Origin of the sequence: Jannaschia seohaensis (assembly GCF_900116765.1) — a bacterium.
GTDB classification, from domain to species: domain Bacteria; phylum Pseudomonadota; class Alphaproteobacteria; order Rhodobacterales; family Rhodobacteraceae; genus Jannaschia; species Jannaschia seohaensis.
The window spans coordinates 445,884-556,453 of sequence record NZ_UETC01000001.1; the positions used below are offsets into that span (position 1 = coordinate 445,884).

A 110,570-nucleotide genomic window follows, 5' to 3' on the forward strand; every position below is an offset into this window, starting at 1 on the left:
GACGCGATGACCGCGCTCCTGCTGGTCCTGATGTTCGTGCTGTCGATCTTCATGATCGTACAGTTCATCCTGACCGAGCGGATCACGACGCAGGACAACGAGCTGATCGAGCTGGGCGAGGAACTGGATTCGCTGGCCCGCGCGCTGGGGCTGGAGCAGCAGCGCGCCATCGGGCTGGAGACCAACCTGGAGGAAACCCGCGCCGAGCGAGACCGTCAGGCGACCCTGATCGCGACCCTGTCGGCGGAGCGCGATGTGCTCGAGGACCAGGTGGCGAGTTTCGAAGACCGTGTCGCGGGCCTTCTAGCCGAGCGGGCGCGCCTGTCCGGCGCCCTGGAAGAGGTCGAGGGAGAGCGCAACGCCCTCGCCGGACAGTTGGAGACGACCCAGGGCGAGCTGACCCGCATCATCGACGAGCGCGAGGCCCTGCAACTGGCGCTGGCCGCCGCCCGCGACGAGATCGACGCCACCGCCGAGGAGGCCCGTCTGGCCGCCGCCCGCGCCGAAGCCGTCGAGGCGCTGGTCGCGGAACTGGAGGCCGAAGCCGCCACGCGGGAGACCTCCCTAGCGCAGACCTTGGCGTCGCTGGAGGCCTCCGAGGCCGAGGCCGCCGCACTGACCACGCGCCTGGAAGAGACGCAGACGGCCCTCTCCGAAGAGGAGCAGGCGCGCCTGGCCGAAGCCGCCGCCGCCGAGGCCCTGCGCGCCCGCCTGTCGGAGACGCAGGAGGCCCTGACCGAGGAGGAGCGCGCCCGGCTCGCCGAGGCGGCCGCTGCCGAAGCTCTGCGCGCGCGGCTTGAAAACGCCGATGCGGAACTGACCGCCATGACCCTCGCCCTGGAGCGGCAGCGCCAGGAGGCGGAGGACACGCTCACGATCCTCGCCGCCACGCGCGAGGCCGAGGAAGACCTGAACGCCCGTCTCGCCGCGACCCTGTCGCAGTTGCAGGCCAGCGAGGGGCGCGCCGACGACCTGGACGCGCAGCTCTCCGAGACCCTCGCCGCCCTGACCGAGAGCCGCGCCGAGATGGAGGCGACCCGCGCCCGTCTCGCCGCCCGCGTCCAGGAGCTGGAGGCGACGCTGGCCGCCCGCGAGGGCGAGGTTGCCGATGCGGAGACGGTCCGCGCCGAGTTGCAGGCGCGGCTCGACGCCGCCCTCGCCGATCTGCGCGGCACCGAGGCCCGCGCGGAGGACCTGGACGCGCAGTTGGCCGCGAGCCTCGCCGCGCTGCAGGCGGCGCGGGGCGATGCGCAGACGACCCGGGACCGGCTCCAGGCCCGGGTGGCGGAGTTGGAGGCGACGCTGGCCGCCCGTGGCGCCGAGGCCGAGGATGCCGAGGCCCTGCGCGCCGAATTGCAGTCCCGCCTGAACGCGGCGCTAGGTGATCTCAGCGGCACCCAGGACCGCGCCGACGAGCTGAACGAGCGTCTCGCCGATACCCTGGCGGCGCTGGAACAGGCCCGCGCCGAGGCGGCCGCGACAAGGACGGAACTGCTCGGCCGGATCGAACGGCTGGAAGCGGCGCTGGCCGCGCGTGACGATCAGGTCGCGGATGCCGCGCAAGTGCGCGCCGAGCTCCAATCCCGTCTCAACGCCGCGCTCGCCGCCCGCGAGGAGAGCACCGCGACTGCGGAAGAGGTGCAGGAGCGGCTATCGGCGGCCCTGGCTCGCCAGCTCACCGCCGAGAACCGTCTGGCCGAGGTTATGACCGAGGCGCAGCAGCGCGCCGCGCTGCTGTCCCAGGCGCAGACCGAGCTGGCCGAGGTCGATGAGGCCCGCGCGGACGCGCTGCGCGAGGCGGCGCTTCTGAATGAACAGGTGGTCGAGCTGCGCAGCCAGCTGGGCAGCCTGCGCGCGGTGCTGGATGCGACCGCCGAGGCGGATAACGAACAGCAGGTCCAGATCGAGACCCTGACCCAGGATCTGAACGCCGCCCTGGCCCGTGTCGCTGCCGAACAGCGGGCGCGCGCCGAACTGGAAGCCGCCGAACGCCGGCGGCTGGAGGCCGAAGCGAAGGAGCTGGAGGCCTTCCGCTCCGAGTTCTTCGGCCAGCTCCGCCGCGTCCTGGGCGACCGCGAGGGGGTAGAGATCGAGGGCGACCGCTTCGTGTTCTCCTCCGAGGTACTGTTCGATGTCGGCGCCGTGACGTTGCAGCCCGGGGGGCGCGCGCAGATCGCCGAGGTCGCTGCGGTGATCCGCGACATCGCGGACCAGATCCCCGAGGAGATAGACTGGATCCTGCGGGTCGACGGCCATACCGACGATATCCCGCTGACCGGGGGCGGCAAATATTCCAACAACTGGGAACTGAGCCAGGGTCGCGCCCTGTCCGTCGTGCAGTATCTCATCGAGACTCAGGGGATCCCGCCCGAGCGTCTGGCTGCGACCGGCTTCGGCGAGTATCGCCCGGTCGATCCGCGCCCGACGCCCGAGGCCCGCGCCCGCAACCGCCGGATCGAGTTGAAGCTGACGGAGCGGTGACGGGCGGCCTTGTCGTCCCCGGAGCGGTCCGTTGCCACAGGATCGACCGCCCGAAGTTTTCAATGAAAACTTCGAAAAGGCTTTTTAGCGAAAAGCCTTTCCAGTTCTCAGCGGCAGTAGCTCCCGCTCCGATAGCGCGCCGTGTCGAAGTGGAAATGGTCAAGATGGAAGCGGTCGCTTTCGGGCCCTAGAACCGTCCCGAAAGGTCCGCAGGCCCGGCGCCATAGCTCTCTCAGGTATTGACCGTCCGCCGAGTTCCAGCCGCGCAGCACCGTGATCTCTGAGCCGTCGGCCAACAGGATCGCGCTGATATCTATGGCGCGTCCCTTCCCGTGCTCGCTGATGCGGGCGCCCGTCTGGCCGTTGCGCGTCCGGCAGGCATAGCCTGCCGCGACCCGCAGCCCCACAGCCCCGCCGCCCCGGTCGCGTAGCACCGGCAGCAGGCCCGACCGCACCCAGTCGTCCAGCGCCTGCGCCGTGGTGCAGTCCATCCGGGCCGCCCGGCTGAGCTGGATCCCCGAGACGGAGCGGATGCGCACCGCTTGCGGGATGCCGCATTTCCCCCGCCCCGTTACCGGCGCGATGGCCTTCCCTTGGATCGAGGCGCGCCCACAGATGCCCCCGCCCGCCCCGCTGGACCGGGGGCGCGCGGCCGCGACGGCGATCAGGCTCGGATCCCGCAGCGCTGGTCGCATGGAGGCGCGGACCCGTCCGTTCGCGTCGATCACGGACCAGGGCGCGCGCATCATCGCGCGCCGGACCCGCTCTTCGTCGGACAGACGCCCGACCGGGCGCGGTGAGACCGGCACGGCGGCCTGTGCGGGCACCGAGATCGCGCCGATCTCGCTGAGCGTCTCGAGCATCGGTTCGGGGCGAGGCACGGGGTGCGGGTTGGCTAAGGCCGCGTCCGCGACCAGGGCAAAGGCGAGCGCGAGCGCTGGCCTCACGCGTCCACGTCCTTTCCCGTCGGCGCCTGTGGCGCGCCGCGTCCGAAATCGGGGGCCGCCGTGTCCTGGCCCGCCTCGATGATCCCGCGGCGCAGCGCCCGTGTGCGGGTGAAATAGGCGAGCAGCATGTCGCCGTCGCCCGTGCGGATCGCGCGCTGCAACGCGAAGAGTTCCTCGGTGAAGCGGCCCAGGATCTCTAGCGTCGCTTCCTTGTTGTTAAGGAACACGTCGCGCCACATCACCGGGTCCGAGGCCGCGATCCGCGTGAAGTCGCGGAAGCCCGCGGCGGAGTATTTGACCACCTCGCCCTCGGAGAGGCGCCGCAGGTCGTCGGCCACGCCGACCATCGTATAGGCGATCAGATGCGGCGCGTGGCTGGTGACTGCGCAGACCAGGTCGTGATGCCCGACCTCCAGCGCGTCGACATTGGCGCCCATCCCCTCCCAGAGGCGGGTCAGCCGGTCGACCGCCTTCGGGTCCGCGCCCTCGGGCGTGATCAGGCACCAGCGGTTCTGGAACAGCTCCGCAAAGCCCGCCTCCGGTCCGGAATGCTCGGTCCCGGCCATGGGGTGGGCGGGGACGAAATGGACGGTGTCGGGCAGGTGGGGCGCGACCGCCTCGATCACCGCGCGCTTGACCGAGCCCACGTCGCTGACCGTGGCGCCGGGCGCCAGATGCGGCCCGATCTCCGCGGCCACCTCGCCCATCGCGCCGACGGGCACGCAGAGCACGACGAGGTCGGCGCCCTCCACGGCCTCGGCCGCGGTCCCGCAGACCCGGTCGCAGAGCCCGCGCTCCAGCGCGACCTTGCGGGTCCGGGCGGAGCGGGCATGGCCCACGATCTCGCCCGCCAGCCCCGCCTCGCGCATGGCCAGCCCCATCGAGCCCGCAATCAGGCCTAGCCCGATCAGCGCGACGCGCTTGTAGATCATCTCTCCCATGCGTTGAGCGCCTCCAGCAGACGGGTGGTTCCGGCTTTGTCGCCGACGGTCATGCGCAGGCAATGCGGCAACCCATAGGAGGCGACGTGCCGGACGATGATGCCGCGGGACTTCAGGTGCGCATCGCAGGCCAGCGCCTCGGCCTCGTCCGCGAAGCGCGCCAGGACGAAATTGGCCGCCGAGTCGTCGCAGGAGATACCCAGCGCGCGCAGCCCCTCGGTCAGGCGGGCCCGCTGTGCGGTGTTGGTGGCGAGGCATCTCGCGACGAAGTCCCGGTCGCGCATCGCCGCCTCCGCGGCCGCCAGCGCCACGTTCGACAGGTTGAATGGCCCCCGCAGGCGGTTGAGCACGTCAATCACCTCCTGCGCGCCATAGCCCCAGCCGACCCGCATGCCCCCCAAGCCATACATCTTGGAGAAGGTCCGCGTCGCGAAGACATTGGGTCGCGCGCCAGCCAGCCCCAGCCCGCCGTCGTACTCCTCGACATATTCCGCATAGGCCCCGTCCAGCACCAGCAGGCACCCGTCCGGCAGCCCGTCCGCCAGCCGCACCAGATCCTGCCCGCCGAGGAAGGTTCCCGTGGGGTTCGCCGGGTTGGCGAGAAAGACCAACTTGGTCCGCTCCGTGGCCGCCGAGAGCATGGCGTCGACATCGACGGTGCGATTGCGCTCCGGGGCCGCGACCGGCGTGCCGCCTGCTGCCCGCGCGCTGATCGGATACATCAGAAAGCCGTATTCGGGGTGGAGCACCTCGTCGCCCGGCCCGACATAGGCCTGACACAGCAGGTGGATGATCTCGTCGGAGCCGACGCCGCAGATCACCCGGTCCGCCTCGATCCCATGCACTTCGGCGATGGCGGCGCGCAGACTGGCGTGATCGGTGTTCGGATAGAGATGCATCGCGTCGGCGGCCTCCCGCGCGGCCTCGCGCGCCGAGGCGGGGGCCCCATGGGGGTTCTCGTTCGACGACAGCTTGAGCACATCCGTCTGCCCCGCCACCTTCGAGGCGCCCCCCTGATAGAGCGCGATATCCATGATGCCCGGCTGGGGCTGCGGCGCGGCCTGCATGTCGATCTCCGGCTTGGGTCCGCGCCTCTCTAGCGGCACCGGGGACGGAGGCCAATGGCGCGCGGTGTCCCATTCGTGCGTCAGCGGAACGGTCCGGCCATGAGTATTTGGAAGCCCGTGATGGTGGGACGCGGCCCTTTCTTCTTCTGGCCGGAAATACTCCGGGGAGCGCGAGGGGCTGGCCCCTCGCTCCCGCCCTCACAAAAAGCTCTGCGGGTCGATATCGATACTCAGCCTAGCCGACCGGGGCACCTCGACCTGCGCCACCCAGCGGGCGAGCGCCGCCTGGATCGGCGACTGCCGCGGCGCCTTCACCAGCAGGCGCACCCGGTGACGGCCGCGGATGCGCGCGATGGGGGCGGGGGCCGGGCCGAATACCTCGGCTCCGACCTCCTCCATCACCTCCGCGCGGCGGGCCAGCGCCTCGCCCAGGGCAAAGGCGGTGCGCTGATCGGGATCCGAGATCACGATCCCCGCCATGCGCCCGAAGGGCGGGACGCCCGCGGCGCGGCGCTGCGCCGCCTCCTCCGCCCAAAATCCTTCCTCGTCGCCGGACAGGATCGCACGGATCACCGGGTGCTCCGGCTGATAGGTCTGGAGCAGCGCCACGCCTGGCTTGTCCGCCCGCCCGGCCCGGCCCGAGACCTGGCGCATCAGCTGAAACGTCCGCTCGGCCGCGCGCAGGTCCGAGCCCTGAAGCCCCAGGTCGGCATCGATCACGCCCACCAGGGTCAGGTTCGGAAAGTTGTGCCCCTTGGCCACCAGCTGCGTGCCGACGACGATATCGGCACCGCCCGCCGCGATCTCCTCGACTCGGGCTTTCAGCGCGCGGGCCGAGCCGAAGAGGTCCGAGGACAGGATCGCCATCCGCGCCTCGGGGAAGAGGGTCGCGACCTCCTCGCCCATCCGCTCCACCCCCGGGCCGGCGACGGCCATCTTGCCCTCGACCCCGCAGGAGGGGCAGGTTTCGGGTATCGGGGCCGTCTCGCCGCATTGGTGGCACATCAGGCGGCGCTGGAACCGGTGCTCCACCATGCGCGCGTCGCATTGGTGGCAGCCGACCTGCTGGCCGCAGGCCCGGCACAGCGTCACCGGCGCATAGCCCCGGCGGTTGAGGAAGATCAGCGACTGCTCCCCGTCGATCAGGCGCTGTTCGATCGCGGCCTGTAGGGTGGGTGAAACCCACCGCCCCGATGGCAGCTCCTCGGCGCGCATGTCGATGGCGCGCAGCTTGGGCATCCGCGCCTCGCCGAAGCGCGAGGTCAGGTCGAGCCGCGCGTATTTGCCCTGCTCAGCATTGGCCCAGGTCTCCAGCGAGGGCGTGGCCGAGGCCAGCACCACCTGCGCGCCTTCGCAGGCGGCGCGCAGCACCGCCATGTCGCGGGCGGAATAGAGCACGCCGTCCTCCTGCTTGTAGGAGGTGTCGTGCTCCTCATCGACGACGATCAGCCCGAGATCGCGGAAGGGCAGGTAGAGCGACGAGCGCGCGCCCACCACCAGCCGCGCCTGCCCTTCGGCGGCCTTGCGCCAGGTGCGGCGGCGTTCGGCCTGGGTGACGCCGGAATGCCATTCGGCGGGGCGGGCGCCGAAACGGGCCTCGACCCGGGTCAGGAACTCGGCCGTCAGCGCGATCTCGGGCAGCAGGACGAGGGCCTGGCGGCCGCGGGCGAGGCATTCGGCGACGGCCTCCAGATATACCTCGGTTTTCCCGGAGCCGGTCACGCCCTTGAGCAGCGTCGTGCCGTAGCCCCCGGCGCGAATGGCGGCCCGCAGGGTTTCCGCCGCGTCGGCCTGATCGAGTGCGAGCGGCTTGCCCGGGCGCGCGGGATCCAGTGGCGGAAAGTCGGCATCCCGCGCCAGCGCCTGCTCCAAGACCGCGCCCGAGGCGACCAGACCCTTGACGACCCCCGCCGAGACGCCCGCCGCCTCGGCCAGTTCGGTCGCGCCGAACACATCCGCCGGCCGGTCGCGCAGCACGTCGAGCACCTTGTCGCGCGCCTCGGTCCGGCGGTCCGGCTCCCCGGTGCCCAGCGCGTAGACCTTGCGCTTGCCCGGCGGCTCCCCCAGCCCCGGCGCGCGGAGGGCGAGGCGCAGCATCGCCACCAGGGGTGTCAGCGTGTAGCCGCCCGCCCGCTCCAGGAAGTCGCGGAACTCTGGGCGCATCGGCGGCACGTCCAGAACAGTCAGGATCGGGCGCAGCTTCTCGATCGGCCAGTCGCCCTCCGCCGGGCCCCAGACGACGCCCAGCACGGTGCGAGGGCCCAGCGGCACCTTGACGAAATCGCCCTCCGTCACGCCGCCCGCCGGCGCGCGGTAATCCAGCGCGCGGTCCAGAGGCTGTGTGGTCAGGACGGCGACGGGAGCGCCTGCGGGGTAGTGGGCCATCCGTCCCATATCGGCGCTGCGGCCAGCGGGGGGAAGGGGCGGCGCCGCGTGCCGGCCTATCCTGTCTTACTGCGCCTTGTCCCTGCGCAATCGCGACGGACTCATGGGAAGCCGGGCGCGCGATATGTCGGCGATGCGGGACAAAGCGGTCGTCGGAAAGGGGAAGAGGATCCGATCCGTGACTTGATGAAAATCAAGGCGTGATATGACGTTTGCAAAAGTATGAATGTCGAGGGGCCGACGCGGTTCGGTGAAGAAGGGCTCTCACTGGAATTCGGTGTGCGGATCTTGGAAATGACGTTCCTTTTGGAAATCGCCTACACCAGTGTTGTTTTCGTAGCCCTATACTTGCTTGCGGATTTTGTTAGCGGCCTCTTCCATTGGGCTGAGGATACTCTGGGCGCGGATGACACGCCGATTTGGGGCCCGTTATTTGCGGCTCCCAATTCGAGGCATCACTCGGACCCGTCGGCAATGCTCAAGATTCACTGGCTCAGGAACAACAGCCTCTTGGTCGGGGCATGCGTCGGTCTCGCCATGGTTTTTTGGGTTTTTGGAGCTTTGACCTGGCACGTCGTCGTTTTCGCCTTCTTCACCGGCACTGCCCAGCAGGTTCACAGGTTCTCTCACGCGCCAAGCGCGCGTCTGCCGAGGTTCGTCCGCTTGCTTCAGCGGATGCACGTCCTGCAAGATGCGCGGCATCACTGGGGCCACCACAGGGCTCCGCATCTGACGCGCTACTGCGTGGTGACGCCGTGGCTCAATCCTGTGCTGGACAGGATCAAATTCTGGCGTGTGATGGATCGGCTTTTCGTCCCGATCTTCGGGGCGCCACGCAGGTCGGACCTATGTGAAAAGCCTTGGTACCGCGCCCAAGGGTTCTGGGCATAGATCAGCGATATGGCTGGGGCGAATTGAGTGGCGGAAATGGGCTTCAAGCAGATATCGTGCCCCCAAGTCTCGCGCCTCCATCCGCCCCATGAAAAGCGAACCGTCAGGCCGAAGGCCCGGCCGCCTCATACGGCCCGCCGCGTCAGCGCAGTCAGCAGGGCCATCCCCATCAGCGCCGCGCCCCCCGCGCGGCCCAGCGCGCGCAGGACCGGGGGGCGTCGCAGCCGGTCGCGCAGGCGCGCGGCGAGCAAGGCGTAGATCAGTGCGTTCAACACGGCGAGCGTGACGAAGGTCGAGATCAGCACCGCGAATTGGGGGACGAGCGCGGCGGCCGGGTCCACGAATTGCGGCACGAAGGCGATGAAGAACACGATGCTCTTGGGGTTGAGCGCGGTCACCACCGCCGCGTGCCAGAAGACGGCCCGCCCGCCGATCTCCCCCTCGGGGGTGTCGCCTAAGGTGAGCCCTCCGGCCGCGCGCCAGAGCCGCCAGCCCATCCAGAGCAGATAGACCGCGCCAACCCATTTCAGCACCGTGAACAGCGTTGCCGACGCCAGGACCAGAGCCCCAAGCCCTGCGAGCGATGCCGTCATCGCCGCCGCGTCTCCCAAGGCCACCCCGGCCGCCGAAGACAAGGCCACGCGGCGGCCCTGCGACAACGCATAGCTCATCACCAGCAGGATCGTCGGTCCAGGGATCGTGAGCACGGCCATGGAGGCGGCCGCGAAGGCGAGCCAGAGGGTCAGATCCATGCCATTTGTCCTCAGGTGACGTTAGCGCTAAACAGCGTCCAAATCGCAACGGCCGGGAGGACGCCATGAAATTCTTCGTAGATACCGCCGATATCGACGCCATCCGAGAACTCAACGATCTCGGCATGATCGACGGGGTGACCACGAACCCGTCGCTGATCCTCAAGTCCGGGCGCGACATCCTGGAAGCTACCAAGGAGATCTGCGATCTGGTCGACGGTCCGGTCTCGGCCGAAGTGGTGGCGACCGATTTCGATCAGATGCTGAAGGAAGGCGAGCATCTGGCGGGAATTGCGGAAAATGTCTGCGTCAAGGTGCCGCTGACCTGGGCCGGTCTGCGCGTGTGCAAGCTGCTCTCGGATGCCGGGACGCAGGTGAACGTGACCTTGTGCTTCTCGGCCAATCAGGCGCTCCTGGCGGCCAAGGCCGGGGCAAGCTTCATCTCGCCGTTCATCGGCCGGCTCGACGACATCAATGTCGACGGCATGGACCTGATTCGCGACATCCGCGAGATCTACGACAATTACGACTTCAAGACCGAGATCCTGGCCGCCTCGATTCGCACGCCCAATCACATGAAGGAAGCCGCGCTGATCGGTGCCGACGTGGCCACCGCGCCGCCGAACGTGATCCAGGGCATGATCAAGCACCCGCTCACCGCGAGCGGCCTGGACCAGTTCGTGAAGGACGCGCAGCAGGCCGGCATCAAGATCGTCTGACCGGGCCTCGCCGGCAGGCTGCCCGGGCGCGCGCCTTGCCGGTCTGCCGTAGGGCGGACGGACCGGCACGCCTTGGCCCACAGGTCACACCTGTGGGCCTATCTGTCAGAAGGCGTCGGATTTTCCCCCCTTCGTGCGCGACCGCCATGCTACGCCCCTTCCAAACGGCACAAGACCGGAAGAGGCAACGATGAAGCAGACCACCATGCGGGTGGAGGAACAGGACTGGCGCGACCGCATCCTGACCGACCCTGAGATGATCCTGGACGACCGCGACCTGATGCGCGCCCTGATCGCGGCCAACGAACGGGCGATGGGCTCCAATATCGTCGATCTGCGGGGCATTGCGATGGAACGGCTCGAGGCACGGCTTGACCGCTTGGAGGATACCCACCGGGCGGTCATCGCGGCGGCCTATGAGAACCTCGCGGGCACGAACCAGGTGAACCGCTGTGTGCTGCTGCTCCTGGAATGCGACACGTTCGGCGAGATCCTGGATCTGCTGGACGGTCAATTGCGCGATATCCTGCGGGTCGCGCGCATCCGCCTCGTACTGGAGGCCGACGATCCGTCCGCGCCCGCGCCGCACCCCTCCGTGGCGGTGGTGCCGCGCGGATTCGTGCAGGATTACGTCGCCCATGGGCGCGATATGCCGGCGCGAATCGTGACGCTGCGGCAATGCCATCCGGCCGCGCCGGAGATCTTCGACGAGGCGGCCGACTGGATCCGCTCCGAGGCGCTGCTGCGGCTCGATCTGGGCACCGGGGGCCTGGGCGGGATGCTCGCCTTCGGCTCGGAGGATCCGCACCAGTTCCGCGCCAATCAGGGGACCGAACTGACGGCCTTCCTCTGCGGCGTGTTCGAGCGGCTGGCCCGCCGCCATCTGGCGTGACGATCGAGACTAGCCCGGGCGCACGGGACGCCCTCCGGGCCTGGATCGACCATCTGCGGGCGCTCGATGGCGCCGCGGAGGCGACCTGCACGGCCTATGCGCGGGACGTGACCGGCTTCCTGGCCTTTCAGGCGGAGCATCGCGGCGGGCCGATGGGGCTGGCCGAGATCGGACGGCTCGGAACACCCGAGATGCGCGCCTGGATGGCGGCGGAGCGCATGCGCGGGACCGGCGCGCGCTCGGTCGCGCGGCGGCTCTCGGCGGTGAAGGGCTTCGTGCGCTGGCTTAGCGAGCGGGAGGGTTTCGACCCGACCGCGATCCTCTCGACGCGGGCGCCGAAGTTCCGCAAGCCACTGCCGCGCCCCCTGCCGGCTCCGGCGGCCAAGGATCTGATCGAGACGGTCGCGATGCAGCACGAGACCCCCTGGGTCGCCGCCCGCGACGTTGCGGTCGTGACCGTTCTCTATGGCTGTGGCCTGCGCATCTCGGAGGGGCTGGGTCTCAAGGGCCGCGATGCCCCCCTGCCGGCGACGCTGCGCATCCGCGGCAAGGGCGGGAAAGAGCGGCTGGTGCCGGTGCTGCCCGCCGCGCGGGCGGCGGTCGACCGCTATGCCGCCCTCTGTCCGCATGACCTGACACCGGACGGGCCGCTCTTTCGCGGGGTGCGGGGCGGGGCGCTGCACCCGGCCTTGGTGGCCGATGCGATGGCCCGGGCGCGGATGCAGCTGGGCCTGCCCTCCACGGCCACACCCCACGCGCTGCGCCACAGCTTCGCGACCCATCTGCTGGAGGCGGGCGGCGATCTGCGCGCCATCCAGGAGCTGCTCGGCCATGCCTCCCTCTCGACGACCCAGGCCTATACGGCTGTCGATGCGGTCCATCTGATGGAAACCTATGCCAAGGCGCATCCCCACGGGCGCTAGGGGCCACCCGGGTCCGTCATTCGTCCGTTGCCTGGCACGATGCGCGAATCGGGCGGAGATGGGAGGGATGACAGCGGGCGACTGGGCGCGTCAGCTCCGCCCATGGCCCGGGTGTCCCCTCGCGGGTCGGCGCTGGCCCAGCTTCGCGGGGACATTCGCCCCGCACCGGATCGCCGTGCCACGGATGGGCGACACCGCTTCCCCCGCGCCGCGCCGCCCCCTATGACGGATCCAAAAGACCGAGGATCCCCGCCATGACCATCGCCAACAGCTCCCAGGGCTATGCCCCGGACCCGCGCAACGACGACGTGCTCGTCTATGTCGATGGCGCCCTGGTGCCCCGGGCGCGGGCGACGGTTTCGGTCTTCGACAGCGGCTTCGTCCTGGGCGATGGCGTGTGGGAGGGGCTGCGCCTCGTGGAAGGACGGCTGTTGCAGCTGGACGCCCATCTCGACCGGCTGTGGGAGGGGGCGGGCTCGATCGACCTCGATATCGGCCGCACCCGGGAGGAGCTGGTCGCCGCCATCCGCGAGACGCTAGACGCCAACGGCATGACCGACGGCGTCCATATCCGGCTGATGCTGACGCGCGGGGTCAAGAGCACCGTCAACCAGGACCCCCGCTTCGTGACCGGGCGCGCCACGCTGGTGATCGTGGCCGAGTGGAAGGCGCCGCGCCCCACGGCCGAAAAGCCGGGCCTGACGCTGTTTACCTCGACCTTCCGCACCTCGGGGCCGGACGTGTTCGACCTGCGGCTCAACTCCCATAGCCGGCTCAACCTGATCCAGGCGCTTATCCAGGCGATCCACGCGGGCGCGGACGAGGCGCTGATGCTGGATCCCCGGGGCTTCGTGGCCTCTTGCAACTCGACCAACTTCTTCATCGTCCGGGGGCGCGAGATCTGGACCTCGACCGGGGCCTATTCGTTCAAGGGCCTGACCCAGAGCGCGGTCATCGCCGGATGGCGCGCCGTCGGCGGGGTCGCGCGAGAGACGGACTTCACCCTCGCGCAGACCTATGCCGCCGACGAGGCCTTCATCACCGGCACCCTGGGCGGGGTCACGCCGGTGACCCGGATCGACGGGCGCACGGTCGGCGACGGCACGCCCGGGCCTCTCACGCGGGAGGTCGCCCAGGCGTATAAGGACTGGGTGATGCAGGGCTGAGAGCGGGTCGGGTTTGGACCGCCACGGATCGCAGGGGGCGGGGCGCTCCCCGCGGCGGGCGGAACATTCCTAGGATTCGTTCGTTTTTGCTGCGACAGTTGGGCGCGCCATCTGCCGCGCTCCCAGCGGACGAACGGAGAGACCCATGGCTGACGAAACCTCGCAGATCCCGACCGGTTCAGGGCCTCATGGGGCCGACATCAGAACCGATGACGACCCGATCGAGACGACCCGGCACAAGGCCGAGGAAACGGCCGACGCGGTCAAGAGCCGGGCGCGGACCCTCGGGGACGAGGCCGCGCATGCGGCGCAGAACCTCGCCGCCAGCGCAAAGTCCCGCGCCACGGCGGAGATCGACCGGCGCAGCAGTGCCGCGCGCGATGGGGCCGCCAGCGCGGTCGACGATACTGCGGAAACCCTGCGCTGCGCCGCCGAGCGGATGACGGAGGGCACGCCCCAGGGCGAGGCTGCGGCCGAGGCGGCCGATACCGTCCACGGCATGGCTGACCGGATCCGAGAGACCTCGCCGCAGGACGTCCTCGATGCCACGAGCGATTTCGCGCGCCGCCACCCCGCCGCGTTCCTCGCGGGCGTTGCGGTCGCGGGCTTCGCCGCCGGGCGTTTCTTCAAGGCGTCGGCCCGGGCCACGTCCCTCCAGGACCGCGCCGTGACCGCGACCAGGCCCGCCCCCGGCGCCGCCGAAGCGAAAGGGGCCTGAGCCATGGCCAAGGAGGACGGGACCGCCGCTTCGCCGGAAACCCCGCGGGAGGACGTGACGCTCATCAAGTCGATCCTGCTCCATGCGCATCGCCTGGTGCGGCGCGAGATCGACCTGCTCAAGAGCGAGGTCTCCGACCGGCTGGCCAAGGCGGGCATGGCTATCGCGTTGATCGCCGGGGGCGCCATCCTGGCGCTGACCGGCTTGGACGTGCTGGCCGCCGCGGCGGTGACGGCGCTGATCGCCGCCGGTCTGGCGGGCTGGCTGTCCTCGCTCATCGTCGCCGCCTTCATTCTCGCGATCGCGGCCGTGCTGATCCGAATGGGCGTCCGGACGCTCAAGACGCTGACCTTCGTGCCGCACAATACCTTCGAGACCCTTGAGCGGGACGCACGCGTCCTGAAGGAGACCATCAAACATGACGGATGATCCCAAGCACGTCGATATCGAGGCCGAGATCGCGGAGGAGCGCGACGCGTTGGCCGAAGGTCTCAGCAAGCTGACGGCGCAGTTGTCCTCTGGGGGAACCCTGGTTCATTCGGTCGGCGAGACGCTGAAATCCCAGAGCGACGATCTCGCCCATGCGGTCGTGCGCGGCGCCAAGGAGAACCCCGCAGCGCTGGCGCTTGTCGGGGCCGGTCTGGCCTGGTTGTTGTTGTCGAAATCCTCAGAAGCGCGGTCGTCCGGCACGCCCGCCCCCGCGGCATACGACACCCGCCCGCACAGGCCGGTCGGCGGCTTCCGTGAGGACGCAACGCCGGAGGACGCCGCGTTCAAGGCGCGGGTCGCCGCCGCCGAAGCGGCACTGCAACAGCCCCATGAGGCCGACGATCCCTCGCTCGTCGCGCAGCTCAGCAGCTCTGCCTGCAAGAGCGCCGCCGAGATGCGCGCGACGCTTTATGACGGGACAAGCGAACTGAGCGACCTGGCCCGGGCCCGGGTGGTCGAAGCCCGTCGCAAGGCGCTGATCGCGCAGGAACGCGCGGAGCATCACGCCCACTCCGCCAAGGACCGGGGCAAGACCTTCTATCAGGAGAACCCGCTGCTCGTCGGCGCGGGCATCGCCGCGCTCGGGGCCGCCATCGCGCTGGCCCTGCCGCGGACCCGGGCCGAGGATGAGACGTTCGGCGGCCATCGCGACGCCTTGGTCGCCGAGGCCGACCGCGTCCTGCACGAAGAGATCGCGCGGGTCCGCGCCATGGCCTCCGCCGCGGCGGACGAAGCGCAGACCATGGCTCAGGAAGCGGTGGACGAGTTTCCCTCCGGCGAGGACGCCGTGGAGCGTACCGAAGAGACGGCGCGCGCCGCCGGAGACCGGATTGCCGCGCGCGCCCGGACCGCCACGCCCCATTGACGGGACGGTCGGCCGCGCGCTCCGCGCAGCAGCCGACAGCCGAGCGCGGAGAAATCGGGGCGGCATCGCTGGGGTGCCGCCCCGCTTCCGTCATGGCCCGGTGTCATCTTCCGCTTTGTCATCCTCGGACCGGCTCTTGATTTGGTCCGATGCCGATCGGGCGCTGCCGCGCGCCGCCTCTTGCTGGGTCAGCAAGTAGATCAGAACCGCGATGAAGGAGAGTCCGACCAGACCACCGAGCAGGATCTCGAGGCTCATGGGATGCTCCGTTCCTCTTGCTCATTGTTAAACGGATGAGCGTCGGTGCGGTTCCTTTCGGTCAGCGCCTGGAGGCGATCCCGGCGGCTTGGTGCCCGCGAGCGAGCCGTGCTAACCCAGGACGGCCCAGCCCTTGGTTCAGCGGAATGACGATGGTCTTCGCCCCCCGCCGCTTGCCCGCTGCCCGGGTCGGGCTGCTCGCCGTCCTCACGATCCTGGCCGTCCGCCTCTCGGCCCCGGTCATGGCGCGCGATCACTTCGTCGCGCCCCCGGAGCCGCTGCCGTCCGCAGCGGAACGGGCGCCCCCCGACGCGCCCTGGGACACGCTCGACAAGGCGTTCGCTGCGGCCGAACCGGACGACCGGCTGATCCTTCTCCCCGGATCCTATGGCGAGATCGTCCTGTCGGGCCGATCCTTCGAGGGGCGTCCCCTGACGATCGTGCCCGAGCGGCCGGGCAGCATGCATGCGACGGCAGTCCGGTTGCGTGGGGTCGGCAATGTCGTGCTGCGCGCTCTCCGGGTCTGGCCCGACGGGCCGGATGCCGCCGGCGCGCTGGTGGAGACGGATTCCGCCTCGACGCGGATCCGCTTCGAGCGACTGGATGTCCGCGGCAGCGCCGATGCACCGGATTACCGCAGCTGGGAGCCGCAGGTCTGGGCGAAACAGGGACGGCTCACCGGGGTCGGACTGGGCGGGCGCGGCGATGCCCTGATCGCCAGCGAGCTGACCGGCCTCGGCATCGGCGTGACGGTCATCGGGGCGCGGGGCGAGGTGCGCGGCATCCGGCTGCGGGGGTTCTCGGTGGATGGGATCCACGTGTTGGGCACCGAGGGGCGGATTCACGGCAACCATCTGGAGGATTGCATTCAGATGGACGAAACGCCGACCACCGCCCGGCAAGCCTGGAGCCCCGGCGCGGAGCGCGGCGCCGAGCCCGCGACGGCGGGTCTGCGCTTCGATGGGAATGTTCTGTTGGAATGGACCGGGCGGCCGGACCACCTGTTGTGCTGCGATCTGCGGGGGATCGGCCTCGCGGATGGCCGCTTCCCGGATCTGACGGTTCGGAACAACCTCGTCATCATCTCGGCCGCTGACGTGATCGCCGTCGACGGGGCAGAGGGCGCGACGATCGCCAACAATGTCGCCATGGGCTATCATGGCATCCCGCAGGCGGCCCGCACCAATATCGTGGCCCGCTTTCCCGCCCGCATCTTTCGAGACGTCGCCCGCGGAGACTTCCGGCCCAAACCCGGCAGCGGCCTGATCGGGACGGCGGCGCGGGCCTATGCGCCCGGGACCGATCTGGTCGGGATCGCGCGCGGCGATGCGCCGGATTTTGGCGCGCTCCAGGCGCCGCGCGACCTGTCTCAGTAATCGGCGGGCGTCTGGGTGAAGGTCTCCACCTGGAAGCGGAGCCGGACCTTGTGGCGGCCGTTCTCGGTCGATTGCTCCAGCTTGCCCCCCAATTGCGCAGCGAAGGCCTTGATCAGCCGGGCGCCCAGGCCGCCCGCGCGCTCCCGCACCTCATGGTCCCGGGGCACGGTGTTCTCGCAGGTCAACTCGGCCATCCCGTCCTCGACCATCCGCAGCGCGACCTTCAGCACCTTCGCGTCCCCGTCCTCGCAGCGCATATGCTTGATCGCATTCGTCCCAAGCTCAGACGCCAGGAGCGAGAGCGGCAGCGCCTGATCGGGAAAGAGGATGACCTCCTCGAACCGGCCTTCATAGTCGAGGCCGGCGCGGGTCTCGCCGCCCGCCATGGTCAGCAGCTGTTCGAACAACTCCCGCAGCAGAAGCCCCGCATCGGTGCGGCTGAGATCGTCGGTCTGGTAGAGGTTGCGATGGACCGTCGCGAGGCCCATCACCCGTTCCTGCAGGCGGCGCAGAACGCCGACCGTCTCGTCATGGCGCGCGGCGCGGATCTGCATGTTCATGATCGAGGAAATCAGCTGGAGATTGTTCTTCACCCGGTGGTGGATCTCCTTGAGGAGGACGTTCTTCTCGCGCAGCGCGTCCTCCATCCGGGCCTCGTCGTTGCTAAGGTCCAACGCCATTTCCACGAAGCCTTCCTCCAGCTCGGCCAACTCGGTCGACAGGGCTTCGCGATGGCGGCGGGACGGCAGGGCGCGACGTTGGGCGAAAGCCTGCATCATCCGCCGCAGGGATCGGATGTGGCGCACCACCAGCCGGTCGACGGCCAGATAGGCCACCCCGATGCTGGCCGCGAACATTAGAAGCGGTAGCAGCCAGGCCGGCAGGGACCGCCCGGCGACGGTCGCGCTCCGCTTTTCGGGCGGCCAGGCGGCCAGGGCATAGAGCACATTCGGGATGATCGGTGTCATCGTGAATGTCCGTGCCTCGCCTGCGCGATCGACCGCATCGAAGCTGCGCGGCGTCGCATCGACCAGATCGATCAGGGGAATATCCCGTGGCAGAAGCGGCTCGGCCTCTGCGTCGATGGTCACGATGGCGCCATCGGTATTGAAGGTGACGACCGCGTCGGGCCGGCGCGCGCTCGGCAAGTCGTCGCGGTCCTCGGCGTGGCGCACCGGGATCGAGACCGAGAGAAGGCCCCGCGCCCCGTCGTCGAATGTCACCGCCCGGGTGAGGTTGATGACCGGCTCGCCGCTGACTTCGGGCGTGTCCAGGCGGGAGAGGATGATCGGCGGCGTTTCGGGTTGCGCGACGAGGCGGATCGTTTCGGCATGGTCCAGCTGGCGGTCGGTGGTGCTGCACCGGATGACCCCATCGGGCTCGATCAGGCCGATAAAGCTGAACCGGTCGGAGGTCTCCAGGATTCCGCGCAGCGTCGCGCGGCAGGCGTCGGGATCGTCACGCAGAAACTCGACCATCACCGAGAGCACGTCGACGGCGCCCAGTGCCCGTTCCACCGACTGCCGCTCCCCGTGGGTGGCGCGGCCCGTCAGGCTGAGGAGGGTCATGTCAGAGCGGGAGCGGGCCTCGGTCGCCAGCTCCTGGGTTTGCAGGTAGGTCACCAATCCGAGCGGGAGCAGGGACAGCGCCAGAAGCGCGGCCACGCGAAAGCGCAGGCCGCGATAGACCGGGTGGCCGGCCGCGTCCTCACCCGCGGACGGTTTCATCAGAAGGCGGAGCCGCCATTGGCCGAGACGACTGCGATGGTGGCGTTGTCGGTTAACTCGACCGCCTCGTCCTCGTCGAGATGCATCAGCTCCGCCAGCCGCTTGCGGCCGCGATTGGCGCGCGACTTGATCGTTCCGACGGCCACGCCGCAGGTCTCGGCCGCCTCCTCGTAGGAAAAGCCCGAGGCGCCCACGAGGATCAGCGTCTCGCGCTGCACGTCAGGCAACTGCTCGAACGCCCGCCAGAAATCGCCGAGTTGCAGGCGCCCGTCATGGGCGGGCTTTTCGGCCATGGAGTCGGTGTGGATGCCGTCCACATCCGCGACCTCGCGCTTCACCTTGCGGCGGCTCGAATAATAGGTGTTGCGCAGGATCGTGAAGAGCCAGGCGCGCATGTTCGTGCCAGCGGTGAACTTGTCGATATTGGTCCAGGCCTTGACCACCGTATCCTGGACCATGTCGTCGGCAGTCGCCCCGTTGCGGGTCAGCGACAGCGCGAAGGCGCGGAGGGCGGGCAGATGCTCGACCAGTTCGTCGCGCGGATCGGATTGTTCGGGTTCGCTCAAGACCGCTCCTCCTTGCTGGCGGCATGCTGCACGGAGTCGCTCTCTCTCAACTGGCGCAGAAGATCGGTGAACCTGTCGGGAAGGTTACTGTCCTCCATCTGTTTGAAGACACGCCGAAGGTTCTCATCGATCTCTCGAGCGGCCCTGGCATCCAACTCTTTTTCGTCCATCGCGCGGGAAACCTCGGGTCGGGGGTGGTCTACATGTCACTTGGAACCGAACGCGATTGTGGGCGTTAGGTTCCCGAAGTTCAGTCAATCGGATAAAAAAAGCGTCATGACGATAACCCAGAGGGACGGCGATCGCGCCAGCCGGATCGCTGCCAACCTTCCTTACCTGCGGCGCTATGCCCGCGCGCTCACCGGCTCGCAGGAAAGCGGAGACCGCTATGCCGCCGCAACGCTGGAGGCGATCCTGGCGGATTCGAGCGCGCTGGACGGCGTGCCCGACGACAAGACCGCCCTGTTTCGGGTGCTGCACAGCATCTGGCAGGCCAGCAAGGTCGCCCCCGATCAGGTGGGTGGCGGATTGCAGGCCGCGGCGCAGAAGCATCTCGCCCATCTGACCGACGATACGCGCGAGGCGCTGCTGCTGCACACCATCGAGGAATTCGACTACGATCAGGTCGCCGCGATCATGCGGGTCGAGCCGGCCGAAGCCCGAGAGTTGGTCACCATCGCCCGGCGCGAAATGGCCGAGAGCGTGGCTGGCCGCGTGCTCATCATCGAGGACGAGCCCGTCATCGCCATGGACCTGGAGAATCTTGTCTCGGAACTGGGGCATCAGATCACCGGCGTGGCCCGCACGCGCGACGAGGCCGTCCGCATCGGCAGCGCGGACCGTCCCGACCTGATCCTGGCCGATATCCGGCTGGCCGACGCGTCCTCGGGGATCGATGCCGTGAACGACCTGCTCAAGGAATTCGGCGCCCTCCCGGTGATCTTCATCACCGCCTTCCCGGAGCGGTTGCTGACCGGAGAACGGCCCGAGCCGGCCTTCCTGATCTCCAAGCCCTACAAGGAGGATCAGGTGCGGTCGGCGGTGAGCCAGGCGATGTTCTTCTCCTCGACGGAGACGCTCCACGGCGCCTGAAGCGTCAGGTCCCGCCCGCCCTTCCCGCGCCGCCCTCGCTGTCGAAGCGGAGCCAGCGGCGAAGGACGGGTGCGATGGATTGGGCATCCAACGCCAAGTCGATGCGCCCTTCGGGGCCCGTTCAGACAAGGCGCCGGTCGCCGCCATTTCGTCCACGATCGACAAGGTGTGCGTCTCGACCCCCGGTGAATGGATCACCTGGCCCCGTCCACGGTCTCCCGGACGATTTCCGAGAGACCTTCGACGACATAGGGGTCTGGATCGACGATGAGATAGATCTTTGCCACTGCGCAGAAGCCTCGTTGCGACGCGGCGGATCTCTTTCCGGTCCGAGCGCGACGCGCTTCAAACTGTGAGGTAGCGCGTCGTTCTGTTCTATCCTTTGGCATGACAACCGCATGCGCATAGCGTCCGCGTCGATGACGCTCTGTGTCTTCGACCGGACGGCCTTCCGGTCCTTCTTCCGCAGCAACCTCGAACGGGCCTTCGATCTCACCTGGATCGCCCCCGTGGAGGAGCATTTTCTCGGCGAGGTGCTGACCACGGTCGGACAGCGGAGCGCGATGGAAAGGGTCGCCTGGGCGTTGGCTCGGATCCTGCAACGCGGACGCATGCTGGGTCTCGTGGAATAGAACCACATGGTCCTGCCCTATCGTCAGCAGGACCTGGCCGACGCGCTCGGCCTGTCGCTGGTCCACACCAACAAGACCCTTGCCAAGCTGCGCGCCCGCCAGATGGCCAGTCGAAGCGATGGCGTCCTGACGGTTCCGGACCTCGATGCCCGGGCGGCCGTGGCCGCGATGGAGTTGGAGGATCTGCCCGCGCGGCCCTTGATGTGACGCGCCCGCCCGCCGCTTAGACCTCGATATAGGTATCCGCGGCCTGCGCGCCGCGCTCGCCCAGCGGCTTGGCCGGACCGACGGTCGAGTCGGCGCGGGTGTGACGCTCCAGCTCCGCGTTCACGGCCGCGCCGAGCAGCAGCAGGAAGGCCGAGATGAACAGCCACATCAGCAGCGCCACCACCGCTCCGATGGAGCCATAGACCTCGCTGTAGCGGCCGAACTCGGACAGGTAGATGCCGAACCCCCAGGACGCCACGCCCCAAAGCGCGACCGCCAGCAGCGCGCCCGGCGTGATCCATCCCACGCGCGCGCCCCGCCGGTTGGGTCCATAGCGATAGATGATGCCCGCGCCGAACAGCAGCACCGCGATGGCCACGACCCAGCGCACCGCCTCGGCGGCGAACCCCGCGACCGGCCCCAAGGGCACGAAAGCCATGATGATCGGGGCGATAATGATCGAGGCGATGGCCACCAGCGCCACGAAGATGAGCGACACGGTCAGAACGAGCGCGGTGGCATAATGCGCGAGGCCCTGCCGGTTCCGCTCCACATAGACCGCGTTCATCCCCATCATCAGCGCGGCGACCCCCGCGCGCGTCGACCACAGCGCCACGGCGAAAGACAGCCCCGACGCCCAGCCAAGGGCGCCCGACTCCGCCGAGGTCAGGGTCTGGACCTGGGTCGCCAGCAGCGAATAGGCGTCGTCGGGGATGATCCCTGAATAGTATTCCAGCTGCGGCAGCACGTTGGCCGGGTCGTTGAACAGGCCCCAGAGCGCCACGACGGCGGCGATGGCCGGAAAGATCGCCAACATCCCATAGAAGGCGACCCCCGCCGCGATCAGGAACATGTGCCGCTCGTCGATCTGGTGCCAGACCCGCTTGGCGACGTGCCACCACAAGCGGGCGCGGGCGAGGCGGGGAAGCGTTTCGCCCGCGCCGGCGGTCTCGCCGTCGGGGACGCTCTCGGAGGGGGCATCGGTCACGGGCGAAGTCCTCGTTTCTGCGGTGTCGGTCCGTTCTACCCCACCAGGGCAGCGGGGATAAGCCAATCGCCCAACGCCCTTGCTCCGTGCTCCGTTCCGGCTTGACCGCTGCCGGGGCTTGCGAGACGGTCTCTTCATGATCCCCGTTCTCGATTGGTCCCGCGCCGACACCGACCCAGACGCCCTAGCGGCGGAGGTGGGACGCGCCCTGCGCCAGACCGGGTTCCTGCTGCTCGCAAACCCGTCGGTCCCGGCTGCGCTGCGGGCGGAGGTCTTCGCCCAGGCCGATGCGGTCTTCGACCTGCCGGACGCGGAAAAGCGCGCCATCGACATCGGCAACACGCCCCATTTCCGGGGCTGGGCGGGTCCGGGCACCGAGTCTCTCGATGAGACCCGACCCGAGATCGACACCAAGCAGAGCTTCAATATCGGCCTGGAGCTGGCCCCCGACGATCCCCGCCACGGCCAGCCCTTTCGCGGCCCCAACCAATGGCCCGACCTGCTCGGCTTCCGCGAGACCATGCTGGCCTATTACGCGGCGGCCCAGGCGCAGGGCCTCGCGCTGCTGTCGCTGATCGCCCGCGATCTCGGGCTGCCCCCCGACCATTTCGCGCCTCTCTTCGATCAGCCGCTCTCGGCCCTGCGCCTTCTGCGCTATCCACCCGCCACCGGCGCGCCCGGCGAGATCGGGGCGGGGGCGCACACGGATTACGGGGCGATCACGCTCTTGATGACCGACGGAGAGCCGGGCTTGCAGGTCCGCCCCCGGGGCGGCGACTGGATCGACGTGCCGCACGTCCCCGACGCCTATGTCGTCAATGTCGGCGACTGCCTGATGCGCTGGACCAACGACACCTACGTTTCGACCCCGCATCGCGTCCTGCCGCCCGCGCGCCCCCGCCGCTCGGTGGCCTTCTTCGTCGAGGCCAATCCCGATGCCCTGGTCGAGGCCCTGCCCGGCACCGGCACGCCGCGCTATGCGCCGATCCTGGCCGCCGATTACCTCCGCTCCCGCCTGGATGCGACCTACGCGCCAAAGGCCCCGGCCTGACGCGCGACCGCTCCGAGGGGCGGCGCCGTCCCCTCCTTCTTCTGGCCCAAAATACTCAAATCCCGACCGTCGCCCTCAGGTGCGCCCTCCGAGGTCAGGCGCCCAGCCGCGCCACCAGAAGATCCACGATCTCGTCCGGCGTCCGGTCGATATCGACGCGGATCGCGCGCTCATCCGCGTCCGGCCGCTCCAGGGTGGCGAGTTGGCTGTCCAAAAGGCCCGCGGGCATGAAATGTCCCGTCCGCTGCTTCATTCTCGCCGAAAGAACTTCGTAGGAGCCGTCGAGAAAGAGAAACGTCACGCCCGGCGCCGTCTCGGCGATCCGGTCCCGATAGGCCCGCTTGAGCGCAGAGCAGGCGATGACGTCCACCTCGCCGGCCAGCTGCGCCCCGACGCGCTCCAGCCAGGGCCAGCGATCTGCGTCCTGCAAGGGCTCGCCCCGGGACATCTTGTCGATATTCGACTTGGGGTGGAGGCTATCGCCATCCTCCCAGGTCAGACCCATCCGGTCGGCGAAGCGCTCCGCGATGGTGCTCTTGCCGCAGCCCGAGACGCCCATGACGACATAGCGGCTCACAGGCTGGCCGTGATGCCGCCATCGACATAGACGACCGTCCCGTTGACGAAGCTCGACGCCTCCGACGACAGGAAGATGCAGGCGCCGACCAGTTCCTCGACCTTGCCCCAGCGGCCCGCCGGCGTGCGCTTCGCCAGCCAGGCGGTGAAGTCCGGATCGTCGACCAGCGCCTGGTTCAGCGGCGTCTCGAAATAGCCGGGGGCGAGCCCGTTGCATTGCAGCCCGTGCTTCGCCCAATCGGTCGCCATACCCTTGGTCAAGTTTGCCACCGCGCCCTTGGTCGCGGTGTAGGGCGCGATGCCGGGCCGGGCCAGAGCCGACTGGACCGAGCAGATATTGACAATCTTGCCCCGGCCCCGCCCGATCATGTGCCGGGCCACAGCCTGCCCGACATGAAAGACGCTGGCGATGTTGGTCTGCAAAAGCCGCTCGAACGCATCGGCCGGGAAGTCCTCCAAGGGCGTACGGTGCTGCATCCCCGCATTGTTGACCAGGATGTCGAGACCGCCCAACCGCGCCTCGAACCCATCCACGGCGGTGCGGACCGCATCGTGGTCGGTCACGTCGAAGGCGAGGACATGGACCGTGGCGCCCGTGGCGCGCAGTGTCTCGGCCGCCGCCTCCGTCTTCGCCGCATCGCGGCCGTTCAGGACGACCTCCGCCCCGGCCTCGGCCAGCCCTTGGGCCAGGGCATAGCCGATCCCCTGGGAGGATCCCGTAATCAACGCGCGCCGGCCGGCGAGGTCGAACAATGGATGGCTCATGGCTTCTCCCCTTCACGGGTCGACACCGCGCGCCCCGCCCGCTTACGTTAGCGCCACCAATCCCAGGCGCAACCGGAGCCCGCCATGAAGGCCATCGTCATCCACGCCGCCCGCGACCTTCGCCTGGAGGAGCGTCCGGCCCCGCCGCCCCCCGGGCCGGGCGAGGTCGCCATCGAGATGGCCACGGGCGGCATCTGCGGCTCGGATCTGCATTACTATCAGCATGGCGGGATCGGCGAGGCGATCCGCCTGCGGGAGCCGATGATCCTGGGCCATGAGGTCTCGGGCCGGATCGCAGCCGTGGGCGATGGGGTCGAGGGGCTTTCCGAGGGCCAGCTTGTCGCCGTCTCGCCCTCGCGCCCCTGCGGGCGGTGCAAATTCTGTCTGGAGGGCGCGCCCAACCACTGCCTGAACATGCGGTTCTACGGCTCCGCCATGCCGTTTCCGCATATCCAGGGCGCCTTTCGTCAGCACCTGATCGCCGATGCGTCCCAATGCGCCGACGCGACCGGCCTGACGCCGGGCGAGGCGGCCATGGCCGAGCCGCTCGCTGTCTGCCTGCACGCGATGCGGCAGGCGGGCGACCTCGTCGGCAAGTCGGTGCTGGTGACCGGCGTGGGCCCCATCGGCGCGCTCTGCATCCTGGCCGCCCGCCGCGCGGGGGCCGACCGGATCGTGGCGACCGACCTCTCCGTGTTCACGCGCGAGATGGCTCTGCGGGTCGGCGCGGACGAGGCGCGGGACGCGCGCGCGGGGCTCGACGATTTCGCCGCTCGGAAGGGCACGTTCGACGTCCTCTTCGAATGCTCCGGCGTCGCCGCCGCCCTGGCCGGGGCCATCCCGGCGATGCGCCCGCGGGGGACCATCGTTCAACTGGGTCTCGGCGGGGACATGACGCTCCCGGTGCAGGCGATGACCGCGAAAGAGCTGACGCTCCGCGGCTCCTTCCGCTTCCACCCAGAGTTCCACACCGGCGTCAGCCTGATGCGAAAGGGGTTGCTGGACGTCAAACCGCTGATCACCCAGACCGTCCCCTTGGCCGATGCCGTCGGCGGTTTCGACATCGCCGGCGATCGGACCCGCGCGATGAAGGCGCAGATCGACTTCACGGCCTGACATCTCCGCACACCCACCGGAGCCCTGCCGCTCACCGTCTGTCAATAAAGGTTAACGCGCCTCATCTTGCCCAAAATACCTCGGGGGGCGCCGCAGGCGCGGGGGCAGAGCCCCCTCCGACGCCTCCCCGCGCGCGCCGTCAGGCGTGGATGGCGCCGTCGCCGCAGGCCAGGGCCGCCTCGCGCATCGCTTCCGAGAAGGTCGGGTGCGCGTGGCAGGTCCGCGCCAGATCTTCCGCAGCTGCGCCGAATTCCATCGCGACGCAGACCTCGTGGATCAGGTCGCCTGCCATCGGCCCGATGACGTGGCAGCCGAGAATCCGGTCCGTCTCGGCGTCAGCCAGCAGCTTCACCATGCCCTCGCCCGCGAACACGGCCTTGGCCCGCCCGTTCCCCATGAAGGAGAACTTGCCGACCTTGTAGGTGCGCCCCTGCTCCTTGCAGAGCTCCTCGGTCAGGCCGACCGAGGCGACCTCGGGATGGGTGTAGATCACGCCGGGGATGACGTCGTAATTGACGTGGCCCGCCTGGCCCGCCAGCCGCTCGGCCAGGGCCATGCCCTCGTCCTCGGCCTTGTGCGCCAGCATCGGACCCTGGATCACGTCGCCGATGGCGTAGATCCCCGACACGCTGGTCTTGTAGTGGGCGTCCACCGCGACCTGTCCCCGCTGCGTCAGCTCCACGCCCAGCTTGTCCAGGCCCAGCCCCTCGGTGAAGGGTTTGCGGCCCGTGGCGCAGAGGACGACATCCGCCTCCAGGGCGTGGGCGCTGTCATCCTTGCGCAGCTTGTAGTCGATCTTGGCGCGCCCCCCCTCGACCGCGACCTTCTGCACGGCGGCGCCGAGGACGAACTTGACCCCCTGCTTCTTGAGGATCCGCTGGAAGGTCTTGGCGATCTCGGCATCCTGACCGGGGGTGATCGCGTCGAGGAACTCGATCACCGTCACGTCCACGCCAAGGCGTGCATAGACCGAGCCCAGCTCCAGTCCGATCACGCCGCCGCCAACCACCACGAGGCTGCCGGGGATCTTTTCGAGTGCCAGCGCGCCTGTGGAGGTCACGACGATCTTCTCGTCGACCTCGATCTCGGCGCCCGGCACCTCGGCGGCCTCGGAGCCCGACGCGATGACGATATGCTTGGCCTCATGGACCTCGTCGCCGACCTTGACCTTGCCGGGCTCGGGGATCGAGCCCCAGCCCTTGAGCCAGTCGATCTTGTTCTTCTTGAACAGGAACTCGATGCCCTTGGTGTTCTGGCCGATCACATCGTCCTTGTAGGACAGCATCTTGGCCCAATCGACCTTGGGCGCCTCGGCCATCAGCCCCATCTTTGCGAAGTTATGCTCCGCCTCATGCAGCTGATGGGTCGCGTGCAACAGCGCCTTGGAGGGAATGCAGCCCACGTTCAGGCAGGTGCCGCCCAGCGTGTCACGGCCCTCGACCACGGCGGTCTTGAGGCCCAGCTGCGCGCAGCGGATGGCGCAGACATAGCCGCCGGGGCCGCTGCCGATGATGATGACGTCGTATTGGGCCATGATGCCTCCGCGTGACCGGTCATTCCGAATCGGCGCGGCGCGGGCCGCGCTCAGATCAAGGTTGAGATAACCATTAGGATCGTCGCGAGGAACCCCGCCAGCCATACCACCGAGCGCCAGGGGCGCCAGCCGAAGGCGTAGGCGGGGAGATAAAGGATCCGCGCGACGAGATAGGACCAGGCGCAGGCGACGGTGAAACCGGTCGACTGTCCCGACAGCGTGACGAGCAGCACGGCGGCCGTGAACAGAATGAGCCCCTCGAAATGGTTCGAGAGTGCCCGTTGCAACCGACCGCCCAGTTCGCCCAGTGGGCGCGACGGGGGGCGGTCGCGGGCGGACATCGCATAGCCCGGGCCGACATCGAGATTGGCGCGGACGGAATAGGCGACGAACTGCACGGCCTGCAGCAGGATGGCGAGCGCCAGGACGGTGAGTTCCGGGGTCATGGCGCGCTCACTTCCTGCTTCGGATCAGCATGAGCGTGACGAAGGCCGAAATAACCGCATAAGCCGCCGCGAGATACCACAGCAGCGGGTCGGGCCCCTGCCAAGCTTGCAGCGCGATCACCAGCAGCACGGCGATGGCGACTCGGACGATCCAGAAGGCGATGGCGCGTTTGGTCGGGTCCATGGGGTCTCCGAGGGTTAGCCGCCGCGCTCGGCGGACGAGGGACGGTCATAGGCGATCGCCGGGGCGATCAGGAAGCTCCGTGGCGGCCAGGCATAGTCCGACCCGGTTGCGGCGGCGAATTCCGCCTTGGAGGCCGCGAAGTAAACCGGATGGGCTGTGGCGGCCCCGCCATGAAACTGGTGAAACGTGGCCTCGCCATCGAGCAGTATCGCCGGGCCGTCGGTGCGCGACAGCATCCGGCTGAAGAGTTCGAGATTGCACAAGCCGCCGCCGGGCCGGGTGAACCCTTCATTATAGTCGCCCAGCGCGGTCCAGGTCGCCCGGCTCATGCCCAGCGCGTTGCTCTCGTTTTGCAGGATCGGGCGGTTCGGCCGGTGGCACCCGGCCAGGACGCTGATCTCCCAGAGCGCGTCGAGATCCTCTTGCCTGGTCACCGTCGCCATCAACGCATCCTCGGCCGCTTGAGCGTAGCCCGTCGTCACCGCCTTGCCGTTGGGCTCCGATCCGGTGTGACGGCTTTGGACATAGCTGGTCGCCTCGGGCCAGCGCGCCAGCATGTCGATCGTGCGGCGCACCAGCAGCGCGCTGAACATGCGCGCGCCATCGATGCAGATCAGGAGGGTCTCGCCGCGGCAGATGCCCCGCACCGTCGAATTGATGGCGAAGACTGGAGAGGGGGCGGCGTCTTCGGGCGCGGTTCGGACTAGTCGGACGGTCTCCGGCGCGTCGGGCCGGGCGAGCGGCTCCGGCGAGCCGTTAGCCAGCGCGACGATCTCGCATTCCGACGGGTCGACCTGCCGCTGGAGGGGCGGCGGGGCGGAGGCCAGGGTCCGCAGTATCTCCCGCCGGATGTCATAGGCGACGATAAGGATCGACAGGAACGGCGCGGACGAATCAGGAGCTCTCTCCGCGCGCCGTCGGGACGGGCCACTCCGTGTGAGATATCGATGCCGACCAGGGCGGCGTTGACCCTGAGCAAGCTGTCGAAAAAGGCGAACCCCTCCGGCAGCACCGTATGGCCCAGCCGCGTCGGGACTCGGACCAGTGCCATGCCGGAGGCGTCGGGCGGTGCGTCGGTATCGACGAGGGGAAACTCGGTCTCTGACGTGTCGTCCGGCAGGCGGGCCTTGCAGACCTGCCAAAGCAACAGCGCGCGCCTGCGGGAACTTGTTGCGCCCGGCCAGGGAAGCGGCGACCGCCGCCAGCGGGGTGCGCAGGCTACCGGCAAGCGGCCCGACCGGCAGGGCGGCACGGCAGCGTTCCAGCGTCAGCACCGTGCGCGGCTCGTTGAAGCCCCAGACGCGCCCTTTCGGATAGGTGGCCAGCAGCGCGTTGCGCCCGGCCTCCTGCTCGGGCGTCCAGGGGACCGGGCCGCGGGGTGGCTTGTCCCGTGTGGCGTCCAGATTTGCGAAGACCCTGTCGTTGAGGTCCGTGATCGCCCGGGTCTCGTGGTTGCCCTTCCGGTCATGCGGCGGCTCGCGGTTCACCGCGCCCGGGCAGAGCCCCGCTTCTTTCCGGCTAGCAGCCAGGCAGGAGGTGCCGGAGCGGTGCCTCCCAAGCACGAGGACGGGCGCGCCGCAGATCTCCGGGCGCGGCCCGGCGGTCGGATCGGTCGGTGACATGGGGCGCGTCTAACCCATCATGCCGTCTTGAGAAAGCGGGCCTCGATGGTCGGTCCGGTGGCGGACTCGCGGTCGATCCAGGTTTGCGCCCGGGCCCGGTCGTTGACCTCGAAGAGCGCGGTCACCTCGGGCCCGCCAGCTTCGCGCCAGAGCTGCATCAGAGTGAGGCCGGCCTGCATCCGGGTTTCGGCATTGGCGTCGAAATCGGCCTTCCAGGCCTCGTAATCGGGCGGGGTGAGGTGGAGGAGGAGATGCATGGGTGGACCTTCGGGCTGTGGTGGGAGACCTCGGTGAAGTCGGGCGTGGTGGGGCTGGGATCGGTGCCCCTGAGATGTGCCATTGCGCCTCCAGGTGTTCGGCGGTGGAGCGGACGCTGTCGTCCACCAGGGCAACGATTTCGGGGTCGTCGGCTGCGCGGGCTTCGTATTCCCCCGAATAGCGCGGGCCGGAGGGCGGGGAGCGTCGGCTTGCCGAAATGGCTCGTGGCCATTTGGGACGTGCCCGCATAGGCCGGCAGGCGACAGCAGAAGTTCTGGACCGTCGCGTCGTCGACGCAGTTCCGCGCCCGCAGGCACGCGGCCCAGACGGTCAACGCCAGTCGGCAAGGACTTAGTTCCAAAAGGAAAACTAGATCGGCCGCCTCTGTCGTATCCCGGCCAGCGAGGGTGTCCGGCTGCGCCGTGCGCCTCATCATCTCTGAGGTATTGCGCGGCCGCTTCAGCAGGCGGCTCCGCGCGCCGCCCTGAATGCGGAGCCAGGTGACGGGGAACCCGAGGATGATGGCGACGATCTTGAACACCGCCGGGCCGACCTGGAGGTGGGCGAGCCAGCAGAAGTCCTGTGGGGCTGTGGCCATGGGACGACTCCGGTGGAGGCATCGTAAGTCTGGCCGGGATGAGAGCGTTTGGAAAGGTAGGGTTTGCAGGGGTAGGGCGGGGATATCCCCGCCCTACGCGTTGGATCAGAGATCCATCAGCAAGCGGCGCGGATCTTCGAGGGCTTCCTTGACGCGGACCAGGAAGGTCACGGCGCCCTTGCCGTCCACGATGCGGTGGTCGTAGCTCAGCGCGAGATACATCATCGGGCGGATGACGATCTCTCCGCCAACCACCATCGGCCGGTCCTGGATCTTGTGCATGCCCAGGATGCCCGATTGCGGCGGGTTCAGGATCGGCGAGGACATGAGCGAGCCGTAGACACCGCCATTCGAGATGGTGAACGTCCCGCCCTGCATGTCGGCCATGCTCAGCTTGCCGTCGCGGGCGGCGCGGCCCTTGGCCGAGATCTCCTTTTCGATGGCCGCGAAGCTCATCCGGTCGACGTCGCGGATGACCGGCACCACGAGGCCCTGGGGCGTGCCGGCGGCGATGCCCATATGGACGTAGTTCTTGTAGACCACATCGGTGCCGTCGATCTCGGCGTTGACCTCTGGCACCTCCTTCAGGGCGTGCACGCAGGCCTTGGTGAAGAAGGACATGAAGCCCAGGCGGACGCCGTGCTTCTTTTCGAACAGGTCCTTGTACTCGTTCCGCAGGTCCATCACCGCCTTCATGTCGACCTCGTTATAGGTCGTCAGCATGGCGGCGGTGTTCTGCGCGTCCTTCAAGCGGCGGGCGATGGTCTGGCGCAGGCGGGTCATCTTGACCCGCTCCTCGCGCGCCTCGTCCGAGGCGGCGACGGGGGCGCGGGGCGCGGGGGCCGGGGCGGCGGGCGCGGGAGCCGAGGCCGCCGTCACGGCCTTGAGCACGTCCTCTTTCATGATCCGGCCATCGCGGCCCGAGCCTTGGACGGAGGCCGGGTCGAGCCCCTTCTCCGCCATCAGCTTGTTGGCCGAGGGCGCGTTCTCGACATCCTTGCCGGTCGCCGCGGGTGCGGCCGCGGGGGCCGCGGTGGGGGCGGGCGTCGAAGCGGACGCCCCCGCACCGCCCGAGATGGTGGCCAGCTGGCCGCCGGCCGCGACGGTCTCGCCTTCTTTCGCGAGGATCTTGCCCAGGGTGCCGGCGGCGGGCGCCGGGACCTCGACCGAGACCTTGTCGGTCTCCAGCTCGCAAAGCATCTCGTCCTGCGCGACGCTGTCGCCTTCGGCCTTGAACCAGGTGGCGACGGTGGCCTCGGACACGGACTCGCCCAGGGCGGGGACCATGACGGCGACCTCCTCGCCTCCTCCGCTCGGCTGAGCGTCGTCGACCTTGGCTGCGGACGCTTCGGCGGGTTTCGCCGGGGCCTCGCCCGCGCCCTCGCTGATCGTTGCCAGCAGCGCGTCGACGCCGACGGTGTCGCCTTCCTGCGCGACGATCTCGCTCAGGGTGCCGGTGCCGGGGCTCGGCACCTCGACCGTGACCTTATCGGTCTCAAGCTCGCACAGCATCTCGTCGGTGGCGACGGCATCGCCCGGCTTCTTGAACCAGGTCGCCACGGTCGCCTCCGTCACGGATTCGCCCAGGGTGGGGACCTTCACTTCGATCGTCATGCCGTTACTCCATGCTCAGCGCGTCATCTACGAGCGCCGCTTGTTGTGCCTTGTGTTGCGAGGCCAGGCCCGTTGCGGGCGAGGCGGAAGCCGCGCGGCCCACGTAGCGGGGCCGCGTATGGGTCGCGCCGATGCGTGTCAGCACCCATTCGATATTGGGCTCGACGAAGGTCCAGGCGCCCTGGTTCTTGGGCTCTTCCTGGCACCAGACGAACTCGGCCTGCTTGAAGCGGCTGAGCTCGTCCACCATCGACTTGGCCGGGAACGGATAGAACTGCTCCAGGCGCATCAGATAGATATCCGTGATCCCGCGCGCGTCCCGCTCTTCCAGGAGGTCGTAATAGACCTTGCCGGAGCAGATCACGACTCGCTTGATCTTGTCGTCGGCGACCAGCTCCGTCTCGGAGTTGCCCTGCTGCGCGTCGTCCCAGAGGACCCGGTGGAAGCTGGAGCCGGTGGTGAACTCGTCCCGCTTCGACACGGCCAGCTTGTGCCGGAGCAGCGATTTCGGCGTCATCAGGATTAGCGGCTTGCGGAAGTCGCGATGGATCTGGCGGCGCAGGATGTGGAAATAGTTGGCCGGCGTCGTGCAATTGGCGACGATCCAGTTGTCGGAGCCGCACATCTGGAGGAACCGCTCCAGCCGCGCGGAGGAGTGCTCCGGCCCCTGGCCCTCGAAGCCATGGGGCAGCAGGCAGACTAGCCCCGACATCCGCAGCCACTTCGACTCGCCCGACGAGATGAACTGATCGAACATGATCTGCGCGCCGTTGGCGAAATCGCCGAATTGCGCCTCCCACATGGTCAGGGCGTTGGGTTCGGCCAGCGAGTAGCCGTATTCGAAGCCCAGCACCGCGTATTCCGACAGGGCGCTGTCGATCACTTCGTAGTGCGCCTGACCCTCGCGGATGTGGTTGAGCGGATAGTAGCGCTCTTCGGTCTTCTGATCGACGATGCCGCTATGGCGCTGGCTGAACGTGCCGCGCGTCGAATCCTGGCCCGCGAGCCGCACGCGGTAGCCCTCGGTCAGCAGCGAGCCGAAGGCCAGCGCCTCGGCCGTGGCCCAGTCGAAGCCGGTGCCGTCGGCGAACATCTTGCGCTTGGCATCCAGCAGGCGGCCCACCGTCTTGTGGATGGATACAGAGTCGGGAACGCTCTGAAGCGCGTGCCCGACCTGGTTGAAGGTCTCGTCGGAGATGGCGGTCTCGCCGCGTACGTAGTCGTCCTCCGGGCGGCGGTCGAGATGGGACCAGCGCCCGTCCAGCCAGTCGGCCTTGTTGGGCTTATAGTCCTTGCCGGCCTCGAATTCCTGCGCGAGCCGATCCTGGAAGGCGGCCTTCATGTCCTCGATCTCGCCCTCGGGGATCAGCCCGTCCTTCACCAGCCGGTCGGTATAAAGCGACAGGGTCGTCTTGTGGCCCTTGATCCGCTTGTACATCACCGGGTTGGTGAACATGGGCTCGTCGCCCTCGTTATGCCCGAAGCGGCGGTAGCAGAAGATGTCGATGACGACGTCCTTGTTGAACTTCTGCCGGAACTCGGTCGCCACCTTCGCAGCGTGGACCACCGCCTCGGGGTCGTCGCCATTGACGTGGAAGATCGGCGCCTCGACGACCAGGGCGTTGTCGGTCGGGTAGGGGCTCGACCGCGAGAAATGGGGCGCGGTGGTAAAGCCGATCTGGTTGTTGACGACGATATGGATCGTGCCGCCGGTCTTGTGGCCGCGCACGCCCGAGAGCGCGAAGCACTCCGCGACCACGCCCTGGCCCGCGAAGGCCGCGTCGCCATGGAGCAGAACGCCGGTGACCTTGGTGCGCTCGGTGTCGTTCAACTGGTCCTGCTTAGCGCGGACCTTACCCAGCACGACCGGGTTCACCGCCTCCAGATGCGAGGGGTTCGCGGTCAGCGAGAGGTGAACGGTGTTGCCGTCGAACTCCCGGTCCGACGAGGCGCCGAGGTGGTATTTCACGTCGCCCGAGCCGTCGACATCCTCAGGCTTGAAGCTGCCGCCCTGGAACTCGTTGAAGATCGCCTTGTAGGGCTTGCCCATGACGTTGGCGAGCACAGACAGGCGGCCCCGGTGGGGCATGCCGATGACGATCTCTTCCAGCCCCAACTGGCCGCCGCGCTTGATGATCTGCTCCATCGCCGGGATCAGCGCCTCGCCGCCGTCGAGGCCGAAGCGCTTGGTGCCCATATACTTGACGTGCAGGTATTTCTCGAAGCCCTCGGCCTCGACCAGCTTGTTCAGGATCGCCCGGCGCCCGTTCTGGGTGAACTGGATCTCCTTGCCGAAGCCCTCGATCCGCTCCTTGAGCCAGGCGGATTGCTCGGGATCGGAGATGTGCATGTATTGCAGCGCGAAGGTGCCGCAATAGGTGCGCTTGAGGATGGCGACGATCTCCGAGAGGGTCGCGACCTCCAGCCCCAGAACGTTGTCGATGAAGATCGGGCGGTCCATGTCCGCGTCGGAGAACCCGTAGGAGCGGGGATCGAGTTCCGGATGCGGCTCCTGGCTGCGCATGCCCAGCGGGTCCAGGTCGGCTGCCAGATGGCCCCGGATCCGGTAGGCGCGGATCAGCATCAGCGCCCGGACCGAGTCGAGCACGGCCCGGCGCACCTGCGCCTGATCGATCACGGCGCCGGTGGCCTCGGCCTTGGCCTCAATCTTCTTGGCGGCGGCCTTGGCCTCCTTGGGGTCGACCTTGGGCGCGGGCCACTCGCCGGTCAGCGCGGCGGTCAGATCGTCCTCGGGCATCGGCGGCCAGTCGGTGCGCGCCCAGGACGGGCCGGCGGCCTCGGCCTTGGCGTCGGCCGCATCGTCGGCCAATTGCCGGAACAGCGCCTGCCAGCTCTCGTCCACCGCGTTCGGGTCGGCGGCGTAGCGGGCATACATCTGCTCCAGATAGGCCGCGTTGTGCCCCTGCATGAAGGACGTGGAGTGGAACACGTCGTTGGGGGATTGCTCGGTCATTCTCGTATCCTCTCGGATCGGGCGGGGGTCAGGAGGCGGGTGGGGGGCCGTAGGCGTTCGGCCCCTTTTCGGAAGGGCGGGTCAGCCACCACAGGTAGAGGAGCGTCACGACGAACTGGACGATGCCCAGGATCGAGAAGATCGCCACGTTACCCATCTGGCCCATGCCGGGCATCTGCCCGGGGTCCATCGCGCCGGGGTCCGGCATGGAGGGGGCGAAGAACGAGGTCAGCAGCGACAGGCCGAAGGGGATCACGATCCACCAGCCGGGGCGGCCGGTGTCCTGCAAACGGCGGAAGCCCACGGCGAGGCCGGGGCAGAGCAGCGCGAGCGCCACGACCAGGTAGAGCGGCCACCAGATCAGGTTCAGCACCAGCATCACGACGAAGCCGAAGAGGAAGAACCACCAGTATTCGGGGCGAGAGGCCCGGCCCTGGAAGGTCGCGTATTTCTCCGTCAGGCAGGTGCGGACGGCGGTCATGAAATCCATGGGCTATCTCCTCGCGTCGAAAAGGATGCGGGGCCGGGTCATTCGACCGGCTCCAGAACGTAGGTCAGATCGGCAAGCGCCGGGGCTTCGGGCCATCCGGCCGTGTTCACCGGGGGCGCGCCCGGGATGGGCGCGGCGGTGGCGAGACGGCACTGGCGTTCGATCCGGTTCGGGGCGGTGACCGTCTCGGTCAGGCTCATCGCCTCGTCGCCCCGGGTAAGCACGCGGGAGCGCGTGGTCTCGGTATCGACGCGGCGCAGCAGGCCTGCGCCCGCCTTGCGCTGAAGGTCGAGTATCTCGGCGGGGCTGCGACCGCCCCGGTCGCCTTGAATGTAGGTGATGGCCCGGGTCCAGGCGAGCGCGTCGGCCTGGGCCGGGGTGAGGTCGGTCGCGACCTCCCAGCCTTCGGCGCGCAGCGCGGCGAGCGCGTCGTCGAAGGCCGCTTCGGCGCAGGGCTGAGCGGCGGCGGGGCCGGCGAGGCATGCGGCAACCGCAGGCAAGACGAAGCGCCACAGGCCAAAAGGCCTGCGGCGCCCCCCGGGCAAAGGGGGCCGCCCGATGCGCGGCGCCGCCATAGGTCTCATCCCTTGTCGATCGCCTCCTTCACGGCCTCGCCCAGGGTGGCGGGGCTGTCGGCGACGACGATGCCGGCGCTCTTCATCGCCTCGATCTTCGACTCCGCGTCGCCCTTGCCGCCCGCGACGATGGCGCCCGCATGGCCCATGCGCCGGCCCGGAGGGGCCGTGCGGCCGGCGATGAAGCCGGCGGTCGGCTTCCAGCGGCCCTTCTTCTTTTCGTCGGCGAGGAACTGCGCGGCGTCCTCTTCGGCGGTGCCGCCGATCTCGCCGATCATGATGATCGAGGTCGTCTCGGGGTCGGCCAGGAACATTTCCAGCACGTCGATATGCTCGGTCCCCTTGATCGGGTCGCCGCCGATGCCGACCGCGGTCGACTGGCCCAGGCCCATATCGGTCGTCTGCTTAACCGCCTCATAGGTCAGCGTGCCCGAGCGGGACACGACGCCGACCGAGCCGCGCTTGTGGATATGGCCCGGCATGATGCCGATCTTGCAGGCGTCCGGCGTGATGACACCGGGGCAGTTCGGGCCGACCAGCCGCGTCTTGGAGCCGTCGAGCGCGCGCTTCACCTTCATCATGTCGAGCACCGGGATGCCCTCGGTGATGCAGACCACCAGCGGGATCTCGGCGTCGATCGCCTCCAGGATGGAATCGGCGGCGAAGGGCGGCGGCACGTAGATCACCGAGGCATTGGCCCCGGTCTTGGCCACGGCCTCGTGGCAACTGTCGAAAACCGGCAGGTCGAGATGGCTCTGGCCGCCTTTGCCGGGCGTCACGCCGCCCACCATCTGGGTGCCGTAGGCGATGGCCTGCTCGGTGTGGAAGGTCCCCTGGGAGCCGGTCAGGCCCTGGCAGATCACCTTGGTCTCTTTGTCGATGAGGATGGCCATGTGTCGCTCTCTTCGGTTGGTCGCGTAGGGTTGGGTCGGGTCGTCAGCGGTGCAGCACCAGGACGACAGGATGGGAAAAGATTTCGGTCGCGCCGGTCTCCGGGTCGAAGACCGAGACGTCCACGACGTCTTGGATGACCGCGAGGTCCTCGAAGTAAAAGGCGGTGCCGCCTAGCCGGTTCTGCCCGAAGGCCACGCCGGACACCGCGAGGTTGGAGCCGTCGACCAGCCTTGGCGCGAGGATCTCGCCCATGATGCGGTTGGCCGCCTGCACCCCGACCACCGGAGAGCCCACGGCGCAGGCATCGCGGCGATAGGACAGGCGGTGCCCGTCCTCGGTGATTAATGTCAGCGGCGCGTCCGTGGACAGGGCCAGCACGGTCAGCGTGCCGGGATTGAGGTAGAAGACGGTGCCGTTGTCGCGCTGCCGCTCGGGGAAGCTCATGGTCTCGGCCACGCGGGCCTGCGCGCGCCGGGTGCGGTTGTTGACGCAGACTGCCTCCAGCGTGAAGCGCATGCGTTGGACCGCGATCTCTTCCATGGCGGCAGAGAGCCCGGGCCCTTGGGCGCCGCAGGCCGAGAGGGCCGCGAGCATGAGAAGCGCGCGGATCATCGGATGGCCTCCGCCGTGGCTCCGGGGGTCAGGCGTTCCACGCGCAGGAAGGTCTCGGGGCCGTTCGGGCCGGGGCGAGTGCCCGTTTCGACGACGGCGATGCGCGCGGGGTTGAGAAAGCGCGCGCCTCGGAGGCTGGTGGCCTCGTCCGGGCGCGGGGCCAGGGCGAGGGGCGCCTCGCGGCGGATGCCCTCGGCCACCAGCGCGGCCAGGGCCGTTTCGGCGGCCGCCCCGCCATGGGTCCCGTCGAAGGCCAACTCGCAGCGACGGTCGGTGCCGGGCGTGACGTCCTCGGCGGACTCGGCGGGCGACGGCCTGTCGGCGCTGAACGGTGCCAAGTCATAGAAGTCGTGGCGGCCATGAGGCGCGAGCGCCCGCGCCGCCGTCTCGGCGGTCAGATGCGGGGAGAAGCAATGCGCCGCGAACGCGCCCAGGGCGGCATTGCGCTGCGGCGTCGCCAGGGCGGGGATCGACAGCATGATCAGCCCCAGGATCGCGATCAGCAGGCCATAGGAGACCAGCATCGTGATCTCGCGCCGGCGGGCGCGCCGGGTTTCCCGATAGGAAGACGTTGCCGCGGTGGCGGGCGGGCGGACCGCGTCCGCCGGGGCGGGCTGCTGGTCGGGGCTCATGGCGTCGCCTCGGCCGAGGCGGAGGGCGTGGCGGCGATACCGGTGCCGGATGCCGCCGCGGCCGGGCCGCGCAAGAAATCCGCAGCCGTCTCGGAGGACACCGCTCCCCCGCGGATGCGCGCCGGCACCACGGCTGACGCCGCGGCGAGGCAGGGCAGGGAGCGGGTCGGGAGCATCGGTCGTCCTCGGCGTCTCGGATAGGGGCGGGACCGGGACCGGTCCCGCCGGGCGCTCAGCCCTTGACGGCTTTCACGATCTTCTGCGCGCCGTCCTTGAGGTCGTCGGCGGCGATCACGTTCAGGCCGGAGGTGTTGATGATCTCCTTGCCCTTCTCGACATTGGTGCCTTCCAGCCGGACCACCAGCGGCACCTTGAGGCCCACTTCCTTGACGGCGGCGACTACGCCCTCGGCGATGACGTCGCAGCGCATGATGCCGCCGAAGATGTTGACCAGGATGCCTTTCACGTTCGGGTCGGACGTGATGATCTTGAAGGCCTCGGTCACCTTCTCCTTGGTGGCGCCGCCGCCCACGTCGAGGAAGTTGGCGGGCTCCGCGCCATAGAGCTTGATGATGTCCATCGTCGCCATGGCCAGGCCCGCGCCGTTCACCATGCAGCCGATCTCACCGTCGAGTGCGATGTAGTTCAGATCGTATTTGGAGGCGGCGAGTTCCTTCGGATCCTCCTCGGTTTCGTCACGCAGCTCGGCGATGTCCTTGTGGCGGTAGATCGCGTTGCCGTCGAAGCCGACCTTCGCGTCGAGCACCTTGAGGTTGCCCTCGTCGGTGACGATAAGCGGGTTGATCTCCAGCATCTCCATGTCCTTCTCGGTGAAGGCCTTGTAGAGCTGTCCCATCAGCTGGACGCATTGCTTGACCTGCGCGCCCTCCAGCCCCAGCGAAAAGGCGACGCGGCGCCCGTGGAACGGCTGGAAGCCGGTGGCGGGGTCGACCGAGAAGCTAACGATCTTCTCGGGGGTGGAGGCGGCGACCTCCTCGATGTCCATCCCGCCCTCGGTCGAGCAGACGAAGCCAACGCGGCTGGTCTGCCGGTCGACCAGCAGCGCGAGGTAGAGTTCCCGCGCGATGCCCGAGCCGTCCTCGATATAGATGCGGTTGACCTGCTTGCCCGCCGGGCCGGTCTGGTGGGTGACCAGCGTGTTGCCCAGCATCTTGCGCGCCTCTTCGGCGGCCTCCTCGACGGATTTGGCCAAGCGCACGCCGCCCTTCTCGCCGGCTTCGGCCTCCTTGAAGTGGCCCTTGCCGCGGCCGCCCGCATGGATCTGTGCCTTCACCACCCAGAGCGGACCGTCGAGCTGGCCCGCAGCGGTCTTGGCATCGGCGGCCTTGGTCACGGCGACGCCGTCGCTGACCGGCGCGCCGTAGTCGCGCAGGAGGGCCTTGGCCTGGTACTCGTGGATGTTCATCGGTCGCGTCCCCGGTCGGTTTGGTATCGGTCGGGTCCTGGCTAAGCATGGTCGAACGCGGCTTGGGAACTACAAACGCGGGTGCCGGCCGGAATCCGCTCGGAAAGGCGACATATGTGATCACAGCCTGCGGGGCTGTGATCACAACTTGGCCGTGGGAGTTGCTGGACGCTCCTCCGACGCGCGTGATACCGCTCCCCCATAGGTCTGAGAGGCGAGTCCCCCATGTCCGACTGGCACGTCGTCTCCATGGTCAGCGAGCCGCCGCAGCTCGTGCTGGCCTTCGTCGCGCATTGGCTGGACCGGGGCGCGGGCCACGTCCACCTTCATCTCGACGCCCCGGATCCGGCCCTGATGGCGCGGCTCGGGGCGGTGTCCGGTTGTAGCGTGACCGTGCTCGACGCGGGCTATTGGCAGGGCGACCGCCCCGCGCGTCAGGTCGATCGGCAGCGCGCCATGCTGCAACACGTCTACGACGCCGGTCCCGCCGAGTGGCTGCTCCATGTGGACGCGGACGAGGCCCTCCACCCTGAGGTCGAGCTCCGCACGATCCTGCGGCGGGCGCGGCCGGGACTCCGAAAGCTGCGCCTCGGCGTGGCCGAACGGGTCCATGCCGGGCGCGTGAACCCCGACGACATCTTCGACGGCGTGTTCCGCCGGCCCACGCCCGCCGCGCTGGCCGGTCGCGTCGCCGAGATCGACGGGTCCGCCGCGCGCTATCTCGAGGCCGGAATGACCGGCTATGCCAGCCACAAATCGTTGACGCGCACGGGGCTGGGCGTGACCGTCGGCGTGCATGGGGCGAAGGCCGCGGGAAAGGGCCTGCTGCTGGAGGGCGCGCTGCTGCATTTCGATGGCATGACGCCGCGCAACTGGACCCAGAAGCGGCACCGCGTTATGGCCCAGCAACTCGCGTGCCATGCCAACGGGCCGATGGAGCGGCGCGCGCAGTTTCGCCATCTCCTGCGTCACGGCGATGTGGAGGGGGCGCTCTACCGCCGCCTCAAGGTGCTCTCGCCAGAGCGGATGGCGGCGCTGGATGCGTTGGGGCTGATCCAGGACATTCGCCACGATCCGTCCGAGGCGATCCGGCGCCGCATTCCTGGCGCGGCGCCGGACCTGTCGGTTGCGGCGTTCGACGCCCATCCGCTTGATATTCCCGGGCGGCGCGACCCGTGGAGCCTGTGGCTCCGCGCCCGCCGCCGCCTGGAGGTCGCGTTCGACCGCGGCTGACTCAGCCCAGCGAGGGGTCGATGCCCTTGCAGGCCTCGACGAGGCCCTTCACCGCGTCGACCGACTTGTCAAACATCGCCTGTTCGTCGCGGCTGAGCTTGATGTCGACGATCCGCTCGATCCCGCCCGCGCCGATCACCGTGGGTACGCCGACATACATGCCGTTGAGGCCCAACGCGCCGTCCACATAGGCCGCGCAGGGCAGTAGGCGCTTCTGGTCCTTGAGGTAGGCCTCGGCCATTTCGATGGCCGAGGCGGCGGGCGCGTAGAAGGCGGAGCCGGTCTTGAGCAGGCCGACGATCTCGGCGCCGCCGTCCCGGGTGCGCTGAACGATGGCGTCGAGGCTCTCCTGCGAGGTCCAGCCCATTTCGACGAGGTCGGGCAGGGGGATGCCGCCGACGGTGGAATAACGCACCAGCGGCACCATCGTGTCGCCATGGCCGCCGAGCACGAAGGCGGTCACGTCGCGCATGGAGACGCCGAACTCCACCGACAGGAAGTGGCGGAAGCGGGCCGAGTCGAGCACGCCGGCCATGCCGACAACCTTCTCGTGGGGCAGGCCGGAGAACTCGCGCAGGGCCCAGACCATCGCGTCGAGCGGGTTGGTGATGCAGATGACGAAGGCGTCGGGGGCGTTGTCGCGGATGCCCTCGCCCACGGATTTCATGACCTTGAGGTTGATCCCCAGCAGATCGTCGCGGGACATGCCCGGCTTGCGCGGCACGCCGGCGGTGACGATGCAGACATCGGCGCCTGCGATGTCGGCGTAATCGTTGGAGCCCTTCAAGCTCGCGTCGAAGCCCTCGACCGGGCCGCTTTCGGCGATGTCGAGCGCCTTGCCCTGCGGGACGCCCTCGGTGATGTCGAAGAGGACGACGTCCCCCAGTTCCTTGATCGCGGCGAGGTGGGCGAGCGTGCCGCCGATCTGTCCCGCGCCGATCAGCGCGATCTTGGGTCTGGCCATTTCTGAGTCTCCGGTCTGTCCGTCGTGAGGTTGCGCTTGGCTACCTCTGGGGGCAGGCCGGACGCAAGGCCCGTGCCGTGCCCGCTGCCGGAGAGGGCGGGCAGGCGCGGGGCATCGGTCAGGTGTCGGCGTCGGTCAGATGGGCGAGATCGTCCATCCGATCCTCCCAAGCCTGGCCCGAAGCGATCAGGCAGGTGCGCCCGTCTGGCAGTGTGACCGTGACCGTCCAGGTGCCGGTGTCGTCGGAGGCGAAAACCTCCACCACGCGGTCCTGGGTGGCCAGGCCGATTCCCCGCCGCGTCTCGCCGAACTGGCCGGTCAAACGCTCCAGCACGAGGGGGCGGGGCCCGCAGCTTTGCGCCTGCGCGGGGAGGGAAAAGAGCAAAAGCGTGGCCGAGGTCAGGGCGATCAGGGCGGCATTCATCTTCTGCGTCTTGGTCATGGCACGTTCCTTCGTTTGTCGGGGTCGCGCAGCCGCGCGGTGCCCGGCGACGGGCGGCCCGCCGGCCGCTGTCTCGCAGGGGCCCGGACCGTGCCGGGCGCGCTTGAAGACATTGCCAGGAACGTCCGAAGGATCCGTTAACGGGCCTGGGCCGCCGCGCGCTCCCGCCGGATCGTGCGAGACGCGCGCAACTTCTCGGCTGTTAGCGCCCGCAGCACTTGCGGATGATTGCGCGACCTGTTCCAAGACCGGCGATCCGACGGAGTCCGCCATGTCAGCCACCGCCCGCCCCACCCGATCCGTTCTCTACATTCCGGCATCGAAGCCGCGCGCGCTTGAAAAGGCATGTGGCCTGGCCGTCGACGCGATCATCTTCGACCTCGAAGATGCTGTCGCCCCGGCCGAAAAGCCCGCCGCGCGCGAGACCCTCGCCCGCGCCCTGACCGAGTTCGATTACGGCCCCCGGCTGCGCATCGTCCGCGTCAATGGCGCCGAGACGGAATGGGGGGGCGATGACCTCGCCGCCGTCGCCGCCATGCCCGCCGATGCGGTGTTGCTGCCCAAGGTGGGCGGCTCCGAGGACGTGGCCGCGGTGGCCGCCGAGCTGGAGAATGCGGGGGCCGACCTGGCCATCTGGGCGATGATGGAATCGCCCGACGGCATCCTCAACGCCGCCACCATCGCGCGCGCGCCGCGCATGGGCGGGTTCGTCCTGGGCACCAACGACCTCGCCAAGGATCTGGGCACGCGACCGCGCGCCGACCGGCTGCCGCTGATGCTGTCGCTCCAGACCGCGCTGCTGGCCGCCCGCGCGGCGGGCATTCCCTGCATTGACGGCGTCTACAATGCCTTCCGCGACGAGGAGGGGCTGCGCGCCGAGTGCGAACAGGGGCGCGATCTGGGGATGGACGGCAAGACCCTGATCCACCCCGCGCAGATCGAGATCGCCAATGCCGCCTTCGGCCCGACCGAGGCGGAGATCGAGGAGGCTGGCCGCATCATCGCGGCCTTTGACGACGCCATGGCGCAAGGGCAGGGGGTGGCCGTGCTCGACGGGAAGATCGTCGAGAACCTGCATGTCGAGACGGCGCGGCGGACCTTGGCCAAGCAGGCCGCTATTGCCGAACTGGGAGGCTGAAACCATGGCTATTCTGATCGCGGGCGTCGCGCTCTGGTGGGCGGCGCATCTCTTCAAGCGGGTGGCGCCGGAGGCGCGCGCCAAGCTGGGTGACCCCGGAAAGGGCATCGTGGCGGTGGCGGTGATTGCCTCGGTCGTGCTGATGGTGATCGGCTATCGGCAGGCCGACGGCGCCTGGTTCTGGGGCCGCTCTCCGGCGCTGGTCGGCATCAACAACCTGCTGATGATCCTGGCTTTCTACTGCTACGCGGCCAGCGCCGCGAAGCCCGCCAAGATCTGGCTCGGCACCAAGCTGCGCCACCCGCAGCTGACCGGCTTCTCGATCTGGGCGGTGGCGCATCTGCTGGTGAACGGGGATGTGCGGTCCTTCGTGCTGTTTGGCGGGCTGCTCGTCTGGGCCCTGGTCGAGATCAAGCTGATCAACGCGCAGGAGGGTCCATGGACGCCGCCGCCCCGCGCTCCGATGAAAAAGGAGGTCGTGGCCCTGGTCGTGACCGTGGTCGTGACGGTGGTCGTGATGCTGATCCACAACTGGCTGGGCGTCGCGCCCTGGGGGGCGTGATGGCCAAGCTCTACCGATTGCTCACCGCCGAGGACGATTCGGCGTTCTGCCACAAGGTGAGCGACGCGCTCGCCAAGGGGTGGGAGCTCTATGGCTCCCCGGCCTATGCCCATGATCCGGTCGCGGGCGTGATGCGCTGCGCCCAGGCTGTCACCAAGGTGACGGACGCGCCCTATGACCCGGACAAGAGATTGGGGCAGCAATGAGCAAGACCAATCCGGGCCGGTTCTTCGAGGATTACCGCCTGGGCGAGACCATCCGTCATGCCGTCCCCCGCACCGTCGCCGAGGGGGAGCGGGCGCTCTATCACGCGCTCTACCCGCAGCGTTTCGCGCTCTATTCCTCGGATGCCTTCGCGCTGGAATGCGGGTTGGACGGGGCGCCGCTGGACGATCTGATCGTGTTCCACACGGTCTTCGGCAAGACCGTGCCGGACGTGTCGCTGAACGCCGTCGCCAATCTGGGCTATGCGGAAGGGCGGTTCCTCAAGCCGGTCTTCGCGGGCGACACGCTGCGCTCGGAGTCGGAGGTGATCGGGCTCAAGCAGAATTCCAACGGCAAGAGCGGCGTCGTCTGGGTGCGGACGACGGGCTATGACCAGACCGACGCGCCGGTGCTGCGCTATGTGCGCTGGGTGATGGTGCGCAAGCGCGACCAGAGCGCGCCCGCGCCGGAGACCGTTATCCCCGACCTCGCTCCGACCGTCGCGGCCGAGGAGCTGGTCGTGCCCGAGGGGCTGAGTTTCGACGGCTACGATTTCGATCTCGCGGGCGAACGCCACCGCGCCGCCGATTACGAGATCGGCGAGACGATCGACCATGTGGACGGCGTCACCATCGAAGAGGCGGAGCATATGCTCGCCACCCGCCTCTGGCAGAACACGGCCAAGGTGCATTTCGACGCGACCCATCGCGAGGACGGCAAGCGCCTGATCTATGGCGGCCATGTCATCAGCCTGGCGCGGGCGCTCAGCTTCAACGGGCTGGCCAACGCGCAGATGATCGCGGCGATCAACGCGGGCGCCCATGCCAATCCGTGTTTCGCCGGCGACACGGTGCGCGCCTGGTCCGAGGTGCTGGACAAGGCCGAGGTCGCGCCGGGCATCGCCGCGCTGCGTCTGCGCTTGGTGGCGACCCGGGGCGCGGCCTTCGCGTTGCGGGGCGAAGACGGGAAATACCTGCCCGATGTGATGCTCGATCTCGACTATTGGGTGTTGATGCCCGCGTGAGGGCTGCGCTGCGGGGCGGGACGTGCAAAGGTGAGGCATGCTTCGCGCGTTCCTCCTGCTGCTGGTTTGTTCCGTGCCCGCCCGCGCGGATTACATTCACGACAATCTGCGTTTCACGCTGTTCCATGAACTCGGCCACGCGGTCATCGACCAGCGGGAGGTGAAGCTCTTCGGTCCCGAGGAGGCCGCCGCCGATGGCTTTGCGCTGGTGCTGGCCGATCGGCTGCTTTCGGCGCAGGACATGGCTTCGATGGTGGAGTCGATCACGATCCTCGCCCGTTTCGAGGCGGCGACCGAGACCTTCGACCCCTGGTCCGCCTATATGCCGACGGGGCAGCGGCTGGCCTATGCGATCTGCCTCTATCACGGGTTGCAGCCCTGGCGCGGGGGCGACCATGCGCGGGCGCTCGGCCTTCCGCCGGCCCTTGCCGGGCCCTGCAAGGAGATCGCGGCCGAGATTCGGGACGCCTGGGAGCCGATCCTCGCCGGTCTGACCCCGGATGCGGTGTCCGGTCGCCTGCGGCCGGGACGCGGCAAGGCGCTGCGGCTGCTTGCGGGCGACATCCGGTTGATCAACCAGAACCTCGGATTGCCGCGCGACGTGCCCGTCACGCAGGATTGGTGCGGCGAGGACAATGCGTTTTACTACCAATATGACGAGCGGATCGCGATCTGCTCCGAGATGGTGGAGGCGCTGATCGAGAGCGCGGGCCGCAGCTTGCGTCAGTAGTTTGGGTCCGGGCCGCTGGTTCGCAGTCCTCCGGATCTTGAGCGCGTCTTCCCAGTCGGGGCCTGCGCGGGGCGCCGTTGTCCCGGCCGGTCTGGGGCAGGCCGGGCTTGGCGGTCCTTGCTTCGCCGTGGACCGAATCGGTGCGGACGGAATTCGAGGGCTCGGTCTGCTTCGGCGTCCTGTTCACCAGTTCCTGGCATATGGTCCGGAACCCGGTGCGCGACCTGCCGGATCGGACGTGATCGCCCTTTGCCGATTGCGGATGAAACGGAGAAATGCCGGTGTCCGCCCGCCGTTTCCGCCCTGCCGTGATCACACCGGGTCAAGCTGTGATCACGAATTCGCCGGAAGCGTGCAAACCCGGGCCTGCGACCGTCAGCCCCCGTGACACCGGCCGGCAAAGCGTTACAACACACCCGACATATCGACGACCGACCGGAAAGGAGCGTCGCCCATGGCCGACGTGAACCGCGGCAACCGACCGCTCAGCCCGCATTTGCAGGTATATCGCCCTCAGCTGACCTCGATGACCTCGATCCTGACGCGGATCACGGGCAACGCGCTGGTCCTGGCGGGACTGCTGATCACCTGGTGGTTCGTCGCCGCCGCCGCCGGGCCAGAGGCCTTCGCCACCGCCGACGCGGTGCTGACCTCCTGGTTCGGCAAGCTGGTCTTCCTCGGCTCGATCTGGGCGCTTTGGTATCACACGCTGGCCGGCATTCGGCATCTGATCTGGGACCAGGGGATCGGGCTGGATATCGAGACCGCCGAAAAGCTCGGCTGGGGCTGCATCGGCGGCTCGGTCGTGCTGACGCTTCTGACCATCGTGATCGTGTGAGGACGCCATGGCTTATCTGACCGACCGCAAACGCGTCTCGGGCCTGGGCGCCTCCGGCACCGGCACCGAGCATCACTGGCACCAGACGCTGCTTTCGGTGGCGCTCCTGATCATGGTGCCGCTTTTCCTTTTTACGTTCGGGACGGTGCTGGGCGCGCCCTATGAAGAGATCGTCGCCTACTATTCCCGCCCCTGGCCCGCGCTGATCGCCCTGGCGACGCTGGTGGTGGGCTGGATCCATTTCGCCAAGGGCGTGCAAGTCCTGATCGAGGATTACGTCCAAGGCACCGCCCGCAAGGTCGCCATCGTCGCGACCACCTGCCTCAGCTACGGCGCCGCGCTGGCCAGCGTCTACGCCCTGGCGCGCCTGGCGCTGTAAGGAGAACGAGAATGGCTGCTTACGATTACGAGACCCATGAATACGACGTCGTCGTCGTCGGGGCCGGGGGCGCCGGCCTGCGCGCGACGCTCGGCATGGCCGAGCAGGGTCTGCGCACCGCCTGCGTGACCAAGGTGTTCCCGACCCGCTCCCACACGGTGGCGGCGCAGGGCGGCATCGCGGCCTCCCTCGGCAACATGCCGATCCAGACCTCCGACGGAGAGGATGCGGACGGCAAGCCGATCAACCCGCGCACGATCACCGATAACTGGCAGTGGCACCTCTACGACACCGTGAAGGGCTCCGACTGGCTGGGCGACACCGACGCGATGGAATACCTCGCCCGCGAGGCGCCCAAGGCCGTCTATGAGCTTGAGCATTACGGTGTGCCGTTCTCGCGCACCGAAGAGGGCAAGATCTACCAGCGCCCCTTCGGCGGCCACACCACCGAGTTCGGCGAGGGCCCCTCGGTCCAGCGCACCTGCGCCGCCGCCGACCGGACGGGTCACGCGATCCTGCATACGCTCTATGGTCAAAGTCTGAAGCAGAAGGCGGAGTTCTTCATCGAATATTTCGCCATCGACCTCATCATGTCCGAGGACGGCGTGTGCCAGGGCGTGCTCTGCTGGAAGCTGGATGACGGCACGCTGCATCTGTTCTCGGCCAAGATGGTCGTGCTGGCGACCGGTGGGTATGGCCGCGCCTATTTCTCCGCGACCTCGGCCCATACCTGCACCGGCGACGGCAACGGGATGGTGGCGCGGGCGGGCCTTCCGCTTCAGGACATGGAGTTCGTGCAGTTCCACCCGACCGGCATCTACGGCGCGGGCTGCCTCATCACCGAAGGCGCGCGTGGCGAGGGCGGCTATCTCACGAATAGTGAGGGCGAGCGGTTCATGGAGCGCTATGCGCCCACCTATAAGGATCTCGCCTCCCGCGATGTGGTCTCGCGCTGCATGACCATGGAGATCCGCGAGGGGCGCGGCGTCGGCAAGGATGGCGACCATATCCACCTGAACCTCAGCCACCTGCCGCCCGAGACGCTGGCCCTGCGCCTGCCGGGCATCTCGGAATCGGCCCGCATCTTCGCTGGCGTCGACGTCACCAAGGAGCCGATCCCGGTCCTGCCCACCGTCCACTACAATATGGGCGGCATCCCGACGAACTATTGGGGCGAAGTGCTGGCGCCCACCGCCGACGACCCGGACCGCGTCGCGCCCGGCCTGATGGCCGTGGGCGAGGCGGGCTGCGCCTCGGTGCATGGGGCGAACCGTCTCGGCTCCAACTCGCTGATCGACCTCGTGGTCTTCGGCCGCGCCGCCGCCATCCGCGCCGGCGCCGTGGTCGACCGCGAGAGCGCCGTGCCCTCGCCCAACATGCGTTCGGTCGAGATGGCGCTGGCCCGGTTCGACGGGCTGCGCCATGCGCGCGGTCAGGTCGCCACGGCTGAGTTGCGGCTGGAGATGCAGAAGACCATGCAGGAGGACGCCGCCGTCTTCCGCACCTCCGAGACGCTGGCCCAGGGCAAGCAGCGGATGGACGACATCGCCAGCAAGCTGCCCGATGTCGCGGTGACGGATAACACGCTGATCTGGAACTCCGACCTGATGGAGACGCTGGAACTGGCGAACCTGATCCCCAACGCCGTCGCCACCGTGACCGCCGCCGAAGCCCGCAAGGAGAGCCGCGGCGCCCACGCCCATGAGGATTTCCCGAACCGCGACGACGAGAACTGGCGCAAGCACAGCCTCGTCTGGTTCAAGGGCGACGAGATGAAGTCCGATCTGGGCTATCGCGGCGTCCATCTGAACCCGCTGACCTCGCATAACGACGGCGGGATCGACCTGAAAAAGATCGCGCCCAAGGCGCGGGTCTACTGACATCGACGGCGCGCGCGGAAACCCGCGCGCGCCTGTGGCCCTCCGCCCCGGATCGCTCTAGCTTGTGCGCGACCATAGCTGCTGACCAGGACCACCAATGATCCGCCTTCTGCCCTTTCTCGCCCTGACCCTCGCCGCTTGCCAAACCGCGGAGCCCGAGCCTGAGGTCACGCCCGAGGTGATCGCCATCGCCAATGCCTGCCTGGCGGAGATCGACCGGCCGCCTCTGCCCGAGGATGCCGATGCCAGCGCCGCGGCTGTGCTGACGCCTGAGGAAAAAGCGGCCTATGAGGCCTGCATCGCACGCCGCATCGCGGAGGCATGACCCTGTGGCGCGGGGCGGGCGCGGCGTCTGTGCTGCTTGCGCTGACCGCCTGCATGCCGGCGGGGCCGGAGGCTCGGCGCGGCGCGTATCTGGACTGCGCCCGCGACCAGGGTCTGCGGGTGGAGGGCGGCACGATCCGCACGAGGTCCGCCGCGGATCCGGCCCGGTTCGACGCCTGCGAGGCGCTGCCGCGATGAGGCCCGCGCTGCTTTTTTGTCCCCTGCTGGCCGCTTGCGCGACCGTGCCGATGACGGCCGAAAGGGCGGAAGAGGTCTGCCGTGCCGAATTGGCCCGCGCCTCCGTGCAGCCCAGCATCGGGATCGGAATCGGGTCCGGCGGGCCCCGTGTGCGCGGCGGCGTCACCTTCGATGCCAGCACCCTCGCGGGGGCGACCCCGGAAGAGCGGCTGGCCGCCTGCATCCGCCGCAGGATGGCGGGCGACCCGCCGCCGCCGCGCGTCGGCGTTTCGGTCGGAGGACGGCTGTGAGGCGCGCGCTGATCCTGCTGCCCCTGCTGGCGGCCTGCAATTTCGACCTTGGCGGCCCGCTCTCCGCCGAGGACTTCGTGGGCGATGACATTGCCGTCACGCCGGGTCTCGCCTCCTGCGCGACGGCGATCGGACGCCCCGATCTGGCGACCGACCCCAACGCTCCGATGACCGTCGCGGAAATTGACGCCCTGCTGACCTGCACCGCGTCGCGCGCCCGGGGATGAGCGACCTGATCGCGCCCCGGATCTTCTGCGTGGGCACGCATCACAAGACGGGGACTCTGTGGATGCGCGCGGTGTTTCGCCGTCTCGCCACGCGGCTCGGCGTCGAGAAGCGGGTCGTCTTCCCCTCCACCCGAAAGCGCATCCCCCCGCGGGAGCGCATCTTTCTGTTCTCCTGGTCCTCGACCTTTCCCGACGACCTGCTGGCGCGCCCGGATGCCCGGATCCTTCACGTCATTCGGGATCCGCGGGACGTGCTGCTCTCGGGCATGCGCTACCACCGGCACGCGCCGGTCAAAGGGGAGCAGTTCCTCCATGTGCCGCGCGACGATCTGGCGGGCCGGACCTATCAGGAGCATCTCAACGCCCTGCCGGACGACCTGGCGCGGTTGCGGTTCGAGATGGACGAGAAGCACGCGCTGACCCTCTCGGAGATGCTGGCCTGGGATTACACCGCTCCGAACCGCGTCGAGACCCGCTATGAGGATCTGATCGCGGATGTCGACTGCACCCTCTTTCGGGATCGTCTGCGCAACCTGGGGCTGACGGAGCCAGAGGTGGCGATGGGGGTCGAGATCTTCTGGAAGAACGCGCTGTTCGGCGGGCTGGCCCGGCCCGAGGACAGGATCGAGCGCGTCGCCAAGCATGTGGCCTCGGGCCGTGCGGGGCAATGGCGCACGCGGCTGCCCCGCCCGATCGCCGAGGCCTATGCCGAGCGCTATGGCGAGGCGCTCGTGACCCTGGGCTATGCCGAGCACCCGACCCGCTGGCTGTCGGACTTGCGGGCGGAGGCGTGAGTCTCGGACGCGGGCGAGAGGGCGCGCCGGCGGGTCTCAAACGGGTCTCAGCAGCGATGTCTTGATTGGGCCCAATTTTATTGACAGGATGGAAGGCACCATTTCCCTGGGCGGCGCTGTCGCTCGTCTATCGAGGAGCCGTCTGATGAGATCCCTTCTTGCCGCCGCGGCTCTTTTCGCCCTCTCGGGCGCGGCGAATGCTACCACGATGGAAATGTCGCTCGTCGAAGACGGCGCGAACGTGACGTTCAGCTTCGCGGGAACCATCGACACCACAGACTTTCTGGCCTCAGGGCGCGCGAGCGCGGGGAACGAGTTTTTCGCGAACCCCTCCGCGGCCGATATCGGCTCGACGGCGGGGCCGTTCGAGCGTTTCAACATCGCCATCTTCGGTCCAGCTTTCGGCACCGGCGGCACGACCTCCATTTTAGGGGTCGGGTTCGGGGACAGCTTTCTGATCGATGGTTCGAACGATTCGATCGTCCTGACCGAGAGCTATGTCAGCGGCGCGTCCCTGTCGGGCGGCGCGCTCCTGACCGGCCAGTCCCTCGCCAGTCTGGGCGCGTCGGAAGGCGAGTATGTCTACACTTTCGGCAATAACACGGCGACCTTGAACGTGAGCATCGCTTTGGTGCCGCTTCCGGCGGGCGCCGTGCTGCTGATGGGGGCGCTGGGCGGGCTGACGCTGCTGCGCCGCCGCAAGGGCTGAGCCTGTCGCAGAGGACGCGGGGGCCGGTCGAGCGCCCAGGCGCCACGCGGTCCGTCTGCCTCTGGGAAAGACCGCGACTCATCCCGTTTGTCCGGCCTTTTCGGCCCTGACCCGGCTCAAGGCCGACAGGTGTGATCACAAAGGGACTTTAGGCGTTTCCCCGCGCGCGCCGATGTGAAAATGTCGCGCCGACAGGCTGGCCCGGACGACCTATAACGGGCCCGACGATGAAGGAGCGACCCATGGTTCAGTTCACCCTGCCGAAGAATTCCAAGATCACGACCGGCAAGACCTGGCCCAAGCCCGAGGGCGCCACCAATCTACGCAAGTTCCAGATCTACCGTTGGAACCCCGAGGATGGGAAGAACCCGCGGCTCGATACCTATTGGGTCGACCTCGACACCTGCGGCCCGATGATTCTGGACGCGCTCATCAAGATCAAGAACGAGATCGACCCGACGCTGACCTTCCGCCGCTCCTGCCGGGAGGGGATCTGCGGCTCCTGCGCGATGAATATCGACGGGGTGAACACGCTCGCCTGCACCTGGGGCATCGACGAGGTGAAGGGCGATGTGAAGATCTACCCTCTGCCGCATATGCCGGTGGTCAAGGATCTCATCCCCGATCTGACCCATTTCTACGCGCAGCACGCCTCGGTCATGCCCTGGCTGGAGACGAAGTCGAACACGCCCGCCAAGGAATGGCGGCAGTCCATCGAGGACCGGGAGAAGCTCGACGGCCTCTATGAGTGCATCATGTGCGCCTCCTGCTCCACCGCCTGCCCGAGCTATTGGTGGAACGGCGACCGGTATCTCGGGCCGGCCGCGCTGCTGCACGCCTATCGCTGGATCATCGACTCGCGGGACGAGGCCACCGGCGAGCGGCTGGACCAGTTGGAAGATCCCTTCAAGCTGTATCGCTGCCACACGATCATGAACTGCACCAAGACCTGCCCCAAGGGTCTGAACCCGGCCAAGGCGATCGCCTCGATCAAGAAGATGATGGTCGAACGGCAGATCTGAGCGCGCGCCGCTCGGTGCGGCCAAGAGGCAGAGAGGCGCCGCCCGTTCCCGGGCGGCGCCTTTGCTGTGTGCGGTCGCGGTGTCAGCCGCGCGGCTGTCTTTTCTTCGCATCTTGGCTGCCCGATGGCCTTTCGGCGGCCTGAGCACGGCCCGACGGGATGGGGGTGATCCGCTCCCGGGGAGGGGCTCAGCCGGTCGCGCCTACCGCGACGCCGCCCTGCGGGACGGTGCCGCCGCCGTCGATATCGGAATCGGTCGTCGCCTCGATCTCGCTGGGCGTGGTCACGACGTCGTTGCCACCGGCCACGCAGCCGGTGATGAGAGTGATCAGCGGAAGGGCGGTGAGACGCTCCGAGGGCGTCATTGCAGTCTCCTGATCTGTCACGCTCCAACGGCTGCGGCGCAGGTCGGTTCCCGCGATTGTTGCAGAAATGCACAGGCAAAAAAAATCGGCCCTACCGCCATCTGCCGTCTTGACCGAATCCGCGCTTGGCCTCATGTGCGCCCCCATAGACGCCAACGCACGCGCCTCTGGCACGGCTCTGGGTTCGCCCCGGCACGGTTACGTAGCGACGGTAACGTCTCCCCTTGGAACTGAGCGGTCTGAGCCCTTCGGTGGGTATGGCCGGGTCTGATTGGAGATGACCATGAACGCAGTAACCGGCTTTGGCCGTCCTTCCTTTATCGCGCCCGCCCGCGTGGAATCCTTCATCCATGCCAACGACTTCGACCAGCCGACGCTGGTGCTGGACGTGGACGCGGTGGAGCGTCAGTTCCGCGCGTTGCAGGACGGTCTCGGCCGCGCGCACATCCACTACGCCGTGAAGGCCAACCCGCATGTCGCCATCGTCGAGCGCCTCGTCGCGCTGGGCTCGGGCTTCGATGCGGCGTCGCGCGGCGAGATCGAGCTGGTCCTGTCCCAGGGCGCCGATGCCGATCACGTCTCCTTCGGCAACACGATCAAGAAGGCGTCCGACATCCGCTTCGCCCATAACGCGGGCGTGACCCTGTTCGCCGCCGATGCCGAGGAAGAGCTGGAGAAGATCGCGGCCAACGCCCCTGGTGCGCGCGTCTATATCCGTGTCATCGTCGACAACTCCGAGGCCGACTGGCCGCTCTCGCGCAAGTTCGGCTGCGCCCGCGACAAGGTGCTCGCCCTGCTGGGTCTCACCCGCGATCTGGGCCTCGTCCCCTATGGCCTGTCCTTCCATGTCGGCTCGCAGACGCGGGAGGCGCGGATGTGGACCGGCACGCTCGATCAGGTCGCGGCGATCTGGCACGAGGCGCGGGATGCGGGCTTCGATCTGCAACTGCTGAACATCGGCGGCGGCTTCCCGGCCTTCTACGGTGAGGAAATCCAGCACCCGACGGCCTATGCCGCGGCGGTGATCGCGCTGATCGAAGAGCGTTTCGGCGACGTGCCCGAGATCATGGCCGAGCCTGGCCGTGGCCTCGTGGCCGAAGCGGGCGCCATCGCGGCCGAAATCCTGCTGGTGTCGAAGAAGTCCGAGGACGACCTGCACCGCTGGGTCTATCTCGACATCGGCAAGTTCTCGGGCCTGGCCGAGACCATCGACGAGGCGATCCGCTATCAGGTCGTCACGCCCCGCGACGGCGACGTGACGGGCCCTTGCGTGCTGGCCGGCCCGTCCTGCGACTCTGCGGACGTGCTCTACGAGAAGCGCCCGATCGCCTTGCCGCTGTCGCTGAAGGCGGGCGACAAGGTGATCATCCGCAATTGCGGCGCCTACACGTCGACCTACTCTTCGGTCGGCTTCAACGGCTTCCCGCCGCTTGCCGTCGAAGTGATCTGAGTATTGGTGGCCGGCCCGCAAGCGGGGCGACGCCCGACAAAACTCTCAAGCGCATGCGTTGGATCGAGGGGGGGGAGGGGGCTCTGCCCCCGTCGCCTTCGGCGACTCCCCCGAGGTATTTTCGGCAAGATGAGGGAGCGTTCACTCCTTATTAAGGATGTTCTGCGATCCTTCTGATGCGGGACAGGCTGAGGAGCCGATGGCCGTGCAAGGTGAGGTGCGTGACGCATATCTCATAGGGCGAGGTGGGCATGGCTCCGCCTCGCCCATATGCCGTCCGGCCCGTCGAGAACAATTCTAGTCAAATCGTCCGGGCCCTCATCTTGCCGAAAATACCTCGGGGGGCCCGAAGGGCGGGGGCAGAGCCCCCTCCCACATCGGCCAGAGGCACGGCGCTCAGGCGAAGGCGGATTCCAGTGCGATTTCGACCATGTCTCGGAAATTCGATTGACGCTCCTCCGGGGGAAGCGCCTCCTGGGTCAGGAGGTGGTCGCTTACCGTCAGGACGGCCAGGGCGCGGCAGCCGTGCCGCGCGGCGACGCTGTAGAGTTCCGCCGCCTCCATCTCGACGCCCAGGATCCCGTGCCGTGTCAGCGTTTCATTCAGATCGGGGCGCTCGTCATAGAACACGTCCGAGGAGTAGATCCCGCCGACATGAGCGCGCGTGCCATGTCGCTCGGCCGCGTCGACGGCGGCCCGCAGGAGACCGAAATCGGCGCAGGGGGCGAAGTTGAGGTCTCGGAATATTCCGGCGGATGGCGTGGAGATCGACGAGGCCGTCTGGGCTAGGATCACGTCCCGCATCGCGACATGCGACTGCATCGCCCCGCAGGAACCGATGCGGATGAGCGTACGCGCGCCATAGCGGGAGATCAGCTCGTTGGCGTAGATCGACAGGGAGGGCATCCCCATGCCGGAGCCGTGAATCGTCACGCGGTTGCCCCGCCACGTCCCTGTGAATCCCAGCATCCCGCGCACGTCGTTGACCAGTTCCGGCGCATCCAGAAATGTCTCGGCGGCCCAACGGGCGCGCAGGGGATCGCCCGGCATCAGGACGGTTTCGGCGATCTGGCCCGCCAGGGCGCGGATATGGGGGGTCATTGGAAACTCCGGGCAGACAGGAGTTTCCTACTGCCCGGAGAAATGGGGAGGGTCTAGATCGCGAGATCCGCGGGCGTCTTGCCCGCTTCGAGCGCTTCCTTGTACCAGGCGGGCTGGCGGCCGCGGCCGGACCAGGTCTTCGTCGGGTTCTCGGGATGGCGGTATTTCGCGGCGGCCTTTCCGGAACTCGCCGCGGACTTTTTCGCGCCCGCGCGGCCCTGCATCAGATCGGCCAGCGTGTAGCCTTCATCGGCCAGCATCTTTTCGATCTGGCCCTTCAGTTCCTTGAGGCGACGACCGTCATATTCCGACTCCGCCTTCTGAATTGCCTTGAGGCGGGCTTCGGCTGCTTCGCGTTCCTTTGCGAGGTCTGCTTTGGTCATCGTGTCGAGATCTGCCATTTTTAGGAAGTCCATCTTCGTTGGATGGACGCTCAAATAGAGTGGCTATTCGGATCCGGCAAGCCGAAATCTATTCGGCCGCTATTTCTTTTGGGTCGGCCAATTCGACGATATCGCCCATGATCCGGTTCAATTCGAAATCCTTCGGCGTATAGACCCGCGCCACGCCCATGGCGCGGAGACGGGCCGCATCCTCTTCGGGGATGATTCCGCCAACGATTACGGGGATATGGGCCAGCCCGGCGGCGCGCATCCGCTCCATCGTGTCGGCCACCAGGGGCAGGTGCGACCCCGAGAGAATGGATAGGCCGACCACATGGGCGCCGGCCGCGGCCGCTTCGACGATGGCGGCGGGGGTCAGGCGGATTCCCTCGTATTGAATGGTCATCCCGCAATCCCGAGCGCGCACGGCGATCTGTTCGGCCCCGTTGGAATGGCCGTCGAGTCCCGGTTTGCCCATCAGGAAGGTCAGGCGGCGGCCGAGCTTGGCGGAGATCGTCTCGACCCGCTCACGCAGCTCGTCCAGGCCCTCGGTTCGGTTCGACATCGAGGTCGAGACCCCGGTGGGCCCCCGATATTCGCCGTGGACGCCGCGCATGACGCCGGCCCATTCGCCGGTGGTCACGCCCGCCTTGGCGGCGGCGATGGAGGCGGGCATGATATTCGTCCCCTCGCGGGCGGCGGTGGCCAGTGCGTTCAGCGCGGTGCGGACCGCGTCGTCGTCACGGGCGGCGCGCCAGGCCTCCAGACCGGCGATCTGGTCGGCCTCGACCGCCGGGTCGACGGTCATGATGCCCCCATCCTCGCCCAGCAGAGGGGAGGGCTCAGCCTCGGTCCATTTATTGACGCCGACAACGGTGGTCTCGCCGCGCTCGATCCCACTCAGTCGTTCGGCATTCGAGTCGACCAACCGCCCTTTCATATATTCGATGGCGGCGACCGCGCCGCCCATTCCGTCGAGCGTCTTCAGTTCGGCCCGGGCGCCGTCTTTCAACGCCTCGACCTTGGCGGCCACGACCGGCGAGCCATCGAAGAGATCGCCATATTCCAAGAGATCCGTTTCATAGGCCAGAATCTGTTGCATGCGCAAAGACCATTGCTGGTCCCAGGGGCGCGGCAATCCGAGGGCTTCGTTCCAGGCCGGTAATTGAACGGCGCGGGCGCGGGCGGACTTCGACAGGGTGACCGCGAGCATTTCCAGGAGGATGCGGTAGACGTTGTTCTCGGGCTGCTGTTCGGTCAGCCCGAGGGAATTCACCTGAACGCCATAGCGGAAGCGGCGGAATTTCGGATCCTCGACGCCGTAGCGCTCCCGGCAGATCTCGTCCCAGAGATCGACGAAGGCGCGCATCTTGCACATCTCGGTGACGAAGCGGATCCCGGCATTTACGAAGAAGGAAATGCGGCCGACGAGGCGCGGAAAGTCTTCTTCGGGAACGCGGCCGCGCAATTCGTCCAGGACTGCGGTCGCCGTAGCCAGCGCGAAAGCCAGTTCCTGTTCCGGCGTCGCCCCCGCCTCCTGCAAATGGTAGGAGCAGACATTCATCGGATTCCACTTGGGAATCTCGCGGTAACAATATTCCGCGACATCGGCGATGATCTTTATCGAAGGCTGCGGCGGCAGGACGTAAGTGCCGCGGCTGAGATATTCCTTCACCAGATCGTTCTGCACCGTGCCTTGCAGCTTGGAGACGTCCGCGCCCTGCTCCTCGGCCACGGCCACATAGAGGGCCAGCAGCCAGGGCGCCGTCGCGTTGATCGTCATCGAGGTGTTCATCTGCTCCAGCGGGATGTCCCGGAAGAGCGTACGCATGTCGCCCAGATGCGCGATCGGAACGCCGACCTTGCCGACCTCGCCCCGCGCCAGGACGTGATCCGAGTCGTAGCCCGTCTGCGTCGGAAGGTCGAAGGCCACCGAGAGGCCGGTCTGCCCCTTGGCGAGATTGCCGCGATAGAGCGCGTTGGACTTCTCGGCCGTGGAATGGCCCGCATAGGTGCGGAACAGCCAGGGGCGGTCTTTCTGCGTCATGGCGCGGCCTCGTGTAACAATCTTGCGTTGAGGCCGGGATAGACGACATATCGCGCTAGGTCAATTCGCTGCGGCGCGGCGTGCGCGATCCTGAGTGGCGAGACGGTCCGGGATCGCCTAGCTTCCCCGAAAGGAGGCGCCGGAATGAGACCACGGACGCGATGACCCAGACCGTTCCGGTCCCTCTCTGGGCCCTGCTGCTGCTTTGCGCCTTCGCCGCGGTGACATTCGCATCGCATTTCCTGTTTCCGTCGGTGCGCTGGTTCTTCCGCCGCCGGGCCGAGCGGCTGATCGCGCAACTCAACACGCGGCTCACGCGGCCGATCGAACCCTTCAAGCTGGCCCACCGGACCGACACGGTGAACCGCCTGATCCATGACCCGGAGGTCGCGCAGGCCATTCTCGACCATGCCAGCGAGGAGGGCGTGCCCGAGTCCGTCGCCTTCGAGACGGCGCGGCGCTATGCCAACGAGATCGTGCCCGGGTTCTCGGCCGTTCTCTACTTTTCGGTGGCGATGCGGCTGGCGCGCTGGCTCTCGCGGGGGCTCTACCGCGTTCGCGTGACCGGAGAGGATGCGGCGCTGAAGGGGGTGGACCCGGACGCGACGGTTGTTTTCGTGCTCAACCACCGCTCCAACATGGATTATGTGCTCGTGACCTGGCTCACCTCCAGCCAGACGGCGCTGGCCTATGCGGTGGGCGAATGGGCCCGGCGCTGGCCGCTCGCGCCGCTGATCCGCGCCTTGGGGGGGTATTTCGTGCGGAGGCGGGATCTCAACGGGCTCTATCGCAAGGTATTGGCGCGCTATGTGCAAATCGCGACGCGCAACGGCGTCACTCAGGCCGTCTTCCCAGAAGGACGCCTGTCGCGGGACGGGGCGCTCCATCCGCCGAAACTCGGCATCCTGTCCTATATCCTGGACGGGCACGATGCGCAGGCGCGGGACGTCGTCTTCGTCCCTGTGGCGGTGAACTACGAGCGCGTGCTGGAGGATCGGGTACTGATCGCGGCCCGCACGACTGGGCCGAAGGCGTTCCGGCTGCGCTGGTGGATGGTGGCGCGCTATCTGGCGCGGCATGTGCAGCTGCGGCTGCTCGGGCGGTTCACGCGGTTCGGCTATGCGGCGGTGTCCTTCGGGCGGCCGGTCTCGCTGAACGCCTTTCTGACCGGGCGCCATGCCGATCCCGCCGCCGCGCTGGGAGAGCTGCTGATGGGCCGGATCGCCAGCGCCTTGCCGGTCCTGCCCGCGCCTCTGGTGGCCGAAGCGGTGCTGGCGGGCGCGCGCGACGTGGCATCGGTGGCGACCCATCTCTCCGCCCGATCCGCCGCGCTGGCGGCCCAGGGCTTTCCCGTCCACGCCGCAAACGACTCGCCGGAGGAGACCGCGCAGGCCGCGTTGCGCATGCTCCATATCCGCAAGGTTCTGCGCTTGGACGGGACGTCGATCCAGCCCGATCCGGACTGGCTCCCTGTTCTGCAATTCTACGCCAGGACGCTACCGGAGCCCGTCCCCCGGTTGGGGATGCCCCCGGTCGCTGAGACACAAAATTACGCGAAGAGCTAATTTCGGGTTGGAATATTGCACGGCGGCTGTTACCTCCACCGCAGTGCAGCATTCGATTCCGCGACGCGGCGACCAATAGGAGGTTTCCTTGATGGCTCTCGATACCCAATCCGCCCAGCCGACCTACGAGGCTCCAATCAAGGACCTTTACGAGATGGGCGAAATCCCCCCGATGGGGCATGTGCCGAAGCAGATGTATGCTTGGGCCATCCGCCGCGAGCGTCATGGCGAGCCCGACACCGCCATGCAGCAGGAGGTCGTGGACGTCCCCGAGCTCGACAGCCACGACGTGCTGGTTCTCGTGATGGCGGCGGGCGTGAACTATAACGGGGTCTGGGCCGCGCTGGGCCAGCCGATTTCCCCCTTCGACGGCCACAAGCAGCCCTACCACATCGCCGGGTCCGATGCGTCGGGCATCGTCTGGGCCGTGGGCGACCGGGTGAAGCGCTGGAAGGTCGGCGACGAGGTCGTCATCCATTGCAACCAGGACGATGGCGACGACGAGGAATGCAATGGCGGCGATCCCATGTATTCGCCGACCCAGCGGATCTGGGGCTACGAGACGCCGGACGGATCCTTCGGCCAGTTCACCCGCGTGCAGGCCCAGCAGCTCATGCCGCGCCCCAAGCATCTGACCTGGGAGGAGTCGGCCTGCTACACGCTGACGCTCGCCACCGCCTACCGGATGCTGTTCGGCCATGAGCCGCACGACCTGAAGCCGGGCCAGAACGTGCTGGTCTGGGGCGCGTCGGGGGGGCTCGGCTCCTATGCGATCCAGTTGATCAACACGGCGGGCGCGAACGCGATCGGGGTGATCTCCGACGAGTCGAAGCGGGACTTCGTGATGGGCCTGGGCGCCAAGGGCGTGCTCAACCGCAAGGACTTCAACTGCTGGGGTCAGCTGCCCAAGGTCGGGACTCCGGAATATGCCGACTGGTTCAAGGAGGCCCGCAAGTTCGGCAAGGCCATCTGGGACATCACCGGCAAGGGCCAGAACGTCGACATGGTGTTCGAGCATCCCGGCGAGACGACTTTCCCGGTCTCGACCTTCGTGGTGAAGAAGGGCGGCATGGTCGTGATCTGCGCGGGCACCACCGGCTTCAACTGCACCTTCGACGTCCGCTACATGTGGATGCATCAGAAGCGCTTGCAGGGCTCGCATTTCGCGCATCTGAAGCAGGCGGCGGCGGCCAACAAGCTGATGGTCGAGCGGCGGCTTGATCCCTGCATGTCCGAGGTCTTCCCCTGGGCCGAGCTGCCCGAGGCGCATATGAAGATGCTCCGCAACGAGCATAAGCCGGGCAACATGTCTGTGCTGGTGCAGGCGCCGGCCACCGGGCTGCGGACCCTCGAAGACGTGCTGGAGGCCGGCCGCCCGGTCTGATCGCATCTGATTCGACGCGTGCACCTCCGCCGGAGACGGCGGAGGTGTACTCTTTTTGTTTCCACCCTTCCACGGTTTTAGACGCTTCCGGGTGCGGCTCTCCCCATAAATGGGGAGGGAATAATCGCGAATATCCGGGTGAAACTCCGGTCGGCTACCCTCGTCTTAATCAACTGTTAACAAATTGGAGGGGAACCTACCGATGTCGAAGGATTGGATCATCGAGGTGCTGGGCGACCTGCGCGGCTTCGCAACCATGAACGACCTGCCCGTCACGGCCGAACAGCTGGAGGAGGCGATCGTCGTGGCTATTGCCGAGGTTTCGCAGCAGCCGGGCGCTCGTATGCGGACGGAAGGTCATGGGGCGGAAGCTGGACGATGTGCTGGAGGGCCTCGGTGACGCCACCGATCTGGCCGGGCTGACCGCCGCCGTCTACGAAATGCGAGACTGCTACGATGTCGAGCATCTCGTCTATCATTCCGTAAAGTCCAGCGGAGACCAATGGGCGGCGCTGACCTACGATCCGACCTGGGTTGAAGACTATACGCGGAACAATCTCCAGACCATCGATCCGGTCGTTCTCGCCTGTTTCAACCGCTTCACGCCGGTGGATTGGAAGCGGCTCGACTGGTCCAGCCGCCCGGCCCGGGCGCTCCTGGGCGAGGCGGTGGCAAGCGGGCTCGGGAACCAGGGCTTCAGCCTTCCGATCCATGGGCCGTCCGGGCACTTCGCGGTCTTCACGGTCAACCATTGTTCCGGAGACGAAAGCTGGGCGCGCTTTACCGGGGCCCATCTCAATGAGATCTTGCTCGCCGCCCATTACATCAACGAGAGAGCCCTCTTGATCGAGGGCGTGGGCCGCGGACCAAACCCGTCGCTCAGCCCGCGCGAGACGGATGCGCTGACGCTCCTGGCCGCGGGGCGCAGCCGGGCGCAGGCGGCGGAGACCCTGAGGATCAGCGAGCACACGCTGCGCGTCTATATCGAGAGCGCGCGCTTCAAGCTAGGCGGGACGAACACCACCCATGCGGTCGCGAACGCCCTGGCCCGCGGGCTGATCTGCCTCTGAGCGGGGGAGGGGGGCTTTGCCCCCCGCCGGCCGGAGGCCGACTCCCCCCAGAGTATTTCCGGCCAGAAGAAGACCAGGGGAAGCGGCGCACCGTGCCTTTCCCTGTTTTCATGCGCGTGCGGATAGCATCGAGCGGCCCGCGTTGCGTCACCCCGTGAGGCGCCGTGCGCTAGGAAACCGTTAACTGCTCCACCTCAGGCCGGTCCTTCCCGATGAACAGGAAGGGCCTCCGATGACGATCCGCTATCTCTATGCCTCCGATCTCCCCAGCCAGGCCGATCTGGCGGCGGACATGTTCCGCGACCGCGCCGCGCAGTTCCGCGACCGCATGGGCTGGGATGTCCATGTCGACGAGATGGGCTGGGAGACCGATGTCTACGACCGGCTCGACCCGCTCTATGTGATTGCCGAGGGCGCGGACGGCGTGCATGCCGGGTCGATGCGTTTTCTGCCGACGACCGGGCCGACGATGCTGTCCGAGGTTTTCCCGTATCTGACCGGCGACCGGCCGATCCGTGCGCCGGGCATCTGGGAATGTACCCGGTTCTGCCTGGCCCCCGGCGCCGGGCCGGGGACGGCGCGGAAGCTGCTGCTGGCCGCCTCCGAGCTCGGCTTGGGCCTGGGGCTGAGCCATTCGCTGGGCGTGTTCGACGCACCCATGGCCCGCGTCTATCGCCGCCTGGGCTGGGAGCCGGAGGTGCTTGGCTCGTCCGATGGCATCTCCGCGGGCCTCTGGACCTTCTCGGTGGCGACCCATGACCGGCTCTGCGGCATGGTGGGTGTGCATCCGTCCCAGTCGCGGCACTGGTTCGAACGCGATCTGGGCCACCTCGCCCCCCTTTCCGTCGCCGGCTGAGCGGGCCACAAGAGGGCGATGGAGACCCCCGCTCTTTCCCCCGATCAGGCCGAGGCCTGGGACCGCATCGCCGAGGTGCTGTCCGATAGCGGCATCGACCTGACCGAGGGCTGGGCCGGCCCGCGCGAGGACGATGACAGCCGCGTCCTGGCCGTCACCGGAAAGGCGGGCTCGGGCAAGACGCTGCTTTTGGCGGAACTGGTGAAGTCGCTCAGGGGCGCCGGGCTCGACATCGTCTCCGGCGATTGGGAGCGCAAGAGCGAGCGCCGCACCCTGGCGGTGCTGGCGCCCACCAACAAGGCGGCCTCGGTCCTGCGCAGCCGCGGCGTGCCCGCGACCACGATCCACCGCATTCTCTACACGCCGGTCTACGACCCTGAATACGAGAAGCTGGCCGAATGGCTGGCCGGGGAGGCCGACCGCCCCGAGATGGAGGGCATGAGCGACGAGGCGATGGACCGCGCCAAGCGTGTCTTCGACCAGACCGGATCGGTGCCCGGGGCGCTGGCGGCGGCGGGGCTGCGCGGCTCGGATTTCATCACCGGCTGGAAGCGGCGGGACGCGCCGCTGGATGTGGGTTTCGTCGACGAATCCTCGATGCTGGACGACCGGCAATATGAAGACCTGACCGAGATCTTCCCGACCCTCGTCCTGTTCGGCGACCCGGCGCAGCTGGCGCCCGTCAACCAGTCGGGGCGCATGGTCTTTGACCGCTTCGAGGGCGACGACCACCTGCACCTCGACCGCATCCACCGGCAGGAGGCCGACAACCCCATCCTGGACCTCGCCCACGCGCTGAGCGACCCACGGCTCGATTTCTACACCTTCGAGCGCATGATCGAGCAGGCGGCGGCGAAGGACGACCGCGTGCAGATCGCAGCGCGCGTGGACAGCGATCTGATGGCCCGCTCCCCGGTGCTGGTCTGGCGCAACAACACGCGCATCCGCCTGATCCGCGCCTTCCGCCAGGCCCATGGGGCCGACGACACGCATCTGTTGCCGGGGGAGCCGCTGATCTGCGATGGGCTGGAATTGCCGCTCAAGCATCGCAAGCGCCGCATCGACCTGGAGGCGCGGGGCCTGATCAAGGGCGCGCAGGTCGTCTATCTTGGGCCGGGGCGTAAGCCGGGCTTCTCCAAGCTTCATGTTGTCGGGGCGCCGGAGCCGGAGATCAGCGTCTCCTCCATCGTCAAGATCGAGCATCCCGACGAGGAAGAGCCCTTTCTGCCCTTTGCCGCCCATATGGGCGCGGCCTTTCTGCACGGGGCGGCGGTGACGATCCACAAGGCGCAGGGCTCGCAATGGGATGCGGTGCAGGTCTTCGGCCCCGACCTGGAGGTCGCCTTCAAGATGGGGCGCGTCGAGGCGGGGCAGGCGCTGTGGAAGCGGCTGGCCTATGTCGCGATCACCCGGGCGGTGACCCGGCTGATCTGGGTGCGGCGCTATGCGCTGGCCGTGCCGAAACAGGCGCTCGGGACCGACGACCTGAAGGTCGCGCCCGCGCCGCTGGAACTGACGGGGGAGGAAACCGAATGAAATCGATCCTGATCACGGGCGCGTCGTCCGGAATCGGCGCCGCGACGGCCAAGCTGTTCCTGGCCGAGAGCTGGCGCGTCGGGCTGATGGCACGGCGGGAGGAGGCGCTGCGCGAGGTGGCCGACGGCCACGAGAGGGCGGTGGTCCTGCCGGGCGACGTCACCGATCCGAAATCGGTGGAGGCCGTCTTCGACCGCTTCTGCGAGGGCGGGCCGCTGGACGTGCTGTTCAACAACGCGGGCGTGTTCATGCCTGCCGCCCCCATTGACCGGACGCCGGTGCGGGACTGGAACGAGGCGGTCGCGGTCAACCTGACCGGCATGTTCCTGGCCGCCCGCGCGGCCTTTGCCAGGATGCGCGCGCAGGGCGGCGGCCGGATCGTCAATAACGGCTCGATCAGCGCGCATGTCCCGCGCGAGGGGGCGGTGACCTACACGGTCACGAAGCATGCGATCACCGGGCTGACGAAGCAGCTCTCGCTCGATGGGCGAGAGCTTGGCATCGCCTGCGGCCAGATCGATATCGGCAATGCGCGCACGCCGATGCTGGAGGCGCTGGACGCCGTCGCTCGGCTCGATGGCGGGGCGGGCGTGCCGATGATGGACGTGGAAGACGCGGCGCGGGCCGTGCTGCACATGGCGAGCCTGCCCCCCGAGGCGAATGTGCTGACGATGACGATCATGGCCAATGCCATGCCCTATGTCGGGCGGGGATAGGCCAAGCGCTGCGGTCGTCATTGGAGGCGGTGACGGTATTTGACGGCTGTCAATGACGGGCGGCCCGGTTCGGTCGATGCAGGAAGGGCGCTTCGATCGGCTCCCGTCCCGAAGGCGAGGCGCCCGACCGTGCCGCTCGAACCGAGAACCGAAAGGGAGGAGCATCCGTGGTCGCTCCGGTTATCGTTACCCGCATCGGACTCCGTCTCTTCGGCACGGTCGGCTCCTGTTGCAGCCGGTTCCAAGGACCAAGGGCCAGCACCCCGCCGCGCCGATCCAAGGCGCATCCGGCTGGAGGCGCGTGGCCCCATGTGTTGGAGTGAAACCGCCACGATAGCCGCCACGGCGATCGGTGCGGGGGCGACCGCCATCGCGATCGCCCGCCGGGATCCGGCGCCGATCTACTTGGCGCTCGGCTATTTCACCGGGATGGAGGCGCTTCAGATCGCCGGCTATTGGGTCATCGATCAATGCGGAACGCCCGGAAATCGCGCCGTGACCTGGCTGTCTTATCTGCACATCGTCTTCCAGCCCTTCTTCATCAACGCCTTCGCGATGACGCTCGCCCCGGCCGCCCTCAGCCCGAACGTCCGCCGATGGGTCTATGCGGTCTGCGCCCTCTCCGCCGCGATCATGCTCGCGCAGATCCTGCCCCTCGCGGCGCTCGGCGCCTGTTCGCCTGGCTTTCCCCTGTGCGGAGAGGCGGTCTGCACGCGGTCCGGAGAGTGGCATCTGGCATGGGACGTTCCCTATAACGGCTTGCTCGTCCCCTTCGAGGCGGCGCTGGGCACGTCTTTCGGCTTCCCGAGCTATCTTATCGCCGTGTTCGTCCTGCCGCTGCTCTATGGCGCGTGGCGCTTCGTCGTCTTTCACGTGGTCGCGGGGCCGATCCTCGCCTCGCTCCTGACAGACGACCCGAACGAGATGCCCGCGATCTGGTGTCTCTTTTCGGTGGGTCTGCTGCTGATCGCGCTGTCTTCGCGGGTCCGCCGCGTCGTCACGATCTCGGCCTGACGGCGGCGCGCGCGCCTCAGGGCAGCAGGTAGCGGAAGAAGGCCGAGGCCAGCCACCCCGCAACGATCGCGATGAACAGCGACAGCACACCGTAGATCAGGGCCTGATCGTGGGCGAGCGTGTAGATGAACCGCTCCAGCCCGACTTTCGAGACGTAGATCGAGGTCGCATAGCTGTCGATCACCTCGCCGCCGCGGGTCAGGAAGATGCGCGTCTCGTAATTGCCTTCGGTCAGAGCCGAGGGCAGGGCGATCTTGGTCGAGAACAGGGTGTCGTCGCGCAGCTGCACGGTCCCTTCGGCGCGCGCATAGATCCCTTCGGCCTGGCGCACCCGGATCAGCGCGTCGAGAAAGGCGGGCGCGTTCGCCGCTTCCGACGCCGCGCCGACCGCGCGGAGTTTCTGCCGGGTGGAGATGCTCCAGCGCAGATCCTCGGTTTCGGACAGCGCCTCGCTCAACGGCCGGGTGGAGGCGACCGCGTAGAAGGCCGGCGCCCGCTCGACCTCGATGCCCTCGACATTGACCCAGATGCCCGCGACCCGGTCCTTGCGGCGCACGACGACAGGCTCGTCCGGGCCCTCGATGGTGACGATCACGGCCAGCGGCGGTTGGAGCGGGATCGGCGCCTGCCGCTTGATGGCGCCGAAGACAAGGATCTCCGACCCGTCGAAAGAGGTGGAGATCGACACGCGGTCCTGGCTCAGATCGGCGACGACTTCCTCGGCGGCGGCCGGGAGCGCCAGCGCCAGAAGCAGAAGCAGCGCCCGGATCAATGCCCCGCCCCCGTGCCGATGGAGTAGAGCTCCGCAGGTTCGATCAGGAGGTCCAGCGCCAGCTTGCCGCAGACCGCCAGAACCATGATGGCGAGCAGGATGCGCAGCTGCTCCGCCTTGAGCCGAGTGCCGATCCGCGTGCCGACCTGCGCCCCGACCACGCCGCCGATCAGCAGCAGGACCGCCAGCACCATGTCGACCGTATAGTTCGTCGTGGCGTGCAGCAGCGTGGCGAAGCCGGTCACGAAGATAATCTGGAAGAGCGAGGTGCCGACCACGACCTTGGTGGGCATCCCCAGCAGATAGATCATCGCGGGCACCATGATGAAGCCGCCGCCCACACCCATGATCGCCGCCAGGATGCCGACGAAGAAGCCCACCGCCAGCGGCGGGATCACCGAGATATAGAGGCCGCTCGTCCGGAACTTCATCTTGAAGGGCAGCGCGTGGATCCAGCCCCGCTGCCGCCGCACGGTGCGTTGGGCCGGCCCCTTGGTGCGCGACTTGCGGATGGCGTTCAGGCTTTCGACGAACATCAGCGCGCCGATAATCCCGAGGAACAGCACGTAGCAGAGCCGGACCAGCAGATCGACCTGTCCCAACTCCCGCAGGAGCGCGAAGACCTGCACGCCGAGGCCCGCGCCCGCCAGGCCGCCGATAAGCAGCACCACGCCCATGCGCAGATCGACGCCCTTGCGCCGGAAATGGGCAAGCACCCCGGAAAAGCTGGAGGCGACGATTATATTCGCTTCGGTCGCGACCGCGACGGCGGGCGGGATGCCGATCATGAACAGAAGCGGCGTCATCAGAAAGCCGCCGCCCACCCCGAACATCCCCGATAAGATGCCCACCATCCCGCCCAAGCCCAACAGGAGGAAGGCGTTGACCGAGACTTCTGCGATGGGGAGGTAGATCTGCACGTGGTTGCTCCGGGGCGTTACCCCTAATGAACCGGATGGCGCGGCGAATATCAAACCTTCCCGACAGATTGTTGCCGGCTGTGATCGGTTGGCCTTATGGAGTGCTCCGCGTTGGACTGATGCGCAGCGAGGCTCAGGACGGATCGCGCGAGAGGAAGCGGGTCAGCACCCGCTCCAGCTTGGCGGCGCCGAGCGGGGCCATGGCCTTGGTATGCTCATGGGAGATGTTCTCGTCCGACATCCCGGCCGCCATGTTGGTGATCGTGGAGATCGCGGCGGCGCGCAGGCCCAGGAAGCGGGCGAGGATGATCTCGGGCACGGTCGACATGCCGACCGCATCGGCGCCCAGGATCTTCAGCGCGCGAATCTCGGCCGGGGTCTCGAAGGAGGGGCCCGAATACCAAGCATAGACCCCCTCGTGCAGGTCCACCTCCTCGTCGCGGGCGGCCCGGCGCAGCGCGTCGCGCAGCTCGGGGTCGTGGGCGTCTGTCATCGGAACGAAGCGGCGGTCGGTCGGCTCTCCGATCAGCGGGTTGAGACCCGAGAAATTGATATGGTCCGACAGCAGCATCAGCGAGCCGGTCGGCATGTCCGGCTGCAAGCTGCCCGCCGCGTTGGTCGCGATCAACGCCTCGGCGCCCAGTTCCGCCAGCACCTCGAGTGGCAGGCGCATCGCGTCGGCTTTGCCGCTCTCGTAGTAGTGGGACCGGCCGCCCAGCACCGCCACCCGTGTCGCGCCCAATTGCCCGATCACCAGCTTGGGCGCGTGGCCCGAGACGCCCGTATGGGGAAAGTCCGGCAACGCGTCATACGGGATCGCCACGCCCTCGACCTTGTCGGCCAGCCCGCCCAGGCCCGAGCCCAGGATCAGGCCATAGCGTGGCGGCTCCGCCCCCGCGCGGTCGCGGATCAGGGCGGCGAGGTCAGCGCTCTTTGACATAGGGTTCGCCTCCGGCGCGCGGCGGGATGGCGCGGCCGACAAAGCCCGCCAGGATCACCACCGTGAGAATGTAGGGCAGGGCCTGCATGAACTGGGTCGGGATGGTGATGCCCAACAGTTCCAGCGACTGGAAGCGGTTGCCCAAGGCTTCGAGCAGGCCGAAGAGGAAGGTCGCGCCCAGGGCGTGCCAGGGCCGCCATTTGGCGAAGATCAGCGCAGCCAGCGCGATGAAGCCGCGCCCCGCCGACATCTCCTTGACGAAGCCCGCCGAAAGGGCCGTGGCGAGATAGGCCCCGGCCAGGCCGCAGAGCAGGCCGCAGATCATCACGGCGGCGAAACGCAGGCCGACGACGCTGACGCCCGCCGTGTCCACCGCCGCCGGATTCTCCCCCACGGCGCGCAGGCGCAGGCCGAAGCGCGTGCGGCTGAGGATCCACCAGGTCAGCGGGACGCAGAGCAGCGCCACATAGACCAGGATCGAATGGCCCGAGAGCAGGTCGGCATAGATCGGCCCGATAAAGGGAATGCCCCGGATCGCGTCGGCGAAGGGCAGGGTCAGCTCTCCGAACCGGGCGGCGCCCTCCAGCTGCGGGGTGCGCCCGCCCAACCCGAACCAGGCCTCGCCGATCACCACCGTCAGCCCCGAAGCCAGGAAGTTGATCGCGACCCCCGAGATCAGCTGATTGCCCCGGAAGGTGATCGACGCCATCCCGTGGATCGTCGCCAGCATCAGCGAGGCGAGGATGCCTGCGAACATGCCCAGCCAGACATTCCCGGTATAGGCGGCCATCGCGGCCGACAGGAAGGCGGAGGCGAGGATCTTGCCCTCCAACCCGATGTCGAACACCCCCGCCCGCTCGCTGAACAGGCCGGCGAGGCAGGCGAAGAGCAGCGGCGTGGACAGGCGCAGGGCCGAGTCGAGGATCTGGATCAGTCCGGCATAATCCATGGGTCAGCAATCCTTCCGGCTCATGGCTCGACCTTCTTCTCGTCGGAATGGCCGCCCGGCTCGACCGGGTTGGTCGGCAGCGGCGCGCGGGGCCGCTTGCGCGCGGACAGGAAGGCGCGTTCGACGGGCGCGCGCACCATGTTGTCGAGCGCGCCGGTAAAGAGGATGACCAGCGCCTGGATCACCAGGATGATCTCGCGGGTCATGCCGTTCATCTCGAAGGTCAGCTCTCCGCCGCCCTGATAGAGCGCCCCGAAGAGCAGCGCCGCCAGGAACACGCCCACCGGGTGCGACCGGCCCATCAGCGCCACCGCGATGCCCACGAAGCCCGCCCCCTGCACCGGGTCGATGACGAGACGCTCGGCCTCGCCCATGACCGAGTTGATCGCCATCAGGCCGATCAGCGCGCCCGAGATCAGCATCGCGATCATGATGATCCGGACCGAGGAGATCCCGCCATAGAGCGCGGCGGGCTCCGACTGGCCGAAGGCGCGGATCTCATAGCCCAGCCGCGTCCGCCAGATCAGCACCCAGACGAAGACGCAGGCAGCGATGGCCAGTAAGAACGAGACGTTGAGCGGGGTCGACCGGCTGAAGCCCATCCAGGGCAGCACGTCATAGGCGTTGGGCAGGTGGACCGACTCGACGAAGCGGGCGGTTTCGGGCGAGCCGCCCGCGCCCGGCACGATCAGCACCCGGCTGAGCAGATAGACCATCAGCGCCGAGGCGATGAAGTTGAACATGATCGTCGTGATGACGATATGGCTGCCCCGCTTGGCCTGGAGATAGGCCGGGATCGCGGCCCAGGCGGCCCCGAACAGCGCCGCGCCCAAGGAGGCCGCGATGATGGCCAGCGACCAGTGCGGCAAGGGCAGATAGAGCAGCACCAGCGCGCAGCCGAGCCCGCCCAGCGCAGCTTGCCCCTCGCCGCCGATATTGAACAGCCGCGCGTGGAACGCGACCGCGACGCCGAGGCCGGTGAAGATGAAGTTCGTCGCGTAGAACAGCGTGTAGCCCCAGCCATAGGCGGAGCCGACAGCGCCGGTGACGAGGATCGAGAGCGCCTCGAACGGGTCCTTACCGATCAGAGCCACGACGAGGCCCGAGACGACCAGCGCCAGGATCAGGTTGATCAGTGGGATCAGCAGGATGTCGGCCCATTTGGGCAGGGCGTCGGTCATTGTCTTCCCTTCGCACGGGTCGAGAGGACAGGTCCGGGGGGCCAGCCCCCCGGACCCCCCGGAGTATTTCTGGCCAGAAGAAGGGGGGCGGAGCTTTTCGTCATTCCGCCGCCACCGGCTTTCCGGTCATGCCCGCCATAAGCAGGCCAAGCTCGTTGGCATCGGTCTCGGATGGCAGCCGCTCGCCCATGATGCGCCCGTCGAACATCACCGCGATGCGGTCGCTGAGGGCCATGATCTCGTCGAGTTCCACCGAGACCAGCAGGATCGCCTTGCCCTTGTCGCGCAGCGCCACGACCTGCTTGTGGATGAACTCGATGGCGCCGATATCGACGCCGCGCGTGGGCTGGCCGATCAGCAGGAGGTCCGGGTCCCGCTCGATCTCGCGGGCCAGGACGATCTTTTGCTGGTTGCCGCCGGAAAAGCTTTTGGCGGCGAGGTTCGGGTCCGGGGGGCGGACATCGAAGCGCGCCATCTTGCCCTCGCAGTCCGTCCTGAGCGCGGTGTTGTCCATGAACAGGCCGGAGCCGAACCGCTCCTCGCGGTGATAGCCGAAGCCGACATTCTCCCAGGCGCGGAACTCCATGATGAGGCCTTCGCGCTGCCGGTCTTCCGGCACATGGGCGATGCCCTGCATCCGCCGCATGCGCGCGTCGGAGGCGGAACCGGTCAGCGCGATCTCCTGGCCGTTCATGCGGATCGTGCCCTCGGCCTTGCGGTAGCCGCCCAGCACTTCCAGCAATTCGGACTGGCCGTTGCCGGAGACGCCGGCGATCCCCAGCACTTCGCCGGCCCGGATGTCGAGATCGATGCCGCGCAGCCGTTCGACCCCCTGGTCGTCGATGACGCGCAGGCCCCGCACTTCCAGCACGGTCTCCTTGGGCTGGGCCGGCGTCTTGTCGACGCGGAGCAGAACCTTGCGCCCGACCATCAGCTCGGCGAGCTGTTCGGGCGAGGTCTCAGCCGTTTTGACGGTCGCCGTCATCTCGCCGCGGCGCATCACCGATACGGTGTCGGTGATTTCCATGATCTCCCGCAGCTTGTGGGTGATCAGGATGATCGTCTTGCCCTGGTCGCGCAGGCCCTTGAGGATGCGGAACAGGTGGTCGGCCTCGGCGGGGGTCAGCACGCCGGTGGGCTCGTCCAGGATCAGGATGTCGGCCTCGCGGTAGAGCGCCTTGAGGATCTCGACGCGCTGCTGGAGCCCGACATTCAGATCCTCGACCACCGCGTCGGGGTCGACGTCCAGCTCGTATTCACGGGCGAGGTCCGTGAGCAGCTTGCGCGCCTTGGCGAGCGACGGCTTCAGCAGCTTGCCGTCCTCGGCGCCCAGAATGACGTTTTCCAGCACGGTGAACGGCTGGACCAGCTTGAAGTGCTGGAACACCATGCCGATCCCGGCGTCGATCGCGGCCTGGCTGTCGGGGATCGGGGTGGGGCGGCCGCCGATATAGATCTCGCCCGCATCGGCCTTGTAGAAGCCGTAGAGGATCGACATCAGCGTCGACTTGCCGGCGCCGTTCTCGCCGATGATCCCGTGGATCGTGCCACGCTTGACCTGGATCGAGATGTCCTTGTTGGCCTGGACCGGGCCGAAGGCCTTGGAGATGCCGCGCAGCTCGATGGCGAGCGGGGCCTCTCCCTGCGACGGTCTCTGGGTCATTCGCTCTCCACGAAGCCGGTGACGCGGGTCAGGCGGCCGTTTTCGGTCGTTCCGACGAAGATCAGCCGGGCGAAGGGGGCGCCATTCCGGTCCAGCCGGGCGCGGGCCAGGGCCGTGCCATGGGTCACGTCCGGCGCGCCCTGCGGCAGCAGCACCGCGTCGGGCAGCGCCTTGAGGAACGTGGACAGGTAGCCGGCCATGCCGTCCTTTCCCTCGAAGGGCTCGGGCGCGTGCGGATCCTCATAGGTGAACGAGGCCGCGAGGGCCTCGTCCAGTATCGTCTCGCGCGCCCCTTCGTCCGCCTCGTTCCAGGCCGAGAGCAGCTTCAGCAGCATCTCATCGGGGGTCGCGTCCGCCATCAGAAGGCCGGGCAGCTGTTGTCGGAGAGGTAGTCGTGGACCTGGATCTCGCCGGCGATGATCTTGGCCTTGGCCTCTTCGACGGCGGCCTGCATCTCGGCGGAGACGAGGTCGGCGTTGTTCTCGTCGAGGGCAAAGCCCACGCCGTCATTCGCCAGCGACATGACGGAGATGCCGGTTTCCAGCTCGCCGTTCATGGCCTGGGTGAAGGTGTCGTAGACGGCGTTGTCGACGCGCTTGACCATCGAGGTCAGAACCTCGCCCGGGTGCAGGTAGTTCTGGTTGCTATCCACGCCGATGGAGAGGATGTCCTCGTCCGCCGCCGCCTGGAGCACGCCGATGCCGGTGCCGCCGGCGGCCGCGAAGACCACGTCGGAGCCCTGGGAGATCTGCGAGCGGGTCAGCTCCGCGCCCTTCACCGGGTCGTTCCAGGCCGAGGGCGTGGTGCCGGTCATGTTCACGATCACGTTGATGTCCGGGTTCACCGCCTTGGCGCCCTGGGCATAGCCGCAGGCGAACTTGGAGATGAGCGGCACGTCCATGCCACCGACGAAGGACACGGTGCCGGTCTCGGAGGCCATCGCGGCCATCATGCCGACCAGGTAGGAGCCCTCGTGCTCGGAGAAGACGATGGACTTCACGTTGGGCTGATCCACCACCATGTCGATGATGGCGAAGGTGGTGTCGGGATAGTCGGGGGCGACCACGTCCAGCGTCGAGGCGTTGGCGAAGCCCAGAACGACCACGGGGTTGGCGCCGCGCTCGGCCATGCGGCGCATGGTCTGCTCGCGCTGCGCCTCGTTGGCGAGTTCGGTCTCGGCGTAGTCTGCGCCGTTCTCCTCGGCCCAGCGCTGGGCGCCGTTGAACGCGCTCTCGTTGAAGGACTTGTCGAACTTGCCGCCCAGGTCGATGATGAGACCGGGGTTCGCGTCCTGCGCCAGGCCCGCGCCCGCGGTCAGGGCCAGCGCGGCGGCGGCGCCCATCAGCTTGGTGGTAATCTTCATGGTGGTCTCCCGTTGTGCCGGTGGGGTTGACCGGGCGGCATGCTGCGCGCCCCGGCCCCCGCCCGTGCGTTTGATGAAGGAGATAAGGCCGCATTCGCCTAAAGGGTTCAAGCCGAATCCGCCCCTAAGGACGCTGGGTCAGAAGTGCTTGCGCATCGTGAGCGCATCGGTGCCCTCGTAATAGCCGGTCCGTTGGCCGACCAGTTGCCAGCCGGCCCGGTCATAGAGCGCGCGCGCCGCCGCATTGTCCGCGGAGACCTCCAGGAATGCCGCGGTCGCGCCGCGCGATCGGGCCTCCGTTTCGAACCGCGACAGCAGCCGGGTGCCCAGTCCGCGCCGCCGGACGGGCGCGGCCACGGCGAGGGTCAGCAATTCCGCCTCGTCCGCAACCGTGCGGCCGAGCGCGAAACCGTCCGGGTCCGCGCCTTCGTAAACGAAAAAGCACTTCGGGTTATGCAGGGCCGAGGCAAAGGCGGCGGCGGACCATCGCGACGCACCATCGAATGCTGTCGAATGAAGGGCGGCGAGGCGTTCAGCCTGGGTCATCGGTGAGCGATCGGTTTGCGGTCGTTCCGGTCTGCGGTCTCGAACTAATACATAGGACGCCAATCTCCAACGGCTAGATCAGCCGGGGCGGCGGGTCCGAGGCGGGCGCGGCGTCAGCGGGTCGCAGGTAGATCGGCGCGGGGCGCGGCCGCCCCGGGGCCGCCCGCGCGGCGGCGATGCGGGCGATGCCCTCGGCCAGATCCGGCGTCGGCCGGTGCGGCCGGCCGAGACGGGCGGCCAGCGCTTCCGCCGCCGGACCCGTCAGGTCTGCGGGCCAGTGGGGCGGCGGCGCCTCGTGCTCGGACAGCGTCACCACCGCGTCGCCCCAGCCGACATGCACCGCGCCGCGCGGAGCGGGCAGGCAAACCGTCACCGCCCGGCCTTGGGCATAGGCCTCGACCGCGCCGATGCCCTCGGCCTGGAGCCCGAGCCCCAGCGCGAGCCCCCGCGCCGCCGCGACGGCGATCCGTGTGCCGGTGAAATTGCCCGGGCCGGTTCCCACGCCGATCGCGTCCAGATCGGCCCAGCCCAGGCCCGCTTCGGCCAGAAGTTCTTCCAGAAGCGGCATGAGCCGCTCCGCCTGGCCCTTGGCCATGGTTTCGATCCGGGAGACGACGATTTCGTCTCCCGACAGCAACGCGGCCGCGCAATGCGCGGCCGACGTATCGAACCCCAGAACGCGCATTCAGAGCCCGACGGGCCGAACCTCCAGCACCTCGGGGATGTAGTGGCGCAGCAGGTTCTCGATCCCCATCTTCAGCGTCATCGTAGAAGAGGGGCAGCCCGCGCAGGCGCCCTTCATCTGCAGATAGACTACGCCGCGGTCGAAGCCGTGGAACGTGATATCGCCCCCGTCCTGCGCCACGGCCGGGCGGACCCGGGTATCGAGCAGCTCGGTGATCTGCCCGACGATGGCGGAATCGGCCTCGTCGTGATTGGCGCCATGGGCGGACTGGGTCTCACCCTCGATGGCGGGGGCGCCGGACTGGAAATGCTCCATGATGCCGCCCAGGATGGCGGGCTTCACGTGATCCCACTCGGTCGCTTCGGCCTTGGTCACGGTCACGAAGTCGTGGCCCAGGAAGACGCCGGTGACGCCGGGCACGTCGAAGAGGCGCCGGGCCAGCGGCGAGGGTGCGGCGGAATCCACGTCGGGGAAATCGGCCGTTCCCTGCTCCAGCACGGCCTGGCCGGGCAGGAATTTCAGCGTCGCGGGATTGGGGGTCGTCTCGGTCTGGATGAACATGGGGAACCTCCGGGTTGGTCTTCTATGTGCGCGCCCCGGCGCCCGGCGTCAAGAAGTTGGAACGATTCTAAGGTGAGCCGGCCCGCTCACCTGTCGGCGTGACATTCGATCATGACCACGGCGCGGGTCAGCGCCTCGGCCAGTCCGGCGGAAATGTCCCGCGGCTCCCCCGAGGGCGCGGGGAGCATCACGCCGGCCGCGCCGAGGAACTGGCGGAGGGGCTTCAGCCGCGTCCCCCCGTTGAGGTTCTGGGCGACCGTGCCGGACCTTTCGCGGATGAAATCGTCCGAGGCCCGGTAGCTGACGACGCCCACCACCCGGCCCTCCATGTCGAGCAGGGGGCCGCCGCTATTGCCCGGCTGCACCGGCGCCGTGATCGTGAAAGCGGTCTCGGACCCGTCGATCCCGCGCAACGCGCTGATATTGCCGCGCGTCGCGCTCAGCCCCTGGTCGAAAAGCCCGGCAAAGGGGAAGCCGAGCGCCACCACGGGCGCCCCGAGCCGGTCCGAGGCGCCCGAGGCGAGGTCCAGCCAGTCGGCGGAGCGCTGCGCCGCCCGCAGCACGGCCAGGTCGGTCTCGGTATCGGTGCGGAGGACCAGTAAGGCGGACCCGTCTGCCAGCGTGAGCCGGTCGCACCCATCGACGACATGGGCGCCGGTGACGATATCCGTGCCGTTCACGTAGAACCCGGTCCCGGTGCCGATCACGCTGGGGGCTGCGGGTGGGCCGCTCTCGGTCGAGCCCGCCGCGCGGGCTGGGCCGTCGTCACCCGCCAGTCCGAAGAGGATCCGCGCGAGATACCCGTCCTGCGGGAGGACGAGCGGGCCGACCGAGCCATTCGCGAGGCTCGCGACGACGACACGCGCACGCGGCGCTTCGGACGGATCCCATTGCACCAGAACGGTTTCGAGCACATCCGCCACGCGGATCGTCCGCAGGTAGATCCGCTTCCCGGAGGCGATTTCGCCTCCGCTGATATAGGCTTCCTCGGTGTCGGCGCGGTAGAAGGGTTCCGCCCCGACATGCTCCGCTTCGAGCCACGCATGCATCGCGCCGGTCTCGGGGCCGGGTCTGAAGATGTAACGGATCACAAGCCCGCGGTCGCCGGTCCTGAGCTCGTAGAAGTCTTCGCCCTCTTCGGCCGACAAAAGCCCCATCGGCAGGAGCGCGGACGTCCCGGACGGATTGAACGCGTCCCATCGCGCCGCGCTGACATCCTCGATGAATGGGATCAGGATGTCGCGCACCGCGCTTTCGTCGGGGGCCGGGCCCGCGGCGGTCCTGACGGCTCGGTCGCTTCGCGCGCCCCAGTCGCCGTCGATCCGCCCGAGATAGGCACCTGCGAAGGACAATCCCGCCTGAAGCAGACGCACCTCTTCGTATGTCAGGGCACGGGCATCGAAGTCCCGCGTTTGGCCGACCGCGAAGACGGCGCTCAGGAGGAACGCGGCGGCGGCGAGGAGCAAACGCATGACATCAGGCTAACAGAGCGGCGAGCCCTGTCCAGCGCGCCTGTCCAGCGCGCCGATCAGGCGATTTGTTCCAGCTGTTCCTTGGACAGGTCGCCCGGCACGATCGTCATGGGCACCGGGAGCGTCCCGGCCGATTTCGTCAGCTGCGTCACCAGCGGTCCCGGCCCCTTTTTGTCGGGCGCCGCGCCCAGGACCAGCACGCCGATCTCGGGGTCTTCGCGGACCTGCGCGAGGATCTCGTCCACCGGCTCGCCTTCGCGGATGACCAGATGCGGCTCCAGCCCGTGCTTGTCGCGCATCCATTTCGCGAAGACCTCGAAATGGGCGACGATGCGGTCGCGGGCCTCCTCGCGCATGATGTCGCCGACGCCGATCCAATGGTTGAATTCGTCGGGCGGGATGACGGATAATACTTCGACCCCGCCGCCCGTATGCTCCGCCCGAAGCGAGGCAAAGCGCATGGCGTTGAGACATTCGCGGCTGTCATCCAGGACGACGAGAAACTTGCGCATGACGACTCCGGCGGCGGTTGCGGCCCCCGGAGCATGGCGTTTGTGGCTGGACCTGTCCAGACGATTGCGCCTGGGGGCGCGGGGGAGGGGGGCTCTGCCCCCCGTCGCCATGGGCGACTCCCCCCGGAGTATTTCCGGCCAGAAGAAAGGACGATCAGCGGATGGCGTGGCGCCAGAGCGCCGTGCCGATCCGGGTCGCGATCAGGACCGCAATCTGGGTCGCGCTGAGCCAGAGCAGGAGGAGCGTCGCGGCGGCGGTCCGGCTGAGGCGCAGGGTCGCGCGAAAGGCGCGGGACTTGCCCAGCACGTCAAGCGTGCGCGGGGTGCGTGGGCCTGCCGCCTCGGACAGCCGCGCCAGCCGCGCGGCATCCTCGGGCCCGTCCACGAGGCGCAGCAGGCGCAGGGCCTCGGCGCTAGAGGTCGCGCGGCGCACGGCGTCCATCTCGCGCGCGATCGCGCCCACGCGGGCCAAGCGCGCGGTATCCGTGACGTCCTCCAGCCGGGCGGTGCCGCGCAGATAGGCTGGGACGGCGCCCCAGCGGATCGGCAGGTCTAGTTGCCGCGCGAGGGCGGGCGAGACGCTGCCCATCCGCCGCGCCATCCGCAACAGCCCCGTGCCAGCCTTGATCGAGGCCGAGCTGCCGCCCGAGGCGAGCACGGCGGCGGTGGCGCCAAGGCCCACCAGGGCCAGCGAGGCGTCGACCGTGTCGACCTGCCGCCCGGCGCTCCAATCCACGCCTGCCCGCCGCAGCGCGTTCACGTCGCCGAGCGGCGAGAGCTCGAAGGGAAGGGCGCAGGCGGCCACAAGGCGCAGGCTCTCGCAGGTGGCGATGTCGGCCATGCAGGCGCCGCAGGCGGCGGCCTGGGCGAGCGGGGCGCGGGTCTCGGCCAGGAGCGCCTCGGCCGCCGCCGGGTCGACTGTGCGGCCGAGTTCCGCGGCGAGAGCGAGCAGCATCTCGGTGCGGTCGGCATCGGGTTCGGCGACGGCCTCGTCCAAAGCCGCCTGCAGCCATGCCTCCGTCGCCGTCCGGGCGACCCGCGCCTCCAGGGTCAGGCGCAGGTCGTCGACCGAGCGCTCCACCAGCGGGGCGGCGAGCGGGTTGGTCGAGAGCATCCAGGCCGTGGCCCCTGCCGTCGCGAGCAAGGGCACGGCCCGCAGCAGGGGCCTCAAGCCGAGAGCGCCCAATCCCAATACATCTCCCGCACCCGCCGAGCGACGGGGCCGACCTGATACTGACGGTCGTCAAAGGCGGTGACCGGCGTGACCTTGGTCAGGTTGCCCGACAGGAAGACCTCGTCCGCGTCGCGGAAATCGTCGAAGCTCAGCACCGTCTCATGCACCGGGGTGCCGTCGGCGGACAGGTTGGCGATGTGGCGCGCGCGGGTGATGCCCGACAGGAAGGTGCCGTTGGCGATCGGGGTGAAGACCTCCCCGTCCTTGACCATAAAGACGTTGGAGGTGGCCGATTCCGCCACGTTCCCCATCGCGTCCGCCACCAGCGCGTTGCCGAAGCCCTTGGCCTGCGCCTCGGCCAGCATCCGCGCGTTGTTGGGATAGAGGCAGCCCGCCTTGGCGTTGCAGACCGCGTCCTCCAGCACGGGGCGGCGGAAGCGGGTGGTCGTCAGCGTCGTCGTCTTGTCGGGGCCGTACATCGGCACCTCTTCGAGGCAGATCGCAAAGCCCGTCTCGGATTTGGACGGCACCAGCCCAAGTTCGCTGCCATGGATGCCCCAATACGTCGGCCGGATGTAGATGGCGGCGTCGGGGGGGTAGCCCTCCAACCCCTCGTGGATCAGCTCGACCATGCGCTCGGCCGTGACCGTGGGGTTCAGCATCAGCGCCTCGGCGGAGCGGTTCACGCGCGCGCAGTGCTTGTCGAGATCCGGGGTCACGCCCTCGAAGCGGCGGGCCCCGTCAAAGACGGAGCTGCCCTGCCAGCTTCCGTGATCGGCCGCGCGCATCACGGCGACGTCCCCGTCATGCCAGGTGCCGTCGAACCAGGTCCTGATGTTTTTTCCGAACGCCATGGGCAGGCCCTCCTCGGAGCGCACCCTAGGGGGCGTTCGGGCCGGGGGCAATCGGTGGGCTTGCATCGCCGCGCCACCGGCCCGAGGGTGCGGCCCATGGATCCGTATCGCCCCCTCGACGACGACGCCCGCGCACTAGCCCACACCCTGCTGACGGGGGCCGTTTCGGGCGCGCTGGGGACATTGCGGGACGGGGCGCCGATGGTGACGCGGGCGGGCTGCCTGTGGATGCCGGGGACGGGCATGGTGCTGCTGCTGTCGGACCTGTCGGACCATGCTCAGGCGCTGGCGGCCGATCCGGCCTGCTCGCTGCTGGTGGGGGAGCCGGGGGCGAAGGGCGACCCGCTGACCCATCCGCGCTTGACGCTGACCGGGCGGGCCGAGGCGGCCGATAAGGCCGCCCTACGCGACGCCTATCTGGCGGCCCGTCCGAAGGCGCAGCTCTACTATGATTTCACGGATTTCCGGCTGGTCCGGATCGCGCCGGCGGAGGCGATGCTGAACGGCGGGTTCGGCAAGGCCTACCGGTTGGGGCCGAGCGACCTGTCGGCGCTGTGAGGACGGCGCTGGTGCTGGGGGCGGCGGTGTGGCCCGGGGGGCGCCCCTCGCCGACCCTGCACCTGCGGGTCGAGCATGCCGTGGTGCTGTGGCGCGAGGGCAGGGTCCAGGCGATCTGCGTCGCCGGCGGACGGGGACGGCATGGCCCGCCAGAGGGCGAGGTTGGCGTGGCTTTGGCGCGCGCCATGGGCGTCCCGGGGGCGGCGCTGCTGGCCGAGACGGCCTCGCGCAGCACGGTCGAGAACCTCGCCTTCGCCGCCCCGATGCTCGCGGGGCGGGAGATCGTGCTGGTGTCGAACCGCTGGCACCTGCCCCGGGCCCGCCTTGCGGCGCGTCTTCTGGGGCTGCGGGTCAGCGCGGACGGCCCGGTGGGCCGCCTGTCCTGGCCGCGCACGCTGCGGGCCGCGCTGCGCGAGACGGTCGCGACCCCTTGGACCGGCTGGCGCGCCTGGAGGGCGCGGCTTACCAGACCACCGGGTGGGTCCGCCCGTCGCGGACATTGACCAGCCCCTCGGGCGCATGCGCGGATGGGGCGACCAGCACCCAGGCCCAGGGCGCGCAGGTCAGGGTGGCGAAGGCCAGCCGCTCGGGGAAGCCGGGCGCCCAGCGGGGCGAGGAAGTCGGCTCCCACATCCACTCGACGCGGTCGGCGGCGGCATAGAGCGCGTCCATCTCGGCGGCGAGCGCCTCGGCGGGGCGGCGGGTCATCAGCCCGCCGATCTCGTAGCGCACAGTGGCGGCAAGCTCTCCCTCGATCACCAGGGCCCAGCCGCCCTGCATCTCCTGGATGGTGTTGACCGCCAGCGCCATGGCCGCGTCGCAGGAGCCGCAGGCCCAGACATTGTGCTGGTCATGCGCCATGGAGCAGGCAAGCGCCGTCCCAGGCGTCGCGGGTCCCGTGCCGCGCCAGAACATTTTAGAGACTCCGCCGCCGCCATAACGGTCGACGATGGCGAATTTGGTGATCGTCTGGGCGGTGTCCCGCTGCACGAGGCCGTCCACGACCGGCAATTCGGCCGTCAGGAATTCCGGCTCCCAGTGGAAGGGGCGGAGCAGGGCGGCGGTGACGGTCTCGCGCCCCGGAGGCGCGGGGATGGCGAAGTCCTCGGCGGTGAGTTCTCGCCCGATACGGACGGAGCGGGTCGCCGCCTCGGGCCGGTCGATCCGAGGGATCTCGGGCAGGTAGCGGCGACCCTCGGAGATTTGCGCGCCATCGGCCCAGACCTCCGCGATCTCGACCGTCTCGACCTCCGAGAGCAGCACCAGATCGGCATAGCGCCCCGGCGCGACCGCTCCGACCCAGGGCGTCAGCCGCATGTGCCGCGCGGGGTTCAGCGTGACCAGCGCGATCGCCGTCTCAGGCGCGAGCCCCGCCTCGATCGCCAGCCGGACGTTGTGGTCGGTGGCCCCCAGCCGCAGCGTGTCCTGCGCCCCCCGGTCGTCGGTGCAAAGCGCCAACTGATCCCAGCGGGTGAGCCCCCTCTCCAGAAGCCCCCGGATCATGTCCGGCAGGGAATGCGGCCGCATCTCCACGAAGAGGCCACGCTTGAGCTTGTCCATCGCTTCCTCGGCGGTCCAGGCCTCGTGGTCCGAGGCCATGCCGGCGGCGGCAAAGGCGGAGATGTCGGAGATATCGCGCATTCCGGCGGCATGACCCTCGACCACGCCGCGCGCTGCCATCGTGGCTTCGATCATGCCCCAGAGCCGCTCGTGGCTGGGGTTCCCGGCATCCCAGACGGCGGGCCAGTCCATCACCTCGTCCAGGCCGGGCACCTGGGGATGGGCCATGAATTCGGCCTGCTCGGCGCGGCCGAAATGGCCGCCGCCGCTCTCGTAGCCGGTGGGCGGCGTGGCGGAGCCGGGCAGGGGGAAGATCTTGCAGGGCATCCCCGCGCGCCGGTGGGTCAGCCAGAACTCCAGGTTCCCGGGCCCGTCGATATTGGAATATTCGTGGCTCGCCTCGCAGGTCCAGGTGCAGCCATGGGGCAGGACCAGCGCGGCCTCGTATTCCGGGGTCAGGTGGCTCGATTCGATATGCTTGTGAACCTCGCCGAAGCCCGGCACGGCGGCAAGAGGCCTCCGGTCATGCCGCGCCCGGGCCTCTCCGGGCCAAGCGCCGGCGGGGCCGGTCCAGGCGATGCGGCGCCCGGCGATCACGATCTCGGCGTCCTCGCTCCAGAGCCCGCTATGCACATCCAGCAGCCAGCCCACCCGCAGCACGGCATCCGCAGGCGCCTTGGCCTGGGCGACCAGGGCGAGGTGGCGGCGGATGCGGCCCTCCGCGCGGGCGTCGGGTAGCAGGTCGTCGGGCAGCGGGGCGTCCGTCATGCGGGTCTCCATCCGTCGGGGCTGCGGGTCAGGCGCGGGGTGGCGAAGGCCGTGCGCAGGGGCAGGTCGGTCTCGGGCGTGCCCTGCCGCATGGCGACGCCAAGGGCCACGGGCGTCACGCCCGCCTTCGCCAGGAGCCGCAGCGCGGCCCGCATCGACCCGCCGGTCGAGATGACGTCATCCACCAGCGCGACCCGCGCGCCGTCCAGGAGAGGCAACAGGCGCGGGTCCAGATAGAGCCGCTTCTCCTGGTCCGGCGACGTGATGGAGCGCATCGGCTCCGACAGGTCGGGGTCATACCAGAACTTGCGGCTGGTCCCCAGCGGCAGCATTCGCGCGTGGTCCAGGCGGCGGGCGACGGCCTCGGCCAGGGGCAGGCCGAGGGTCGGGATGCCGACGATGACATCGGGCGCGTCGGGGCGCAGCGCCTGCGCCACGGATTCGGCCAGCGCGTCGAAGACCGCGAAGCTCGCCTGGTTCACGATCAGCGAGGCCACGGCCCGGTCGCAGCCCCCCGGCAGCACGCGGATGGGGCAGAGGATGCGCCGCCCGTCGGGCAGGGCGGCGGCATAGCGGTCGCCCTCCGCGCCGGTGGGGCCAGGGGGCAGGAGCACCTGCCAGAACTCGTGAGGCTGCATTCCGTTTCCCCTAAGGACCTGCCTCAGCATAGGGTGGCCGCAGACGGGCGCAATCGGGGAGCCGGGCATGGGATTGGACGAATTGACGGGGCTGCGCCGGGACTTGCACGCGCATCCCGAACTGGGCTTCGAAGAGGTCCGCACCTCCGGCATCGTCGCCGACCGGCTGGAGGCGGCGGGTCTGGAGGTGCGGCGCTTCGCGGGGACCGGCGTTGTCGGCACGCTGACGCGCGGGGCGGGCCCCCGGATCGGCCTGCGCGCCGATATGGACGCGCTCGCCATGCCCGAGACCGGCACGCCGCCCTGGGCCTCGCGCCATCCGGGCCGGATGCATGCTTGCGGACATGACGGCCATACGGTGATGCTGCTGGGCGCGGCGGAGCAATTGGCGCGGGAGGGCGGCTTTGCCGGCACCGTCCATTTCGTCTTCCAGCCCGCCGAAGAGGGGCGCGGCGGCGCGGCCGCGATGTTCGCCGACGGGCTCCTGGAGGCCTGTCCGATGGACGCCGCCTATGGTCTGCACAACATGCCCGGTCTGGACCCGGACCAGATCGCCGTGGTCGAGGGGCCGCAGCTGGCCTCGTCGGACAGTTGGCACGTCACGTTCCAGGGCGAGGGCACCCATGGTGCCAAGCCCCATCTGGGCCGCGACGCGGTCACGGCGGCGGGGCATTTCCTGACTCAGCTGCCGACGATCACCGCGCGGGAGGTCGACCCGCTGCAACCGGCCGTGGTCTCGGCCTGCGCGCTGGAGGCGGGGGATTTCGACGCGCTCAACGTCATTCCCGACGCCGTGCGCCTGGGCGGGACGGCCCGGGCCTACACGCCCGAGGTCCGCGACCAGCTGGAGGCCGCCATCGGCCGCTTGGCGCGCGGGGTGGCCGAGGGGTTCGGGATCGCCGCCGATTACCGCTTCACCCGCCGCATCGCGCCGGTCGTGAACGCCCCCGCGCCGACGGCGGTGGCGCGGGCGGCGGCGAAACGGGCTGGGCGCCTCGTCCCCGCCTTTCCGCCCTCTACGGCGGGGGACGATTTCGCGGAGTTCTCGGCCCGCGTCCCGGGCTGCTATGTCTGGCTCGGCAACGGTCCGGCGCGGGACGGCGCTTTGCACCATAACGGGCGCTACGATTTCGACGACCGGGCGATCCCCACCGGGGTGCGCTATTGGGTAGAGTTGGTGCGGGGGGCGCTCCCGCTGGCGTGACGGCGCGTGGCCTCGATGGAGGAGGGGGGCCAGCCCCCGTCGCCAGAGGCGACTCCCCCCGGAGTATTTCCGGCCAGAAGAAGAGGCGGGAGCTCAGCGCGCGCGGTCGAGGCGGGACAGGGCGTCGATGATCCGCACCCAGCTGCGGGTGCCGCGGGTGAAGCTGGAGAGGTCGTATTTCTCGTCCGGCGCGTGGATGCGGTTGCCGAGGCTGGCGAAGCCGACCAGCAGCGCCTCCGCCCCGATCGCGTCTTTCAGCATCGGCAGGATCGGGATCGTCCCGCCCATGCCGATCAGAGCCGCGCCGCCCCATTCGCCCTCCAGCGCTTCGGTCGCGGCCGAGAGCCAGGGGGAGGAGACGGGCATCGCCGTGCCGCGCCCCATCGTGTGATCCGTGAACGCGACCGAGGCGTCGGGCGGCAGATGCGCGCGGATATGGGCCTGGAACAGGGCGCGGATGCGGTCCGGGTCCTGGCCGGGGGCGAGGCGGAAGGAGAGCTTGGCATGGGCCTCCCGCGGGATCACGGTCTTGAAACCGGGCTCGGTGTAGCCGCCCCATACGCCGTGGATGTCGCAGCTGGGCCGGGCCCAGACCTGCTCCAGCACGGAGCGGCCCGCCTCTCCGGCCGGATGGCTCAGCCCGACGCGGCCCAGGAACTCCGCCTCGTCGACATGCAGCCGCTCCCAGGCGGCGGCGACGCTCGGGTCAAGGGGCGCGATGTCGGCGTGGAAGCCGTCAATGGCGATGCCGCCATCGGGCCCGCGCAGGCCCGCCAGCAGGTCGCACAGCACCGTGAGCGCGTTGCGGGCGGCATTGCCGTAGATGCCGGAATGGAGGTCACGGTCGGCGGTCGTCACCGTGATCTCCTGGGAGCAGATGCCCCGGGTCGAGACGGTGATCGCGGGGGTTTCGGCATCCCATTGGTCACTGTCGCAGGCGAGGATCGCGTCGGCGCGCAGCTCCGCGGCATGCTCGGCCAGGAAGGGCGCGAGGGAGGCGGAGCCGGATTCTTCCTCCCCCTCGATCAGGACCGAGACGCGCAGGGGCAGGCCGCCGCGGGTGGCGATCCAGGCGCGGCAGGCCTCCAGGAAGGTCATCATCGCGCCCTTGTCGTCGGACGCGCCGCGGCCGTTGATATGGGTCTCGCCGTTGGGGCCCGGTGTCAGCGAGGGCTCGAACGGGGGACGGGACCAGAGCGCCGGGTCGCCCGGCGGCTGCACGTCGTAATGGCCGTAGAACAGGACATGGGGCGTGGTCTCGGGGCCGGGCAGATGGGCCAGGACCATTGGGTGGCGGAGCGTGGGGATGGCGCGCGCCTCCGCGCCCATCAAGGTCAGGTCGCGCACCAGCCAGTCGGCGGCGGCGGCGCAATCCCCGGCATGGGCCGGGTCGGTCGAGACCGAGGGGATGCGGATCAGTTCGAACAGGCGGGCGAGGGCGGCCTCGGTCTGGCTGTCGGCTTGGGCGAGGACGTCCTTCATGGCGCGCTCCGGTCGATCTCGGCGATGCGGGCGCCGAAGGTGCGGGCGGTCTGCCGGGCGTCGGCCAGGATCGCCGCCGGGTCCAGGCTTTGGACCGCGCGGTCGATCATCAGCCAGCGGCCGCCGACCATGGTGGAGCGGACATCGCTGGGCAGGGTCGAGAACACCAGCGTCGCGGCGAGGTCGTAGACCGGCTGCTGCCTCGGGTCGTCCAGCGACACGCGGATCAGATCGGCACGGAAGCCCGGGGCGAGGCGGCCGATCCGGTCCGCCATCCCCAGCACGCGGGCGCCGCCGGTGGTCGCCATCTCCAGCACCTGCGAGGGGGGCAGGGCGGCGCGCGTCCCCTGGGCCACCTTCTGCGCGATGGTCGCGGGGGCCATCTGGCTGAACAGGTCCAGCGTGTTGCCCGACATGGCGCCGTCGGTGGCCAGCCCCAGGGGCACGCCGCGCGCGGCGAGGTCGGCGATCGGCGCGGTCGGGCGGCCGCCCTTGCCGTTGGCGCGGGGGCAATGGGCCACGCCCGCGCCGCTTTGGGCCAGCAGGGCGCGGTCGGCTTCGGTCAGGTAGACGCAATGGGCGGCGATCAGGCCGGGGCGCAGCAGGCCCGCTTCGGCCACGATCTCGACGGTGGAGCGATCATGCTCCCGCGCGGCCCAGGCGATCTCATCGGCGGTCTCGGCAAGGTGGATCTGGACGGGCAGGCCGGGATGGGCCTCGGACCAGGCGGCGACGCGGGACAGGATCTCGGGCCCGGTGGAATAGGGCGCGTGGGGCGCGATGCCGGGGGTGACGGTGGGGTGACCGGTCCAGCGCGCGGCCAGGGCGTCGGCCTGGGCGAAGGCGGCGTCGATATCGGGGGCGTCCGGCACGGGGAAGGTGGCGACGGTCTGCCCGACCACGCCGCGCAGGCCCGAAGCGGCGAGTTCCTCGGCGATGGCGTCCTCGAAATAATACATGTCGGCGACGGTCGTGACCCCGCCGCGGATCGATTCGAGCAGGGCGAGGCGGGTGCCGATGCGCACGACCTCCTCGGTGACGCAGGCGCGCTCCAGCGGGAGGATGTAGCGGAAGAGGCGGTCGTCCACCTCCTCGGCGAGGCCGCGGAACAGGGTCATCGGCAGGTGACCATGGGGGTTGATCATGCCGGGCATGAGCAGGTCGCCGCCCATGTCCTCGAAGGGGCCGGGCGGGTCGCCCGCGCCGATCCGGGCGATGCTGTCGCCCTCGATCTCGACCCAGCCCCGGTCGATCTCCGGGCCGTCCATCGTCAGGAGGCGGGCGTTGGCGAGGATCATCGGAGGGGGCCTTGGCAGGGAAGAAACGGAGCGCGGTCCGACCTTAGGCCGGTTTCCGCGCCCCTGTCGCCGTCGAAGATCTCTCTGCCCCCCTGCCGCGGCCCATGCGGCGCCTCAGAAGGCGCCGTGGCAGTGCTTGAACTTCTTACCCGAGCCGCAGGGGCAGGGATCGTTGCGGCCCGGATTGCCCCAGGTCGAGGGATCGTCCTCGACGAAGCCTTCCGCGGCGGCGCCGCCGGCGGCCGCTGCGCCCGCCGCCGCGCCGACCGCCTCGGGCTGGCGCTGGGGCGCGGGGCTGGCCTGTTGCGCGGCGGCTTGCGCGGCGCGCTGCTGGGCGATGAGCTGCTCCATCATCGCCTTGCGCTCCTCTTCGGTGAGCGGGCGGATCTGGCTGAGCTTCTTCGTCACATCGGCGCGCAGGCTGTCGAGCATCCCCTCGAAGAGCTGGAAGCTCTCGGTCTTGTATTCGTTCAGCGGGTCGCGCTGCGCATAGCCGCGGAAGCCCACGACCGAGCGCAGATGCTCCAGCGTCAGGAGATGCTCGCGCCATTTCTGGTCGATCGTCTGGAGCAGCACCTGCTTTTCGACCTGGCGCATCTGATCGGCGCCGAAGGCCTCGGCCTTCTCCTGCATGGCCTTGTCGGAGGCAGCATAGAGCCGCTCACGTACGACGTCCTGATCGACGCCGTCCTCATCGGCCCAGGCGATGATCGGTTCGTCCAGGTTCAGCACCTCGATCACCGCGGCATAGAGCCCTTCGGCGTCCCATTGCTCGGCATAGGTCTTGGGCGGCAGATACTGGTCGACCAGATCGTCGATCACCTGGTGGCGCATGTCCTGGGCGATCTCGCCGATTTCCTCGGCCCGCATGATTTCCAGGCGCTGCTCGAACACGGCCTTGCGCTGGTCGTTCATGACGTCGTCGAATTTCAGAAGCTGCTTGCGGATGTCGAAGTTGCGGCCTTCGACCTTGGCCTGGGCCCGCTCCAGCGACTTGTTCACCCAGGGGTGCACGATCGCTTCGCCTTCTTTCATGCCGAGCTTGCCCAGCATGGAATCGAGCCGCTCGGACCCGAAGATCCGCATCAGGTCGTCGTCGAGCGACAGGAAGAAGACCGACCGGCCCGGGTCGCCCTGACGGCCCGAGCGGCCGCGGAGCTGGTTGTCGATGCGGCGGCTCTCGTGACGCTCGGTGGCCAGCACGAACAGGCCGCCCGCGTCGATGACCTTTTGCTTGTCGACGGCGACTTCGGCCTCGATCCGCCGGCGCACGTCGTCGGGATCGGCCTGGGGGTCGGCGGCGAGCGCCTGGAGCACCCGCATCTCCACGTTGCCGCCCAGCTGAATGTCGGTGCCGCGCCCGGCCATGTTGGTGGCGATGGTGATCGCGCCCGGCTTGCCCGCATCGGCGATGATCTGCGCTTCCTGCTCATGGAGGCGGGCGTTGAGCACGTTATGCTCCAGCCCTTCCTTCTTGAGCATCTGGCTCAACATCTCGGATTTTTCGATGGAGGTGGTGCCGACCAGAACGGGCTGGCCCTTGCCGTGGGCGGTTTTGATCTCCTCGACCAGGGCCGCGTATTTCTCGGCCGCCGTGCGGTAGACGTGGTCGTCCTCATCGGCGCGGGCGACGGGCTTGTTGGTGGGCACCTCGACCACGCCCAGCCCGTAGATCGAGCCGAATTCCTCGGCCTCGGTCGCCGCCGTGCCTGTCATGCCGGCCAGCTTGTCGTAGAGGCGGAAGTAGTTCTGGAACGTCACCGAGGCGAGCGTCACGTTCTCGGGCTTGATCGACACGCCCTCCTTGGCCTCGATGGCCTGGTGCAGCCCGTCGGACAGGCGGCGGCCGGGCATCATCCGGCCCGAGAACTCGTCGATCAGCACGACCTCGTCGTCGCGCACGATGTAGTTCTGGTCCTTGTTGAACAGCTTATGCGCCCGCAGGCCCTGGTTCACATGGTGGACGATGGTGGTCGATTCCGGATCGTAGAGGGACTGATCCTCGGGCAGGATGCCGGCGATGTGCAGCCGCTCCTCCAGGAACTCGTTGCCTTCGTCGGTGAAGGTGACCGAGCGCTGCTTTTCGTCCTTGGTGAAATGCTCCTCCCGGATCTCGGGGATGAGACGGTCGATGGTCTGGTAAAGCTCGGATCGGTCCTGCGAGGGCCCAGAGATAATGAGCGGCGTGCGCGCCTCGTCGATCAGGATCGAGTCGACCTCGTCCACGATGGCGAAGTTGTGCCCGCGCTGGAACATCTCCGCGATATTGGAGCGCATGTTGTCGCGCAGATAGTCGAAGCCCAGTTCGTTATTGGTGGCATAGGTGATGTCGGCGGCGTAACCTGCGCGCTTTTCGTCGTCGGGCTGCTGCGGGACGACGACGCCGGTGGTCATGCCCAGCGCGCTGAAGACCTTGCCCATCCATTCGGCGTCGCGCCGAACGAGGTAGTCGTTGACCGTGACGATATGCACGCCTTTGCCGCTCAGCGCATTCAGATAGGCGGGAAAGGTTGCGACCAGGGTCTTGCCCTCGCCGGTCTTCATCTCGGCGATGTTGCCCTCATGCAGGAAGATCCCGCCCAGAAGCTGCACGTCAAAGGCGCGCAGACCCAGCGCCCGGCGCGCGGCTTCACGACAATTCGCGAAAGCCTCCGGCAGCAGGGCGTCGAGGCTCTCGCCGCCTTTCGCCCGCTCCTGGAGCGCCCGCGTCCGCTCGATCAGTTCTGCGTCCGAGAGGGCCTGGAACTCCGGCTCCATCTCGTTGATCTTGGCCACGGTCTTCATCTTGGCCTTGACCAGCCGGTCGTTCGCCGTGCCGAAGACCTTCTTCGCGATGCCACCCAATCCCAGCATGTGCCTACCCGTCCTTCGCGCCCTTGCCGCCTGACCGCGCGCCCCATATTCAAACCGTGAAGAGAGGATTGCGGCGGCCCCATTGCGGGACGCGGTGAAAATTGCCTGAGAGCGCACTTAAGTGGCCCCCTGAGGGGTGTCAACGAAGGCGCCCCATGGCCAAGGAAGACAGGGCACCGACTGGTGCCGGAAAGGATCGACCCGATGACGAGACTGATGACGAGCGCCGCCCTGGTTCTGGCGCTGGCCGCCCCGGCGGCCGCGCAGGACGCGGATACGGTGCTGGCCACCGTCGACGGAACCGAGATCACGCTGGGGCATCTGATCGCCATGCGCGCGCGGCTGCCGCAGCAATATCAGCAACTGCCCGACCAGGTGCTCTATGACGGCATGCTGGAGCAGCTGATTCAGCAGCAGGTGTTGGCCGACGCCGCCCGGGCCGACATGGCCAAGGCGGACGAGCTGGGCCTTGAGAACGAGCAACGCGCCTTCCTGGCCGGCCGCGTCATCGACCGCGCCGCCACCGCGCCGCTTGAGGACGGTGCGCTTCAGGCGCTCTACGACGAGACCTACGGCAGCGCCGAGCCCGAGACCGAGTGGAACGCGAGCCATATCCTGGTCGCGTCCGAGGAGGAGGCGCAGGCGCTGGTCGAGCGGCTCGAAGGCGGGGCGGATTTCGCGGAACTCGCGCGGGCCGAGTCGACCGGCCCCTCGGGCCCCAATGGCGGGGCGCTGGGCTGGTTCGGCGCGGGGATGATGGTGCCGGAATTCGAAGCGGCCGTGCAGGGCCTGGAGGCGGGCGCGGTCAGCGCTCCGGTCCAGACGCAGTTCGGCTGGCATGTCGTCAAGCTCAACGAGACCCGCCAGAAGGACGCGCCGCCGCTGGAGCAGGTCCGCGCCGAGCTGGAGTCGCAGTTGCAATCCGCCGCCGTCGATGCCGAGGTCTCGCGGCTGACCGAGGCGGCGAATGTCACCCGCGCCGAGGTCGAGATCGACCCGGCGCTGATCCGCGACGGCGGTCTTTTGGAGTAAACGCCATGGGCAAGGGCAAGGACGTGAAGACGGCGGTCAAGAAAGCCAAGAAAAAGGCCGCCAAGCGGCTCGATGCGGCCCTGGCCGAGGCCAAGGCGAAGCAGGCCGAACTGGAGGCCCGCGTCGCCGAGCTGGAGGCCGCGCCTGAAGCGGCGCTCCCGACGGCGGTGGGCGGCCCGCTCGTCTCGCCCCTGGCCCCGGATTTCCCCGACTTGCCCCAGATCGTGGGCGTCCGCTTCGCCACGGCGCAGGCGGGCGTCAAATACAAGGGCCGCACCGACGTGATGCTGGCCGATCTCGCGCCCGGCACGGCGGTGGCGGGGGTCTTCACCCGCTCGGCCACCCGCTCGGCCGCGGTGCTCGACTGCCAGGAGAAGCTCAAGGGCGAGCGCGGCGAAGGCGGCTGGGCGATTTTGGTCAATTCCGGCAACGCCAACGCCTTCACCGGCGGGCAAGGCGCGGACTCGGTCGAGGCCGTCTGTCAGGCGGCGAGCCAGGCTTTGGGCGTTCCGCCCGCGCGTGTGCTGACCTCGTCGACCGGCGTGATCGGCCAGCCGTTGCCCCATGACCGGATCGTGGCGGCCCTGGACGGGTTGTCTCAGTCGCTCGCACCCGACGGCATCGCCGAGGCGGCCCGCGCGATCATGACGACCGACACCTTCCCCAAGGGCGCGACCGCCACGGTGGAGATCGAGGGCACACCCGTCACCATCGCGGGGATCGCCAAGGGCTCCGGCATGATCGCGCCCGACATGGCGACGATGCTGGCCTACGTCTTTACCGACGCCAATGTCAGCGACCGCGCGCTCCAGGCGATGCTGTCGGACCTGACGAAGACGACTTTCAACGCCATCACGGTCGATAGCGACACCTCCACCTCCGATACGGTGATCGTTGCGGCGACGGGCCGGGCGCAACACGCGCGGATCGACTCGGCCCGCACCGTGTCCGGGCGGGACTTCAAGGCCGCGCTGGGCGCTGTTCTCAAGGATCTCGCATTGCAGATCGTGATGGACGGAGAGGGCGCGACCAAGCTGGTCGAGGTCGCCGTCACCGGCGCGGCCAGCGCGCAGGACGCGCGCCGGGTGGCCTCGGCCATCGCCAACTCGCCGCTGGTCAAGACCGCCATCGCCGGAGAAGATCCGAACTGGGGCCGGATCGTCGCGGCGGTGGGCAAGGCGGGGGCCAAGGCCGACCGCGACCTGCTGCGGATCTCCTTCGGGGACATCCTCGTGGCCGAGCAGGGGCGCATCGCCGACAGCTACACCGAAGAGGCGGGGGCAGCCTACATGACCCGCGATCGGATCAAGATCACCGTCGATCTGGGTCTCGGCGACGCGACCGACACGATGTGGACCTGCGACCTGACGGCCCGCTACATCGAGATCAACGCGGATTATCGCTCTTGAGCCTGCCGGTCGTTCTCGTCTCGGCCGTCGCCCTGGTGGACGCGGATGGCCGGGTGCTTCTCGCGCAGCGGCCGGAGGGCAAGTCGATGGCTGGTCTGTGGGAGTTTCCCGGCGGCAAGGTCGAACCGGGCGAATCGCCCGAGGTCGCACTCATCCGGGAGTTGCAGGAAGAACTTGGAATCGACACATGGGCGAGTTGCCTCGCGCCGCTCACTTTCGCGTCACATGCATATTCCGACTTCCATCTTCTGATGCCCCTGTTCGTTTGCCGAAAGTGGAACGGCATACCGAAAAGTAACGAAAATCAGGCTCTGGCTTGGGTCAAGCCGATGAAATTAAGGGATTATCCCATGCCGCCGGCCGATCTGCCGTTGATTCCGATCTTGCGCGACTGGTTGTGATCACACAACGTTGTTTCATAAATGCGCGATTTTCGGGCGGATTGTCCTGGCCCGTGCCCAAGGTCAGACCTATGTTTGGATTACTCACAGGCCAGTCGGAGGAAACTGGATGCTTAGGACCATCACCATAGGGAACTACCTCTCCATCCAGGGGACGTTCGTGAAAATGCTCAAAGACGGCCTGATGGAGGTGCGGGTGGGGAGCCGCACTTACGCTGGCCGCCCCGTCGGCTAACGCGAGAAAACGGTCCGGGTGTGTGCACAGGCACCGGACCCCGGCGGGCCCGGGTCAGTCGACCCAGCCCGCCAGATTTTCCCGGACGATCGCCGCCAGCGCATCCATATGCACCGGATCGTCATTGAGGCAGGGAATGTAGGTGAAATGCTCGCCGCCCGCCTCTTCGAAGCTTTCCTTGATCTCTTCGTTGATCTCTTCGAGCGTCTCGATGCAGTCCGCTGAGAAGGCGGGCGCGATCACGGCGATGTTCTTCTTGCCCTCTTCCTCGGCCAGGCGGGCGACCTCTTCGACCGTGTAGGGCTTGAGCCATTCCTCGGGCCCGAATTTGGACTGGAAGGTCGTGACAATCTTCTCCGGGGCCCAACCCAGCCGCTCGCGCAGCAGGCGCGTCGTCTTCTGGCACTGGCAATGATAGGGGTCGCCCTCCATCAGATAGCGCTTCGGCACCCCGTGATAGGAGCAGACGAGAATGTCCGGCTCCGTCTCGGCGGCCGCATAGGCGCGCTCGACCGACTGGGCCAGGGCGTCGATGTAGCGCGGGTCGTCGCTATAGGCGGGAACGGTGCGGACGGAGGGCTGCCATTTCATCTGCATCAGCGCGCGGAAGAACTGGTCGTTGGCGGTGGCCGTCGTCGCGCCCGCATATTGCGGATAGAGCGGGAAGAACACGATCTTGGTGCAGCCTGCGGCCTGCATCTGCTCCACCTTCGACTTGGTCGAGGGGTTGCCGTAGCGCATGCAGTAATCGACCACGACCCGGTCGCCGAACATCTCGCGCATCCGCTCGGCCATGGCGGCGGTCTGCGCCTTGGTGATGGTGGCCAGCGGGCTCTCGCCCTTGTCCTCGTTCCAGATCGACTTGTAGGCCGCGCCCGAGGAGAACGGCCGCTTGGTCAGGATGATCCCCTGCAAGAGCGGCTGCCAGAGCCAGGGCGAGTAGTCGATCACCCGGCGGTCCGACAGGAACTCGCCCAGATAGCGGCGCATCGACCAGTAGTCGTAATTGTCGGGCGTGCCCAGGTTCGCCAGCAGCAGGCCCACCTTGCCCATACGCACCTTGGGGTGGTCGGCCGGGGCGTGCGGCAGGCTTGTGTCGGTCATCATGTTCATTCGTCGGTCCCCCGTTCTTCGACCCCCAGCGCGTCGGCCAGCCGAGCTTGCGCCGATCCGGGGCGCAGGGGCTTCGGCTGATCGTCGGACGGGGCCCAGCCCGCCAGGAAGATCGTCTCAAAAGTCGCGGCCACCCCGTCCTCGTCCGGGAAGGCGTCGGAGTATATACGCGCCGCGCGCGGAAATAGACCACGCGGCGGCACAACCTTGTGCCGGGCGGCCAGCGCGTTGGTCTCGCCCATTGCGCGCAGGTCGGCCATCAGGCGGAACATGTCGCCATAGCGAACGCGGCGCGGCATCCGGTCGGCCACCGGCAGGGCCAGCCCGGCACGTTGCAGCAGTGCGCCCATGTCGCGGACTTCGGCCATCGGCGCCACGCGCGGCGACAGGCCGCCGGCGACCTCCATCTCCGCCTCGCCCAGCGCGGCCCGCAATTCCTGAAGCGTCTCGCCGCCCAGGGCCGCAGCCAGGAACAGCCCGTCAGGGCGCAGCGCGCGGCGGCATTGGATGATCTGCCCAACCGGATCGTCGGCCCAATGCAGCGCCATGGCATGGATGACCAGGTCATGGGCGCCGAGCTCCAGATCCAGGACCGGCGCGTCGGGGACCACCCGCGCCCCGGGCAGCAGATCGGCCCAGAGCGCCGGATGCCCGGTGACGATCGCCGGAGCCGTAAACCTTCTGTTAACGTCTTTCAGCCTCTCCTCGATCTCGTCGCGGGCTTCCTCATGGAGAAACCACGCGCCGCGATCGGCATGGGCCCGCGCATGAGCGCGGGTGCGGTGCAGGGCCAGGGCCATGCGGTCGGTAAGCAGGGGCTGAGACATGGGAGGCATCTAGGTGATGGGCGAGGCAATGCAAACGCCCCTGCGCCGCGCGGCCGCCGTGCTTCGCGACGCGCTCTATCCCCGCACCTGCCTGCTCTGCGAGACGCGGGTCGAGGCGGAGTTCGCGCTCTGCCCCGCCTGCTGGTCCGAGACGCCGTTCATCTCCGGCGCCTCCTGCGATCTCTGCGGCACCGGCTTGCCCGGGGCCGAGGACGGCCCGGCCCGCTGCGACGACTGTTTGACCCTCGCACGGCCTTGGGACGCGGGGCGGTCGGTGCTGGCCTATTCGGGGAAGGGGCGGGCGATGGTTCTGGCGCTCAAGCATGGCGACCGGACCGAATTGGCGCGCGCCGCCGCCCATTGGATGGCCCGCCGGGCCCGGGATCTGATCGGCCCGCAGACCGTCTTCGTTCCGGTCCCGATCCATCGCTGGCGCCTTCTGAAGCGGCGCTACAACCAGTCGGCTCTGATCGCGAGGCACCTCGCGCACGGAACGGGCGGCCGCTTCGCGCCCGAGGCGCTGCGCCGCATCCGCCAGACCGAAAGCCAGGACGGCAAGACCGGACCTGAGCGATTCGCCAACATGCAACACGCCATCGCCCCGGGCGGGGACGACTTAGCGGGGGCCGAGATCGCCCTGATCGACGACGTGATGACGTCGGGCGCGACGCTTGCTGCCTGTTCCGACGTCATTCGCGGTATGGGCGCCACTCGGATCACGGTCCTGACCCTCGCCCGCGTTGCGAAGGACGGATAGTTACATATATGTCGCGCGACTCTTCGTTAGGACCGCGCCATGAAACCCGTCACGATCTATACCCAGCCGCTTTGCGGTTTCTGCACCAGGGCGCTGCGCCTGCTCTCCGCCAAGGGCGCTCCCGTCACCGAGATCGACACCGCCCGGGTCAAGGGTTCGCGGGCCGAGATGACCCAGCGCGCGAACGGCCGGACATCGACCCCGCAGATCTTCATCGGCGATACCCATGTCGGCGGTTGCGACGATCTTTTCGCGCTGGAGCATACGGGCAAGCTGGACGCGATGCTGCAAGACTGATGCGCGCGGGTCTGCTCCAACTCACCTCCTCGGACAATCCGGAGGAGAATATCGAGCAGACCCGCGACCTGCTCGCCGACGCCGTGCGCCTCCGGGCCGATTTCGTGGCGACGCCCGAGGTCACGAATTGCGTCTCCATGGATCGGGCCCATCAGAAATCCGTCCTGCGCCCCGAGGCGCGCGATCCGACCTTGGCCGCGCTCCGCGCCGACGCCGCGGATTACGGGATCTGGCTGCTCATCGGCTCGCTGGCGCTGCGCACGGCCGATCCCGCCGGGCGCTTCGCCAACCGCTCCTTCCTGATCGACCCGCGGGGCCGGATTATCGCCCGCTATGACAAGATCCACATGTTCGACGTGGAGATCGACGGGACCGAGACCTATCGCGAGAGTGCTGGCTACCGCCCCGGCACCCGCGCCACCCTGGCTGAGACCCCATTTGGCAAGGTCGGCATGACGATCTGCTACGATCTCCGCTTTCCAGCCCTGCATCGCAAGCTCGCGCGGGCCGGGGCCGATATCCTCACGGTGCCCTCGGCGTTTTCGCCGGTGACGGGCGCGGCCCATTGGGAGGTGCTGCTGCGCGCCCGGGCCATCGAGACCGGATGCTGGGTCATCGCGCCGGCCCAGACCGGCCTGCACGAGGCCCGCGTCGGACAGCAGAGGCGGACCTATGGGCACTCGATGATCGTGGCCCCCTGGGGCGAGGTCGTGCTGGATGCGGGCACTGCCCGCGACGCGCATGTGGTCGAGATCGACACGGGCCTCGTCGCCGAAGCGCGCGCCCGCGTCCCCGCAATCGCCACGCAGCCCGATTGGCACGGGCCGTGAGCGGCGAGACCGAACGTCTGGCCACCGCCCTGTTCAGCGAGATGCTGACCGCGGATCAACTCATCCGCGCGCGCCTCTCCCGCGCTTTGCCCAAGGGGATGGAACTGAGCCATTTCATTGTCCTCAACTACCTGGCCGAGCACCGGGTGGAGCGGACCCCGGCCGAGCTCGCCCGCATCTTCCACCTCTCCCGCGGGGCGATGAGCAACACGCTCGCGCGGCTGGAATGGGCGGGCCATGTCCATATTCGTCCCGACTGGGACGATGCGCGGCGCAAACGGGTCGCCATTTCGGGAGCGGGCGTGCGGGCGCGCGACGCGGCGCTTGACGCGATCCGGCCGATTCTGGCGGATGCGGTGGCCGAGACCGGGACCGACCGCGTGCGCATGGCGATCCCGGTGCTGCGGGCGATGCGGCAGAAATTCTCGCAGGAAGGCTGAGCGGCCGCCGTATGGTGGCGAAGACGGCCGAGAGGCCGGATGAGCGCGCCGCCCTCAGTCCAGGCGCCGCACCATTAGTTGCGGGCCTTCCTTCTTGGTCTCCAGCCGTTTGATGTCGGCCACCAGGTCGCTCAGCTTGCGCTTGCCATAGGTGCGGGTGTCGAAATCGGTGGCCTCCGCCACGAGCTGGCTGCCGAGCGCGCCCATCTCAAACCATTCGCCGTCCTGGTCGATCCGCTCCATCGCGCGTAGGATCAGCGGCAGCGCGTCCTGCGGCTTTTTCTTGCCGGGTCGCGCGGCCGTGCCGGCGGATTTCGGCTCCGGCTCCTCGACAAGGTTCTCGATCTGGATGAAGCGGTTGCAGACCTTGCGCAGGGATTCCGGCGCCTTGCCCTCGCCGATGCCGATGACGTCCAGCCCTTCCTCGCGGATGCGCGCGGCGAGCCGGGTGAAGTCGCTGTCGGACGAGACCAGGACGAACCCGTCGAACCGGCCCGAATGCAGGATATCCATCGCGTCGATCACCAGGCCGATATCCGAGGCGTTCTTGCCCCTTGTATTCGCCGTTTCCTGATGTGCGACCAGCCCCAGCTCCAGCACCTTGTCGGCCCAGAGCCGCAGATGCCCGCCCGACCAGTCGCCATAGACCCGTCGCAGCGCCGGCTCCCCCAGGCCGGTGATCTCTTTCATGATCGCCTCGGCGTATTTGGCCGGGATGTTGTCGGCATCGACGAGGACGGCGAGGAGGGGGCGGTCGCGTTGGGGCATCGGGTTCTCCGGCTGCGGGCCTTCCTGCCTTCGCCGTCATGGCTCCGAGGGTCAAGCGGGTTCAGAACAGCAGCACGTCCTCGACCCGTAGACGGGCCTCTTCCAGCAGGATCGCGACCACCGCGCCGTCGATGGCGAATTCTCCCGTCTCCCGGTCCCATTCCACCTCGTCGGAGGCCAGCCGGACCCGTGCCTCCTCCGGATCGGCGGGACGCGGGTCGACCGAGCCGCCGCCGAGGTCGAAGAAGCGGTCGTCGATCGCCAGCCGGTCGCCGGGGGAGAAGTCGAGGATCGTGATCGGCGCGTCGCTGACGTTCAGATCCAGCACGAAGACGTCGTCGCCCGCTCCGCCATACATCGTATCCGACCCACCGCGTCCGAACAGGACGTTGTCGCCGCGATTGCCGTCGAGGCGCTGGGCGATGGCGTTGCCGGTGGCGCGCAGATCGTCCGTGCCGAGCAGCGTCACCCGCTCGATCTCCGCAGTGACGCGGAAATCGACCGACGCGTAGACGCGGTCCTCGCCCTCGCCCGGGGCCTCGATCGCCCGGTCGCCCGGATCATCCAGCAGATAGCGGTCGTCGCCGGCCGCGCCGCGCAACACATCCGCGCCCGGTCCGCCATCCAGCCCGTCCGCCCCGTCGCCGCCTTGAAGCGTGTCGAACCCCGCCGCGCCGCGCAGCAGGTCGTCGCCTCCGCCTCCTTCCAGCCGGTCGGAGCCCTCGCGCCCTTCCAGAACGTCGTTGCCCGCGCCGCCAAGGATCCTGTCGTTCCCCGGGGTGCCGACCAACAGCCCGTCCCCCTCGATCGTGTCTCCCTGCTCCGAGAGGAGGACGGTGCGGGCCAGACCGTTCTCGGCGGTGGCGAAGATATCGTCGCCGGGCCGGAACTCCGTCAGCCAGTTCACCGTCACAGCGCCGTCCGGTCTGGCGGCCAGAGACAGGTTCCGCGGCTCGCCCGCGCCGGCGAAAAGCTCGGCCGCCTCCGTCCGCGCCGTGCCGTCAGGGCCGAAGAACCGGCCGAGCACGGCCCCCTCGAACGGAGAGACCGGCTCCAATTCGTCCGGGGAGAGCCAGGCGGCGAAGAAGCCCCCATCCGGGGTGCCGATCACGCGCGGATATTCTTCGCCGAGATCGGGCGCCTCGGTGAGGTCGATCAGCGGTCCGTCCTCGGCGAGGGCGAGCGCAGGCCCCGAACGATCGACTTCGAAGGTCCGTGCGTAGAGGTCGGAGCCCTGGAGGCCGTCGGAGGTCCGGTCCTCGCCCAGGAACGCGAGCACGACGCGGTCCCCCGTCAGCGCGGCCAATTCCACGTCGAGCGCCGAGCCGCTCGACGCGGGCGAGATCAGCGTCTCGTCCACCAGGGTCGCGCCGTCCGGATCGAGCACCTGCACCACGAGCCCTTCGAGCTTCAGCGCCTCGCCCCGCTCCGGCCCGAAATCCGTGCCGAAGCTGCGATAGGACAGCACGATCTCGCCGCCGTCCAGGGTGACGAGATCGGGTGCGACCTGCCGGCCGCTCAACGTCTGGTTGACGATCCGCCCGTCCGAGAGCGGCTGGCCCAAGGCATCGAAGGCCCGCACCCAGAGGTCGGTGTCGACGGGCCCGTTTTCTTCCCAGACGGCGAGAAAGCCATCCGGCGTGGGCGCGAGCGCGACGTCCTCTTCCGCGAGAAACGGAGTCGACGGATTTACCGGCAGCACATCCGTGCGTGGCGTGCCGTCGCTCTCGAAGACCCGCAGGAACGCCTCGTCCTCGAAGACGCCCGGATCGGTAGCCTCCCCCGTCCAGGCCAGGGCAAAGCCGCCATCGGCAAGCTCCGCCAGGGTCGGGCGGCCGAAGAAGACGTCGATGAGGGGGCCCTCGCTCAGCGTGACCGCCTCAGTCAGCCGCGTGCCGTCGGCCTCGAACAAAGAGACCGCCTCGTCCTGGAGCAGGACGATCCGGCCATCCGCCAATCCCCAGATCTGGGACCCCCACACATCCGTGCGCGCATCCCCCTCCCAGAAGAAGGGGTCGGTCAGGTAGGTGATCTGTGCCATGGCAGACGATCCCTTCTGCTCTATCGGGCCTTTCTGTTCTTTCGGGCCTTTCCGTTCGATCGCGCCGCCGTCGGGTGGCGGCCTTTCAGTAGACGACCACGCTGCGGATCGACTTGCCCTCGTGCATGAGGTCGAAGCCCGTGTTGATCTCGTCCAGGGACATGGTGTGGGTGATCATCGGGTCGATCTCGATCTTCCCGTCCATGTACCAGTCGACGATCTTCGGCACGTCCGTGCGCCCCCGCGCCCCGCCGAAGGCCGTCCCGCGCCAGACGCGGCCCGTGACGAGCTGGAAGGGGCGCGTGGCGATCTCGGCGCCGGCGGGCGCGACGCCGATGATGACGCTCTCGCCCCAGCCTTTATGCGCCGACTCCAGCGCCGCGCGCATCACTTGGACATTGCCGGTCGCGTCGAAAGTATAGTCGGCGCCGCCCTTGGTCAGGTCCACGAGATACGGCACGAGGTCGCCCTCGACCTCGCTCGGATTGACGAAATCGGTCATGCCGAAGCGCTCGGCCATCGCCTTCTTGGACGGGTTCAGGTCCACACCGACGATCTGGTCCGCGCCCGCCAGGCGCAGCCCCTGGATCACGTTCAACCCGATGCCGCCCAGGCCGAACACGATCGCGCGGGAGCCGATCTCGACCTTGGCGGTGTTGATGACCGCGCCGATGCCGGTGGTGACGCCGCAGCCGATATAGCAGATCTTGTCGAAGGGCGCGTCCTCGCGGACCTTGGCCAGGGCGATTTCGGGCAGGACGGAATGCTGTGCGAAGGTCGAGCAGCCCATGTAATGCAGGATCGGATCGCCATCGAGCGTGCTGAACCGCGACGTTCCGTCCGGCATCAGGCCTTGACCTTGGGTCGAGCGGATCGCCTGGCAGAGATTGGTCTTGGGATTCAGGCAGTATTCGCATTCCCGGCATTCGGGCGTGTAGAGCGGGATGACGTGATCGCCCTTCTTCAGCGAGGTCACGCCGGGGCCGACATCGACCACCACGCCCGCGCCCTCATGGCCGAGGATGGCGGGAAACAGCCCCTCGGGGTCGGCCCCCGACAGGGTGAACTCGTCGGTATGGCAGATGCCGGTGGCCTTCATCTCGACCAGCACCTCGCCGGCCTTCGGGCCGTCCAGGTTCACGTCCATGATTTCGAGCGGTTTTCCGGCCTCGATGGCGACGGCGGCCCTGGTGCGCATGATGTCCCTCCCGTGATATCGTATGATAAGGCATGGGCGAGGCAGACCCGTTTTGCAACGATGGAGAAACGCGATGCGTTGGATGATCCCGCTGATTCTGGTCCTGGCGGCCTGCCAGCAAGGGGCGGACGATCCCTGCGGGGCGGCGGATTACGCCGGGCTGGTGGGCACGAATATCGCGGCGGTGACGCTGCCCGCCGATCTGGACGCCCGGATCGTGGGGCCCGACACGGCGGTGACCATGGATTTCATCCCGACCCGCCTCAACATTCGTACCGATGCGGAGGGCACCGTCATGGACCTGACCTGCGGCTGATCGGTTCGCCCAGGCCGCTCGCCTGCCCCCTTACCCCCCAAAGGAGACAGACCTTGAATACCGAGCGGCGCTTGCTTCCCTTCTTTCTTCTCACCTTCGCGCTCTCCTGGGTGGTCTTCATTCCTCCGTTCCTCGACTGGATCGGGGTGCCGACACCGATCGGCGGGCCCGGCTACAATGGCTTCGCGAATTTCATTTCCACCTTCGGCCCTCTTTTCGCGGCGGTGATCCTGCTCTGGCGTGACGGGGGATGGCGGTCCGCGCTGGGATTGCTCAAGAGCGGGTTCGACTTTCGGATCAGACCGCTCCTGCTCGGAGCCGCGATCCTCCTGCCCGTTGCGACCGCCTGGGTCGCTTCGTCCTTGGTCTCCGCGACCGGCATCGACACGCTTCCGGGCAGCATGGTGCCCCAGGACCTCGGATACCCCGCCGCCATCTGGTTGGTGCCGGCCTTCCTGTCGATGATGGTCTTCGGCGGCGGCCAGGAGGAGTTCGGATGGCGCGGCTACGCCCAGCGGCCGATGCAGACCGCGCTGGGCTTTGCAGGGTCGGCCCTCGCTCTGGGGGCGATCTGGGGTCTCTGGCATCTGCCGCTTTGGATCGTGCCGGGCGATCCGCATGTCTATATCCCGTTTCCGGTCTTCGTCGTCTTCACGATGGCCTTTTCCGTCCAGATGCTCTGGCTGTTCCAACTCTCGGGCTACAAGCTCGCGGTCCCCTGGATCATGCACGGGGTGCAGAACACGGTGCTGATCGTGTTTCCGGTCTATCGGCTGGACGCCGCCGGACCTCAGACCGGCCTGTTCGTCTATGTCGGCCTGAACATCCTCGTCGCCGGCCTGATCCTCCTGGCGAGCGCGCGAGACAGACGAGGGGCCTGAGGGTGTCGCGGCCGTGGGGCGGGGGCTGACCCAAGACGGTGCGCTTCGACTCCACGCATTGCGGCGCCGCTGCGCCCGGTGCAGGATGCGGCGATCTTCAGACTCGGAGGCCACGCGGCCATGAACGCCCATCTGCACCCCTTCACCGATCCTCGCGCCACCGAGGTCGCCCCCCCGCGGGAGATCGTCTCGGGCGAGGGGGTTCGCGTCACCGATGCGGAGGGCAACGTCTTCATCGACGGGATGGCGGGGCTCTGGTGCGCCTCCTTGGGCTTCGCGCCCGAGCGGCTGCGCCGCGCCGCTTCGGACCAGATGGCGAAGCTGGCCTACTACCACTCCTTCAAGGGCCGCACGACCGACGTGACCGAGCGTCTGTCCAAGGCGCTTGCGGCCCGCCTGCCCGGCGATCTGGGGCATCTCGTCTACGGGACCTCCGGCTCGGAGGCGGTCGAGGTCGCGATCAAGATGGCGCGCTACGCCCAGGCCGGTCGGGGGCAGGAGGGACGGACGCGCATCATCGCCCGCACGGGGGCCTATCACGGCTCGGTCACGATGAGCGCCGCGCTGACGGGGCTGCAATACGTGCATGACGGCTTCCACCTGCCCGCGAGCGACGTGATCCGCGTGGGCCGCCCCCATTGGGTCGACGAGGCCGGACCCGGCGAGTCCGAGCGCGCCTTCGCCGACCGTCTGGTGGCCGAACTCGAAGAGATGATCGAGGCCGAGGGCGCCGACACCATCGCCGCCATGATCGGCGAGCCGGTGATGGGCGCGGGCGGCGTGCTGTTGCCGCCCGAAGGCTATTGGGAAGGCGTGCAGGAGGTTCTGCGCCGCCACGGCATCCTCTTGATCGCCGACGAGGTCATCACCGGCTTCGGCCGCACCGGGCGCTGGTTCGGCTGCGAGACCTACGGCATCGCGCCCGACCTGATGACCATGGCCAAGCAACTGACCGGCGCGGTCTTCCCGCTCTCGGCGGTGGCGATGACGGGCGCGGTGCGCGACTCCGTGGCCGACCGGGCCCACGAGTTCGGGATGCTGGGCCATGGCGTGACCTATGGCGGACATCCGGTCGGCGCCGCGGTCGCGCTGGAGACGCTGGCCATCTACGAAGAGATGAAGCTGGAAGAACGCACGGCCGAGCTGGGCGCGCGACTCGCCGCCGGGCTCGCGCCGCTGCGCCAGCACCCCGACGTGCGCGAGGTGCGGCAGGTGGGCTTCGTTGCGGGCGTGCAGTTCGATTCCGCCGAGACCGGGCTGCGGGTCGGCGAGGCGGCCGAGGCGCGGGGCGTGTTCCTGCGCATCGTCGGGCCGACGCTGGCGATCTGCCCGCCCTATGTCGCCACGCCCGAGGATATCGACGAAATCTGCCGCGTGCTGATCGAATCGGCGGGATGACGCCGCTGACCTGACGTCTCACGGCGACACGCGGCTGTCGCACTTGCGCCCTATGCCCTGACCCGTCCACGCTGGCCCGACCGGACCGGCGGAAGACCGGGACGATATTCAGGGAGAATTCCATGTCCAATCTTGTGATTGCCGGCGTGATCGACGGCCCGCTCACGGGTGGCACGCCGAAAGCGATTCAGCTGTTTGCCAAGGCGGATATCGCCGATCTGTCGATCTACGCGCTCGGCTCTCCCAATAACGGGGCGGCGGGCGGCACGGTCGAGCTCACCTTCCCAGCCGGTCCGGTCGCGGCGGGCACGACGCTCTACGTCGCTTCCGAGGCACCGCAGTTCGAAGCCTATTTCGGCTTCGCGCCCGACGCGACCGGCGGGGTCGCGTCCATCAACGGGGACGACGCCATCGAGCTGTTCGAGAATGGCGCGGTTGTCGACGTGTTCGGCGCGGTGGGCACGGACGGCACCGGGGAGCCCTGGGAATACACCGACGGCTGGGCCTATCGCGACCCGGGGGCCGCGCCTTCCGTCACCTTCGATCCCGCGGATTGGACCTTCAGCGGCGTCGACGCGCTGGACGGCGCGACGACCAATGCCGGCTCCGCCGCGCCCTTTCCGATGCCCGGCGGCGAGGAAGGGCCGGCCGTCGCGATCAACGAATACCGCATCTCCTCCTTGGGGGGCGCCGCGGCGGACTTCGTCGAGCTCCTGACCGCGCCGGGCGCCTCGCTCGACGGCTTGACGCTGCTCGCCATCTCGGGCGAGTTCGCTCCCGGTCAGATCGACCGCGCCATCGACCTGTCGGGCGCCGTTGCGGACGATGCGGGCTTCGTGCTGATCACCGACGACACCAATGCGGCGCTGGAGGCGGGCGACGTCGCCGTGCCGGGCTTCGGCCTCTTCGGCTCGCCTCAGACCTTCCTCGTCGTCGAGGGCTTTACCGGCGCGCAGGGGGACGACCTCGACACCAATAACGACGGCACGCTCGACACGGTCCCCTGGGACGCGGTTGTGGCCGAGGTGTCCGGCGTCGACGGGGATAGCACCCCCGACTTCAGCTATTCCGACACGATCGTCGCGGCCGATGGCCCCTTCTCGGCCGCGGGCGCGGCGCGGATCCCCGACGGCACCGGTGAGTTCACCGCGCTGGCTTTCGGCGACCCGTCGGCCGACACGCCCGGCTCGACCAATACGCCCGAAGAGCCCACCCTCCGCGTCACCATCATGGAGATCCAGGGCGCGGGCCATGTCTCGGGCCTGGTTTCGGCCACGCCGCTTGATCCGACGACGGGCGACGGCGCCGGTCCCCGGGTGCTGACGTCGGGCATCGTGACCGCGGTCGACAGCAACGGCTTCTATCTGCAAGACGCCGAGGGAGACGGCGACATCGCCACCTCCGACGCGATCTTCGTCTTCACAGGCGGCGCGCCGGGTGTCGCCATAGGCGACGCGCTTGATGTCGAAGGCACCGTGTCGGAGTTCTATCCGGGCGGCGCGGGCACCGGGAACCTCTCGACCACGCAGCTTGGCGGCAATCCCGAGATCACCGTTCTCTCCAGCGGCAACGTCCTGCCCGCCGCCGTGATCCTGGGCGCGGAGGGCCGCCCGGTCCCGGTCGACGACATCGACGGCGACGCCTTCACCTCCTTCGACCCGGAGACCGACGGCATCGACTACTGGGAGAGTCTGGAAGGGATGCTGGTCACCGTGCCGGATCCGGTCGCCGTCTCGGGCACCAACCGCTTCGGCGAGGTCTTCACCGTCGCCGATGGCGGCGCGGGGGCGACCGGCCTGTCGGAGCGGGGCACGCTCAACATCTCGCCCGACGATTTCAATCCCGAGAAGATCCAGATCGACTGGGATTTCGGCATCGACCCGGTGGACGTGAACGTGGGCGCCAGCTTTGCCGACATCACTGGCGTGGTCACCTACAATTTCGGGAATTTCGAGGTGGCCCCGCTGGAGCAGGTCACCGTGGTCGCGGACTCGACCCTGACCCCCGAGGTGACCCAGCTTGCCGCCGGCGAGAACCAGCTGACGGTCGCGTCCTACAACGTGCTGAACCTCGATCCGGTTGTAGAGGTGCAGGGGAACACCGCTGGCGGCCAGTCCCGCAACGTTGACGACGATATCGGCGACGGCCGCTTCGCCGCCATCGCCGAGCAGATCGTCGGGAATCTCGCCACGCCAGACATCCTCGGTCTGCAAGAGATCCAGGACAATACCGGCGGAGAGATCGATGACGGTGTGGTTTCGGCCTCGCTCACCTTCGAGACGCTGATCGCCGCCATCGACCTGGCCGATGACGGAGAGGCCAACGGCAGCTCCACCTACGCCTATATCGACAACACCTTCATCGCCGATCAGGCCTCGGGCGGACAGCCGGGCGGGAACATCCGCACCGGCTTCCTCTACAACACGGAGCGCGTGTCGCTGGTCGAGGGGTCGGTGCAGACCATCTCCGGCCAGGGCGCGGGCGAGGCCTTCGAGGGCGCGCGCCTGCCGCTGGTGGCGAGCTTCGCCTTCAACGGCGAGGAGGTCACGGTGGTGAACAACCACTTCTCCTCCAAGGGGGGCAGCGCCCCGATCCTGGGGGTGGAGCAGGACTTCGCCGCCCGTCAGGAGGATGTCACCGTCAACGGCTCTCTCGATGAGCGGCAGCTTCAGTCCGAGGCGGTCGCGGGCTTCGTCGCGGACGCGCTGGAGGCCGATGCGGAGGCCAATCTCGTGGTTCTGGGCGACTTCAACGAGTTCGAATTCGTCTCGCCGCTCATCGGGTTGGAGGCGGCGGGCCTCACCAACCTGACCAACATCTTGCCGGAAAACGAGCGTTACACGTTCGAGTTCCAGGGCAATTCCCAGAGCCTGGATCACATCCTCGTCTCCGACGCGCTGCTGGGCGGCGCGCAGTTCGAAGCCGTCCATGTCAACGCGGAATTCGCCGAGACCCCGGGCCGCGCAAGCGATCACGATCCGCTGCTCGCTCAGCTGACCGTAGGCGAGACCGGCCCCGCGACGGTCGAGCTTGCCATCGCGCTGGAGAGCCGCGGGCGCTTCCGCAGCGAGGTGATCGAGACGATCGACGGTGAAGTGGTCGATACCGACAAGCTGCCGCTGGCGCGCAAGGTGCAGAACTTCAACGATGTCGATATCGCGATGAAGGCGTTCGGCCCCGGCGCGCCGGGCCTGTCGCGGGTCGTGTTCCTCGATGGCGAGATGGGGGTCTACAACAAGCGCGAGGACGATCTCGTGCCGGGCGAGGCCGATGTCGTCGATGGGGGCGAGGCGCTGGGCTTCCGTGCCAAGGGCGACACCTTCGGCGATGCGGTCGAGGTCGAGTTCGACTTCGCCTTTGTCGGCGGGGCCGGTGAGGTGGAGGTCGAATTCTTCGACGGCCGCACCCTGCTCGATACGCGGAGCTATGAGATCGAGAACGGGCTGGTGAACGCCGGTCTGGACGGGGACACGTTCGATGCGGTGCGGATCTCGGCGGGCGAAGACACCGCCTTCAGCCTCGACGGGATCAGCTTTGAGCGGCTGCTGCTCGTGGACGACACGCCCTTCGTCTGACGCGTCGAGAGCATGCGACAACGGGCCCGCCCTCTTCTCCGTTCGGGGAGAGGGCGGGCTTTTCGCTGTTCCGTTTCCTTGCGATGCGCTCCGAGCGCGCGCGCCGTTTCCGTCAGGGCGGCCGCCAAGTGCTCAAGCGAGAGACGCCGAGGCCGCCCAGCATCTCGCCGGTCGGACCGCCGGGCGCGGGGGGCTCAGGGCGCTTGGGCGAAGACAGGCGGCTCCGCGCCTGTCACTGTATGATCCGCTCCGGGTCCGACGCGGTGACGGCGGCCGGCCCCAGCCTATCTGACATCCCATGCGCTTTCTCACCATCCTCGCTCTGATCGTCTCCCTCGCCTCGCTTGCCCTGTTGGAACGGGAGCGGGCGGGGCTTTCGGTCGAACGGGTCGCGGTGGGCGACATGCCGGTGACGCTCTGGCGGCCCGAGCGGGCGGCACCGGCGGGCCTCGTGGTCGTGGCCCATGGCTATGCGGGCTCGCGCCAGATGATGCGGGCTTTCGCTGTGACGCTCGCGCGGTCCGGCCTGGCGGTGGCGGCGCTGGACCTGCCGGGCCACGGGCGCCATCCCCGGCCGATGACCGGCGACGTGACCCGGCTGGACGGGGCGACCGCGATGCTGACCCGCGAGGTCGTGGCGGCTACCCGGGCGCTGCGGGAGGCCGATGGGTTCGGCCCCGGCCTCGCACTGCTGGGCCACTCGATGGCGACCGATATCGTGGTGCGGGCGGCCGAGGCGCTGCCGGTGGACGCGGTCGTCGCCGTCTCGATGTATTCCGAGGCAGTGACCGCCGAGACCCCCGCCCGCCTGCTGATCCTGTCGGGCGCGCGCGAGGGGCGGCTGCGCGCGGTGGCGCTGGATGCTGTGCGGATGGTCGGCCCGGACGCGGAGGAGCGCGAGACGGCGACGGCTCCCGGCGTGATCCGCCGCGCCGTGGCGGCGCCGATGGTCGGCCATGTCGGCGTGCTTTATGCGCCGGTCGCGCTAATCGAGGCGCGGGACTGGATCCTCGGGGCGATGGATGGCGGCAGACCGGGCGCGCCGCCATTGACCGCGCTCTGGCTGCTGGGGCTGCTGGGCGGCCTCCTGGCGCTTGCGCGGCCGCTGGCGGAACTGGCAGGGCCCCGGAACCCCGCGCCCGACCCGCTGCCTCGCCGCACCGCCTGGACGGCGCTGCTGATCCCGATCTTCCCCGCGACGCTGGCCGCCGCGCTGGTCCCCGATCTGGGCGGACGGCTGGCCATCGCGCCCTTGGCCGCGTTCTTCGCCGTCTGGGGCGGGGTGCAGGGCGCGTGGCTCTGGCGCGCCGGCGCCCGCCTCCCGTCCCTCCGTCCGCTGGCGATGGCGGTGCTGGCGGGCTGGGCCTTCGGCCTCTTCGCCCTGGCGCTGGATCGCTATGGCGCGGCGTTCTCGCCGCTGACGGAGCTGCGGTTCACCCCGTTTCTGGCGCTTCTGCCGGGCGCTCTGATTTTCACCTACGCGGACGCGCTGCTCACGCAGGGAGCGGGCTGGGGCCTCCGTATCGCGGCCCGCCTCCTGCCGCTGGCCGCGCTGCTGGCCGCGATGCTGCTCACCCCGCTGCTCGGCATCGCGTTCACGGTCCTGCCGGTCCTACTGCTGTTCTGGCTGGTCTTCGGCGCCGCCGCCCGCTGGATGGCCGCCCGCGCCGGAACCGGCAGCACGGCGCCGGTCCTGGGCGTCATGCTGGCTTGGGCCATCGCGGCCAGCACGCCGATGATCGCGGGATAGGCGCGTTCGAGATCCTATCGGGCCCGGCCGCGCGCCGGTTCGAGCCATGCGTTCGGAGCGGCGTTCGACACGGATAGGGAGGCGCGGGGCGGATGACGGCTGGGGGCTCTGCCCCCGCGCGCAAGCGCGCTCCCCCGAGGTATTTCCGGCAAGATGAGGGGAGAGGCCGTCGCGCCGGAGGGATCGGTCCTCGCGGGCGGGTTTCTTCTCCGGTCGTCCTATGGCGTCTCGCTGTGCCGCAGCAGGTCGGCCTCGGCCAGCTTGACCCAGTCGAAGACCACGCCGGTCCCCGGCTCGTCCGGCGCTGTGGCGCGCCCGTCGGCCATCTCCAGCGGCCGGGTCGTGTAGGCGTCGATGGGAAAGGAATGGACCTCGATCCAGCCATCGCCGGCACAGCCCGCGATCAGGCTGACATGGAGTTCCTGCATCCCGTGGCTGCACAGCGTGACCCCGTGACGCCGCGCCCGTTCCGCCACCTTGAGGAACCCCGTGACGCCCCCGCAATTGGAGGCGTCCGGCTGGACGAAGGACAGGTGCGCGCGGGCGAAGGCGTGATCGAACTCCTCGACGATATGGAGGTTCTCGCCCATGGCGACCGGGATGCCTCCCTCGGCGGCCACCCCTGCATAGCCGTCATAGTCGTCGGGGATGATCGGTTCCTCGAACCAGAGGATGTCGTGGGGGGCGAAAGCCTGGGCGGCGACGATGGCCTGTTCGACCTCCATCGAATAGTTGGCGTCGACCATGAAGGGCAGGTCCGGCCCAATCAGATCGCGCACGGCGGCGACGCGCGCGACATCCTCGGCCAGGGGCAGGCCGACCTTGATCTTCACCCCGCCCGCGCCCCGGGCGAGATAGCCGCGCACGCTGTCGAGGAGTTTCGGCAGGTCGAAGCCCAGGTCGATCCCGCCGCAATAGGCCCGGCATGACCTGTCCGCCCCGCCCGCCATCGCGCGCAGCGACTGCCCCTCGCGCCGTCCGCGTGCGTCCCATAGCGCGATGTCCACCGCCGAGATCGCAAAGGAGGCGATGCCGCCGCGCCCGACATAATGGACGTGCCAGAGCATCTCCTCGAAGAGCGCCTCCACCGCGCCGCCGTCCCGGCCCAGGAGGAAGGGCGCGAGATCGTGCTCGATCATCGCCAGGATCGCATGGCCGCCCTTGCCGCCAGTATAAGAGTAGCCCGTTCCCTCGGACCCGTCATCCAGGCCGATGGTGCAGGTGATCAGTTCGAATTGGTGGTGGTCGCCGTGTTTGGCATCCACCAGCACCTCGGCCAGGGGCACATGAAAGAGCCGTGGGGCGACCGAGACGATGCGGGGCATAGGCGTCCTTTCGGGACGGACGGGCTTGAGGCGCGCGCCCCGCCTCTGATCGTTTCGGGGCGGGGCGCGGCTTTGCAAGGGTCAGAACAGCAGGATGTCGTCCAGCCCGATCCGGGCGCCGCCCTCCAGCG

General features: G+C 68.5%; 114 protein-coding genes (2 of these 114 cut by a window edge). 55 read left to right on the top strand and 59 right to left on the bottom strand.

The features are described from left to right. Positions 1–2,481 carry the 3' portion of a peptidoglycan -binding protein gene (locus DTQ71_RS02165; protein ID WP_109562631.1) on the top strand. 60 nt of this gene lie to the left of the window's left edge, so only the last 2,481 of its 2,541 coding nucleotides appear in the window; its start codon lies off the left edge, out of view; it ends in the stop codon at positions 2,479–2,481. Positions 2,482–2,588: 107 nt separating this feature from the next. On the opposite strand, the gene DTQ71_RS02170 is transcribed toward DTQ71_RS02165, so the two are convergent. The 4 genes from DTQ71_RS02170 to DTQ71_RS02185 form a co-directional block, all read right to left on the bottom strand. Beyond that, entirely contained in the window at positions 2,589–3,428 is an 840-nt protein-coding gene (locus DTQ71_RS02170; RefSeq protein ID WP_245947157.1) for an extensin-like domain-containing protein, read from the bottom strand. After that, positions 3,425–4,369 carry a prephenate/arogenate dehydrogenase family protein gene (locus DTQ71_RS02175; protein WP_109562633.1) on the bottom strand — a complete coding sequence of 315 codons (945 nt, stop codon included), beginning with the start codon at positions 4,367–4,369 and terminating at the stop codon, positions 3,425–3,427. Before DTQ71_RS02175 ends, DTQ71_RS02170 begins: the two co-directional genes overlap by 4 nt. Further along, the gene (hisC, locus tag DTQ71_RS02180; protein WP_109562634.1) at positions 4,357–5,436 is read right to left on the bottom strand and encodes a histidinol-phosphate transaminase; all 1,080 of its coding nucleotides are present in this window, start codon (positions 5,434–5,436) and stop codon (positions 4,357–4,359) included. The genes DTQ71_RS02175 and hisC overlap by 13 nt, the downstream gene beginning before the upstream one ends. Before the next feature lie 198 nt (positions 5,437–5,634). Further along, positions 5,635–7,830: a primosomal protein N' gene (locus DTQ71_RS02185; protein ID WP_407066383.1), complete on the bottom strand. Its 2,196-nt coding sequence runs from the start codon at positions 7,828–7,830 to the stop codon at positions 5,635–5,637. 213 nt (positions 7,831–8,043) lie between these two features. Between DTQ71_RS02185 and DTQ71_RS02190 the strand changes: the two genes are divergently transcribed. After that, positions 8,044–8,712: a fatty acid desaturase CarF family protein gene (locus DTQ71_RS02190; RefSeq protein WP_109562636.1), complete on the top strand. Its 669-nt coding sequence runs from the start codon at positions 8,044–8,046 to the stop codon at positions 8,710–8,712. A 125-nt stretch (positions 8,713–8,837) separates the two neighbouring features. Here DTQ71_RS02190 and DTQ71_RS02195 read toward each other — a convergent pair whose 3' ends face one another. Further along, positions 8,838–9,464 carry a LysE family translocator gene (locus DTQ71_RS02195; protein WP_109562637.1) on the bottom strand — a complete coding sequence of 209 codons (627 nt, stop codon included), beginning with the start codon at positions 9,462–9,464 and terminating at the stop codon, positions 8,838–8,840. 65 nt (positions 9,465–9,529) lie between these two features. Here DTQ71_RS02195 and fsa point away from each other — a divergent pair, with 65 nt between their 5' ends. From fsa to DTQ71_RS02230, 7 genes are all read left to right on the top strand, one after another. Then, on the top strand, positions 9,530–10,183 hold the full coding sequence (gene fsa / locus DTQ71_RS02200; protein WP_109562638.1) for a fructose-6-phosphate aldolase: 654 nt from the start codon (positions 9,530–9,532) through the stop codon (positions 10,181–10,183). 190 nt (positions 10,184–10,373) lie between these two features. Next, positions 10,374–11,075, top strand: a complete 702-nt coding sequence (locus tag DTQ71_RS23975; RefSeq protein WP_109562639.1) for a DUF484 family protein — start codon at positions 10,374–10,376, stop codon at positions 11,073–11,075. Further along, a complete protein-coding gene (locus DTQ71_RS02210) occupies positions 11,072–11,998 on the top strand; it encodes a tyrosine recombinase XerC (protein ID WP_109562640.1) in 927 nt (308 codons plus the stop codon). Before DTQ71_RS23975 ends, DTQ71_RS02210 begins: the two co-directional genes overlap by 4 nt. A gap of 254 nt (positions 11,999–12,252) precedes the next feature. Continuing rightward, positions 12,253–13,164 (top strand): aminotransferase class IV, encoded by a 912-nt coding sequence (locus DTQ71_RS02215; RefSeq protein WP_109562641.1) that lies wholly within the window; start codon positions 12,253–12,255, stop codon positions 13,162–13,164. A gap of 145 nt (positions 13,165–13,309) precedes the next feature. Further along, complete coding sequence (locus DTQ71_RS02220) at positions 13,310–13,882, top strand: hypothetical protein (RefSeq protein ID WP_109562642.1); 573 nt, start codon at positions 13,310–13,312, stop codon at positions 13,880–13,882. A 3-nt stretch (positions 13,883–13,885) separates the two neighbouring features. Next, positions 13,886–14,311 (top strand): phage holin family protein, encoded by a 426-nt coding sequence (locus DTQ71_RS02225; RefSeq protein ID WP_109562643.1) that lies wholly within the window; start codon positions 13,886–13,888, stop codon positions 14,309–14,311. Next, the gene (locus DTQ71_RS02230; protein WP_109562644.1) at positions 14,301–15,236 is read left to right on the top strand and encodes a hypothetical protein; all 936 of its coding nucleotides are present in this window, start codon (positions 14,301–14,303) and stop codon (positions 15,234–15,236) included. The genes DTQ71_RS02225 and DTQ71_RS02230 overlap by 11 nt, the downstream gene beginning before the upstream one ends. 90 nt (positions 15,237–15,326) lie before the next feature. Here the strand turns inward: DTQ71_RS02230 and DTQ71_RS23320 are convergent, their stop codons facing one another. Next, entirely contained in the window at positions 15,327–15,494 is a 168-nt protein-coding gene (locus DTQ71_RS23320; RefSeq protein ID WP_170125264.1) for a hypothetical protein, read from the bottom strand. Between the two features lie 152 nt (positions 15,495–15,646). Between DTQ71_RS23320 and DTQ71_RS02235 the strand changes: the two genes are divergently transcribed. Next, positions 15,647–16,870, top strand: coding sequence for a right-handed parallel beta-helix repeat-containing protein (locus DTQ71_RS02235; protein WP_170125265.1), 1,224 nt, complete (start codon positions 15,647–15,649; stop codon positions 16,868–16,870). Here the strand turns inward: DTQ71_RS02235 and DTQ71_RS02240 are convergent. Genes DTQ71_RS02240 through DTQ71_RS02250 form a run of 3 tightly spaced genes read right to left on the bottom strand, consistent with a single transcriptional unit; the run spans position 16,864 to position 19,333 of the window. Then, entirely contained in the window at positions 16,864–18,597 is a 1,734-nt protein-coding gene (locus DTQ71_RS02240; protein WP_109562646.1) for a sensor histidine kinase, read from the bottom strand. The genes DTQ71_RS02235 and DTQ71_RS02240 overlap by 7 nt on opposite strands. Then, on the bottom strand, positions 18,597–19,163 hold the full coding sequence (locus DTQ71_RS02245; RefSeq protein ID WP_109562647.1) for an RNA polymerase sigma factor: 567 nt from the start codon (positions 19,161–19,163) through the stop codon (positions 18,597–18,599). Before DTQ71_RS02245 ends, DTQ71_RS02240 begins: the two co-directional genes overlap by 1 nt. Next, positions 19,160–19,333, bottom strand: a complete 174-nt coding sequence (locus tag DTQ71_RS02250; protein ID WP_109562648.1) for a NepR family anti-sigma factor — start codon at positions 19,331–19,333, stop codon at positions 19,160–19,162. Before DTQ71_RS02250 ends, DTQ71_RS02245 begins: the two co-directional genes overlap by 4 nt. A 106-nt stretch (positions 19,334–19,439) precedes the next feature. Between DTQ71_RS02250 and DTQ71_RS02255 the strand changes: the two genes are divergently transcribed. From DTQ71_RS02255 to DTQ71_RS23985, 3 genes are all read left to right on the top strand, one after another. Next, positions 19,440–20,255, top strand: coding sequence for a response regulator (locus tag DTQ71_RS02255; protein WP_109562649.1), 816 nt, complete (start codon positions 19,440–19,442; stop codon positions 20,253–20,255). Between the two features lie 398 nt (positions 20,256–20,653). Then, a complete protein-coding gene (locus tag DTQ71_RS23980) occupies positions 20,654–20,887 on the top strand; it encodes a cyclic nucleotide-binding domain-containing protein (protein WP_245947158.1) in 234 nt (77 codons plus the stop codon). A gap of 6 nt (positions 20,888–20,893) precedes the next feature. Next, positions 20,894–21,094, top strand: coding sequence for a helix-turn-helix domain-containing protein (locus tag DTQ71_RS23985; protein WP_245947159.1), 201 nt, complete (start codon positions 20,894–20,896; stop codon positions 21,092–21,094). A gap of 16 nt (positions 21,095–21,110) precedes the next feature. On the opposite strand, the gene DTQ71_RS02265 is transcribed toward DTQ71_RS23985, so the two are convergent. Then, positions 21,111–22,082: a YihY/virulence factor BrkB family protein gene (locus DTQ71_RS02265; RefSeq protein WP_245947160.1), complete on the bottom strand. Its 972-nt coding sequence runs from the start codon at positions 22,080–22,082 to the stop codon at positions 21,111–21,113. A 136-nt stretch (positions 22,083–22,218) separates the two neighbouring features. Here DTQ71_RS02265 and DTQ71_RS02270 point away from each other — a divergent pair, with 136 nt between their 5' ends. Beyond that, positions 22,219–23,133 (top strand): isopenicillin N synthase family dioxygenase, encoded by a 915-nt coding sequence (locus DTQ71_RS02270; protein ID WP_109562651.1) that lies wholly within the window; start codon positions 22,219–22,221, stop codon positions 23,131–23,133. Between the two features lie 94 nt (positions 23,134–23,227). Here DTQ71_RS02270 and DTQ71_RS02275 read toward each other — a convergent pair whose 3' ends face one another. After that, the gene (locus tag DTQ71_RS02275; protein WP_170125266.1) at positions 23,228–23,710 is read right to left on the bottom strand and encodes a gluconokinase; all 483 of its coding nucleotides are present in this window, start codon (positions 23,708–23,710) and stop codon (positions 23,228–23,230) included. Further along, complete coding sequence (locus DTQ71_RS02280; RefSeq protein WP_109562652.1) at positions 23,707–24,474, bottom strand: SDR family oxidoreductase; 768 nt, start codon at positions 24,472–24,474, stop codon at positions 23,707–23,709. The genes DTQ71_RS02275 and DTQ71_RS02280 overlap by 4 nt, the downstream gene beginning before the upstream one ends. 84 nt (positions 24,475–24,558) lie before the next feature. On the opposite strand from DTQ71_RS02280, the gene DTQ71_RS02285 reads away from it, so the two are divergent. Next, on the top strand, positions 24,559–25,590 hold the full coding sequence (locus DTQ71_RS02285) for an L-idonate 5-dehydrogenase (protein ID WP_109562653.1): 1,032 nt from the start codon (positions 24,559–24,561) through the stop codon (positions 25,588–25,590). A 139-nt stretch (positions 25,591–25,729) separates the two neighbouring features. Here the strand turns inward: DTQ71_RS02285 and lpdA are convergent, their stop codons facing one another. The 14 genes from lpdA to sucC all read right to left on the bottom strand — a co-directional run bounded on the left by lpdA (position 25,730) and on the right by sucC (position 39,449). Continuing rightward, positions 25,730–27,124, bottom strand: a complete 1,395-nt coding sequence (lpdA, locus tag DTQ71_RS02290) for a dihydrolipoyl dehydrogenase (RefSeq protein ID WP_109562654.1) — start codon at positions 27,122–27,124, stop codon at positions 25,730–25,732. A 50-nt stretch (positions 27,125–27,174) separates the two neighbouring features. Further along, positions 27,175–27,570, bottom strand: a complete 396-nt coding sequence (locus tag DTQ71_RS02295; RefSeq protein WP_109562655.1) for an MAPEG family protein — start codon at positions 27,568–27,570, stop codon at positions 27,175–27,177. 7 nt (positions 27,571–27,577) lie between these two features. Next, positions 27,578–27,754 carry a hypothetical protein gene (locus DTQ71_RS23325; RefSeq protein ID WP_170125267.1) on the bottom strand — a complete coding sequence of 59 codons (177 nt, stop codon included), beginning with the start codon at positions 27,752–27,754 and terminating at the stop codon, positions 27,578–27,580. Between the two features lie 14 nt (positions 27,755–27,768). Continuing rightward, positions 27,769–29,376, bottom strand: a complete 1,608-nt coding sequence (locus DTQ71_RS23080; RefSeq protein ID WP_146204787.1) for a hypothetical protein — start codon at positions 29,374–29,376, stop codon at positions 27,769–27,771. Positions 29,377–29,393: 17 nt separating this feature from the next. Next, positions 29,394–29,633, bottom strand: coding sequence for a DUF3303 family protein (locus DTQ71_RS02305; RefSeq protein ID WP_109562657.1), 240 nt, complete (start codon positions 29,631–29,633; stop codon positions 29,394–29,396). A 704-nt stretch (positions 29,634–30,337) separates the two neighbouring features. After that, positions 30,338–31,846 (bottom strand): 2-oxoglutarate dehydrogenase complex dihydrolipoyllysine-residue succinyltransferase, encoded by a 1,509-nt coding sequence (odhB, locus tag DTQ71_RS02310; RefSeq protein ID WP_109562658.1) that lies wholly within the window; start codon positions 31,844–31,846, stop codon positions 30,338–30,340. 4 nt (positions 31,847–31,850) lie between these two features. Continuing rightward, positions 31,851–34,820, bottom strand: coding sequence for a 2-oxoglutarate dehydrogenase E1 component (locus tag DTQ71_RS02315; RefSeq protein WP_109562659.1), 2,970 nt, complete (start codon positions 34,818–34,820; stop codon positions 31,851–31,853). Between the two features lie 28 nt (positions 34,821–34,848). After that, positions 34,849–35,310 carry a DUF805 domain-containing protein gene (locus DTQ71_RS02320; protein WP_109562660.1) on the bottom strand — a complete coding sequence of 154 codons (462 nt, stop codon included), beginning with the start codon at positions 35,308–35,310 and terminating at the stop codon, positions 34,849–34,851. Between the two features lie 38 nt (positions 35,311–35,348). Further along, complete coding sequence (locus tag DTQ71_RS02325; RefSeq protein WP_146204788.1) at positions 35,349–35,810, bottom strand: hypothetical protein; 462 nt, start codon at positions 35,808–35,810, stop codon at positions 35,349–35,351. Positions 35,811–35,890: 80 nt separating this feature from the next. Beyond that, entirely contained in the window at positions 35,891–36,778 is an 888-nt protein-coding gene (gene sucD / locus DTQ71_RS02330; protein ID WP_109562662.1) for a succinate--CoA ligase subunit alpha, read from the bottom strand. 43 nt (positions 36,779–36,821) lie between these two features. Then, a complete protein-coding gene (locus DTQ71_RS02335) occupies positions 36,822–37,391 on the bottom strand; it encodes a hypothetical protein (RefSeq protein ID WP_109562663.1) in 570 nt (189 codons plus the stop codon). Next, positions 37,388–38,023 carry a hypothetical protein gene (locus DTQ71_RS02340; protein ID WP_109562664.1) on the bottom strand — a complete coding sequence of 212 codons (636 nt, stop codon included), beginning with the start codon at positions 38,021–38,023 and terminating at the stop codon, positions 37,388–37,390. Before DTQ71_RS02340 ends, DTQ71_RS02335 begins: the two co-directional genes overlap by 4 nt. Then, positions 38,020–38,199 carry a hypothetical protein gene (locus tag DTQ71_RS02345; RefSeq protein WP_109562665.1) on the bottom strand — a complete coding sequence of 60 codons (180 nt, stop codon included), beginning with the start codon at positions 38,197–38,199 and terminating at the stop codon, positions 38,020–38,022. The genes DTQ71_RS02340 and DTQ71_RS02345 overlap by 4 nt, the downstream gene beginning before the upstream one ends. A 56-nt stretch (positions 38,200–38,255) precedes the next feature. Continuing rightward, positions 38,256–39,449 carry an ADP-forming succinate--CoA ligase subunit beta gene (gene sucC, locus DTQ71_RS02350; protein WP_109562666.1) on the bottom strand — a complete coding sequence of 398 codons (1,194 nt, stop codon included), beginning with the start codon at positions 39,447–39,449 and terminating at the stop codon, positions 38,256–38,258. Positions 39,450–39,674: 225 nt separating this feature from the next. Between sucC and DTQ71_RS02355 the strand changes: the two genes are divergently transcribed. Further along, positions 39,675–40,682, top strand: a complete 1,008-nt coding sequence (locus DTQ71_RS02355) for a glycosyltransferase family 2 protein (RefSeq protein WP_109562667.1) — start codon at positions 39,675–39,677, stop codon at positions 40,680–40,682. A gap of 1 nt (position 40,683) precedes the next feature. Here DTQ71_RS02355 and mdh read toward each other — a convergent pair whose 3' ends face one another. Together mdh and DTQ71_RS02365 are read right to left on the bottom strand one after the other, a co-directional pair. Beyond that, positions 40,684–41,646, bottom strand: a complete 963-nt coding sequence (mdh, locus tag DTQ71_RS02360; RefSeq protein WP_109562668.1) for a malate dehydrogenase — start codon at positions 41,644–41,646, stop codon at positions 40,684–40,686. Positions 41,647–41,764: 118 nt separating this feature from the next. Continuing rightward, on the bottom strand, positions 41,765–42,088 hold the full coding sequence (locus DTQ71_RS02365; protein WP_245947161.1) for a hypothetical protein: 324 nt from the start codon (positions 42,086–42,088) through the stop codon (positions 41,765–41,767). Positions 42,089–42,359: 271 nt separating this feature from the next. On the opposite strand from DTQ71_RS02365, the gene DTQ71_RS02370 reads away from it, so the two are divergent. From DTQ71_RS02370 to DTQ71_RS02440, 15 genes are all read left to right on the top strand, one after another. Further along, positions 42,360–43,226: an HpcH/HpaI aldolase/citrate lyase family protein gene (locus DTQ71_RS02370; RefSeq protein WP_109562669.1), complete on the top strand. Its 867-nt coding sequence runs from the start codon at positions 42,360–42,362 to the stop codon at positions 43,224–43,226. Positions 43,227–43,230: 4 nt separating this feature from the next. Next, a complete protein-coding gene (locus tag DTQ71_RS02375; RefSeq protein ID WP_109562670.1) occupies positions 43,231–43,788 on the top strand; it encodes an NnrU family protein in 558 nt (185 codons plus the stop codon). Further along, positions 43,788–43,994 (top strand): DUF1737 domain-containing protein, encoded by a 207-nt coding sequence (locus DTQ71_RS02380; protein WP_109562671.1) that lies wholly within the window; start codon positions 43,788–43,790, stop codon positions 43,992–43,994. Before DTQ71_RS02375 ends, DTQ71_RS02380 begins: the two co-directional genes overlap by 1 nt. Further along, positions 43,991–45,016 (top strand): MaoC family dehydratase, encoded by a 1,026-nt coding sequence (locus tag DTQ71_RS02385; RefSeq protein WP_109562672.1) that lies wholly within the window; start codon positions 43,991–43,993, stop codon positions 45,014–45,016. The genes DTQ71_RS02380 and DTQ71_RS02385 overlap by 4 nt, the downstream gene beginning before the upstream one ends. Positions 45,017–45,053: 37 nt before the next feature. Continuing rightward, positions 45,054–45,746, top strand: a complete 693-nt coding sequence (locus DTQ71_RS02390; RefSeq protein WP_109562673.1) for a DUF4344 domain-containing metallopeptidase — start codon at positions 45,054–45,056, stop codon at positions 45,744–45,746. 454 nt (positions 45,747–46,200) lie between these two features. Next, positions 46,201–46,584 carry a succinate dehydrogenase, cytochrome b556 subunit gene (sdhC, locus tag DTQ71_RS02395; protein WP_109562674.1) on the top strand — a complete coding sequence of 128 codons (384 nt, stop codon included), beginning with the start codon at positions 46,201–46,203 and terminating at the stop codon, positions 46,582–46,584. A 7-nt stretch (positions 46,585–46,591) separates the two neighbouring features. After that, positions 46,592–46,963 (top strand): succinate dehydrogenase, hydrophobic membrane anchor protein, encoded by a 372-nt coding sequence (gene sdhD / locus DTQ71_RS02400; RefSeq protein WP_109562675.1) that lies wholly within the window; start codon positions 46,592–46,594, stop codon positions 46,961–46,963. Positions 46,964–46,974: 11 nt separating this feature from the next. Further along, entirely contained in the window at positions 46,975–48,843 is a 1,869-nt protein-coding gene (gene sdhA / locus DTQ71_RS02405; RefSeq protein WP_109562676.1) for a succinate dehydrogenase flavoprotein subunit, read from the top strand. Between the two features lie 97 nt (positions 48,844–48,940). Continuing rightward, on the top strand, positions 48,941–49,168 hold the full coding sequence (locus DTQ71_RS02410; RefSeq protein ID WP_109562677.1) for a hypothetical protein: 228 nt from the start codon (positions 48,941–48,943) through the stop codon (positions 49,166–49,168). Next, complete coding sequence (locus DTQ71_RS02415) at positions 49,165–49,365, top strand: hypothetical protein (RefSeq protein WP_109562678.1); 201 nt, start codon at positions 49,165–49,167, stop codon at positions 49,363–49,365. Before DTQ71_RS02410 ends, DTQ71_RS02415 begins: the two co-directional genes overlap by 4 nt. A 50-nt stretch (positions 49,366–49,415) precedes the next feature. Further along, a complete protein-coding gene (locus DTQ71_RS02420; RefSeq protein WP_146204789.1) occupies positions 49,416–49,655 on the top strand; it encodes a hypothetical protein in 240 nt (79 codons plus the stop codon). Next, positions 49,652–49,882, top strand: a complete 231-nt coding sequence (locus tag DTQ71_RS02425; RefSeq protein WP_109562680.1) for a hypothetical protein — start codon at positions 49,652–49,654, stop codon at positions 49,880–49,882. The genes DTQ71_RS02420 and DTQ71_RS02425 overlap by 4 nt, the downstream gene beginning before the upstream one ends. Further along, the gene (locus tag DTQ71_RS02430; RefSeq protein WP_109562681.1) at positions 49,879–50,676 is read left to right on the top strand and encodes a sulfotransferase family protein; all 798 of its coding nucleotides are present in this window, start codon (positions 49,879–49,881) and stop codon (positions 50,674–50,676) included. The genes DTQ71_RS02425 and DTQ71_RS02430 overlap by 4 nt, the downstream gene beginning before the upstream one ends. 145 nt (positions 50,677–50,821) lie before the next feature. Continuing rightward, positions 50,822–51,385, top strand: coding sequence for a VPLPA-CTERM sorting domain-containing protein (locus DTQ71_RS02435; RefSeq protein ID WP_245947163.1), 564 nt, complete (start codon positions 50,822–50,824; stop codon positions 51,383–51,385). A 242-nt stretch (positions 51,386–51,627) separates the two neighbouring features. Beyond that, entirely contained in the window at positions 51,628–52,407 is a 780-nt protein-coding gene (locus DTQ71_RS02440) for a succinate dehydrogenase iron-sulfur subunit (RefSeq protein WP_109562683.1), read from the top strand. Between the two features lie 187 nt (positions 52,408–52,594). Here DTQ71_RS02440 and DTQ71_RS23330 read toward each other — a convergent pair whose 3' ends face one another. Further along, the gene (locus tag DTQ71_RS23330) at positions 52,595–52,771 is read right to left on the bottom strand and encodes a hypothetical protein (RefSeq protein WP_170125268.1); all 177 of its coding nucleotides are present in this window, start codon (positions 52,769–52,771) and stop codon (positions 52,595–52,597) included. A 277-nt stretch (positions 52,772–53,048) separates the two neighbouring features. Between DTQ71_RS23330 and DTQ71_RS02445 the strand changes: the two genes are divergently transcribed. Further along, positions 53,049–54,221, top strand: a complete 1,173-nt coding sequence (locus DTQ71_RS02445) for a type III PLP-dependent enzyme (RefSeq protein ID WP_109562684.1) — start codon at positions 53,049–53,051, stop codon at positions 54,219–54,221. 396 nt (positions 54,222–54,617) lie between these two features. On the opposite strand, the gene deoD is transcribed toward DTQ71_RS02445, so the two are convergent. The 3 genes from deoD to DTQ71_RS02460 form a co-directional block, all read right to left on the bottom strand. Continuing rightward, positions 54,618–55,322 (bottom strand): purine-nucleoside phosphorylase, encoded by a 705-nt coding sequence (gene deoD, locus DTQ71_RS02450; protein WP_109562685.1) that lies wholly within the window; start codon positions 55,320–55,322, stop codon positions 54,618–54,620. Positions 55,323–55,375: 53 nt separating this feature from the next. Beyond that, a complete protein-coding gene (locus tag DTQ71_RS02455; RefSeq protein ID WP_174900355.1) occupies positions 55,376–55,723 on the bottom strand; it encodes an H-NS histone family protein in 348 nt (115 codons plus the stop codon). 70 nt (positions 55,724–55,793) lie between these two features. Then, complete coding sequence (locus DTQ71_RS02460) at positions 55,794–57,773, bottom strand: methylmalonyl-CoA mutase family protein (protein ID WP_281271221.1); 1,980 nt, start codon at positions 57,771–57,773, stop codon at positions 55,794–55,796. A 140-nt stretch (positions 57,774–57,913) separates the two neighbouring features. Between DTQ71_RS02460 and DTQ71_RS02465 the strand changes: the two genes are divergently transcribed. From DTQ71_RS02465 to DTQ71_RS02500, 8 genes are all read left to right on the top strand, one after another. Beyond that, positions 57,914–59,317 carry a 1-acyl-sn-glycerol-3-phosphate acyltransferase gene (locus tag DTQ71_RS02465; protein ID WP_109562687.1) on the top strand — a complete coding sequence of 468 codons (1,404 nt, stop codon included), beginning with the start codon at positions 57,914–57,916 and terminating at the stop codon, positions 59,315–59,317. 91 nt (positions 59,318–59,408) lie between these two features. Next, entirely contained in the window at positions 59,409–60,701 is a 1,293-nt protein-coding gene (ccrA, locus tag DTQ71_RS02470) for a crotonyl-CoA carboxylase/reductase (protein WP_109562688.1), read from the top strand. 202 nt (positions 60,702–60,903) lie between these two features. Then, positions 60,904–61,101 carry a hypothetical protein gene (locus tag DTQ71_RS02475; protein WP_109562689.1) on the top strand — a complete coding sequence of 66 codons (198 nt, stop codon included), beginning with the start codon at positions 60,904–60,906 and terminating at the stop codon, positions 61,099–61,101. Continuing rightward, positions 61,061–61,771 (top strand): helix-turn-helix transcriptional regulator, encoded by a 711-nt coding sequence (locus DTQ71_RS02480; RefSeq protein ID WP_109562690.1) that lies wholly within the window; start codon positions 61,061–61,063, stop codon positions 61,769–61,771. Before DTQ71_RS02475 ends, DTQ71_RS02480 begins: the two co-directional genes overlap by 41 nt. Positions 61,772–62,003: 232 nt before the next feature. Next, positions 62,004–62,627: an acyl-homoserine-lactone synthase gene (locus DTQ71_RS02485; RefSeq protein ID WP_109562691.1), complete on the top strand. Its 624-nt coding sequence runs from the start codon at positions 62,004–62,006 to the stop codon at positions 62,625–62,627. An 18-nt stretch (positions 62,628–62,645) separates the two neighbouring features. After that, positions 62,646–64,163 carry an ATP-dependent DNA helicase gene (locus DTQ71_RS02490; RefSeq protein ID WP_109562692.1) on the top strand — a complete coding sequence of 506 codons (1,518 nt, stop codon included), beginning with the start codon at positions 62,646–62,648 and terminating at the stop codon, positions 64,161–64,163. Then, positions 64,160–64,879 carry an SDR family oxidoreductase gene (locus DTQ71_RS02495; protein ID WP_109562693.1) on the top strand — a complete coding sequence of 240 codons (720 nt, stop codon included), beginning with the start codon at positions 64,160–64,162 and terminating at the stop codon, positions 64,877–64,879. The genes DTQ71_RS02490 and DTQ71_RS02495 overlap by 4 nt, the downstream gene beginning before the upstream one ends. 309 nt (positions 64,880–65,188) lie before the next feature. Further along, entirely contained in the window at positions 65,189–65,893 is a 705-nt protein-coding gene (locus tag DTQ71_RS02500) for a DUF5765 domain-containing protein (protein ID WP_109562694.1), read from the top strand. A gap of 16 nt (positions 65,894–65,909) precedes the next feature. On the opposite strand, the gene DTQ71_RS02505 is transcribed toward DTQ71_RS02500, so the two are convergent. The 15 genes from DTQ71_RS02505 to DTQ71_RS02575 all read right to left on the bottom strand — a co-directional run bounded on the left by DTQ71_RS02505 (position 65,910) and on the right by DTQ71_RS02575 (position 79,485). After that, entirely contained in the window at positions 65,910–66,665 is a 756-nt protein-coding gene (locus DTQ71_RS02505; protein WP_109562695.1) for a TIGR02186 family protein, read from the bottom strand. Next, positions 66,662–67,585 (bottom strand): sulfite exporter TauE/SafE family protein, encoded by a 924-nt coding sequence (locus DTQ71_RS02510; protein WP_109562696.1) that lies wholly within the window; start codon positions 67,583–67,585, stop codon positions 66,662–66,664. Before DTQ71_RS02510 ends, DTQ71_RS02505 begins: the two co-directional genes overlap by 4 nt. 133 nt (positions 67,586–67,718) lie before the next feature. Continuing rightward, complete coding sequence (locus DTQ71_RS02515; RefSeq protein ID WP_109562697.1) at positions 67,719–68,525, bottom strand: purine-nucleoside phosphorylase; 807 nt, start codon at positions 68,523–68,525, stop codon at positions 67,719–67,721. Next, on the bottom strand, positions 68,509–69,474 hold the full coding sequence (locus tag DTQ71_RS02520) for an ABC transporter permease (RefSeq protein WP_109562698.1): 966 nt from the start codon (positions 69,472–69,474) through the stop codon (positions 68,509–68,511). Before DTQ71_RS02520 ends, DTQ71_RS02515 begins: the two co-directional genes overlap by 17 nt. 20 nt (positions 69,475–69,494) lie before the next feature. After that, positions 69,495–70,655: an ABC transporter permease gene (locus DTQ71_RS02525; RefSeq protein ID WP_109562699.1), complete on the bottom strand. Its 1,161-nt coding sequence runs from the start codon at positions 70,653–70,655 to the stop codon at positions 69,495–69,497. A 100-nt stretch (positions 70,656–70,755) separates the two neighbouring features. After that, positions 70,756–72,318, bottom strand: a complete 1,563-nt coding sequence (locus tag DTQ71_RS02530; RefSeq protein WP_109562700.1) for an ABC transporter ATP-binding protein — start codon at positions 72,316–72,318, stop codon at positions 70,756–70,758. Beyond that, a complete protein-coding gene (locus DTQ71_RS02535) occupies positions 72,315–72,677 on the bottom strand; it encodes a nuclear transport factor 2 family protein (RefSeq protein ID WP_109562701.1) in 363 nt (120 codons plus the stop codon). The genes DTQ71_RS02530 and DTQ71_RS02535 overlap by 4 nt, the downstream gene beginning before the upstream one ends. After that, on the bottom strand, positions 72,677–73,681 hold the full coding sequence (locus DTQ71_RS02540; RefSeq protein WP_109562702.1) for a BMP family lipoprotein: 1,005 nt from the start codon (positions 73,679–73,681) through the stop codon (positions 72,677–72,679). Before DTQ71_RS02540 ends, DTQ71_RS02535 begins: the two co-directional genes overlap by 1 nt. Positions 73,682–73,819: 138 nt before the next feature. Then, positions 73,820–74,227, bottom strand: coding sequence for a ribosomal protein S18-alanine N-acetyltransferase (rimI, locus tag DTQ71_RS02545; RefSeq protein WP_109562703.1), 408 nt, complete (start codon positions 74,225–74,227; stop codon positions 73,820–73,822). 73 nt (positions 74,228–74,300) lie between these two features. Further along, entirely contained in the window at positions 74,301–74,912 is a 612-nt protein-coding gene (gene tsaB, locus DTQ71_RS02550) for a tRNA (adenosine(37)-N6)-threonylcarbamoyltransferase complex dimerization subunit type 1 TsaB (protein ID WP_109562704.1), read from the bottom strand. Then, positions 74,913–75,473, bottom strand: a complete 561-nt coding sequence (locus DTQ71_RS02555; protein WP_109562705.1) for a NifU family protein — start codon at positions 75,471–75,473, stop codon at positions 74,913–74,915. A gap of 86 nt (positions 75,474–75,559) precedes the next feature. Beyond that, complete coding sequence (locus tag DTQ71_RS02560; RefSeq protein WP_109562706.1) at positions 75,560–76,945, bottom strand: S1 family peptidase; 1,386 nt, start codon at positions 76,943–76,945, stop codon at positions 75,560–75,562. A 56-nt stretch (positions 76,946–77,001) separates the two neighbouring features. Then, a complete protein-coding gene (locus DTQ71_RS02565; protein WP_109562707.1) occupies positions 77,002–77,457 on the bottom strand; it encodes a universal stress protein in 456 nt (151 codons plus the stop codon). A 154-nt stretch (positions 77,458–77,611) separates the two neighbouring features. Beyond that, positions 77,612–78,628, bottom strand: a complete 1,017-nt coding sequence (locus DTQ71_RS02570) for a hypothetical protein (RefSeq protein WP_146204790.1) — start codon at positions 78,626–78,628, stop codon at positions 77,612–77,614. After that, positions 78,625–79,485 carry a branched-chain amino acid aminotransferase gene (locus DTQ71_RS02575; RefSeq protein ID WP_109562709.1) on the bottom strand — a complete coding sequence of 287 codons (861 nt, stop codon included), beginning with the start codon at positions 79,483–79,485 and terminating at the stop codon, positions 78,625–78,627. Before DTQ71_RS02575 ends, DTQ71_RS02570 begins: the two co-directional genes overlap by 4 nt. 96 nt (positions 79,486–79,581) lie before the next feature. Here DTQ71_RS02575 and DTQ71_RS02580 point away from each other — a divergent pair, with 96 nt between their 5' ends. Together DTQ71_RS02580 and DTQ71_RS02585 are read left to right on the top strand one after the other, a co-directional pair. Next, positions 79,582–80,043 (top strand): HugZ family pyridoxamine 5'-phosphate oxidase, encoded by a 462-nt coding sequence (locus tag DTQ71_RS02580; RefSeq protein ID WP_109562710.1) that lies wholly within the window; start codon positions 79,582–79,584, stop codon positions 80,041–80,043. Further along, positions 80,040–80,546 carry a YdcF family protein gene (locus DTQ71_RS02585; protein WP_109562711.1) on the top strand — a complete coding sequence of 169 codons (507 nt, stop codon included), beginning with the start codon at positions 80,040–80,042 and terminating at the stop codon, positions 80,544–80,546. The genes DTQ71_RS02580 and DTQ71_RS02585 overlap by 4 nt, the downstream gene beginning before the upstream one ends. Here DTQ71_RS02585 and DTQ71_RS02590 read toward each other — a convergent pair. Both DTQ71_RS02590 and DTQ71_RS02595 read right to left on the bottom strand, forming a co-directional pair. Continuing rightward, a complete protein-coding gene (locus DTQ71_RS02590) occupies positions 80,506–82,371 on the bottom strand; it encodes an adenine deaminase (RefSeq protein WP_109562712.1) in 1,866 nt (621 codons plus the stop codon). The two genes, DTQ71_RS02585 and DTQ71_RS02590, sit on opposite strands and share 41 nt — an antisense overlap. Continuing rightward, positions 82,368–83,009, bottom strand: coding sequence for a phosphoribosyltransferase (locus DTQ71_RS02595; protein ID WP_109562713.1), 642 nt, complete (start codon positions 83,007–83,009; stop codon positions 82,368–82,370). The genes DTQ71_RS02590 and DTQ71_RS02595 overlap by 4 nt, the downstream gene beginning before the upstream one ends. Positions 83,010–83,076: 67 nt before the next feature. Here DTQ71_RS02595 and DTQ71_RS02600 point away from each other — a divergent pair, with 67 nt between their 5' ends. Continuing rightward, positions 83,077–84,213, top strand: coding sequence for an amidohydrolase (locus DTQ71_RS02600; protein WP_109562714.1), 1,137 nt, complete (start codon positions 83,077–83,079; stop codon positions 84,211–84,213). Between the two features lie 93 nt (positions 84,214–84,306). Here the strand turns inward: DTQ71_RS02600 and DTQ71_RS02605 are convergent, their stop codons facing one another. The 3 genes from DTQ71_RS02605 to secA all read right to left on the bottom strand — a co-directional run bounded on the left by DTQ71_RS02605 (position 84,307) and on the right by secA (position 89,846). Beyond that, a complete protein-coding gene (locus tag DTQ71_RS02605; RefSeq protein WP_109562715.1) occupies positions 84,307–85,695 on the bottom strand; it encodes a M20/M25/M40 family metallo-hydrolase in 1,389 nt (462 codons plus the stop codon). Next, the gene (locus tag DTQ71_RS02610; protein ID WP_109562716.1) at positions 85,692–86,993 is read right to left on the bottom strand and encodes an amidohydrolase family protein; all 1,302 of its coding nucleotides are present in this window, start codon (positions 86,991–86,993) and stop codon (positions 85,692–85,694) included. The genes DTQ71_RS02605 and DTQ71_RS02610 overlap by 4 nt, the downstream gene beginning before the upstream one ends. Before the next feature lie 114 nt (positions 86,994–87,107). After that, positions 87,108–89,846 carry a preprotein translocase subunit SecA gene (secA, locus tag DTQ71_RS02615; RefSeq protein ID WP_109562717.1) on the bottom strand — a complete coding sequence of 913 codons (2,739 nt, stop codon included), beginning with the start codon at positions 89,844–89,846 and terminating at the stop codon, positions 87,108–87,110. Between the two features lie 204 nt (positions 89,847–90,050). On the opposite strand from secA, the gene DTQ71_RS02620 reads away from it, so the two are divergent. Genes DTQ71_RS02620 through DTQ71_RS02630 form a run of 3 tightly spaced genes read left to right on the top strand, consistent with a single transcriptional unit; the run spans position 90,051 to position 92,688 of the window. Further along, positions 90,051–90,878, top strand: a complete 828-nt coding sequence (locus tag DTQ71_RS02620) for a peptidylprolyl isomerase (RefSeq protein ID WP_109562718.1) — start codon at positions 90,051–90,053, stop codon at positions 90,876–90,878. A gap of 5 nt (positions 90,879–90,883) precedes the next feature. Next, on the top strand, positions 90,884–92,287 hold the full coding sequence (argJ, locus tag DTQ71_RS02625) for a bifunctional glutamate N-acetyltransferase/amino-acid acetyltransferase ArgJ (RefSeq protein ID WP_109562719.1): 1,404 nt from the start codon (positions 90,884–90,886) through the stop codon (positions 92,285–92,287). A 2-nt stretch (positions 92,288–92,289) separates the two neighbouring features. Further along, entirely contained in the window at positions 92,290–92,688 is a 399-nt protein-coding gene (locus DTQ71_RS02630; protein WP_109563122.1) for a (deoxy)nucleoside triphosphate pyrophosphohydrolase, read from the top strand. A 289-nt stretch (positions 92,689–92,977) separates the two neighbouring features. On the opposite strand, the gene hemH is transcribed toward DTQ71_RS02630, so the two are convergent. Both hemH and DTQ71_RS02640 read right to left on the bottom strand, forming a co-directional pair. Then, complete coding sequence (gene hemH, locus DTQ71_RS02635) at positions 92,978–94,027, bottom strand: ferrochelatase (protein WP_109563123.1); 1,050 nt, start codon at positions 94,025–94,027, stop codon at positions 92,978–92,980. Between the two features lie 5 nt (positions 94,028–94,032). Then, positions 94,033–94,863, bottom strand: coding sequence for a methyltransferase domain-containing protein (locus tag DTQ71_RS02640; protein ID WP_245947165.1), 831 nt, complete (start codon positions 94,861–94,863; stop codon positions 94,033–94,035). Between the two features lie 28 nt (positions 94,864–94,891). On the opposite strand from DTQ71_RS02640, the gene DTQ71_RS02645 reads away from it, so the two are divergent. From DTQ71_RS02645 to DTQ71_RS02660, 4 genes are read left to right on the top strand one after another with little or no spacing between them, the layout of a single operon-like run. Further along, positions 94,892–95,620: a ComF family protein gene (locus tag DTQ71_RS02645; protein ID WP_109563124.1), complete on the top strand. Its 729-nt coding sequence runs from the start codon at positions 94,892–94,894 to the stop codon at positions 95,618–95,620. Positions 95,621–95,659: 39 nt separating this feature from the next. Further along, entirely contained in the window at positions 95,660–95,917 is a 258-nt protein-coding gene (gene grxC, locus DTQ71_RS02650; protein ID WP_109562721.1) for a glutaredoxin 3, read from the top strand. Further along, positions 95,917–96,747 (top strand): carbon-nitrogen hydrolase family protein, encoded by an 831-nt coding sequence (locus DTQ71_RS02655; RefSeq protein WP_109562722.1) that lies wholly within the window; start codon positions 95,917–95,919, stop codon positions 96,745–96,747. Before grxC ends, DTQ71_RS02655 begins: the two co-directional genes overlap by 1 nt. After that, positions 96,744–97,187, top strand: a complete 444-nt coding sequence (locus tag DTQ71_RS02660) for a MarR family winged helix-turn-helix transcriptional regulator (RefSeq protein WP_109562723.1) — start codon at positions 96,744–96,746, stop codon at positions 97,185–97,187. Before DTQ71_RS02655 ends, DTQ71_RS02660 begins: the two co-directional genes overlap by 4 nt. A 54-nt stretch (positions 97,188–97,241) precedes the next feature. Here the strand turns inward: DTQ71_RS02660 and DTQ71_RS02665 are convergent, their stop codons facing one another. The 3 genes from DTQ71_RS02665 to DTQ71_RS02675 form a co-directional block, all read right to left on the bottom strand. Then, entirely contained in the window at positions 97,242–97,955 is a 714-nt protein-coding gene (locus DTQ71_RS02665; protein WP_109562724.1) for an NYN domain-containing protein, read from the bottom strand. 61 nt (positions 97,956–98,016) lie between these two features. Further along, positions 98,017–99,996 carry a calcium-binding protein gene (locus tag DTQ71_RS02670; protein ID WP_109562725.1) on the bottom strand — a complete coding sequence of 660 codons (1,980 nt, stop codon included), beginning with the start codon at positions 99,994–99,996 and terminating at the stop codon, positions 98,017–98,019. An 85-nt stretch (positions 99,997–100,081) separates the two neighbouring features. After that, positions 100,082–101,194 carry an S-(hydroxymethyl)glutathione dehydrogenase/class III alcohol dehydrogenase gene (locus tag DTQ71_RS02675; protein WP_109562726.1) on the bottom strand — a complete coding sequence of 371 codons (1,113 nt, stop codon included), beginning with the start codon at positions 101,192–101,194 and terminating at the stop codon, positions 100,082–100,084. 73 nt (positions 101,195–101,267) lie between these two features. On the opposite strand from DTQ71_RS02675, the gene DTQ71_RS02680 reads away from it, so the two are divergent. The 5 genes from DTQ71_RS02680 to DTQ71_RS02700 all read left to right on the top strand — a co-directional run bounded on the left by DTQ71_RS02680 (position 101,268) and on the right by DTQ71_RS02700 (position 109,114). Further along, positions 101,268–101,510 (top strand): I78 family peptidase inhibitor, encoded by a 243-nt coding sequence (locus DTQ71_RS02680; protein ID WP_109562727.1) that lies wholly within the window; start codon positions 101,268–101,270, stop codon positions 101,508–101,510. Between the two features lie 53 nt (positions 101,511–101,563). After that, positions 101,564–102,391, top strand: a complete 828-nt coding sequence (locus DTQ71_RS02685) for a CPBP family intramembrane glutamic endopeptidase (RefSeq protein WP_109562728.1) — start codon at positions 101,564–101,566, stop codon at positions 102,389–102,391. Between the two features lie 120 nt (positions 102,392–102,511). After that, a complete protein-coding gene (locus DTQ71_RS02690; RefSeq protein WP_109562729.1) occupies positions 102,512–103,789 on the top strand; it encodes an aminotransferase family protein in 1,278 nt (425 codons plus the stop codon). Between the two features lie 122 nt (positions 103,790–103,911). Further along, positions 103,912–107,364, top strand: coding sequence for an endonuclease/exonuclease/phosphatase family protein (locus DTQ71_RS23335; protein WP_170125269.1), 3,453 nt, complete (start codon positions 103,912–103,914; stop codon positions 107,362–107,364). A 298-nt stretch (positions 107,365–107,662) separates the two neighbouring features. Next, positions 107,663–109,114 carry an alpha/beta fold hydrolase gene (locus tag DTQ71_RS02700; protein WP_109562730.1) on the top strand — a complete coding sequence of 484 codons (1,452 nt, stop codon included), beginning with the start codon at positions 107,663–107,665 and terminating at the stop codon, positions 109,112–109,114. 218 nt (positions 109,115–109,332) lie between these two features. Here the strand turns inward: DTQ71_RS02700 and DTQ71_RS02705 are convergent, their stop codons facing one another. Both DTQ71_RS02705 and DTQ71_RS02710 read right to left on the bottom strand, forming a co-directional pair. Continuing rightward, positions 109,333–110,439, bottom strand: coding sequence for a mandelate racemase/muconate lactonizing enzyme family protein (locus tag DTQ71_RS02705; protein ID WP_109562731.1), 1,107 nt, complete (start codon positions 110,437–110,439; stop codon positions 109,333–109,335). An 81-nt stretch (positions 110,440–110,520) separates the two neighbouring features. Further along, on the bottom strand, positions 110,521–110,570 hold the final stretch of the coding sequence (locus tag DTQ71_RS02710; protein WP_109562732.1) for a calcium-binding protein. The gene runs 1,924 nt beyond the window's last position; only the last 50 of its 1,974 coding nucleotides appear in the window; its start codon lies off the right edge, out of view; it ends in the stop codon at positions 110,521–110,523.

Coding starts and splice junctions, on each gene's coding strand:
- DTQ71_RS02175 (WP_109562633.1), bottom strand. CDS start 4,369: ATGGGAGAGATGATCTACAAGCGCGTCGCGCTGATCGGGCTAGGCCTG.
- hisC (WP_109562634.1), bottom strand. CDS start 5,436: ATGCAGGCCGCGCCGCAGCCCCAGCCGGGCATCATGGATATCGCGCTC.
- DTQ71_RS02185 (WP_407066383.1), bottom strand. CDS start 7,830: ATGGGACGGATGGCCCACTACCCCGCAGGCGCTCCCGTCGCCGTCCTG.
- DTQ71_RS02190 (WP_109562636.1), top strand. CDS start 8,044: ATGAATGTCGAGGGGCCGACGCGGTTCGGTGAAGAAGGGCTCTCACTG.
- DTQ71_RS02195 (WP_109562637.1), bottom strand. CDS start 9,464: ATGGATCTGACCCTCTGGCTCGCCTTCGCGGCCGCCTCCATGGCCGTG.
- fsa (WP_109562638.1), top strand. CDS start 9,530: ATGAAATTCTTCGTAGATACCGCCGATATCGACGCCATCCGAGAACTC.
- DTQ71_RS23975 (WP_109562639.1), top strand. CDS start 10,374: ATGAAGCAGACCACCATGCGGGTGGAGGAACAGGACTGGCGCGACCGC.
- DTQ71_RS02215 (WP_109562641.1), top strand. CDS start 12,253: ATGACCATCGCCAACAGCTCCCAGGGCTATGCCCCGGACCCGCGCAAC.
- DTQ71_RS02220 (WP_109562642.1), top strand. CDS start 13,310: ATGGCTGACGAAACCTCGCAGATCCCGACCGGTTCAGGGCCTCATGGG.
- DTQ71_RS02225 (WP_109562643.1), top strand. CDS start 13,886: ATGGCCAAGGAGGACGGGACCGCCGCTTCGCCGGAAACCCCGCGGGAG.
- DTQ71_RS02230 (WP_109562644.1), top strand. CDS start 14,301: ATGACGGATGATCCCAAGCACGTCGATATCGAGGCCGAGATCGCGGAG.
- DTQ71_RS23320 (WP_170125264.1), bottom strand. CDS start 15,494: ATGAGCCTCGAGATCCTGCTCGGTGGTCTGGTCGGACTCTCCTTCATC.
- DTQ71_RS02235 (WP_170125265.1), top strand. CDS start 15,647: ATGGTCTTCGCCCCCCGCCGCTTGCCCGCTGCCCGGGTCGGGCTGCTC.
- DTQ71_RS02240 (WP_109562646.1), bottom strand. CDS start 18,597: ATGAAACCGTCCGCGGGTGAGGACGCGGCCGGCCACCCGGTCTATCGC.
- DTQ71_RS02250 (WP_109562648.1), bottom strand. CDS start 19,333: ATGGACGAAAAAGAGTTGGATGCCAGGGCCGCTCGAGAGATCGATGAG.
- DTQ71_RS02255 (WP_109562649.1), top strand. CDS start 19,440: ATGACGATAACCCAGAGGGACGGCGATCGCGCCAGCCGGATCGCTGCC.
- DTQ71_RS23980 (WP_245947158.1), top strand. CDS start 20,654: ATGCGCATAGCGTCCGCGTCGATGACGCTCTGTGTCTTCGACCGGACG.
- DTQ71_RS23985 (WP_245947159.1), top strand. CDS start 20,894: ATGGTCCTGCCCTATCGTCAGCAGGACCTGGCCGACGCGCTCGGCCTG.
- DTQ71_RS02270 (WP_109562651.1), top strand. CDS start 22,219: ATGATCCCCGTTCTCGATTGGTCCCGCGCCGACACCGACCCAGACGCC.
- DTQ71_RS02280 (WP_109562652.1), bottom strand. CDS start 24,474: ATGAGCCATCCATTGTTCGACCTCGCCGGCCGGCGCGCGTTGATTACG.
- DTQ71_RS02285 (WP_109562653.1), top strand. CDS start 24,559: ATGAAGGCCATCGTCATCCACGCCGCCCGCGACCTTCGCCTGGAGGAG.
- lpdA (WP_109562654.1), bottom strand. CDS start 27,124: ATGGCCCAATACGACGTCATCATCATCGGCAGCGGCCCCGGCGGCTAT.
- DTQ71_RS02295 (WP_109562655.1), bottom strand. CDS start 27,570: ATGACCCCGGAACTCACCGTCCTGGCGCTCGCCATCCTGCTGCAGGCC.
- DTQ71_RS23325 (WP_170125267.1), bottom strand. CDS start 27,754: ATGGACCCGACCAAACGCGCCATCGCCTTCTGGATCGTCCGAGTCGCC.
- DTQ71_RS23080 (WP_146204787.1), bottom strand. CDS start 29,376: ATGTCACCGACCGATCCGACCGCCGGGCCGCGCCCGGAGATCTGCGGC.
- DTQ71_RS02305 (WP_109562657.1), bottom strand. CDS start 29,633: ATGCATCTCCTCCTCCACCTCACCCCGCCCGATTACGAGGCCTGGAAG.
- odhB (WP_109562658.1), bottom strand. CDS start 31,846: ATGACGATCGAAGTGAAGGTCCCCACCCTGGGCGAATCCGTGACGGAG.
- DTQ71_RS02315 (WP_109562659.1), bottom strand. CDS start 34,820: ATGACCGAGCAATCCCCCAACGACGTGTTCCACTCCACGTCCTTCATG.
- DTQ71_RS02320 (WP_109562660.1), bottom strand. CDS start 35,310: ATGGATTTCATGACCGCCGTCCGCACCTGCCTGACGGAGAAATACGCG.
- sucD (WP_109562662.1), bottom strand. CDS start 36,778: ATGGCCATCCTCATCGACAAAGAGACCAAGGTGATCTGCCAGGGCCTG.
- DTQ71_RS02335 (WP_109562663.1), bottom strand. CDS start 37,391: ATGATCCGCGCGCTTCTCATGCTCGCGGCCCTCTCGGCCTGCGGCGCC.
- DTQ71_RS02340 (WP_109562664.1), bottom strand. CDS start 38,023: ATGAGCCCCGACCAGCAGCCCGCCCCGGCGGACGCGGTCCGCCCGCCC.
- DTQ71_RS02345 (WP_109562665.1), bottom strand. CDS start 38,199: ATGCTCCCGACCCGCTCCCTGCCCTGCCTCGCCGCGGCGTCAGCCGTG.
- sucC (WP_109562666.1), bottom strand. CDS start 39,449: ATGAACATCCACGAGTACCAGGCCAAGGCCCTCCTGCGCGACTACGGC.
- DTQ71_RS02355 (WP_109562667.1), top strand. CDS start 39,675: ATGTCCGACTGGCACGTCGTCTCCATGGTCAGCGAGCCGCCGCAGCTC.
- mdh (WP_109562668.1), bottom strand. CDS start 41,646: ATGGCCAGACCCAAGATCGCGCTGATCGGCGCGGGACAGATCGGCGGC.
- DTQ71_RS02365 (WP_245947161.1), bottom strand. CDS start 42,088: ATGACCAAGACGCAGAAGATGAATGCCGCCCTGATCGCCCTGACCTCG.
- DTQ71_RS02370 (WP_109562669.1), top strand. CDS start 42,360: ATGTCAGCCACCGCCCGCCCCACCCGATCCGTTCTCTACATTCCGGCA.
- DTQ71_RS02375 (WP_109562670.1), top strand. CDS start 43,231: ATGGCTATTCTGATCGCGGGCGTCGCGCTCTGGTGGGCGGCGCATCTC.
- DTQ71_RS02380 (WP_109562671.1), top strand. CDS start 43,788: ATGGCCAAGCTCTACCGATTGCTCACCGCCGAGGACGATTCGGCGTTC.
- DTQ71_RS02385 (WP_109562672.1), top strand. CDS start 43,991: ATGAGCAAGACCAATCCGGGCCGGTTCTTCGAGGATTACCGCCTGGGC.
- DTQ71_RS02390 (WP_109562673.1), top strand. CDS start 45,054: ATGCTTCGCGCGTTCCTCCTGCTGCTGGTTTGTTCCGTGCCCGCCCGC.
- sdhC (WP_109562674.1), top strand. CDS start 46,201: ATGGCCGACGTGAACCGCGGCAACCGACCGCTCAGCCCGCATTTGCAG.
- sdhD (WP_109562675.1), top strand. CDS start 46,592: ATGGCTTATCTGACCGACCGCAAACGCGTCTCGGGCCTGGGCGCCTCC.
- sdhA (WP_109562676.1), top strand. CDS start 46,975: ATGGCTGCTTACGATTACGAGACCCATGAATACGACGTCGTCGTCGTC.
- DTQ71_RS02410 (WP_109562677.1), top strand. CDS start 48,941: ATGATCCGCCTTCTGCCCTTTCTCGCCCTGACCCTCGCCGCTTGCCAA.
- DTQ71_RS02415 (WP_109562678.1), top strand. CDS start 49,165: ATGACCCTGTGGCGCGGGGCGGGCGCGGCGTCTGTGCTGCTTGCGCTG.
- DTQ71_RS02420 (WP_146204789.1), top strand. CDS start 49,416: ATGACGGCCGAAAGGGCGGAAGAGGTCTGCCGTGCCGAATTGGCCCGC.
- DTQ71_RS02430 (WP_109562681.1), top strand. CDS start 49,879: ATGAGCGACCTGATCGCGCCCCGGATCTTCTGCGTGGGCACGCATCAC.
- DTQ71_RS02435 (WP_245947163.1), top strand. CDS start 50,822: ATGAGATCCCTTCTTGCCGCCGCGGCTCTTTTCGCCCTCTCGGGCGCG.
- DTQ71_RS02440 (WP_109562683.1), top strand. CDS start 51,628: ATGGTTCAGTTCACCCTGCCGAAGAATTCCAAGATCACGACCGGCAAG.
- DTQ71_RS23330 (WP_170125268.1), bottom strand. CDS start 52,771: ATGACGCCCTCGGAGCGTCTCACCGCCCTTCCGCTGATCACTCTCATC.
- DTQ71_RS02445 (WP_109562684.1), top strand. CDS start 53,049: ATGACCATGAACGCAGTAACCGGCTTTGGCCGTCCTTCCTTTATCGCG.
- deoD (WP_109562685.1), bottom strand. CDS start 55,322: ATGACCCCCCATATCCGCGCCCTGGCGGGCCAGATCGCCGAAACCGTC.
- DTQ71_RS02455 (WP_174900355.1), bottom strand. CDS start 55,723: ATGGCAGATCTCGACACGATGACCAAAGCAGACCTCGCAAAGGAACGC.
- DTQ71_RS02465 (WP_109562687.1), top strand. CDS start 57,914: ATGACCCAGACCGTTCCGGTCCCTCTCTGGGCCCTGCTGCTGCTTTGC.
- ccrA (WP_109562688.1), top strand. CDS start 59,409: ATGGCTCTCGATACCCAATCCGCCCAGCCGACCTACGAGGCTCCAATC.
- DTQ71_RS02475 (WP_109562689.1), top strand. CDS start 60,904: ATGTCGAAGGATTGGATCATCGAGGTGCTGGGCGACCTGCGCGGCTTC.
- DTQ71_RS02480 (WP_109562690.1), top strand. CDS start 61,061: ATGGGGCGGAAGCTGGACGATGTGCTGGAGGGCCTCGGTGACGCCACC.
- DTQ71_RS02485 (WP_109562691.1), top strand. CDS start 62,004: ATGACGATCCGCTATCTCTATGCCTCCGATCTCCCCAGCCAGGCCGAT.
- DTQ71_RS02490 (WP_109562692.1), top strand. CDS start 62,646: ATGGAGACCCCCGCTCTTTCCCCCGATCAGGCCGAGGCCTGGGACCGC.
- DTQ71_RS02495 (WP_109562693.1), top strand. CDS start 64,160: ATGAAATCGATCCTGATCACGGGCGCGTCGTCCGGAATCGGCGCCGCG.
- DTQ71_RS02500 (WP_109562694.1), top strand. CDS start 65,189: ATGTGTTGGAGTGAAACCGCCACGATAGCCGCCACGGCGATCGGTGCG.
- DTQ71_RS02515 (WP_109562697.1), bottom strand. CDS start 68,525: ATGTCAAAGAGCGCTGACCTCGCCGCCCTGATCCGCGACCGCGCGGGG.
- DTQ71_RS02520 (WP_109562698.1), bottom strand. CDS start 69,474: ATGGATTATGCCGGACTGATCCAGATCCTCGACTCGGCCCTGCGCCTG.
- DTQ71_RS02525 (WP_109562699.1), bottom strand. CDS start 70,655: ATGACCGACGCCCTGCCCAAATGGGCCGACATCCTGCTGATCCCACTG.
- DTQ71_RS02530 (WP_109562700.1), bottom strand. CDS start 72,318: ATGACCCAGAGACCGTCGCAGGGAGAGGCCCCGCTCGCCATCGAGCTG.
- DTQ71_RS02535 (WP_109562701.1), bottom strand. CDS start 72,677: ATGGCGGACGCGACCCCCGATGAGATGCTGCTGAAGCTGCTCTCGGCC.
- DTQ71_RS02540 (WP_109562702.1), bottom strand. CDS start 73,681: ATGAAGATTACCACCAAGCTGATGGGCGCCGCCGCCGCGCTGGCCCTG.
- rimI (WP_109562703.1), bottom strand. CDS start 74,227: ATGACCCAGGCTGAACGCCTCGCCGCCCTTCATTCGACAGCATTCGAT.
- tsaB (WP_109562704.1), bottom strand. CDS start 74,912: ATGCGCGTTCTGGGGTTCGATACGTCGGCCGCGCATTGCGCGGCCGCG.
- DTQ71_RS02555 (WP_109562705.1), bottom strand. CDS start 75,473: ATGTTCATCCAGACCGAGACGACCCCCAATCCCGCGACGCTGAAATTC.
- DTQ71_RS02560 (WP_109562706.1), bottom strand. CDS start 76,945: ATGCGTTTGCTCCTCGCCGCCGCCGCGTTCCTCCTGAGCGCCGTCTTC.
- DTQ71_RS02565 (WP_109562707.1), bottom strand. CDS start 77,457: ATGCGCAAGTTTCTCGTCGTCCTGGATGACAGCCGCGAATGTCTCAAC.
- DTQ71_RS02575 (WP_109562709.1), bottom strand. CDS start 79,485: ATGGCGTTCGGAAAAAACATCAGGACCTGGTTCGACGGCACCTGGCAT.
- DTQ71_RS02580 (WP_109562710.1), top strand. CDS start 79,582: ATGGATCCGTATCGCCCCCTCGACGACGACGCCCGCGCACTAGCCCAC.
- DTQ71_RS02590 (WP_109562712.1), bottom strand. CDS start 82,371: ATGACGGACGCCCCGCTGCCCGACGACCTGCTACCCGACGCCCGCGCG.
- DTQ71_RS02595 (WP_109562713.1), bottom strand. CDS start 83,009: ATGCAGCCTCACGAGTTCTGGCAGGTGCTCCTGCCCCCTGGCCCCACC.
- DTQ71_RS02600 (WP_109562714.1), top strand. CDS start 83,077: ATGGGATTGGACGAATTGACGGGGCTGCGCCGGGACTTGCACGCGCAT.
- DTQ71_RS02605 (WP_109562715.1), bottom strand. CDS start 85,695: ATGAAGGACGTCCTCGCCCAAGCCGACAGCCAGACCGAGGCCGCCCTC.
- DTQ71_RS02610 (WP_109562716.1), bottom strand. CDS start 86,993: ATGATCCTCGCCAACGCCCGCCTCCTGACGATGGACGGCCCGGAGATC.
- secA (WP_109562717.1), bottom strand. CDS start 89,846: ATGCTGGGATTGGGTGGCATCGCGAAGAAGGTCTTCGGCACGGCGAAC.
- DTQ71_RS02620 (WP_109562718.1), top strand. CDS start 90,051: ATGACGAGACTGATGACGAGCGCCGCCCTGGTTCTGGCGCTGGCCGCC.
- argJ (WP_109562719.1), top strand. CDS start 90,884: ATGGGCAAGGGCAAGGACGTGAAGACGGCGGTCAAGAAAGCCAAGAAA.
- hemH (WP_109563123.1), bottom strand. CDS start 94,027: ATGACCGACACAAGCCTGCCGCACGCCCCGGCCGACCACCCCAAGGTG.
- DTQ71_RS02640 (WP_245947165.1), bottom strand. CDS start 94,863: ATGTCTCAGCCCCTGCTTACCGACCGCATGGCCCTGGCCCTGCACCGC.
- DTQ71_RS02645 (WP_109563124.1), top strand. CDS start 94,892: ATGCAAACGCCCCTGCGCCGCGCGGCCGCCGTGCTTCGCGACGCGCTC.
- grxC (WP_109562721.1), top strand. CDS start 95,660: ATGAAACCCGTCACGATCTATACCCAGCCGCTTTGCGGTTTCTGCACC.
- DTQ71_RS02655 (WP_109562722.1), top strand. CDS start 95,917: ATGCGCGCGGGTCTGCTCCAACTCACCTCCTCGGACAATCCGGAGGAG.
- DTQ71_RS02665 (WP_109562724.1), bottom strand. CDS start 97,955: ATGCCCCAACGCGACCGCCCCCTCCTCGCCGTCCTCGTCGATGCCGAC.
- DTQ71_RS02670 (WP_109562725.1), bottom strand. CDS start 99,996: ATGGCACAGATCACCTACCTGACCGACCCCTTCTTCTGGGAGGGGGAT.
- DTQ71_RS02675 (WP_109562726.1), bottom strand. CDS start 101,194: ATGCGCACCAGGGCCGCCGTCGCCATCGAGGCCGGAAAACCGCTCGAA.
- DTQ71_RS02680 (WP_109562727.1), top strand. CDS start 101,268: ATGCGTTGGATGATCCCGCTGATTCTGGTCCTGGCGGCCTGCCAGCAA.
- DTQ71_RS02690 (WP_109562729.1), top strand. CDS start 102,512: ATGAACGCCCATCTGCACCCCTTCACCGATCCTCGCGCCACCGAGGTC.
- DTQ71_RS23335 (WP_170125269.1), top strand. CDS start 103,912: ATGTCCAATCTTGTGATTGCCGGCGTGATCGACGGCCCGCTCACGGGT.
- DTQ71_RS02700 (WP_109562730.1), top strand. CDS start 107,663: ATGCGCTTTCTCACCATCCTCGCTCTGATCGTCTCCCTCGCCTCGCTT.
- DTQ71_RS02705 (WP_109562731.1), bottom strand. CDS start 110,439: ATGCCCCGCATCGTCTCGGTCGCCCCACGGCTCTTTCATGTGCCCCTG.